The sequence below is a fragment of the Pseudomonas libanensis genome, from assembly GCF_001439685.1.
In the GTDB taxonomy this organism is placed as follows: Bacteria; Pseudomonadota; Gammaproteobacteria; order Pseudomonadales; family Pseudomonadaceae; genus Aquipseudomonas; species Aquipseudomonas libanensis.
Genome location: NZ_JYLH01000004.1, coordinates 230687 through 343923 on the forward strand (window position 1 = coordinate 230687; position 113237 = coordinate 343923).

The 113237-nt window shown below is 60.5% G+C and carries 107 protein-coding genes, 1 pseudogene and 1 riboswitch (2 of these 109 running past the window's edge); of the genes and pseudogenes, 43 read left to right on the plus strand and 65 right to left on the minus strand.

Translation table 11 applies throughout. The annotated features are described in order from the left end of the window. The 15 genes from TU73_RS08325 to TU73_RS08395 form a co-directional block, all read right to left on the minus strand. On the minus strand, window positions 1–830 hold the 5' portion of the coding sequence (locus tag TU73_RS08325; RefSeq protein WP_057011791.1) for a sigma-54 dependent transcriptional regulator. The gene continues 643 nt to the left of window position 1, outside the view; only the first 830 of its 1473 coding nucleotides appear in the window; its start codon is at window positions 828–830; the stop codon falls past the left edge of the window. A 169-nt stretch (window positions 831–999) separates the two neighbouring features. Next, window positions 1000–1296 (minus strand): flagellar protein FliT, encoded by a 297-nt coding sequence (gene fliT / locus TU73_RS08330; protein WP_005790088.1) that lies wholly within the window; start codon window positions 1294–1296, stop codon window positions 1000–1002. 25 nt (window positions 1297–1321) lie between these two features. Beyond that, window positions 1322–1711, minus strand: coding sequence for a flagellar export chaperone FliS (gene fliS / locus TU73_RS08335; protein ID WP_057011792.1), 390 nt, complete (start codon window positions 1709–1711; stop codon window positions 1322–1324). 128 nt (window positions 1712–1839) lie between these two features. Beyond that, window positions 1840–3207 carry a flagellar filament capping protein FliD gene (fliD, locus tag TU73_RS08340; protein WP_057011793.1) on the minus strand — a complete coding sequence of 456 codons (1368 nt, stop codon included), beginning with the start codon at window positions 3205–3207 and terminating at the stop codon, window positions 1840–1842. A gap of 83 nt (window positions 3208–3290) precedes the next feature. Then, window positions 3291–3638: a flagellar protein FlaG gene (locus TU73_RS08345; RefSeq protein ID WP_057011794.1), complete on the minus strand. Its 348-nt coding sequence runs from the start codon at window positions 3636–3638 to the stop codon at window positions 3291–3293. Between the two features lie 75 nt (window positions 3639–3713). Continuing rightward, window positions 3714–5441, minus strand: a complete 1728-nt coding sequence (locus tag TU73_RS08350) for a flagellin N-terminal helical domain-containing protein (protein ID WP_057011795.1) — start codon at window positions 5439–5441, stop codon at window positions 3714–3716. Between the two features lie 264 nt (window positions 5442–5705). After that, window positions 5706–6635 (minus strand): ketoacyl-ACP synthase III, encoded by a 930-nt coding sequence (locus TU73_RS08355; RefSeq protein WP_057011796.1) that lies wholly within the window; start codon window positions 6633–6635, stop codon window positions 5706–5708. A 276-nt stretch (window positions 6636–6911) separates the two neighbouring features. Beyond that, window positions 6912–8522 (minus strand): flagellar hook-associated protein 3, encoded by a 1611-nt coding sequence (locus TU73_RS08360; protein ID WP_057011797.1) that lies wholly within the window; start codon window positions 8520–8522, stop codon window positions 6912–6914. A gap of 14 nt (window positions 8523–8536) precedes the next feature. Beyond that, entirely contained in the window at window positions 8537–10582 is a 2046-nt protein-coding gene (flgK, locus tag TU73_RS08365) for a flagellar hook-associated protein FlgK (protein WP_057011798.1), read from the minus strand. Between the two features lie 10 nt (window positions 10583–10592). Continuing rightward, window positions 10593–11858, minus strand: coding sequence for a flagellar assembly peptidoglycan hydrolase FlgJ (gene flgJ / locus TU73_RS08370; RefSeq protein ID WP_057011799.1), 1266 nt, complete (start codon window positions 11856–11858; stop codon window positions 10593–10595). Window positions 11859–11862: 4 nt separating this feature from the next. Beyond that, window positions 11863–12951, minus strand: a complete 1089-nt coding sequence (locus tag TU73_RS08375; RefSeq protein ID WP_161793246.1) for a flagellar basal body P-ring protein FlgI — start codon at window positions 12949–12951, stop codon at window positions 11863–11865. 27 nt (window positions 12952–12978) lie between these two features. Further along, window positions 12979–13674 (minus strand): flagellar basal body L-ring protein FlgH, encoded by a 696-nt coding sequence (flgH, locus tag TU73_RS08380; protein ID WP_046071779.1) that lies wholly within the window; start codon window positions 13672–13674, stop codon window positions 12979–12981. A gap of 52 nt (window positions 13675–13726) precedes the next feature. Continuing rightward, window positions 13727–14512, minus strand: a complete 786-nt coding sequence (flgG, locus tag TU73_RS08385; protein ID WP_003192986.1) for a flagellar basal-body rod protein FlgG — start codon at window positions 14510–14512, stop codon at window positions 13727–13729. 57 nt (window positions 14513–14569) lie between these two features. After that, window positions 14570–15310 carry a flagellar basal body rod protein FlgF gene (locus TU73_RS08390; RefSeq protein ID WP_046071778.1) on the minus strand — a complete coding sequence of 247 codons (741 nt, stop codon included), beginning with the start codon at window positions 15308–15310 and terminating at the stop codon, window positions 14570–14572. 825 nt (window positions 15311–16135) lie between these two features. Further along, window positions 16136–17701, minus strand: coding sequence for a sigma-54-dependent transcriptional regulator (locus tag TU73_RS08395; protein WP_057011800.1), 1566 nt, complete (start codon window positions 17699–17701; stop codon window positions 16136–16138). A 255-nt stretch (window positions 17702–17956) separates the two neighbouring features. On the opposite strand from TU73_RS08395, the gene phhA reads away from it, so the two are divergent. The 3 genes from phhA (at window position 17957) to TU73_RS08410 (ending at window position 20396) form a co-directional block, all read left to right on the plus strand. Continuing rightward, entirely contained in the window at window positions 17957–18748 is a 792-nt protein-coding gene (gene phhA, locus TU73_RS08400) for a phenylalanine 4-monooxygenase (protein ID WP_043049667.1), read from the plus strand. 98 nt (window positions 18749–18846) lie between these two features. Beyond that, on the plus strand, window positions 18847–19203 hold the full coding sequence (locus tag TU73_RS08405) for a 4a-hydroxytetrahydrobiopterin dehydratase (RefSeq protein WP_005790113.1): 357 nt from the start codon (window positions 18847–18849) through the stop codon (window positions 19201–19203). Next, on the plus strand, window positions 19203–20396 hold the full coding sequence (locus TU73_RS08410; RefSeq protein WP_057011801.1) for an amino acid aminotransferase: 1194 nt from the start codon (window positions 19203–19205) through the stop codon (window positions 20394–20396). The genes TU73_RS08405 and TU73_RS08410 overlap by 1 nt, the downstream gene beginning before the upstream one ends. A gap of 125 nt (window positions 20397–20521) precedes the next feature. Here TU73_RS08410 and TU73_RS08415 read toward each other — a convergent pair whose 3' ends face one another. Further along, window positions 20522–21331, minus strand: coding sequence for a UDP-2,3-diacylglucosamine diphosphatase (locus TU73_RS08415; RefSeq protein WP_057011802.1), 810 nt, complete (start codon window positions 21329–21331; stop codon window positions 20522–20524). A 136-nt stretch (window positions 21332–21467) separates the two neighbouring features. On the opposite strand from TU73_RS08415, the gene TU73_RS08420 reads away from it, so the two are divergent. Both TU73_RS08420 and TU73_RS08425 read left to right on the plus strand, forming a co-directional pair. Next, complete coding sequence (locus TU73_RS08420) at window positions 21468–22217, plus strand: AraC family transcriptional regulator (protein WP_057011803.1); 750 nt, start codon at window positions 21468–21470, stop codon at window positions 22215–22217. Between the two features lie 98 nt (window positions 22218–22315). Continuing rightward, complete coding sequence (locus TU73_RS08425) at window positions 22316–23197, plus strand: DMT family transporter (protein ID WP_057011804.1); 882 nt, start codon at window positions 22316–22318, stop codon at window positions 23195–23197. Window positions 23198–23199: 2 nt separating this feature from the next. Here the strand turns inward: TU73_RS08425 and TU73_RS08430 are convergent, their stop codons facing one another. Beyond that, window positions 23200–23487, minus strand: coding sequence for an Rdx family protein (locus TU73_RS08430; protein WP_057011805.1), 288 nt, complete (start codon window positions 23485–23487; stop codon window positions 23200–23202). Window positions 23488–23571: 84 nt separating this feature from the next. Here TU73_RS08430 and TU73_RS08435 point away from each other — a divergent pair, with 84 nt between their 5' ends. Beyond that, window positions 23572–25761 (plus strand): patatin-like phospholipase family protein, encoded by a 2190-nt coding sequence (locus TU73_RS08435; RefSeq protein WP_057011806.1) that lies wholly within the window; start codon window positions 23572–23574, stop codon window positions 25759–25761. 717 nt (window positions 25762–26478) lie between these two features. Here TU73_RS08435 and TU73_RS08440 read toward each other — a convergent pair. Then, window positions 26479–26913 (minus strand): MarR family transcriptional regulator, encoded by a 435-nt coding sequence (locus tag TU73_RS08440; protein WP_046071769.1) that lies wholly within the window; start codon window positions 26911–26913, stop codon window positions 26479–26481. Window positions 26914–27034: 121 nt separating this feature from the next. Further along, a complete protein-coding gene (recQ, locus tag TU73_RS08445; protein ID WP_057011807.1) occupies window positions 27035–29164 on the minus strand; it encodes a DNA helicase RecQ in 2130 nt (709 codons plus the stop codon). Window positions 29165–29439: 275 nt separating this feature from the next. Here recQ and TU73_RS08450 point away from each other — a divergent pair, with 275 nt between their 5' ends. The 3 genes from TU73_RS08450 to TU73_RS08460 all read left to right on the plus strand — a co-directional run bounded on the left by TU73_RS08450 (window position 29440) and on the right by TU73_RS08460 (window position 34019). Continuing rightward, window positions 29440–30027 carry a UPF0149 family protein gene (locus TU73_RS08450; RefSeq protein ID WP_043049657.1) on the plus strand — a complete coding sequence of 196 codons (588 nt, stop codon included), beginning with the start codon at window positions 29440–29442 and terminating at the stop codon, window positions 30025–30027. Between the two features lie 20 nt (window positions 30028–30047). Continuing rightward, window positions 30048–30431: a YbaN family protein gene (locus TU73_RS08455; protein WP_057011808.1), complete on the plus strand. Its 384-nt coding sequence runs from the start codon at window positions 30048–30050 to the stop codon at window positions 30429–30431. A gap of 117 nt (window positions 30432–30548) precedes the next feature. Further along, on the plus strand, window positions 30549–34019 hold the full coding sequence (locus TU73_RS08460) for a hybrid sensor histidine kinase/response regulator (RefSeq protein ID WP_057011809.1): 3471 nt from the start codon (window positions 30549–30551) through the stop codon (window positions 34017–34019). A 62-nt stretch (window positions 34020–34081) separates the two neighbouring features. On the opposite strand, the gene TU73_RS08465 is transcribed toward TU73_RS08460, so the two are convergent. Continuing rightward, window positions 34082–35446 carry a DNA recombination protein RmuC gene (locus TU73_RS08465; protein ID WP_173668912.1) on the minus strand — a complete coding sequence of 455 codons (1365 nt, stop codon included), beginning with the start codon at window positions 35444–35446 and terminating at the stop codon, window positions 34082–34084. A 175-nt stretch (window positions 35447–35621) separates the two neighbouring features. Continuing rightward, window positions 35622–35945 carry an SEL1-like repeat protein gene (locus TU73_RS08470; RefSeq protein ID WP_057011811.1) on the minus strand — a complete coding sequence of 108 codons (324 nt, stop codon included), beginning with the start codon at window positions 35943–35945 and terminating at the stop codon, window positions 35622–35624. 455 nt (window positions 35946–36400) lie between these two features. On the opposite strand from TU73_RS08470, the gene TU73_RS08475 reads away from it, so the two are divergent. From TU73_RS08475 to TU73_RS08490, 4 genes are all read left to right on the plus strand, one after another. Next, entirely contained in the window at window positions 36401–36706 is a 306-nt protein-coding gene (locus TU73_RS08475; protein ID WP_057011812.1) for a hypothetical protein, read from the plus strand. Between the two features lie 441 nt (window positions 36707–37147). Next, the gene (locus TU73_RS08480) at window positions 37148–37372 is read left to right on the plus strand and encodes a hypothetical protein (protein WP_005790139.1); all 225 of its coding nucleotides are present in this window, start codon (window positions 37148–37150) and stop codon (window positions 37370–37372) included. Window positions 37373–37649: 277 nt separating this feature from the next. Then, complete coding sequence (locus tag TU73_RS08485) at window positions 37650–38132, plus strand: hypothetical protein (RefSeq protein WP_057011813.1); 483 nt, start codon at window positions 37650–37652, stop codon at window positions 38130–38132. 145 nt (window positions 38133–38277) lie between these two features. Beyond that, window positions 38278–39558: an OmpP1/FadL family transporter gene (locus tag TU73_RS08490; protein ID WP_057011814.1), complete on the plus strand. Its 1281-nt coding sequence runs from the start codon at window positions 38278–38280 to the stop codon at window positions 39556–39558. A gap of 65 nt (window positions 39559–39623) precedes the next feature. Here TU73_RS08490 and TU73_RS08495 read toward each other — a convergent pair whose 3' ends face one another. The 13 genes from TU73_RS08495 to cobO form a co-directional block, all read right to left on the minus strand. Continuing rightward, entirely contained in the window at window positions 39624–40172 is a 549-nt protein-coding gene (locus TU73_RS08495) for a glutathione peroxidase (protein WP_057011815.1), read from the minus strand. Between the two features lie 150 nt (window positions 40173–40322). Next, window positions 40323–41522, minus strand: coding sequence for an MFS transporter (locus TU73_RS08500; protein WP_162276343.1), 1200 nt, complete (start codon window positions 41520–41522; stop codon window positions 40323–40325). A gap of 63 nt (window positions 41523–41585) precedes the next feature. Then, entirely contained in the window at window positions 41586–41990 is a 405-nt protein-coding gene (locus TU73_RS08505; protein ID WP_046071758.1) for a MarR family winged helix-turn-helix transcriptional regulator, read from the minus strand. A 42-nt stretch (window positions 41991–42032) separates the two neighbouring features. Then, window positions 42033–42761: an adenosylcobinamide-GDP ribazoletransferase gene (locus TU73_RS08510; RefSeq protein ID WP_057011817.1), complete on the minus strand. Its 729-nt coding sequence runs from the start codon at window positions 42759–42761 to the stop codon at window positions 42033–42035. A 2-nt stretch (window positions 42762–42763) separates the two neighbouring features. Then, on the minus strand, window positions 42764–43339 hold the full coding sequence (gene cobC, locus TU73_RS08515) for an alpha-ribazole phosphatase family protein (RefSeq protein WP_057011818.1): 576 nt from the start codon (window positions 43337–43339) through the stop codon (window positions 42764–42766). Beyond that, window positions 43336–44391: a nicotinate-nucleotide--dimethylbenzimidazole phosphoribosyltransferase gene (gene cobT / locus TU73_RS08520; protein ID WP_057011819.1), complete on the minus strand. Its 1056-nt coding sequence runs from the start codon at window positions 44389–44391 to the stop codon at window positions 43336–43338. Before cobT ends, cobC begins: the two co-directional genes overlap by 4 nt. Then, a complete protein-coding gene (gene cobU / locus TU73_RS08525; protein ID WP_057011820.1) occupies window positions 44388–44909 on the minus strand; it encodes a bifunctional adenosylcobinamide kinase/adenosylcobinamide-phosphate guanylyltransferase in 522 nt (173 codons plus the stop codon). The genes cobT and cobU overlap by 4 nt, the downstream gene beginning before the upstream one ends. Window positions 44910–45172: 263 nt before the next feature. Beyond that, window positions 45173–46624, minus strand: a complete 1452-nt coding sequence (locus TU73_RS08530; protein ID WP_057011821.1) for a cobyric acid synthase — start codon at window positions 46622–46624, stop codon at window positions 45173–45175. Further along, complete coding sequence (gene cobD, locus TU73_RS08535; RefSeq protein WP_057011822.1) at window positions 46621–47610, minus strand: threonine-phosphate decarboxylase CobD; 990 nt, start codon at window positions 47608–47610, stop codon at window positions 46621–46623. The genes TU73_RS08530 and cobD overlap by 4 nt, the downstream gene beginning before the upstream one ends. Continuing rightward, window positions 47603–48511: an adenosylcobinamide-phosphate synthase CbiB gene (gene cbiB, locus TU73_RS08540; RefSeq protein ID WP_057011823.1), complete on the minus strand. Its 909-nt coding sequence runs from the start codon at window positions 48509–48511 to the stop codon at window positions 47603–47605. Before cbiB ends, cobD begins: the two co-directional genes overlap by 8 nt. Continuing rightward, complete coding sequence (gene bluB / locus TU73_RS08545) at window positions 48508–49158, minus strand: 5,6-dimethylbenzimidazole synthase (RefSeq protein WP_057011824.1); 651 nt, start codon at window positions 49156–49158, stop codon at window positions 48508–48510. The genes cbiB and bluB overlap by 4 nt, the downstream gene beginning before the upstream one ends. Further along, window positions 49155–50537, minus strand: a complete 1383-nt coding sequence (locus TU73_RS08550; RefSeq protein WP_057011825.1) for a cobyrinic acid a,c-diamide synthase CobB — start codon at window positions 50535–50537, stop codon at window positions 49155–49157. The genes bluB and TU73_RS08550 overlap by 4 nt, the downstream gene beginning before the upstream one ends. Then, on the minus strand, window positions 50534–51145 hold the full coding sequence (cobO, locus tag TU73_RS08555) for a cob(I)yrinic acid a,c-diamide adenosyltransferase (protein WP_043048925.1): 612 nt from the start codon (window positions 51143–51145) through the stop codon (window positions 50534–50536). The genes TU73_RS08550 and cobO overlap by 4 nt, the downstream gene beginning before the upstream one ends. Before the next feature lie 80 nt (window positions 51146–51225). After that, a riboswitch (cobalamin riboswitch) is annotated at window positions 51226–51471 on the minus strand. A gap of 99 nt (window positions 51472–51570) precedes the next feature. On the opposite strand from cobO, the gene TU73_RS08560 reads away from it, so the two are divergent. Continuing rightward, a complete protein-coding gene (locus TU73_RS08560; RefSeq protein ID WP_057011826.1) occupies window positions 51571–52884 on the plus strand; it encodes a PQQ-dependent sugar dehydrogenase in 1314 nt (437 codons plus the stop codon). Between the two features lie 123 nt (window positions 52885–53007). On the opposite strand, the gene TU73_RS08565 is transcribed toward TU73_RS08560, so the two are convergent. The 5 genes from TU73_RS08565 to TU73_RS08585 form a co-directional block, all read right to left on the minus strand. Further along, entirely contained in the window at window positions 53008–53547 is a 540-nt protein-coding gene (locus TU73_RS08565) for a C40 family peptidase (protein WP_034117134.1), read from the minus strand. A 144-nt stretch (window positions 53548–53691) separates the two neighbouring features. Beyond that, a complete protein-coding gene (locus TU73_RS08570; protein ID WP_057011827.1) occupies window positions 53692–54321 on the minus strand; it encodes a C40 family peptidase in 630 nt (209 codons plus the stop codon). 209 nt (window positions 54322–54530) lie between these two features. Beyond that, window positions 54531–55235 (minus strand): DnaA regulatory inactivator Hda, encoded by a 705-nt coding sequence (gene hda / locus TU73_RS08575; protein WP_003193052.1) that lies wholly within the window; start codon window positions 55233–55235, stop codon window positions 54531–54533. A 204-nt stretch (window positions 55236–55439) separates the two neighbouring features. Next, on the minus strand, window positions 55440–56513 hold the full coding sequence (locus tag TU73_RS08580; protein WP_043048930.1) for an AI-2E family transporter: 1074 nt from the start codon (window positions 56511–56513) through the stop codon (window positions 55440–55442). Between the two features lie 59 nt (window positions 56514–56572). Next, window positions 56573–57613 carry a DUF2066 domain-containing protein gene (locus tag TU73_RS08585; protein WP_057011828.1) on the minus strand — a complete coding sequence of 347 codons (1041 nt, stop codon included), beginning with the start codon at window positions 57611–57613 and terminating at the stop codon, window positions 56573–56575. Between the two features lie 352 nt (window positions 57614–57965). On the opposite strand from TU73_RS08585, the gene purM reads away from it, so the two are divergent. The 4 genes from purM (at window position 57966) to TU73_RS28175 (ending at window position 60949) form a co-directional block, all read left to right on the plus strand. Further along, window positions 57966–59024 carry a phosphoribosylformylglycinamidine cyclo-ligase gene (gene purM, locus TU73_RS08590; RefSeq protein WP_057011829.1) on the plus strand — a complete coding sequence of 353 codons (1059 nt, stop codon included), beginning with the start codon at window positions 57966–57968 and terminating at the stop codon, window positions 59022–59024. Beyond that, window positions 59024–59674, plus strand: a complete 651-nt coding sequence (gene purN / locus TU73_RS08595; protein ID WP_057011830.1) for a phosphoribosylglycinamide formyltransferase — start codon at window positions 59024–59026, stop codon at window positions 59672–59674. Before purM ends, purN begins: the two co-directional genes overlap by 1 nt. An 8-nt stretch (window positions 59675–59682) precedes the next feature. Further along, window positions 59683–60396: a DUF3108 domain-containing protein gene (locus tag TU73_RS08600; protein WP_057011831.1), complete on the plus strand. Its 714-nt coding sequence runs from the start codon at window positions 59683–59685 to the stop codon at window positions 60394–60396. Window positions 60397–60760: 364 nt separating this feature from the next. Further along, on the plus strand, window positions 60761–60949 hold the full coding sequence (locus tag TU73_RS28175) for a hypothetical protein (RefSeq protein WP_043048934.1): 189 nt from the start codon (window positions 60761–60763) through the stop codon (window positions 60947–60949). A 96-nt stretch (window positions 60950–61045) separates the two neighbouring features. Here TU73_RS28175 and TU73_RS08610 read toward each other — a convergent pair whose 3' ends face one another. The 7 genes from TU73_RS08610 to TU73_RS08640 all read right to left on the minus strand — a co-directional run bounded on the left by TU73_RS08610 (window position 61046) and on the right by TU73_RS08640 (window position 68828). Then, window positions 61046–61591, minus strand: coding sequence for a DUF2058 domain-containing protein (locus tag TU73_RS08610; RefSeq protein ID WP_057011833.1), 546 nt, complete (start codon window positions 61589–61591; stop codon window positions 61046–61048). 25 nt (window positions 61592–61616) lie between these two features. Further along, window positions 61617–62450 (minus strand): nucleoside triphosphate pyrophosphohydrolase, encoded by an 834-nt coding sequence (mazG, locus tag TU73_RS08615; RefSeq protein WP_057011834.1) that lies wholly within the window; start codon window positions 62448–62450, stop codon window positions 61617–61619. A 152-nt stretch (window positions 62451–62602) separates the two neighbouring features. Then, window positions 62603–64846, minus strand: a complete 2244-nt coding sequence (relA, locus tag TU73_RS08620) for a GTP diphosphokinase (protein WP_057011835.1) — start codon at window positions 64844–64846, stop codon at window positions 62603–62605. Between the two features lie 121 nt (window positions 64847–64967). Further along, entirely contained in the window at window positions 64968–66320 is a 1353-nt protein-coding gene (gene rlmD, locus TU73_RS08625; RefSeq protein ID WP_057011836.1) for a 23S rRNA (uracil(1939)-C(5))-methyltransferase RlmD, read from the minus strand. Further along, a complete protein-coding gene (gene cysM, locus TU73_RS08630; protein WP_057011837.1) occupies window positions 66320–67222 on the minus strand; it encodes a cysteine synthase CysM in 903 nt (300 codons plus the stop codon). The genes rlmD and cysM overlap by 1 nt, the downstream gene beginning before the upstream one ends. A gap of 106 nt (window positions 67223–67328) precedes the next feature. Then, entirely contained in the window at window positions 67329–67928 is a 600-nt protein-coding gene (locus TU73_RS08635) for a tRNA-uridine aminocarboxypropyltransferase (protein WP_057011838.1), read from the minus strand. A 6-nt stretch (window positions 67929–67934) separates the two neighbouring features. Continuing rightward, a complete protein-coding gene (locus tag TU73_RS08640) occupies window positions 67935–68828 on the minus strand; it encodes a LysR family transcriptional regulator (RefSeq protein WP_032895879.1) in 894 nt (297 codons plus the stop codon). 153 nt (window positions 68829–68981) lie between these two features. On the opposite strand from TU73_RS08640, the gene speB reads away from it, so the two are divergent. Beyond that, on the plus strand, window positions 68982–69932 hold the full coding sequence (speB, locus tag TU73_RS08645; protein WP_057011839.1) for an agmatinase: 951 nt from the start codon (window positions 68982–68984) through the stop codon (window positions 69930–69932). A 163-nt stretch (window positions 69933–70095) separates the two neighbouring features. After that, window positions 70096–71478, plus strand: coding sequence for a sodium:solute symporter family protein (locus tag TU73_RS08650; RefSeq protein ID WP_057011840.1), 1383 nt, complete (start codon window positions 70096–70098; stop codon window positions 71476–71478). 192 nt (window positions 71479–71670) lie between these two features. On the opposite strand, the gene TU73_RS29475 is transcribed toward TU73_RS08650, so the two are convergent. Beyond that, window positions 71671–71793 carry a PA1414 family protein gene (locus TU73_RS29475; protein ID WP_003193089.1) on the minus strand — a complete coding sequence of 41 codons (123 nt, stop codon included), beginning with the start codon at window positions 71791–71793 and terminating at the stop codon, window positions 71671–71673. Between the two features lie 142 nt (window positions 71794–71935). Then, window positions 71936–72829 (minus strand): putrescine utilization regulator PtrR, encoded by an 894-nt coding sequence (gene ptrR, locus TU73_RS08655; RefSeq protein WP_057011841.1) that lies wholly within the window; start codon window positions 72827–72829, stop codon window positions 71936–71938. 104 nt (window positions 72830–72933) lie between these two features. On the opposite strand from ptrR, the gene TU73_RS08660 reads away from it, so the two are divergent. Next, the gene (locus TU73_RS08660; RefSeq protein ID WP_057011842.1) at window positions 72934–74112 is read left to right on the plus strand and encodes a YbfB/YjiJ family MFS transporter; all 1179 of its coding nucleotides are present in this window, start codon (window positions 72934–72936) and stop codon (window positions 74110–74112) included. 132 nt (window positions 74113–74244) lie between these two features. Here TU73_RS08660 and TU73_RS08665 read toward each other — a convergent pair whose 3' ends face one another. Next, window positions 74245–75081 carry a CvfB family protein gene (locus TU73_RS08665; protein WP_019820451.1) on the minus strand — a complete coding sequence of 279 codons (837 nt, stop codon included), beginning with the start codon at window positions 75079–75081 and terminating at the stop codon, window positions 74245–74247. A 322-nt stretch (window positions 75082–75403) separates the two neighbouring features. Between TU73_RS08665 and TU73_RS08670 the strand changes: the two genes are divergently transcribed. The 3 genes from TU73_RS08670 (at window position 75404) to TU73_RS08680 (ending at window position 77449) form a co-directional block, all read left to right on the plus strand. Further along, the gene (locus TU73_RS08670) at window positions 75404–75583 is read left to right on the plus strand and encodes a hypothetical protein (protein WP_003193095.1); all 180 of its coding nucleotides are present in this window, start codon (window positions 75404–75406) and stop codon (window positions 75581–75583) included. A gap of 207 nt (window positions 75584–75790) precedes the next feature. After that, window positions 75791–76513: a TorF family putative porin gene (locus TU73_RS08675; protein ID WP_056845611.1), complete on the plus strand. Its 723-nt coding sequence runs from the start codon at window positions 75791–75793 to the stop codon at window positions 76511–76513. 66 nt (window positions 76514–76579) lie between these two features. Continuing rightward, window positions 76580–77449, plus strand: coding sequence for a DUF6279 family lipoprotein (locus TU73_RS08680; protein ID WP_057011843.1), 870 nt, complete (start codon window positions 76580–76582; stop codon window positions 77447–77449). A gap of 39 nt (window positions 77450–77488) precedes the next feature. Here the strand turns inward: TU73_RS08680 and TU73_RS08685 are convergent, their stop codons facing one another. Beyond that, entirely contained in the window at window positions 77489–77890 is a 402-nt protein-coding gene (locus TU73_RS08685; protein WP_057011844.1) for a hypothetical protein, read from the minus strand. A 154-nt stretch (window positions 77891–78044) separates the two neighbouring features. Between TU73_RS08685 and TU73_RS08690 the strand changes: the two genes are divergently transcribed. After that, on the plus strand, window positions 78045–78320 hold the full coding sequence (locus TU73_RS08690; RefSeq protein WP_057011845.1) for a hypothetical protein: 276 nt from the start codon (window positions 78045–78047) through the stop codon (window positions 78318–78320). A 111-nt stretch (window positions 78321–78431) separates the two neighbouring features. On the opposite strand, the gene TU73_RS08695 is transcribed toward TU73_RS08690, so the two are convergent. After that, window positions 78432–79778 carry a DEAD/DEAH box helicase gene (locus tag TU73_RS08695; RefSeq protein ID WP_057011846.1) on the minus strand — a complete coding sequence of 449 codons (1347 nt, stop codon included), beginning with the start codon at window positions 79776–79778 and terminating at the stop codon, window positions 78432–78434. 193 nt (window positions 79779–79971) lie between these two features. Here TU73_RS08695 and TU73_RS08700 point away from each other — a divergent pair, with 193 nt between their 5' ends. Continuing rightward, complete coding sequence (locus tag TU73_RS08700) at window positions 79972–81264, plus strand: mechanosensitive ion channel family protein (RefSeq protein WP_057011847.1); 1293 nt, start codon at window positions 79972–79974, stop codon at window positions 81262–81264. Window positions 81265–81280: 16 nt separating this feature from the next. Here TU73_RS08700 and TU73_RS08705 read toward each other — a convergent pair whose 3' ends face one another. After that, complete coding sequence (locus TU73_RS08705; protein ID WP_057011848.1) at window positions 81281–81847, minus strand: TetR/AcrR family transcriptional regulator; 567 nt, start codon at window positions 81845–81847, stop codon at window positions 81281–81283. Window positions 81848–81973: 126 nt separating this feature from the next. Between TU73_RS08705 and TU73_RS08710 the strand changes: the two genes are divergently transcribed. Next, a complete protein-coding gene (locus tag TU73_RS08710) occupies window positions 81974–82762 on the plus strand; it encodes an SDR family NAD(P)-dependent oxidoreductase (RefSeq protein ID WP_057011849.1) in 789 nt (262 codons plus the stop codon). Between the two features lie 81 nt (window positions 82763–82843). Beyond that, entirely contained in the window at window positions 82844–83875 is a 1032-nt protein-coding gene (locus TU73_RS08715; RefSeq protein WP_057011850.1) for an NADP-dependent oxidoreductase, read from the plus strand. Here the strand turns inward: TU73_RS08715 and TU73_RS08720 are convergent. The 3 genes from TU73_RS08720 to TU73_RS08730 all read right to left on the minus strand — a co-directional run bounded on the left by TU73_RS08720 (window position 83829) and on the right by TU73_RS08730 (window position 85968). After that, a complete protein-coding gene (locus TU73_RS08720) occupies window positions 83829–84701 on the minus strand; it encodes a carboxylate/amino acid/amine transporter (protein WP_057011851.1) in 873 nt (290 codons plus the stop codon). The two genes, TU73_RS08715 and TU73_RS08720, sit on opposite strands and share 47 nt — an antisense overlap. Before the next feature lie 203 nt (window positions 84702–84904). Continuing rightward, window positions 84905–85504 carry an FMN-dependent NADH-azoreductase gene (locus TU73_RS08725; RefSeq protein WP_057011852.1) on the minus strand — a complete coding sequence of 200 codons (600 nt, stop codon included), beginning with the start codon at window positions 85502–85504 and terminating at the stop codon, window positions 84905–84907. A gap of 149 nt (window positions 85505–85653) precedes the next feature. Continuing rightward, window positions 85654–85968, minus strand: a complete 315-nt coding sequence (locus TU73_RS08730; protein ID WP_057011853.1) for a hypothetical protein — start codon at window positions 85966–85968, stop codon at window positions 85654–85656. Window positions 85969–86017: 49 nt separating this feature from the next. Between TU73_RS08730 and TU73_RS08735 the strand changes: the two genes are divergently transcribed. The 5 genes from TU73_RS08735 to aqpZ all read left to right on the plus strand — a co-directional run bounded on the left by TU73_RS08735 (window position 86018) and on the right by aqpZ (window position 91123). Then, window positions 86018–86941, plus strand: coding sequence for a LysR family transcriptional regulator (locus tag TU73_RS08735; protein WP_057011854.1), 924 nt, complete (start codon window positions 86018–86020; stop codon window positions 86939–86941). A gap of 14 nt (window positions 86942–86955) precedes the next feature. Next, window positions 86956–87759, plus strand: a complete 804-nt coding sequence (locus TU73_RS08740) for an alpha/beta fold hydrolase (protein WP_057011855.1) — start codon at window positions 86956–86958, stop codon at window positions 87757–87759. 3 nt (window positions 87760–87762) lie between these two features. After that, window positions 87763–88326 carry a peptidylprolyl isomerase gene (locus tag TU73_RS08745; protein WP_057011856.1) on the plus strand — a complete coding sequence of 188 codons (564 nt, stop codon included), beginning with the start codon at window positions 87763–87765 and terminating at the stop codon, window positions 88324–88326. A gap of 82 nt (window positions 88327–88408) precedes the next feature. After that, window positions 88409–90241, plus strand: a complete 1833-nt coding sequence (locus TU73_RS08750; RefSeq protein ID WP_057011857.1) for an ABC transporter ATP-binding protein — start codon at window positions 88409–88411, stop codon at window positions 90239–90241. A 180-nt stretch (window positions 90242–90421) separates the two neighbouring features. Next, window positions 90422–91123, plus strand: coding sequence for an aquaporin Z (gene aqpZ, locus TU73_RS08755; protein ID WP_057011858.1), 702 nt, complete (start codon window positions 90422–90424; stop codon window positions 91121–91123). 54 nt (window positions 91124–91177) lie between these two features. Here the strand turns inward: aqpZ and TU73_RS08760 are convergent, their stop codons facing one another. The 3 genes and pseudogenes from TU73_RS08760 to TU73_RS08770 form a co-directional block, all read right to left on the minus strand. Further along, the gene (locus tag TU73_RS08760) at window positions 91178–91426 is read right to left on the minus strand and encodes a BrnA antitoxin family protein (protein WP_057011859.1); all 249 of its coding nucleotides are present in this window, start codon (window positions 91424–91426) and stop codon (window positions 91178–91180) included. After that, window positions 91404–91681 (minus strand): annotated as a pseudogene (locus tag TU73_RS08765) (BrnT family toxin). The gene TU73_RS08760 and the pseudogene TU73_RS08765 overlap by 23 nt, the downstream one beginning before the upstream one ends. A 77-nt stretch (window positions 91682–91758) precedes the next feature. Next, window positions 91759–92883, minus strand: a complete 1125-nt coding sequence (locus TU73_RS08770; protein ID WP_057011929.1) for a GNAT family N-acetyltransferase — start codon at window positions 92881–92883, stop codon at window positions 91759–91761. Between the two features lie 285 nt (window positions 92884–93168). On the opposite strand from TU73_RS08770, the gene TU73_RS08775 reads away from it, so the two are divergent. Further along, window positions 93169–94491: a putative porin gene (locus TU73_RS08775; protein ID WP_057011860.1), complete on the plus strand. Its 1323-nt coding sequence runs from the start codon at window positions 93169–93171 to the stop codon at window positions 94489–94491. A gap of 30 nt (window positions 94492–94521) precedes the next feature. On the opposite strand, the gene TU73_RS08780 is transcribed toward TU73_RS08775, so the two are convergent. From TU73_RS08780 to aceK, 5 genes are all read right to left on the minus strand, one after another. Beyond that, on the minus strand, window positions 94522–94755 hold the full coding sequence (locus TU73_RS08780) for an anti-sigma factor family protein (protein WP_057011861.1): 234 nt from the start codon (window positions 94753–94755) through the stop codon (window positions 94522–94524). Next, the gene (locus tag TU73_RS08785) at window positions 94749–95363 is read right to left on the minus strand and encodes an RNA polymerase sigma factor (RefSeq protein ID WP_043048978.1); all 615 of its coding nucleotides are present in this window, start codon (window positions 95361–95363) and stop codon (window positions 94749–94751) included. Before TU73_RS08785 ends, TU73_RS08780 begins: the two co-directional genes overlap by 7 nt. A gap of 145 nt (window positions 95364–95508) precedes the next feature. Beyond that, window positions 95509–96630, minus strand: a complete 1122-nt coding sequence (locus tag TU73_RS08790; RefSeq protein WP_057011862.1) for a beta-ketoacyl-ACP synthase III — start codon at window positions 96628–96630, stop codon at window positions 95509–95511. Window positions 96631–96816: 186 nt separating this feature from the next. Further along, window positions 96817–100728 (minus strand): ATP-dependent RNA helicase HrpA, encoded by a 3912-nt coding sequence (gene hrpA / locus TU73_RS08795; protein WP_057011863.1) that lies wholly within the window; start codon window positions 100726–100728, stop codon window positions 96817–96819. Window positions 100729–100798: 70 nt separating this feature from the next. Beyond that, on the minus strand, window positions 100799–102514 hold the full coding sequence (aceK, locus tag TU73_RS08800; RefSeq protein WP_057011864.1) for a bifunctional isocitrate dehydrogenase kinase/phosphatase: 1716 nt from the start codon (window positions 102512–102514) through the stop codon (window positions 100799–100801). Window positions 102515–102668: 154 nt separating this feature from the next. On the opposite strand from aceK, the gene TU73_RS08805 reads away from it, so the two are divergent. Continuing rightward, on the plus strand, window positions 102669–103565 hold the full coding sequence (locus TU73_RS08805) for a DMT family transporter (RefSeq protein WP_057011865.1): 897 nt from the start codon (window positions 102669–102671) through the stop codon (window positions 103563–103565). A gap of 22 nt (window positions 103566–103587) precedes the next feature. On the opposite strand, the gene TU73_RS08810 is transcribed toward TU73_RS08805, so the two are convergent. After that, entirely contained in the window at window positions 103588–104448 is an 861-nt protein-coding gene (locus tag TU73_RS08810; protein ID WP_057011866.1) for a DMT family transporter, read from the minus strand. 582 nt (window positions 104449–105030) lie between these two features. Between TU73_RS08810 and TU73_RS08815 the strand changes: the two genes are divergently transcribed. Continuing rightward, the gene (locus TU73_RS08815) at window positions 105031–106596 is read left to right on the plus strand and encodes a methyl-accepting chemotaxis protein (protein ID WP_057011867.1); all 1566 of its coding nucleotides are present in this window, start codon (window positions 105031–105033) and stop codon (window positions 106594–106596) included. An 85-nt stretch (window positions 106597–106681) separates the two neighbouring features. On the opposite strand, the gene TU73_RS08820 is transcribed toward TU73_RS08815, so the two are convergent. Then, a complete protein-coding gene (locus TU73_RS08820) occupies window positions 106682–107374 on the minus strand; it encodes an alpha/beta family hydrolase (RefSeq protein ID WP_057011868.1) in 693 nt (230 codons plus the stop codon). Window positions 107375–107453: 79 nt separating this feature from the next. Between TU73_RS08820 and ccoN (TU73_RS08825) the strand changes: the two genes are divergently transcribed. From ccoN (TU73_RS08825) to TU73_RS08855, 7 genes are all read left to right on the plus strand, one after another. Beyond that, window positions 107454–108878, plus strand: a complete 1425-nt coding sequence (gene ccoN / locus TU73_RS08825) for a cytochrome-c oxidase, cbb3-type subunit I (RefSeq protein ID WP_057011869.1) — start codon at window positions 107454–107456, stop codon at window positions 108876–108878. Window positions 108879–108888: 10 nt separating this feature from the next. Then, the gene (ccoO, locus tag TU73_RS08830; RefSeq protein WP_003193159.1) at window positions 108889–109497 is read left to right on the plus strand and encodes a cytochrome-c oxidase, cbb3-type subunit II; all 609 of its coding nucleotides are present in this window, start codon (window positions 108889–108891) and stop codon (window positions 109495–109497) included. A gap of 3 nt (window positions 109498–109500) precedes the next feature. Beyond that, window positions 109501–109701 (plus strand): CcoQ/FixQ family Cbb3-type cytochrome c oxidase assembly chaperone, encoded by a 201-nt coding sequence (locus TU73_RS08835; RefSeq protein ID WP_043048991.1) that lies wholly within the window; start codon window positions 109501–109503, stop codon window positions 109699–109701. Further along, window positions 109698–110645, plus strand: coding sequence for a cytochrome-c oxidase, cbb3-type subunit III (ccoP, locus tag TU73_RS08840; protein WP_057011870.1), 948 nt, complete (start codon window positions 109698–109700; stop codon window positions 110643–110645). Before TU73_RS08835 ends, ccoP begins: the two co-directional genes overlap by 4 nt. A 355-nt stretch (window positions 110646–111000) precedes the next feature. Further along, the gene (gene ccoN, locus TU73_RS08845) at window positions 111001–112443 is read left to right on the plus strand and encodes a cytochrome-c oxidase, cbb3-type subunit I (RefSeq protein WP_043048995.1); all 1443 of its coding nucleotides are present in this window, start codon (window positions 111001–111003) and stop codon (window positions 112441–112443) included. Continuing rightward, a complete protein-coding gene (gene ccoO, locus TU73_RS08850; protein ID WP_003193167.1) occupies window positions 112443–113051 on the plus strand; it encodes a cytochrome-c oxidase, cbb3-type subunit II in 609 nt (202 codons plus the stop codon). Before ccoN (TU73_RS08845) ends, ccoO (TU73_RS08850) begins: the two co-directional genes overlap by 1 nt. A 5-nt stretch (window positions 113052–113056) precedes the next feature. After that, window positions 113057–113237, plus strand: the 5' portion of a protein-coding gene (locus TU73_RS08855; RefSeq protein WP_003193169.1) for a CcoQ/FixQ family Cbb3-type cytochrome c oxidase assembly chaperone. Its footprint extends 5 nt past the window's final position; the window shows 181 of its 186 coding nt (coding positions 1–181); it begins with the start codon at window positions 113057–113059; the stop codon falls past the right edge of the window.

Below are 113237 nucleotides of genomic sequence, written 5' to 3' on the forward strand. Positions count from 1 at the left end.
CTCTGGGTCTTGTTGCTGCCCACGCGCTCGAAGGTACGCTCCTGCAGCACGCGCAGCAGCTTGACCTGCATCGGCAGCGGCATATCGCCGATTTCGTCGAGGAACAGGGTGCCGCCATTGGCCAGCTCGAAACGCCCGGCACGGCTGGTGATCGCCCCGGTAAAGGCGCCCTTCTCGTGGCCGAACAGTTCGCTTTCGAGCAGCTCTGCCGGAATCGCCCCGCAGTTGACCGGCACGAAAGGCCCGTCGCGGCGCTTGGAGTGATAGTGCAGGTTACGTGCGACCACTTCCTTGCCGGTGCCCGACTCGCCGAGGATCAGCACACTGGCGTCGGTATCGGCCACTTGCTGCATCATCTGGCGCACGTGCTGGATCGCCCGGCTGGTGCCGACGAGGCTGCGGAACAGGTTGGGTTCACGGTGACGGCCGCGCTCGCGGGCCTGGTCGTACATCTCGCGATAGACCTGGGCGCGGTGCAGGGAATCGAGCAGTTTGCTGTAGCTGGGCGGCATTTCCAGATTGGAAAGCACACGACGGCGCTGGTCTTCCGGCAGATCCACGGAAGAAATATCGCCCATCAGCAACACCGGAAGGAACTCATCCCAGGTTGACAGTGTCTTTAACAAGCCCAGAACTGCGCCAGGAGCGTTTACCGTCCCGATCAACACACAGATGACTTCACGGCTCGACGCCAACGAGCTGACCGCCTGCTGCCAATCGTGGCTGCCGCAGGGCAAATTTTCTTCACCAAGAAAATTTAAAATCACCGCTAAATCGCGGCGGCGGACGCTATCGTCATCGATCAGCAGAATTTTGGTTTCACGCCACATGCAATAGCAACTTCCCTAGTAAAACTTCCTGCCCCGGAATGAGGGCAATCAAGACGCTTGTAAGATTTCTTACTTACTAGACGTCTGAAATCTGAAAACAGCACTAGTTAAGTCAAAAATGCTGGCACAGTCAAATATATGACGCGCCGTGCCGATTAACTGCGCCCGTTCAACCGAACAGATGGTAAACCTTTGACGCATTTTTCGCTTGGTTGATCTGCGACATCTCTTCGAAAATCGCCTGGCGCTCGCCGGTCGTAACTTCCAGCAACTGCTGGTACACCACCAACAAACTTTCCAGCTTTTCGCGCAATGCGCCCTCGTCCACCGGCACTTCGCTGAGCACCTCATCAATCACCGCACGGCACCCCAGGTCCAACTCGCCGACAGCTTCCCAATTACGCTCAGCCAGCGCGCCGAGAAGGGCTTCGCGGGTTTCGTCGATGCGTTGCAGTGCATGGCTCATGATGTGTACCTCAAGGCGATCGGCCTTATTGTGGAGCGATGGCATCCCAGCCGGTCTTGACGGTGATCAGCAGGCGCGCGACTTCGTCGATCATTTCGGCGTCATTGACTTGGTTGGCCTCGACCAAACGGTTGCCCATGTAGTTGTACAAGGCATCCAGACGCTGGATCGCTTCCGGGTCTTCGGCTTTCTCCGGCTCCAGGCCATCGCGCAAGCCAGAGATGATTTCGATCGCCTTGCCGAGCATCAGGCCTTTTTGCGCAATGTCCCCGCGACTCAACGCACCCTTGGCCTGCGCCATGCGATCAAGGCCACCCTCCATCAACATCTGCACCAGGCGATGCGGGCTGGCTTCGGAGACCTGCGCATGGGCGTTGACCTTCTGGTACTGACGAAGGGCTCTCATTGGGTTCATGTTGCTACCTCGTAACTGGCGACAATCGAATCGGTTTGCTTAACCAGTTTTTCGACCGCGGCGACAAAAACTTTAATCCCCAACCATACGCCAAGGCCCTGAATCAGGGCCTGAAAGCGCGCCGTCCATCAGTTCGATTTCGGATTGTTCAGCGAGTTGAGGGTGGTCAGGATGCTAGAGCTGCTGGCGTTGATCTGCGCAATCATGGTGTCCATGGCCGTATACTTGGCGGTCAGGGATTTTTGCAAGGCGTCCATGCGCCGCGTCAGGTCGTCGGTCTCTTTGGTCAGGTCGGTCAACTTGTTGTTGAGATCGGTAGCCCGGTTTGCCAGTGTGCCACTGCTACCCACATAACTGTCGGTAGCCTTTTTCATGCGCGTTATCAAGCCAGTGTCGCCGGTGAACAACTTGGCAATATCGCCAGCGCCCTTGACCACGGCTTTATCCCATGCCTTGTCATCGAGGCTGAGCATGCCGGTTTTCTGGTCGGTGGTGATGCCCATCTGTGCCAAGCTAGTCATGGTGCCCGCACCGGAACCGCTGACCAACTCGGAGCGCAAACTGTTGATCAACTGACGCATCGACGCGTCGCCCGTCAGGGCACCTGCGGTGGTGGTGGAGGCATCGCCGGTAGCGGTGACTTTGGTCTGGGTGTTGATCGCCGTCATCAGCGTGTTGTAGGCGCTGACGAAGGACTGTACCGAGGTTTTCAGGGTATCGGTGTTGCTGGCCACGGTGATGGTGGTCGGTTTGTTGATATCAACCGTGTCCAGCAGATCAAGAGTCACGCCACTGATCGCCGAGGTGATCTTGTTGCTATTCGATGACATTTGAATGCCATCGATGGAGTACTTGGCATTGGCTGGCGCCGTGCCTTTGTCGTAGCCGACAGCCAGCTGTGAATCACCACTGAGGGTGATATCGGTGCCTTCGCCCATAGTGGTCGAGGTCAATACCAGTCGTGCGCCATTGGAGTCGCTCAGCACGTTGGCGCTGATGCCCTGGGACGAAAGCTGGGTATTGATGGACTCGCGCACCTGTTGCAGGGTCGCACCGCCGGGGATGACCACGTCGTAGCTTTTGCCCGACTGGTTGATGGTCAGCGTCTGGTCTTCGTCCGTGCTGTTGGCCTTGCCCGATGCGCCGTCGACGTTCACCGCCGTAGTGACCTTCGAGGCCGTGGCCAGGTTGGCAATTTCCAATCGGTATTTGCCACTGGAGGCGCCGTCACCCAGGGTGACTTTGACGTTTTTCTCTTCCGAAGAAGTCGCCGCCAGCCCGTTGAAGGCCGAGGCATTGTTCAACTTAGTGATCGCCGCCTGGTAGGCTTCCAACGCCGTCTTGACCGAGCCCACGGCAGACAACTGCACGGTGGTTTTCTTCTGCTCGTTGGTGATCTGAGCCTGCTTGGGTGCCTGCTCGGCACCGACCAACGCCTTGACGATAGCTTGGGTATCGTAGCCCGAACCAGGGCCGGAAATCGTTGAACTAGCCATTTGTCATTCTCCTTGTCCTGCGGCGGCCGTTTTTTTGGCGCTTAAACGCCTAGACCGCAATCAGACACATGTTTCGTGCCAACTCAAGCCTTGCTATCAAACAGCAGGCTGCTGGCATCGCTCAGGTTCTGCGCCAATTTCAGCGCGGTCTCCGATGGTATCTGTCGAATTACTTCACCACTGTCGGTGGCGATCACCTTGACCACCACTTTGCCGGTGGAGTCATCGATGGAAAAATCCAGATTGCGCTGGGAAGCCTGCACAAACTCACGTATATCGGTAACGGCCTTTTCCAGCGCCATGCGCTGCGGCTCTTCGACCTTGGCCGGCTCACTGCTGGCTGCCGGCTTTACCTGGCCCATTACTGCGCCAAGGTTGGCCTGTGCCGTGCTTGCGGGGTAAGACGGGTTCAGCTTGATGCTCATGTCCATGTCATCACCTCCAAACTGAAAAAACGGAAGGGCACGTCGTTAAACGCACCCTCCCGTTATTAACTGCTAGCGCTATTACTGAAGCAGCTTCAGAACAGACGATGGCAGTTGGTTGGCCTGGGACAGGATTGCAGTGGAAGCCTGTTGCAGGGTTTGTTGTTTGGTCAGCTCAGCGGCTTCAGAAGCGAAGTCAGCGTCTTCTACACGGCCTTTGGCAGCGGAGGAGTTCTGCGAAATGCTCTGCAGGTTGGCCACGGTGCTGGCGAAACGGTTTTGCACGGCACCCAGCTGCGAACGCTGGCTGTCGATCTGCTGCATTGCGCCGTCCAGGGCTTGGATGGCCCGCTGGGAATCAGCAGCAGAAAGGATGCTGAGGTTGGAAACGGTAGTTTCCAAAGTCACCGAGGCGGTAGTGTTAGCAGTCAAGCCCAGAGCGGTCAGACCAGTACCCGCGCTGCCGTCAGAGATAACGATGTCTTTTTTGGAGAACAGCCCCAAAGTACCGTCGGAGTTTTTGTTAGCGGTAACGCCAGTGCTCGCACTGTTGATCGAAGAAACGATAGCGTCAGTCGTGTCGCCTTTCTTGAATTTGACCTCAACACCGTTCAGGGTAATCGAAGTATCGGCACCCAACTTAGCTTGCGATGTGCCAGACGAAAGCCCCAGGGATGAGAGTGCGCCGCTGGTAACGTTCTTCAGAACAACATCGCTGCCGTCTTTAGAAGTGACTTGGATTCGGCCATCTTTACCAATGGTTGCATCACCTACGCCATCAACCAGTTTGAGACTGGTCAAAACGTCATCAATTTTAGCGCCAGCAGACCATTTCACATCTTTGCCGTTGACGTTGATGGTGCCGTCCTGACCCAGAACAGTGTTTTTGTCGCTGATGCTTGAAGCGACTTTGCCAGATGCGGCCACTGCTGTAAGACCTACAGCGGTAAGATCAGCAGCTGCACCAGTAACTTCCAAACTAGAAGTTGAATTGATAGTCAGCTTAGTAGCTGCGTCGTCCCAAGTGGCGGTAACGCCAGATATCTTCGCATCATTAATTTTCTTGGCAACAGCGTCACCTAAATCACCGGCAGCGAAGTCAACCTTAGTACCATTTACGGTGACCGAAGCCGCAGCGGCCAAGCCTGCACCTGGAACTGGCGGGGCGCTAGCTGCGTCAGTCTTCAGAGCAGCTACCGCTGCACCAGTGCCACTCGCGCCGCCCAGAACCGAACCAGTTGCAGTAGCAGTAACGCCTGCGAGAGCCTTACCATTAACGCTAGCTTCGCTGTATTCGCCCTTAAGGGCGGTGGAGCTAATATCGGTCATACCGAACGAGATAGTCTCGTTGGCGTTTGCGCCGATCTGGAACGCTACGTTGTTGAACGAACCGTCCAGCAGGTTACGACCGCCAAAGGTGGTCGTGTTAGCAATACGAGTCAGCTCGCCCACTTTAGCGGTGAATTCTTGTTGCAGGGAAACACGGTCAGCGTCGCTTTTATCACCGTTGGCCGCTTGCAGGGCGAGTTCACGCAGACGCTGCAGAGTGTTGGTGGATTCTTGCATTGCGCCTTCAGCGGTCTGGGCAATCGACACGCCGTTGTTGGCGTTGGCGATGGCAACGTTCAGGCCTTTGACCTGGTTGTTCAGACGGTTGGCGATCTGCATGCCGGCAGCGTCGTCTTTGGCGCTGTTGATTTTCAGGCCGGAGGACAGACGGTTCATCGACTGGCTCAGAGCGTCGGAAGCTTTGTTCAGGTTCTTCTGGACACCCAGGGAGGTGATGTTGGTGTTTACTGATAATGCCATGACGAAATCCTCGTTGGTTGGATACTGCGGCTTCCGGCCCTGGCGACCGCCGGGTGTGGCCTAGAGAACCTACGTAATAGTTATCGTCGTGGTAGCCGGTTGCTTGAGGACTTTTTTGATTTTTTTTAGTAGCCCCGTGCCACCCTTCGCATTTCAAGGGCTTACACCGGCACAAAGTCCCGGTTTCATTGGCTTTTCTGACGCCAATAAAAAAACGCCGATGATCGAAGGATCATCGGCGTTTTTTATGCAGCGGCTAAAACATCACGGGCGATAGAGAATCGCCGAGCCCCACGACAGGCCCACACCAAAACCACTGATGGCCACACGCTTCCAGGTGGCGTCCATCACGTGCTTTTCCAACAGCAACGGAATGCTCGACGACACGGTGTTACCGGTCTCGACCATGTCCTTGATGAACTTGTCCACCGGCGCTTCTTCAAAGCGGCGTGCCACGGCATCGACGATGGCCGCACTGCCCTGGTGGATGCAGAAGGCGTCGATGTCATCGGCCTTGAGGTCCGACTCGGCGAGCAGCTCGTGCAAATGCGCCGGCACCTTGAGCAAGGCGAAGTTGAACACCTGGCGGCCATTCATGAAGAACACGCCGTCGCTGACCTTCAGGTGCGGTGCGCCGGAGCCGTCGGTGCCGAACTTGGATTTGCCCAGCAACCAGGGTGCATCTTCGCCCATCCAGGTGGCGGTGGCGGCATCGCCGAACAGCATGGTGGTGTTGCGGTCTTCGGGGTCGACAATCTTTGAATACGGGTCGGCGGTGATCAGCAGGCCGTTTTTCAGGCCGGCGGCTTCCATGAAGCCCTTCATCGCATAGATGCCATAGACGTAGCCGGAGCAGCCCAGGGAGATATCGAAGGCCGCAACGTGGGTAGGCAGGCCCAGTTTGTCCTGGACGATGGCTGCGGTGTGGGGCAAGCCCTCTTCGTCGCCGTTCTGGGTGACGACGATCAGCGCGTCGATGGACTCGCGCTTCAATTGCGGGTTGTTGGCAAATAAAGCGTTGACCGCTTCGACACACAGGTCGGAAGTCTCCTGTGCCGCTTCCTTGCGCGGCAGGAACGCCGAACCGATCTTGCCGATGATGAACTCTTCATCCTTGGCGAATTTGGCACCCTGGGCGTAGTTATCGATCCCGTCTGCCGGCACGTAACTGGCGATGCTTTTTATGCCAATCATTATGGCTTCCCAATACTAAATAGCTGGAGAACACCCCTCGGACTACGCCGGGAGTGCTGACAATAAAGGGGATAACCCCATGAAAATCTCGCTGAAAGCCACCGCGCAATGACCCTGCGACGACTTATCCTTTTCACACGATACAGTGAAGATGCGCTTTATGACTCACAGGTCACTCAATTTTGTGTGCTTTGTGCAAAACCTTTCAACAATTAAACCCCATAAACGACAACGGCCCGCCCTGTTTCCAGAGCAGGCCGCTTGACGAAACGCCGTTTACATCTTGTTAAACAGGCTCAACTGCGAGATTTTCACAAAGGCCAGTTGCGAGGCCTGCAGCATGGTCTGCTGCAAGCTCAGGTTGATGGCGGCTTCGGCAAAGTCGACGTTGCCCAAGACGTTCATGGTGGTGGAATTGGCCAGGTCCAGACTGACGTTTTCCTTGGACTGAATGTCCAGGCCATTGAGGCGCGCGCCCAGGGAGCCCCGCGCCTGGTCGATCTGACCGTAGGCATTGGTCAGATTGCCGATGGACTTGGCCACCACGTCCTTGAGCTCCTTCTGCGCTGCCGGATTGCCGTCTGACGGGGTTTCCAGGATTTTGCGCAAATGGCTCAGGGTGTCGAGGACGTTTTCGTTCTTGTTGCTGGTGGCGCCGATCGAGAACTGGTCGCCGGCAGCTGGAGCCGGTGCGGTGGTGACATCAAAGGTCACCCCTGCCGCCGTGATCGAGGTTGCACCGGCCGCCAGGGTGCCGCTGGCGATGGATTGGCTGCCTGCCGTATAAGGCTGCGCGTACAGGTCATAAGCGCCGGCCGCACCGAACTTGACGATGACACCGGAGTTGGGAAAGGTGCTGGCGTAGGCCGCCGGGTCGCTCACCGTGCCGCCACTCAGTTGTGCCGTAGACGGATTGCTCGGGGTGCGCGATACGCTGAAGGTGTCCGGCTTGACCGAGAGGCTGAACTCCCGATCCTTGACGATGGCGTCCGCTGGCGCACCGGGCAGTATGTCTTTGCCCAGCGCGTCCTTGCCCAGGTTCAAGCCAATGTCGAACTTGACCCCGCGCAGCTTGATACTCGATCCGCCTTCCTTGGTGGCATCGAAGGTGCCGTTGCCCGGAATCTCCGAGGTAATGTCTTTGCCAGCATTGTCCGTTACTACATATTGGCTGCTGCTGGTGAACGTCAGTTTATACGGCTGGCCATCCGAAAAGCTGCTGTCGTAGTTGGAGTTAGCCGCAATCAGGCCGGCCGACACCATGACCTTTCCATCGTCGACCGCTGGCGGCACGAGGATAGGCGCCGTCTGCGTACGGCCAGTGTTCGCCGAGCTTTCCAGCATGCTTTTGGCGGTATTGCCCATGGCTACCGACAGATTTTCCGCAACCTTCAGGCTCAACGGCGTGTCATCGCCCTGGTAGCTGTAGGTGCCATCATTGTTACGGGCGTAGGGAGGCGTGTCGGTTTTGCTCCCGGAGAACATGTAATTACCACTGGAGTCCTTGGTATTGAGCAAGCCCAGGACCTGGTCTTCAATGGCGCCGATCTCCGCGGCGGTCGATTTGCGGTCAGCGTCACTGATGCCGACGTTACCCGCTTTGAGCGCCAACTCACTGGCCCTCTGAATCGCGATATTGATATTTTCCAGCACGCCGTCCTGGGTGGTCAGCGAGTTTTTCAGGGTGTCGATGTTGCCATTGAACTGCCCCAGCATGTCTTTCTGCTGTTGCAGCATCAGCAAGCGCGCCGCCGCCACCGGATCATCCGCGGCGGTCTGCACGCGTATACCGGTGGTGGCCTGGTCCTGGGCCTTGACCACACTGGAATAGTTGCTCTGGTACTTGGCAGAACTGGTCTCGAAATACTGCTGTGTAGAAATACGCATCGTCCCAGCCTCCTTTAAAGGGCATTCATCAGTGTGGTGAAGGTTTCCTGCGCAGCCTTGATGATCTGCGACGACGCGGTGTAGTACTGCTGGAACTTGATCATGTCGCCGGCTTCGTCATCCAGGTTGACCCCGGATACCGAGTTGCGCGCTTCCTTGTTGGCGCTCAGCAACGCGCCGGTGGCGGCGGTGTCGACCCCGGCCTGGCTGGCCTTGGCGCCCACTTGCGAGACCAGTTTGCTGTTGGCTCCCACCAGGCTGGTGCCGCCGTTGCCATCGCCCATGCCGACGGTCGCCTTGGTTTGCAGGTTCAGCAGCTCCTGGGCGTTGCGGCCGTCGGACTTGCCGCCACTGTTGAAGGCGAAGGTGGTGCTGTCGCCTTGTGCCGGTGAGCCGTTGACGGTGGTGTCGAACTTGAAGCTCTTGCCGGGGATCGCGGTACCGCTGGCGTCGCGCATCGGCACGTCCACGGTGATCTTGTTGCCCTGCCCCGGAATAATCGAGCCGGTGCTGATCGGGTTGCCCTTGGCATCGCTGATCGTGTAGGACTGCGTACCATCGGCGGCCGGTTTGGCAAAGACCATTTTTACCGGCATCGAGTTTTCAATACCGGCGCGCAGCTGTGCGGTGTCGGCGCCGCCATTAATATCCAGCGGCACCGTCAGGGACGGCTGGGTGAACGTACCCGTGCCACTGTTGGTATTGCTGCTGGTACCCGCCAACGGGCCGGAAAACGCCAGCTTGTTCGCATCGGTGAGCGCCACGCCAATCGCGCTGGCCCCAGTGGCAGTCGGGCTGACCTTGAAACTGTCGCCATAGGCCATCGTGCCCTTGCCATCCAATGCCAAGGTAAAGCCATCCATGGTCGGCGGCGGCGTTGAGGACATATCAAAGGTGCCCATGGCCTTGCCGTCCGAGCGCAGTACCGTGACCTTGTTGGGGTCGGTCTTGTCGTTGAAGCTCACGGTGTAGTCAAACGCGGACAACTTGCTGCTGTCCTTGATCGTCACATTCAGGTTGCCTGCCCCGGCACTGTTGCCCAATGCACCCTGGCTGCGCGAGGCAATGGCGACGGCGCTATTGATGTCTTTGAACAGCGAAACGCCAAAGTCACCATTGAGGTCCAAGCCTTGGCCCAGTTGGTTGTTGATGGTGTCTGCGGTCGCTATGGCGATACGGCCCAGGTCATTGATAGCCGGCATCAAGGCATCACTGCGATAACGCAACAGACCGCCGATGCTGCCGCCGCTGATCACGCCACCCAAGTCCATGGGGGTGCCGTTGGTATTCAACTGGATGGTGTACTGGCTGTTATCGGTTTTGCTCGGCACTGCGGAAATCGTATTGGAGATCCCGCCTTCTACCAAGGACTGGCCGGTGCCGGTGGTCACGCTGAACTGGCCGTTCTTCTCGGTGGCCGTTACGCCGATCAGCTCATTGAGCGAGCGTACTGCCTCGTTACGCGAGTCCAGCAGGTTGGCCGGCGCATTGCCCGAGGCGCCTTGCACCTGGGTGATCTGCTTGTTGAGCGAGGCAATCGAGGCAGTCAATTGATTGACCTGCTCACTCATGCTGCTCAGTTGGTTGTTGATGGTCTCTTTCTGCTGGGTCAATTGCGTCGAAATCGAGTTGAAACGACTGCTCAGGGTCTGGGCGTTGGTCACCAGCAGTTGCCGCGCAGAAAGATCACTGGGGTTGGACGCCGCGGTCTGCAGGGTGGCGAAGAACGAACTGAGCACCGAGGACAAACCGGTGGTCTTGTCCGACAACACTTTATCGACGGCGCTCACTTGGTCCAGGTACGCCTTGGCATCGTTATTCAGTGCCGTGCTGTTCTGGTAGGCGGTGTCGAGGTATTCGTTGTACACCCGGCGCACGTCAGCCAGGGTGGTACCGGTGCCGATGAACACACCGCCGAACGGGTTCGACGCGTTAGTATTCTGCGTGGTCTGCTGACGCGAGTACCCTGGGGTATTAACGTTGGCGATGTTATTACTCAAGACCGACAGCGATCCTTGAGCGGCGTTGAGCCCTGACATCCCGATACTGAGCAAACTCATGGTTCAGACCTTATAAATGTGTGGTTGCGCCAGCGGCAGCGTAGTTCTGGTAACTGTTCATATTTTTTGCGATCTGCGAAATCTTGCTGGCGTAAGCCGGATCGGTTGCATAACCGGCTTTTTGCAACTCGCGTACAAACTGTTCCGGGTTATCGGCTGATTTCACGACTTCTTTATAGCGATCATGGCTTTGCAACAGAGTCACGAGGTCGTGGAAGCTGTCTTGGTAGGAGCTGTAGGAACGGAACTGCGCCGTTTCCTTGACCATCGCGCCATCGCGAAACTCACTGGTGATCGCCCGGGCCTGGCCACCCTGCCAACTCTGGCCGGCCTTGATGCCGAACAGGTTGTGGCTGCTGCTGCCGTCCTCGGCGCGCATCACCGATTTGCCCCAGCCGGTTTCCAGTGCGGCCTGGGCCACCAGGTATTTGGGATCGATACCGATACGCGCGGCGGCCGCCTTGGCCATCGGCAGCATGGTGGCGACGAATTCGTCCTGGGAGCTGAAGGCTTTTTTCGCCGGCGCCAGCGGTGGCTGGGCAATGGCGCGGCCATAGACCTGCATTTGTCCGCTTGGCACGGCAAAGCTGCGGGCGGCGCTGCTGACCACATTGTCGTCGGCGGCGCTGTTGCGCAGGGGCGCGCTTTTGGCTTCGGCAGTGACCGGGACGCTCGGCACGATGCCGGCCAGCAGGCGGTCGGCCAGTTTGCTTGGCAAGGCGATACGGCGCTGGTTCATCAGCTCCATGTCGTTGGTGTGCGCACTGGCGCCTTCAGGGACCGCCACGCGATACGCCCATAAAGGCCGCTGGCCATTGGAGCGGCCCAGCGGCCCGTCGGCCTGGGTACCGGCGCCAATCTCGGTCGGCACATCGACTTTCTTCACCGGTACATCCGCCGCCGGGCCTTGCAAGGTGGCGGCCTGGGCCTGCACCGGCTTGTTCTTCTGCATCTGGCGCATCAGCACGTCGGCCAGGCCGATACCGCCGCCTTCGCGGGACATCGAGACCGCCAGTTGCTGGTCGTACATTTCCTGATACTGCTTGGCCGCCGGGGTGTTCAGCGGGTTGTCCTTGCCCAGGGCGTCGGTGGCCGAGCGCATGGACTTGAGCATCTCGTTGAGGAACAGCGACTCGAACTCCTGCGCCACCTTGCGCATATTGCCTTCGCTGTTCTTGTCGGCGCCGACCTTGAGCTGGTTAAGCCGGTTCAAGTCGGAGTAAGACCCCGAGTCCGCCGTGCTGCTGATGCCGCTTTTGCGCATATCCATGGCCATGGCCTCAGATCACAATGAGGTCGGCTTGCAAGGCGCCGGCCTGTTTCAAAGCTTCAAGGATCGCCATCAAGTCGCCGGGCGCTGCGCCCACCTGGTTCACCGCGCGGACAATTTCGTCCAGGGTGGTGCCGGGGCCGAACTTGAACATCGGCTTGGCTTCTTGCTGGGCATTGACCCGCGAGCGCGGGACCACGGCGGTCTGGCCGTTGGACAGCGGCCCCGGCTGGCTGACGATCGGGTCTTCGGTGATGGTCACCGTCAGGCTGCCGTGGGTCACCGCTGCCGGCGAAACCTTGACGTTCTGGCCGATCACGATAGTGCCTGTACGCGAATTGATAATGACTTTTGCCACAGCCTGACCGGGGTCGACCTCAAGGTTCTCCAGGATCGACAGGTAGTCCACGCGCTGGCTTGGGTCCAACGGCGCGGTGACGCGGATCGAGCCGCCGTCGATGGCCTGGGCCACGCCCGGGCCGAGCATGTCGTTGATTTTGTCGACTACGCGCTTGGCGGTGGTGAAGTCGGAACGGTTGAGGTTCAGGGTCAGGCTATTGCCCTGATTGAAACCGCTCGGCACGGTGCGTTCAACCGAGGCGCCACCGGGGATGCGCCCGGCCGACGGTACGTTGACGGTGATCTTCGAACCATCGCGGCCTTCGGCGTCAAACCCGCCCACCACCAGGTTGCCCTGGGCGATGGCGTAGACGTTACCGTCGATACCTTTAAGCGGCGTCATCAGCAAAGTGCCGCCGCGCAGGCTTTTGGAGTTGCCCATGGACGAAACGGTGATATCCACCACCTGGCCCGGCTTGGCGAACGGCGGCAAGTCGGCACTGATCGACACGGCGGCGACGTTCTTCAACTGGACGTTGCCCGAGCCTGGCGGCACCTTGATGCCGAACTGCGAGAGCATGTTGTTGAAGGTCTGCAGGGTGAACGGCGTCTGGGTGGTCTGGTCACCCGTGCCGTTGAGCCCCACCACCAGGCCATAGCCGATCAACTGGTTGGAACGCACGCCGGAAATACTGGCGATGTCCTTCAGGCGTTCGGCCTGGGCCACAGCGCTTAAGGCCAGCAAGAGTGCCGTCGCCATCAGCTGTTTGAAGTTCAAAGTGGCCACCTAGAAAGGGAACAGCGGGCTAAGGAAGAACCGGTCGAACCAGCCCGGCTGACTGGCATCAGCAAACGAACCCGTACCCGAGTAGGTGATGCGTGCATCGGCAATCCGCGTCGAAGGCACGGTATTGTCGGTGGAAATATCATCGGCGCGGACCATCCCGGCAATGCGCACCAGCTCGTCGCCGGTGTTGAGGGTCATCCACTTCTCACCGCGTATGGCAATGATGCCGTTGGGCAATACGTCGGCCACGGTCACGGTGATCGAACCGGTCAGGCTGTTGCCCTGCCCCGCCGCACTCTTGCCGTTGGTGGCGCGGTCGCCGCTGTAGCCGGCATCCAGGCTCAGGTCACCGCCGCCCAGGGGGTTGTTGGTGCTGAGGCCACCCCCGAACAACGAGGTCAGGCCGATGCTCGCCTTGCTGTTCTTGCCGATCTGCGAGTTGGCGTTCTTGCTGGCCTGGGTCTTCTCGTTGAGGGTGATGGTAATGATGTCACCGACCCGAAACGCCTTGCGGTCGCTGTACAGGTTCTGTTCGAAACCGGCCTGGTAGATCGAGCCATTGTTGGCCGCCGCCGGCAATGGCGTGCGCGGCAACACCGGCGCGTAGTACGGGTCATTGGGCTTTGGCGTCGGGGCCACACACCCCGCGAGCACGGCGATCCCACTCAATGCCAAAACGGAAACATAGCGATTCATGACCCTTACCTCATGGTGTTGCAGGCGCTTCTTGAAAGCGCCCCAGACTGGATTACAGATTCTGCGTAACGAACGAAAGCATCTGGTCGGCGGTGGAAATCACCTTGGAGTTCATCTCGTAGGCGCGCTGGGTGGTGATCATGTTGACCATCTCCTCAACGGTGCTGACGTTGGAGGTTTCCAGGGTGCTTTGCAGGGTGGTGCCGAAACCGTTCAGGCCAGGGGTGCCGATTTGCGGCGCGCCGCTGGACGCGGTTTCCAGGAACAGGTTGTTGCCCATCGCCTGCAGGCCGGCCGGGTTGATGAAGTCGGCGGTTTGCAGGTTACCGATCACTTGCGACGCCGGGTTGCCGGCCACGGTGATCGACACGGTACCGTCGTTGCCCACGGTAAAGGTCTTGGCATCCGGTGGTACTACCACGGCAGGTTCCAGGGCGAAACCGTTGGCGGTGACGATCTGGCCATTGGAGTCCAGGTGGAAAGTACCGTCACGGGTATAGGAGGTGGTGCCATCCGGTTGCAACACCTGGAAGAAGCCACGGCCGTTGATGGCCATGTCCAGCGGTTGTCCGGTTTGCTGCAGGTTACCGGCGCTGAAGTTTTTCTGGGTGCCGACGATCTGCACACCGGTACCCAGCTGCAGGCCCGAAGGCAATTCGCTGTCCTGGGTCGACTGGGCGCCTGGCTGCTTCTTGATCTGATAGAGCAGGTCCTGGAACTCGGCGCGATCACGTTTGAAGCCCGTGGTCGAGACGTTCGCCAGGTTGTTGGAAATGGTGGTCAGGTTGGTGTCCTGGGCGGACAGGCCTGTCTTGGCAACCCATAGAGCCGGAAGCATGCTGTTCTCCTTCGTGCGCCTGTTTGTTGGCGCCGTGCGACGAAATTAATTAGGGGCCTAGCTCATTTGCATGACGCGAGTCATGGCCTGGTCGTCTTCTTTAGCGCTGTTCATCATCTTGATGTGCAGCTCGAACTGCTTGGAAAGCGCCAGCACCGCGGTCATTTCCTCTACCGCGTTGACGTTGCTCGCCTGCAGGAAGCCCGAGGTCAGGGTGACGTTCGCGTCGGCCTGGGCCGGCTGGCCATCCCTGGTGTGGATGGTGCCGTCCAGGCCCTTGGTCATGTTCTTGAGGTCGGGCTGGACCAGCTTGATGCGGTCTACTTCCGCCATCACCCGTGGGCCTTCGCCCATGGCGCGAATGCTGATGGTGCCGTCTGCACCCACTTCGATTTTCTGCTGGGGTGGCACGGCAATCGGGCCGCCGTTGCCCATGATCGGCATACCGTTGCCGGCACGCAGCACGCCCAGGGCATCCACATTCATGCTGGCGCTGCGCACGTAGGCTTCGCCGCCATCCGGGGTTTGCACGGCCATCCAGCCGTCGCCGCTGACGGCTACATCCAGGTCACGACCGGTTTCGATCATCGCCCCCGGAGAGAAATCAGTGGCCGGCCGCTCGGTCATGGCAAATGCCCGCGCCGGAAAGCTGTCACCGAACACCGGCATCGAACGCGCCTGCTCCAAGTCACGCTGGAAGCCGTTGGTGGAAATGTTCGCCAGATTGTTGGCATGGGCCTTCTGCGCCAGTGCGTTCTGACTGGCGCCGGTCATTGCCACATAAAGGTATTTGTCCACGCTCTATCCTCTTTCTGACGGACGCTTGCCGTCCACCGCTGTACTAATGAGGCTTAAGCAATTTGCGAACCAACTTTTAAAAAGAGGCTGAAGTCCAGGCGCGACGGGGGTTTCGTGGAGGTATCTGAAATCGGAAGGGAAGAAACAGTCGAAAAAACGGCGGACTACTGCCGCCTGCGGCAAACACCGGCCTTAAATCCGGTAGAGATCAAAGGTGGGAGCTGGCTTGCCTGCGATAGCGGTTGGGCAGGCACTGATATGCCAACTGACAGTGCGCTATCGCAGCATGGGTATCTACACAACTTTGGTACGCCGCTGCTCCTATGCAAGGGTGCTTGCTGCCTGGCAGCTTATAGCTATCTAACTGATGCACCGCGATCCAAATGTGGGAGGGGGCTTGCCCCCGATGGCGGCCTGACAGCCGACCAGGATGTTGGATCAGACTGAGTACATATCCGTTATTTAGGTAACGGCCACTTAGGGTTCCGCCCTTACGGCGGCTCACTTTTGAACAGCGCAAAAGTAAGCAAAACGCTCTTACCCCACCACTCGGCACCTCGCTTGGGCTCGGTGTGCCCGTAATCCGACAGGGATTTGGGGAGCCGCCGCCACGCGCCATCCATGGCGCGGGGCGGCTAAACCGGCATCCCTGCCGGTTTACCCCCCAAATCCCTGTCGAATTCCGGCCAGCGTGGTTTAACGGGGCGCCTAAGATCAAAAGCAGATCAAGAGCGGCTCGCTTCGCATCGTGGTTACGGTTGGGTCGGCTGATATAAAGTTGTGTAGATACCTATGGCTATCGCAGGCAAGCCAGCTCCCACCGTTTTAACTGCGATCGGCCTTGAGCACTTCGTAATCGCGCAGCTTGTTGGCGATGGTGGTGTGCGACACCCCCAGGCGCTTGCCCAACTGGCGACTGCTCGGGTGTTCGGCGTACAGGCTTTCCAACACCGCCCTCTCAAAGCGCCCGACGATATCCTCCAGGCTACCCTCCAGAGAAAAATCGCCCAGCGGCTGGCGCACGCCATAATCCGGCAAGCGAATATGCTCAACCTTGACCGTGCCGCCCTCACACAAAGACACCGCCTGGAACAGCACGTTTTCCAGTTGCCGCACGTTGCCCGGCCAGTGGTAGTGGCTGAGTTTGTCCATGGCCGCAGGGGCCAGCTTGGGCAGTGGGCAACCGATCTGCCGGCTGGCCTGGTCGAGAAAGTGCTCGACCAACGGCGCGAGGCCATCCAGGCATTCGCGCAACGGCGGGATATGCAACGACAGCACATTGAGCCGGTGATAAAGATCCTGGCGAAATTCACCTCGGGCGCAGAGTTCCGACAAGTCCACCTGAGTGGCGCAGATCACGCGCACATCCAGGTACACCTCTTCGTCACTGCCGACCCGGCGAAAGCAGCCGTCCTGCAGGAAGCGCAACAACTTCACCTGCAAACGGGCGCTCATTTCCCCCACCCCATCGAGGAACAAGGTGCCGCCCGCAGTCAGCTCCAGCAGCCCGAGCTTGCCTTCCGCCCGCGCGCCTTCAAAAGCGCCGGGGCCGTAGCCGAATAGTTCGGTCTCGGCCATCGACTCGGGCAACCCTGCACAGTTGAGCGCCATCAGCGGTGATTGCCCACGGGGGCTGGCCAAGTGGCAGGCACGGGCCAGCAACTCTTTACCGGTGCCGGTTTCACCTTCTATTAATAGAGGCGCATCCAGTGGCGCCATGCGCCGCGCTTCGCGGACCACCGCGGCCATGACCTTGGAGCTCTGGAAGATACTGTCGAAACCGCGCAGCTCTTGCTTGCGCACGTTATAGATACGCTCACCGACGCGGTCGGCGCGATGCAAGGTGAGCACCGCGCCGGCCATGGCTTCGCTGTCATCGTGTTCGGAAGATTGCAGCGGCGCGATATCCGCCAGGAACACGTCCCCCTTGACCTTGACCCGCAGCCCATTGATGCGCGATTTGCTGGCGCGTACCAACTCCGGCAAGTCGAAATCCTCAGCGTAGCGCGACAACGGAATGCCCGGCACTTCGTCCACCCGCACGCCGAGCAACTGCGCCGCTGCACGGTTGGCGGCCACGATGGAGCCGCCCATATCGATGGACAACACTGGAAACTCCAGGGCGCCGAGCAGCGCATTGAGTTCCATATGCCGCCGCTCGCTGGGCATCAGCCCCACTCGCTTGACGCCGAACACGCCGCCAATCGCTTCGAACTGCGGGCGTAGTGCCTGGAACTGCATGTTCACCAGGTTCGGGCAGAACAGGTAGATGGCATTGCCATGCTCACCGCCGACCTCGCCCTTGGCGACGTTGACGCCGTATTCCACCAGCAGGTTGAGGATGTCCCGCAGGATGCCGATGCGGTTCTGGCAATGCACTTTGATACGCATGAAAGGCTCGAAAAGTAGGTAGGCGCCGCGTCTTTTTGTCGCCGGGCGCAGATAGTCGTCAAGATTATGTGACAGAGTGTAGGCGTTTCCCAGCCCATAGCGCGGATAAGCCATCCATCCGTAACGAATACTTTACGAAAAATGGTAATTATTCCTACATATCCAGCTGCATCGTAGATGGAATCCTGCGCCCGCCGGGTTATCAATAGTGCATCGCAGGACATAACAAGAACGAATGCCTAGCAGGAGAGCCGTATGAAGCAGACGCACTACGTGGCCCGCGAGCCCGATGCGCAAGGTTTTATCCACTACCCGCCGGAAGAACACGCGGTGTGGAATACCCTGATCACTCGTCAACTCAAAGTGATCGAGGGTCGTGCCTGCCAGGAATACCTGGACGGCATCGACAAGCTCGGCCTGCCCCTGGATCGCATCCCCCAGTTGGGCGAAATCAACAAGGTGCTGGCCGAAACCACTGGCTGGCAAGTCGCCCGCGTGCCGGCGCTGATTCCCTTCCAGACTTTTTTTGAATTGCTTGCCAGCAAGCAGTTTCCGGTGGCGACGTTTATTCGCACTCGTGAAGAACTGGACTACCTGCAAGAGCCGGATATTTTCCACGAGATCTTTGGCCACTGCCCTTTGCTGACCAACCCCTGGTTCGCCGAATTCACCCACACCTACGGCAAGCTCGGCCTGGCGGCCACCAAGGAGCAAAGGGTGTACCTGGCGCGCCTGTACTGGATGACCATCGAGTTCGGCCTGGTGGACACGCCCCAGGGCCGGCGTATCTACGGTGGCGGCATTCTGTCGTCGCCTAAAGAAAGTGTGTATTGCCTGTCGGACGAGCCCGAGCACCAAGCCTTCGACCCGCTGGAAGCGATGCGCACCCCCTATCGCATCGACATCCTGCAACCGCTGTACTTCGTATTGCCCGAACTCAAGCGCCTGTTCGACGTGGCGCAGGAAGACATCATGGGCATGGTCGAGCGCGGTATGGAGTTGGGCCTGCACGCCCCCAAGTTCCCACCCAAACCAAAAGCCGCGTGAACCTTACGTTTTCAGGCCAGGTGAGTCTGTTCCCTGGCCCCGCGTTGCTTTAGGGTAACGCCACTGACCTTCAAACATTCGAATTCAGGACACCTCCCATGACCACCTTGAACCAAGCCCACTGCGAAGCCTGCCGCGCCGATGCCCCGCAAGTCAGCGATGAAGAACTGCCGGTGCTGCTCAAGCAGATCCCCGACTGGAACATCGAAGTGCGCGACGGCGTCATGCAGTTGGAAAAGGTTTTCCTGTTCAAGAACTTCAAATTTGCCCTGGCCTTCACCAACGCCATGGGTGAAATCTCCGAGGCCGAAGGCCATCACCCTGGCCTGCTCACCGAATGGGGCAAAGTCACCGTGACCTGGTGGAGCCACTCCATCAAGGGCCTGCACCGCAACGATTTCATCATGGCCGCACGCACCGACGAAGTGGCCAAGACCGCCGAGGGCCGCAAATAATGCACTTCGACGCCATTGGCCGCGTGCCCGGCGACCCGATCCTCGGGCTGATGGACCTGTATGCCCAGGACGCCAACCCGGACAAATTCGACCTGGGCGTGGGCGTCTATAAGGACGACCAGGGCCTGACGCCGATTCCCCACTCGGTGAAGCTGGCGGAGCAGCGCCTGGTCGATACCCAGGTGACCAAGACCTACATCGGCGGCCATGGCGACGCCGCTTTCGGTACGCTGATCAGCGAACTGGTGCTCGGTGCCGATTCGGCCTTGCTTGGCGAGCGCCGTGCCGGCGCCACCCAAACCCCAGGCGGCACCGGTGCCCTGCGCTTGAGCGCCGATTTTATCGCCCTGAGCCTGCCTGGCCGTGGCGTGTGGCTGAGCAACCCGACCTGGCCGATCCACGAAACCATCTTCGCCAAGGCCGGCCTCAAGGTCAGTCATTACCCTTACGTGGGCAGTGACAACCGCCTGGATGTGGCGGCGATGCTGGCAACCCTGTCAACGGTGCCCGAAGGCGATGTGGTGCTGCTGCACGCCTGCTGCCACAACCCAACCGGCTTCGACCTGTCACAGGATGACTGGCGCCAGGTGTTGCAGATCGTGCGCGAACGCCAATTGCTGCCGCTGATCGACTTTGCCTACCAGGGCTTTGGCGATGGCCTGGAGCAGGACGCCTGGGCAGTGCGGTTGTTTGCAGCCGAGCTGCCGGAAGTGCTGGTCACCAGTTCCTGCTCGAAGAATTTTGGCTTGTATCGCGATCGTGTGGGCGCGTTGATCGTATGTGCAGCGGATGCGCAAAAGCTCATCGATGTGCGCAGCCAACTGGCAAATATCGCCCGCAACCTGTGGTCGACACCGCCGGATCACGGCGCTGCCGTGGTGGCGACCATCCTCGGTGATACCGAGCTGAAAAAACTCTGGAGCGAGGAAGTCGAGGCCATGCGTTCGCGGATCGCGCACTTGCGTTCCGGGTTGGTGGAAGCCTTGGCGCCCCATGGCTTGGCCGAGAAGTTTGCCCATATCGGCGCACAGCGTGGGATGTTTTCCTATACCGGTTTGAGTGCCGATCAGGTCAAGCAACTGCGCGAGAAGCACAGCGTGTATATGGTCAGTTCAGGCCGGGCCAACGTGGCCGGAGTGGACGCGACACGTTTGACACTGCTGGCCCAAGCCATCGCCGACGTCTCCAACTGAAGATACCGGGATTTTAAATGTGGGAGGGGGCTTGCCCCCGATAGCAGTGGATCAGCCAGTACATACTCAGCTGACACACCGCGATCGGGGGCAAGCCCCCTCCCACATTTGGATTGAGTCGACCTCTAGCCTACAACCATTTCGGCTTTCAACTGCGCCTCCCTGGCCTGGGCATCCGCCAACCGATACAACTCGATATGCCCGTCCCAGTGCTCGATCAACGCCGTGCATGACTCCACCCAATCTCCGCAATTAAGGTAATCCACCTCCCCCACCTTGCGAATCTCGGCGTGGTGGATATGCCCGCACACCACGCCATGCAGCTCGCGCTTGGTCACTTCGTGGGCAATCGCTTCTTCGAAATCGCTGATAAAACTCACCGCCGTCTTGACCTTGTGCTTCAGGTACGCCGACAGCGACCAGTAGCCGTAGCCATAGCGCGCACGCCAATGATTGAGCCAGCGGTTGAGGGTGAGGGTGAATTCGTAGGCCGAGTCACCGAGGAACGCCAGCCAACGGTGATAGCGGGTGATCACATCGAACTGGTCGCCGTGGATCACCAACAGGTGCCGACCATCGGCGGTCACATGCACCGCCTCGTCCACCAGTTGGATATTGCCGAGGATCAGCTTGGAGTAGCGCCTTAAAAACTCATCATGGTTGCCGGTGACGTAGATCACCTCGGTGCCGCGCTTGGCCATGGTCAGCAGGCGGCGGATCACGTTGGTGTGGGTCTGGGGCCAATACATGCCGCCGCGCATTTTCCAACCGTCGATAATGTCGCCCACCAGGTAGACCTTGTCGGCGTGGTAGCCCTTGAGAAACTGTGACAGGTGTTCGGCCTGGCAATCCCGGGTGCCCAGATGCACGTCGGAAATCCACAGGGTTCGCACCCGTTGCTTGCGACTGGGCTTGGTGAACTCGGCATGGGTCATGGGCATCCCTCGACGCTGTTTTCGCGAGCTTGCGCCTTGGCGATTAATAGCCCATGACAGCTACGCGTCAGTCTGATGACACCGCTCATGCCCGCAAAGCGTTGTAGACTGGCGCCTTGCCGCCCTGGAGACCGCGATGAGCCCGAGCCTCACGCTACGCCATTACCTCGAAGCGCCCATCGCCCACAGCCATGATCATGCGCAGTTGGTGTTCGGGCTGTCCGGGCACCTGGACCTGGAAGTCGATGGCCGTGGCAGCCAGGTACGCGAAAGCAGTGTGATGGTGCTGCCCTTCTCCACCCACCACGCCTGTGGCAGCCGCGACGGCAGCCGCTGCCTGGTGCTGGATGTGCCAAACGAGCATTGGGTGGTGCAATCCTTGGGTGAGCATGCCGATGCCAGTCGTCGCTTGCTGGGGCAACCGTCGCGACTGAAGCTGGATCCCAGGCAAAGCCAACTGGTGCAGTGGTTGGCGCACAGTCCGGTGCACGACCCGCTGATCGTTCAGCAAGGCGCGGTACTGTTACTGGCCAGCTTCAATCATCCCCAGGCCCAACCGCTGCCAGGTCGGCGCCTGCCTTATGCGGCGTTCAATGCCCATATCCAGCGCCACGCTGCGCACCCGTTGCAGGTGGCTGACCTTGCGCGTATCGCCGGGCTTTGCGTGGCGCGCCTGCATGCACGCTTCATGGCCGAATGCGGGCAGACGCCGATGGATTATCTTCGCAGTCGGCGCCTGCACATGGCGCTGGAACTTTTGCGCGGCACACCGTTGGCCATCGGTGAGATTGCCGAGCGCGTTGGCTATGCCTCGCAAAGCGCATTCAGTGCAGCCATGCTTCGCGAGTTTGGCGCCTCCCCTAGCGCCCTGCGCCGGGGCGACTGACAAGAGTCCCACGCTAAAAAACGCGAGGCCGGCGACAGACGCCCGCGAACCAACCCTCTAGACTGCGAGGCTGTTACCTCGTTGGTTCAAGGATTGCAATGACTCCTCGCTCAGCCCTTGGCGCCCTGCATATCGGCGCACTGATGTTTGGCCTCACTGGCGTATTCGGCAAGCTGGCAGCGGCGTCCCCTGCCATCATCGTATTTGGGCGTGCCGCGTTTGCCGTGCTTGCCCTGGCGGTGTTTGCCCGCTTTGCCAGCAACGCGCCCTGGAAGAAACTGGAGATACGCGACTGGCGCCGCCTGCTGGTCAGCGGTGTGTTGCTGGCCGCCCATTGGGTGACGTTCTTTATTGCCGTCAAAGTCGCAGGTGTGGCCGTGGCCACCTTGGGGTTCACGGCCTTCCCGGCTTTTACCGTGATCCTTGAAGGGTTGATCTTCCGCGAGCGCATTCGCGCCAATGAAGTGCTGCTGGTGGCCCTGGTCAGCGTTGGCCTGGTGCTGGTCACCCCGGATTTCAACCTTGCCAGCGAGGCCACGGGCGGGTTGCTGTGGGGGATCGCCTCGGGGTTGTTGTTTTCCTTGTTGTCGTTGAACAATCGCGCCAGTTCCGGACGCATTCCTGCGGTACAGGCAGCGCTGTGCCAGAACGTGGTGGTCGCAGCCTGTCTGCTGCCGGTGGCCGCCCCGGGGCTGGCGGAGGTGCGCGCCCTTGACTGGCTGTGGATCGGGCTGCTGGGCGTGTTTTGTACCGGCCTTGCCCATAGCCTGTTTGTCGCCAGCCTCGCCGTGATCAAGGCGCGCACCGCCTCGGTAGTGTTTGCCATGGAGCCGGTCTACGGCATCACGGTGGCCTGGCTGCTGTTCGCCGAAACGCCGACCTTGCGCATGCTGTTGGGCGGCGCCTTGATCATCGTCGCCATCGTGCTTTCCGGCCTGATGGGCAGCGCCAGTCAGGCCAAACAGCCGGCGGCTGTCTGACGTCACACAGTACGGTCGTTATGCCCGAGGTCGCGCTGCGGGTCGATCTGGTCGCGCACCCGCTGTTTAAGCACCTTGGCTTCGGGGAAGCCGCCGTCGGCCTTGCGTTCCCAAATCTGCACCCCATCACAGGTGATACGAAAGGCGCCGCCGGTGGCCGGTTCCAACGTCACGCGCCCCAGGTCATCGGCAAATGTACTGAGCAGCTCCTGGGCCAGCCAGGCAGCGCGCAGCAGCCACTGGCACTGGGTGCAATAAGTGATAACGATCTCGGGTTTGCTTGCAGACATAATTTAAGCGGCTCCTGACATGACGGGCCCGGCGTATCGGGTGGCTATAATAGCGGCCTTTATCGCCCAGTCTCGAGATTGATGATGCGCCGCCTGTTGTCCTGCCTGTTCCTGTGCCTTGTCCCCCTGCTTGCCGACGCCTTGGAAACACCACGCCCCAAAATCGGCCTGGTGCTGTCCGGCGGTGCCGCCCGCGGCCTGGCGCATATCGGCGTGCTCAAGGCACTTGAAGAACAGGGCATCCATATCGACGCGATTGCCGGCACCAGCATGGGCGCGGTGATTGGTGGGCTGTACGCGTCGGGCTACAAGATCGACGAGTTGGAAAAGCTGGCGCTGGGTATTGACTGGCAGCAGGCCCTGTCGGACGCCCCACCGCGTGAAGACGTGCCGTTTCGACGCAAACAGGATGACCGCGATTTCCTGGTCAAGCAGAAACTCAGTTTCCGCGACGACGGCAGCCTCGGCCTGCCGCTGGGCGTGATCCAGGGCCAGAACCTGGCACTGCTGCTGGAAAGCATGTTTGCCCATAGCAGCAACACCCGTAACTTCGACAAGCTGCCGATCCCGTTCCGCGCCGTGGCCACCGACATCACCACCGGCGAAAAAGTCGTGTTCAGCAAGGGCCACCTGCCCCAGGTGATACGCGCCAGCATGTCGATCCCTGCCGTGTTCGCCCCGGTGGAGCTCGACGGGCGCCTGCTGGTGGACGGCGGCATGACCGACAATATTCCGTTGGATGTGGCGCGGGAGATGGGCGTCGACATCGCCATCGTGGTCGATATCGGCACCCCGCTACGCTCGCGCAAGCAACTGGCGACCGTGGTGGACGTGCTCAACCAGTCCATCACCTTGATGACCCGGCGCAATTCCGAAGAACAACTCAAGGCCCTGAACCCCAAGGATGTGCTGATCCAGCCGCCTTTGGCCGCCTTTGGCGTGACGGATTTCGGCCGCGCCAAGGACATGATCGACGCCGGCTACCGCGCCACCCGCGCTCTTGATGCACGCCTGGCGCACCTGCGCCCCGCCGAGCCCATTGACCCTGAGCTGGTGGCTGCTCGCACGCCGGGCGAGCGCACCCCGGTGATCACCGCGATACAGGTGGAAAACGACTCCAAAGTCAGCGACGACGTCATCCGCTACTACATTCGCCAGGGGCTCGGCGAGCCACTGAACCTGGGCCGCCTGCAATCGGACATGGGCACCTTGTACGGCCTGGATTACTTCGAGCAGGTGCAATACCGCGTGGTGAAAAAAGGCCAGGACAATACCCTGGTGATCAGCGCGCGCGGCAAACGCAGCGGCACCGATTACCTGCGCCTGGGCTTGAACCTGTCGGATGACATGCGCGGCGACAGCGCCTTCAACCTCGGCGCCAGCTATCGCGTCAACGGTATCAACCGCCTCGGCGCCGAATGGCTGACGCGGGTGCAGATCGGTGATCGGCAAGAGCTGTACAGCGAGTTTTACCAGCCGATGGACACCGGCTCGCGTTACTTTGTCGCGCCGTATATCAGAGCCGAGGCGCAGAACGTAGAACTGGTCCTGGACAACGACCCCATTTCCGAATATCGCCTGGAACGCTACGGTTTCGGCTTGAACGTGGGCCGGCAGATCGGCAACAGCGGCGAGATCCGTTTCGGCGTTGGAGAAGCCTGGGGCAAGGCCGACGTGCGTATTGGTGACCGCGACCTGCCGAGCGTGAGCTTCAGCGAAGGCTTTTATGAACTTAAATATTCATTCGACTCCTTTGACAACGTGTACTTCCCCCATAGCGGCGAAGACATCGGCCTGGCCTATCGTGAGTTCGAACCGGGGCTGGGCTCGGACCAGCGCTACCGCCAATGGGAGTTCAAGCTGGACAAGGCCATGAGCCACGGCCCGGACACGTTGATACTGGGCGGTCGTTACGGGCGCACCCTGGATGATTCGGATGTGGTGATTTCCAGCTTCCAGCTGGGTGGAGCGCGGCAATTGTCGGGCTTTCGCCAGGATGCGATCTCGGGGCAGAACGTCAGCCTGATGCGCGCGGTGTACTTCCGCAGGCTCACCCCGCGCTCGTACCTGCCGCTGGACTTCCCGTTGTACCTGGGCGCCTCACTGGAACGGGGCCGGGCGTGGAACAACGACAATGAGTTCGACAGCGGCTATATCAACGCTGCGAGTATCTTCCTCGGGTTTGATACGCCGTTGGGGCCGCTGAATTTCAGCTATGGGTTCAATGATGATAATCAGAAGGCGGTGTACTTGAACCTGGGCCAGACGTTCTAAGAAGCCGAACACTAAACCCAATGTGGGAGCTGGCTTACCTGCGATAGCCATAGGTATCTACACAACTCTGTAGCGCTCAACGGTAACCACGATGCGAAGCGAGCCGCTCTTGATCTTGATCTGCTTTTGATCTTAGGCGCCCCGTTAAACCACGCTGGCCGGAATTCGACAGGGATTTGGGGGGTAAACCGGCAGGGATGCCGGTTTAGCCGCCCCGCGCCATGGATGGCGCGTGGCGGCGGCCCCCCAAATCCCTGTCGGATTACGGGCACACCGAGCCTAGGCGAGGTGCCGAGTGGTGGGGCAAGAGCCCTTTGGTTACTTTGGGGCTCTTTTCCAAAGTGACCCGCTGTCAGAGCGGAACCCTAAGTGGCCGTTACCGCAGGAATGGATATGTACCCGGCATAGCTGTGTCGCCTGTCAGGCCGCCTTCGCGAGCAAGCCCGCTCCCACAGTTTGATTGCGGGGTGTCAGGTAGATTGGCATCGGCTGGCAGGCCGTCATCGCAGGCAAGCCAGCTCCCACATTTGGATCGCGGTGCGTCAGCTAGATCAGCGTCGGCTGTCAGGCCGTCACGGGAGCGAGCTCCCTCGCCACAGATTTAGCCTCGTGCCGAAGTTGTGTAGATACCTATGCTGCGATAGCGGTGCGTCAGTCAGCTAATCCCTTGACTGAATGTCCGTCATCGCAGGCAAGCCAGCTTCCACATTATTTGGATCAGGACTTTTCCAGGTTCGCCAGAATGTGCTCATGCACCCGCATGCACACCCGCAGATCCTCTTCATTCACCCCTACGAACAACTCATGACGCAAGGCCGTGGCAATGGTCTCGATCTGGTCAATCAGCGGCTGGGCGGTATCACACAGCAGGATGCGTTTGGCGCGGCGGTCTTCCACCACGGCCTGGCGTTGCACCAGGCCCTGGCCTTCCAGGCTGTCGAGCAGACGCGCCAGGGTCGGCCCTTCCACGCCGACACTTTGTGCCAATTCACGCTGGGTAGGGGCTTGTGCAAAACGGGCCAAATGCAACAGCACCAGCCATCGCGCCTGGGACAAGCCCAGCCCCGCCAGGCGGCGGTCCAGCTCGGCGCGCCAACCTCGGGACATTTGCGCCAATTGCATGCCAAAACGGTGTTGATCGGTTAACGGCATAAAAAACTCATGTTTAAGACTGAAAATAAAGTATGGCTAATTATTAGTCAGCTAAGCATGAGCCATGTCAGTAGGCAAGGCCCCGTATGTACTGATTCGTTACATTGTCGTAATTGGCACACTAAATTTCGAATTCCGACTGCAAAGCAGCGCGTACGCAGTACAAAACGCCTTCAGGAACACGTTTGGTGAACAGCGGGGCGATCTCCGCGACAGGTGGCAATTCGCCTTCTCCATCGAGGAATGCATCCTGGATTTCGCCGAGCAAATCCTCAGGCAAATCAAGGGCCTGCTCCAACGACAGTTGCTGCTTGCCGATGGCTTCGGCGAGCAAGGTATACACATTTTTTTCCGAGCATTGCAACTGGCCGGCGATCTGGATCGGGGTCATGCCGGCGCGGGCCAGGCTGATCAGTTCGTGGCGAATATCGGCCACTTCCTTCGGTGCTTCGGCCTGGCCACCGAGCACTTCGAGGAAGGCTTGGCCGTAACGCTCCAGCTTGCGCGCACCCACACCGCTGACCCGGGCCATTTCGGCCATGGTGGTAGGTTGTTCGCGAAGCATCTCCAGCAAGGTGGAGTCGGGGAAGATAACGTAGGGCGGCACGCTGTGTTCCTGTGCCAGTTTGCGCCGCAAGGTGCGCAGGGCTTCCCACTGTTCGCGCTCCTCGCCCCGTACAAGCTGGCTGGCCTGGCTGGTGCTGCTGCTCTTGGCGGTGGTCTGGGGCTTGAGGTCACGACGCAGCTCCAGGCTCACTTCCCCCTTGAGCAACGGCCGGCAACTGTCATTCAGCCGCAGCCCGCCGTAGCCCTCGATGTCGATGTCGACCAGGCCACGGGCAACCATCTGCCGGAACAGCGAGCGCCACTCGCCTTCGGCACGGGCCTTGCCAACGCCGTAGACCGAGAGTTTCTCGTGGCCGAAGCTGCGGATTTTTTCGTTGTCCTTGCCCAGCAAGACATCCACCAGGTGTCCCACGCCATAGCGCTGGCCGGTGCGGTAGATCGTCGACAATGCCTGGCGCGCCGGCTCGGTGGCGTCCCAGGTCTGCACACCGTCGATGCAGTTATCGCAGTGGCCGCAGGGCTGCGGCATGTCTTCGTCGAAATAGGCCAGCAGCGTCTGGCGCCGACAGCGGGTCTCTTCACACAACGACAGCATGGCATCGAGCTTGTGCTGCTCCAGGCGCTTATGGCGTTCGTCGCCTTCGGAGTTCTGCAGCATCTGCTTGAGCATCACCACGTCTTGCAGGCCGTACACCATCCAGGCATCTGCCGGCAGGCCATCACGGCCGGCGCGCCCGGTTTCCTGGTAATAGGCCTCAAGGGACTTGGGCAGGTCCATGTGCGCGACGAAGCGCACGTTGGATTTGTCGATACCCATGCCGAAGGCGATGGTTGCCACCATGATCAGACCCTCCTCGTTGAGGAAGCGCTTCTGGTGATAGGCACGCAGATCGTTCGGCAGGCCGGCGTGGTAAGGCAACGCCGGATAGCCCTGTTCGCAAAGGAACGCGGCGACTTCGTCGACCTTCTTGCGCGACAGGCAATAGACAATGCCCGCATCGCTGCGCCGCTCGGACAGGAATGCCAGCAACTGTTTACGCGGCTGCTCCTTGGGCACGATGCGGTAGAAAATATTTGGCCGGTCAAAGCTCGACAGGAAACGCTCGGCGTTCTGCAAATGCAGGCGCTCGACGATCTCTTCGCGGGTACGTTTGTCGGCGGTGGCGGTCAGGGCGATGCGCGGCACGTCGGGGAACAGTTCCGCCAGTTGGCCAAGCTGCAGGTATTCGCGGCGGAAATCGTGCCCCCATTGCGATACACAGTGGGCTTCGTCGATGGCGAACAGGGCAATGTCCAGGCCCTGCAGGAAGGACAGCATGCGCGGCTGCACCAGGCGCTCGGGTGCCAGGTACAACATCTTCACCTCGCCACGCTTGATGCGGGCGGCCAGGTCGCGCTGCTGTTCGGCGCTGAGGGTGGAGTTCAACGACGCAGCGGCGACACCGAGCTCTTCAAGGGTGGCGACCTGATCGTCCATCAGCGCAATCAGCGGAGACACCACCACGGCCAGGCCATTGCGCAACAGTGCCGGCACCTGGAAGCACAAGGATTTGCCGCCACCGGTAGGCATCAGCACCAGGGCATCGCCGCCATTGGCCACGCGCTCAATGATCGCACCCTGGCGGCCACGAAAACTGTCGTAGCCGAAGATGTCCTTGAGGACGCGTTGAGCCTGCTCGAGCATGTAAAACTCCAAAATGGTGCCGAAATCCCTCTGTACAGGCTGGCCGAAAAAATGCGCTGCCACGGTAAATAATCCGTAAGCGAAGTTTTCCCGGATTGGCGCTGGGCCTGCAGGGGCATCACAAAACGCGGCAGTATACCCGAGCATCATCCGCCAAAGGGCGCGCCTGACGAATAGACGCCCACGCTAAAACCGGGCAAATGTGTGGTGCGGCTGGCCTGGGCGCTCAAGAAAGCCTAGAATTCAGCATCGTTTATTCCCAAGGTAGCCCTTCAATGTCCTTCGCTGAGCAACTAACCCGCCTGCAAGCCTTCCTCGACGCCGATGAGCTGCATGACGAGGCGCTGGACTACGTGGCCGCCCACGGCTACCTGACCGCCCTGTCGATCTCTTCTGACGTCGTGCCGGACCGTGAGTGGATCGACGCCTTGTTCGCCGAAGAGCCTCACTACGCCGACGCCGCCCAGCGCGAAGAAATCGAAGCCACCCTGCTGGCCCTCAAGGCCCACATCGGCCGCCAGTTGGCCTCCGATGAGGAATTCGAGCTGCCATGCGACCTGGACCTGGGCGAAGAGCCGGACGACTCCGACCTGCGCGGCTGGTGCATCGGTTTCATGGAAGGCGTGTTCCTGCGCGAAGCCGCCTGGTTCGAAACCGCCGAGGAAGAAGTCAGCGAAATGCTGCTGCCGATCATGGTCGGTTCCGGCCTGTTCGACGACCAGCCGGAGTTCGCTGACATCGCCGCCGACGCCAACCTGATGGACGATATGATCGTACAGATCCCGGAAGCCCTCACCGCGCTGTACCTGCTGTGCAACGCGCCTGACGAAAAACCGGCGATCCTCAAGCCACGTCACCACTGAGTCGCTTGCCCGTGGCACCCATGGGCAACCGCTCGCTGCTCCTGCGCTATGCGCTGCTGGCCATTGGCTGGCTCAGCGTAGCGCTGGGAGTGATAGGCATTTTCCTACCGGTATTGCCGACCACGCCCTTCCTTCTGCTCGCCGCCGCCTGCTTTGCTCGAAGCTCCCCGCGTTTCTATCGCTGGCTGGTTGAGCACCCGCGCCTGGGCCCCTGGATCCGTGACTACCTGGACGGCAATGGCATCCCGCTCAAAGGCAAGGCCTACGCCATCGGCTTGATGTGGTTGAGCATCGCGATCTCCTGCTATCTGGTACCCCTGCCCTGGGCACGCGGCTTCATGCTGACCAGTGCGGTACTGGTGACGATCTACATCCTGCGCCAGAAAACCCTGCCACCGCGCTGACGCACCTGCGACATTAGATCCCACACGACCTTGGTCGACACTGACTAACCCCAGGCATCATGCGAGACTGTCCAACCGGGCCTGGAGTGCCTGGGTGTTCTTATGCTCGGAGTTACCATGACGCTGTCCAGCGGGCTGATTGCCGCCGTTGCCCTGGCCTATATGGCCATTATGTTTGCCATTGCCTTTTACGGTGACCGCCGCCATGCGCCGCTGCCACCGCGTGTGCGTGGGTGGGTCTACAGTTTGTCGCTGGCCGTGTACTGCACCAGCTGGACTTTCTTTGGCGCTGTAGGCCAGGCCGCCGAACAGTTGTGGGCATTTTTACCGATCTACCTGGGGCCAGTGCTATTGCTGGTGTTGGCACCTTGGGTGCTGCAGAAGATGATCCTGATCAGCAAGCAGGAAAACATCACGTCGATTGCCGACTTTATCGCCGCCCGCTACGGCAAATCCCAGTCCCTGGCGGTGGTGGTGGCGTTGATCTGCCTGGTCGGCGTGCTGCCCTATATCGCGTTGCAACTCAAAGGCATCGTACTGGGGGTAAACCTGTTGATCGGCGCCGGCCCCGACACCACCGGCACCCGGGCCCAGGACACGGCCTTGATCGTGTCCCTGGTGTTGGCGCTGTTTACCATCGTGTTTGGTACGCGCAACCTCGACGCCACCGAACACCATCGCGGCATGGTGCTGGCGATTGCGTTTGAGTCCCTGGTCAAGCTGTTTGCTTTTCTTGCCGTCGGTGCATTTGTCACCTACGGCTTGTACGACGGTTTCGGCGACCTGTTCAGCCAGGCAATGCTCGCGCCACGCCTGGAGGAATATTGGAAAGAGACCATCAATTGGCCCTCAATGGTGGTACAGACCGGCGTCGCCATGATGGCGATTATCTGCCTGCCACGGCAATTCCATGTGACCGTAGTTGAAAACATCGACCCCCAGGATCTGCGCCTGGCCAAATGGGTGTTTCCGGCCTACTTGATCCTGGCTGCACTGTTCGTGGTGCCCATCGCCCTCGGTGGCAAGTTGCTGCTGCCTGGCTCGGTGCTGCCAGACTCCTATGTGATCAGCCTGCCAATGGCCCAGGCCCATCCAGCGCTCGCTGTGCTGGCATTCATTGGCGGTGCATCGGCCGCCACCGGCATGGTGATCGTGGCCAGCATCGCCTTGTCGACGATGGTTTCCAACGACATGCTGCTGCCCTGGCTGTTACGGCGCTCCAGTGCCGAGCGGCCATTTGAAGTATTCCGCCACTGGATGCTCTCGGTACGCCGGGTGAGCATCGTGATCATCCTGCTGCTGGCGTATGTGAGCTACCGCCTGCTGGGATCTACCGCCAGCCTGGCTACCATCGGCCAGATCGCCTTTGCCGCCGTGACCCAACTGGCCCCGGCAATGCTCGGCGCACTCTACTGGAAGCAGGCCAACCGCCGGGGCGTCTTTGCCGGCTTGGCGGCGGGTACATTCCTGTGGTTCTACACCTTGGTCCTACCAGTTACCGCGAAAAGCCTGGGTTGGTCGCTCAGCCTTTTCCCAGGCCTGACCTGGATGCATTCCCACCCGTTCGGGCTGTCGGTGACGTCGTTGACCTTGGGCACCGTGTTTTCCCTGGCGGGTAACTTCACCTTGTTCGTGTGGGTGTCAATGCTGTCACGCACACGGGTGTCCGAACACTGGCAGGCCGGGCGTTTCATCGGCCAGGAAATCAGCCAGCGCGCCAATGCCCGGTCCATGTTGTCGGTGCAGATCAGCGACCTGCTCAGCCTGGCGGCACGCTTTGTCGGCGAAGAACGTGCCCAGCAGAGCTTTATCCGCTTCGCCTACCGCCAGGGCAAAGGCTTCAACCCCAACCAGAATGCCGACAACGATTGGATCGCCCATACCGAACGCTTGCTGGCGGGCGTACTGGGTGCCTCTTCGACGCGAGCCGTGGTGAAAGCGGCGATTGAAGGGCGGGAAATGCAGCTGGAGGATGTCGTACGGATCGCCGACGAGGCCTCCGAGGTACTGCAGTTCAACCGTGCCCTGCTGCAAGGCGCCATCGAGAACATTACCCAGGGCATCAGCGTGGTGGACCAGTCCCTCAAACTGGTGGCTTGGAACCGGCGCTACCTGGAGCTGTTCAACTACCCGGACGGTCTGATCAGCGTCGGCCGGCCGATTGCCGACATCATTCGCTACAACGCCGAGCGCGGCTTGTGCGGGCCTGGCGAGGCAGAGGTGCACGTGGCGCGCCGCCTGCATTGGATGCGCCAGGGCCGTGCGCATACCTCCGAGCGCCTGTTTCCCAATGGTCGGGTGATCGAACTGATCGGCAACCCGATGCCCGGCGGCGGCTTTGTCATGAGTTTCACCGACATCACCGCGTTCCGCGAAGCCGAACAAGCGCTGACCGAGGCCAACGAGGGGCTGGAGCAGCGGGTCACCGAACGCACCCATGAACTGTCGCAGCTCAATGTGGCCCTCACCGACGCCAAGGGCGTGGCCGAGTCCGCCAGTCAATCGAAGACGCGATTCCTGGCGGCGGTGAGCCACGATCTGATGCAACCGCTGAACGCCGCACGGCTGTTCTCCGCCGCCCTCTCCCATCAGCACGACGGCCTGTCCAGCGAGGCACGGCAGTTGGTGCAGCACCTGGACAGCTCGTTGCGTTCGGCCGAAGACCTGATCAGCGACCTGTTGGATATCTCCCGCCTGGAAAACGGCAAGATCAATCCACAACGCCAGCCCTTTGTACTCAATGAGCTGTTCGACACCCTGGGCGCTGAGTTCAAGGCGCTGGCCCATGAGCAAGGCTTGCGATTCCGTTGGCGCGGCAGCCGCTTGCGGGTGGACAGCGACATCAAGTTGCTACGGCGGATCCTGCAGAACTTTCTGACCAATGCCTTCCGTTATGCCGACGGCCCAGTGCTGCTTGGCGTACGTCGACGCCAGGGCGAACTGTGCCTGGAGGTCTGGGATCGCGGCCCTGGCATTCCGCTGGATAAACAGAAGGTGATTTTCGAAGAGTTCAAGCGCCTGGACAGCCACCAGACCCGGGCTGAAAAGGGTCTGGGCCTGGGCCTGGCGATTGCCGACGGCTTGTGCCGCGTGCTGGGCCATCAATTGAGCGTGCGCTCCTGGCCGGGCAAGGGCAGCGTCTTCAGCGTGTGCGTGCCGCTGGCGCGCAACCAGGCCAGCCCGCAACCCAAGGCGCCGACGGAAAACGGCCTGCCCTTGAGCGGGGCCCGGGTGCTGTGTGTGGATAACGAGGAGAGCATCCTGATTGGCATGCGCAGCCTGCTCACACGCTGGGGGTGCGAAGTCTGGACCGCTGCCAATCAGGCCCAATGTGCGGCACTGCTGGCCGACGGCATGCGCCCGCAACTGGCACTGGTGGATTACCACCTGGACCACGGCGAAACCGGCACCGAGCTGATGGGCTGGCTACGGGCGCAACTGGCTGAGCCGATTCCCGGCGTGGTGATCAGCGCCGACGGGCGCCCGGAGATGGTCGCCGAGGTGCATGGCGCGGGGTTGGATTACCTGGCAAAGCCCGTGAAGCCGGCGGCGTTGCGGGCACTGTTGAGCAGGCACCTGCCCCTGTAAAAGGGTCGTACTCGGTCAAAATGTGGGAGGGGGCTTACTCCCTCCCACATTTGGCCCCAGGTCTATTCGGGGAGATGCGCCACGCCATCCGAATCTGTCATCGCCCGCTCCAGCAGGTCCGCCGGCAGGCTTTTGCTGGCACGGGCACCGAGCAGCCTTAGTTGCTCGGTACGACTGACCAGATTCCCACGCCCATCCGTCAGTTTGTTTCGCGCCGCGCTGTAAGCCTTGTCCAACTGCTGCAACCGATTGCCCACTTCGTCCAAGTCCTGGATAAACAACACGAATTTGTCGTACAGCCAACCGGCGCGTTCGGCAATTTCCCGGGCGTTCTGGCTCTGGCGCTCCTGCTTCCACAGGCTGTCGATCACCCGCAGGGTGGCGAGCAAAGTCGTGGGGCTGACGATCACGATATGGCGGTCGAAGGCTTCCTGGAACAGGTTCGGCTCGGCCTGCAAGGCAGCGGAAAACGCCGCTTCGATCGGCACGAACAGCAGGACGAAATCCAGGCTGTGCAAGCCTTCCAGGCGCTTGTAATCCTTGCCGGCCAAGCCTTTGACGTGATTACGCAGGGACAATACATGCTGCTTCAAAGCGGCCTGGCCAATCACCTCGTCGTCCGCCGCGACATACTGTTGATAGGCGGTCAAGCTGACCTTGGAGTCGACCACCACCTGCTTGTCACCCGGCAACATGATCAGTACGTCCGGCTGGAAACGCTCGCCATCCGGGCCTTTGAGGCTGACCTGGGTCTGGTATTCTCGGCCTTTCTCCAGGCCTGCGTGCTCCAGCACCCGCTCAAGGATCAGCTCACCCCAGTTGCCCTGGGTTTTCTGGCCCTTGAGGGCACGGGTCAGGTTGGTGGCTTCATCCGACAGGCGCAGGTTCAGTTGCTGCAAGCGCTCTAGCTCCTTGGCCAGGGAAAAGCGTTCGCGGGCTTCGTTCTGGTAGCTTTCTTCAACGCGTTTCTCGAAGGACTGGATGCGCTCCTTGAGCGGATCGAGCAGTTGGCCCAGGCGTTCCTGGCTGGTTTCAGCAAAGCGCTGCTCACGCTCATCGAAGATTTTGCCGGCCAGCTCGGCGAACTGCGCACGCAGCTCATCCCGTGAGCCTTGCAGGTCAGCGAGGCGTTGTTGATGGCTTTCTTGTTGCTCGCGCAGTTCCGCGCTCAGGGCCGCGGCCAGCGCGTCGAGACGCCGCAGCTCGGTTTCCTTGGCACTGCGGTCGAGGTTCCAGGCGTGGGCGGCATCGCGGGCGTTATCGCGGTCGATCTGCAAGAGCTCGACTTCGCGGCGCAAGGCAGCCAGGTCGGCCTGCTTGGCGGCATTGGCGTGGCTCAGGTCACTGATCTCATCGCGACTGGCGTCCAACTGGGCAGCGAGCCCTTCCTGGGCCAATTGCGCGGTCGCCAGGCGCTCTTCCAGCAGTTCCCAGCCGGTAGCGCGTGCGCTCAGACGTCGCTGGAGTTGCCAGCACAGCGCCAATAAAGGTACTGCTGCGCCAACAAGCCCCAAGGCGATACTGGTCCAGTCAACTACCATAGCCATTTCTGCCATCACCGAAAAAAAACAAGGGTAACCAAGCGCAGGGCTGGAGGACAGCTCAGTCTTCGACCTGCCCCAGTTCGCGCTGGGCGCGACGGTCGCCGGCGCGGGCGGCCGAGCGCAGCAGGTCGTGGCCGATACGGCGGTCGCGGGCGTTTCCGCATTCCCGACACATCAGTTGGCCCAGGCGACTCTGCGCGGCCACTACCCCTTCCCGGGCTGGCTGTTTGAGCAAGCGTCCAGCGAAGTGCTTGATGTTGGTACTTTGCCCCAGGCGAGGGCTATCGAGCAGCCACAAGGCGACCTTCAAGGAGAAACGCTTGGGAGCGGTAACAGTTTGAGGAGTGTCGGTAACAGAAGGTGATACTGAGCGAAACTTCATAAAGCACTGCGGGACAGAACAGAAGGCGCGCCACTCTACTCTTTTTTTCGTACAGGTAAAGCTGAAAAAACCCGGCACGCCCGTTCTAGAGCAAGCGCTCGGGACAATCCACAGAAGCTGTGGATAACTCAGTGGACAACCCCCCTTGAACGGGCGCAAAGGCCCACGGAACGGGGGCCGCAGTCAAACTGACGATTTTTTCACCAATAAAAAAAAGCGAGATTTTTCATTGACTTAAATTTTGAATGCAGGCAAATAGGCGCGTTTCCGGGCAAGTGACAGCAGGGTTACACATCCGGCAACCCATGTGCACAAGTAGCTGCTTGCTGGTTATATCGTCGGCATTTTTTGATTCAACACGCCTTAAACATGTTACTGGCGTGACGCAACCAGGACTTTTCAAATCTCTTGCGGCTCGCCACACTGCCTCACCGAAAACATGACGTGCAGGGCCGATGAAAGGAATTCTGTTATTCGCCGCGTTGCTGCTGGCTACCTGCGCGACGTCTTTGGCAATCAATGCGGCGCTGCCCTCCCCGGACGGAGCGCTGTTCGCCAGTGCGATCCTGCTATCGGCAGCCTTTACCGCAGTGGCCTTGTGTATCGAATTGGGTGAAGGCCGGATCAATGACATGCATGACGTCATGCGGGTGATCGAGGCCGGCCGATCCTTGCGCTTGACCCTCGCCGCCTATGGACTCGGTTGCGCCCTCGCCGCATCGGCGACGGTACTGATCTATCGTTGGCTGCTTGGCGGCTGATTGAAGTTTTTTGCTGATGCGCTTGCCTTCCCTGGTTCAACCCGTTACTATCCGCGGCGTTAGTACCAAGCTGAAAGTCAATTCTGGTCGACCAGTCCCTTGCACAACACGGGATCGACCACCTCGATGGTTTCCAGGTATTCCTTGCGACGACACAGCCTTTGAACAAGCAAAGGGTGTCGCGAAGTCTCAATACTCTGACCGAACCAACCTGCAAATTGATCAGGATCTTCACCCTGGGCCCAGAACCTTTGCCCCTGTTGTGTTGCCTGCCCTCCTAAGTACCTACCTGCCAGCCCAAGCGCGCCTAATTTATCAGCGCTTCAAACTGGCTGCTTTGTTCCAGTCAGGTTCTTCGCTCGATCAATGGTGATCAGCGTTACTGGAACGTTTTAACGTTGCACGGTTCTTATCCGTGTCATTTGTAGGAACACCAATAATATGAACGCTCAAATCCATACTCAGGATGCCATTCGCACCCTCACTAACGCTTTTGCCCCAATGAACTGCCTGATCATGGCCGCTCGCAAAGGCTGCTTCAGCTTCACCCTGGTCAACGAACACGGCATCGCACGTCACAGCGAACGCCTGTACCCCGATCAATACTCCAGCGCAGAACCGCTGCAGGCCGTGATCGAGCGTACCCGTCAGGCACTGACTGCCTGATCGACCCGAGTCGCTGAAACACAAAAACCCTGTCTGAAACACAGGGTTTTTTATTGCCTGGAATTTGGCCAGCATGCCGTTGAATTAAGTACAAATAGATATAAACGTTATAACCGAATGAAGAAGATGTTTTAAAAACAGTCCTTTACATCATGAATATGACACTACACTTCAACTCGAGCGGCATGATCCGCTTGCGACGGGCCTGAGATCCGATCCACCGCTGCCAAGCCCTCCCTTCTCAGGCTCGTCCCCCCTTTATTGGACTGAGGCTTGTATGGGTATTGCCGCCAGCGAATTGTGTCGTTATGTGATCAGGCCGACGTTGATGTACCTCGGCCGCCATGACCCTGCAGCCGAATCCCTGCTGCTGGGCATTGCTGCCAGCCAATCGGAACTGGGTTCGGCGTTGCATGATCGACGCGGCCATGGCCTCTACAGCATCACCGAACCGCGTCATCGTGCACTCTGGGATGACTACCTGGCCCTGGACCCTGAGCGGGCAAGCCTGGTACGCGGGCTGGCCAGCCAACATGCCTTCCTCAGTGCACCTCAGTTGGAGCTGACGGTAAACCTGCGCTACGCGACGGCCATCGCCTGGTTGCTGGTGGAACAGCGTCGCTACACCCTGCCTGCGCCCGGCGATGTGCTGGCCATGGCGCGTATCTGGAAAGAAATTTTTTCTCCGCAAGGTCGACTGCGGGATTTCACTCAAGCGTGGCAAACCTGCGCCTGCCCCATAAAACAGGTGGCGTGCTGACCGGGCAAATTGCAAGATTCGCCAAAAAACCAGGATTATGGTCGGATTGTCCTACAAAACCGCTCTATCTCCCGCATTACAGCCTATAGCGCGATGCGAAATTTATTGATACTTTCCGCAGCGGTGATCACACGGAGTTCTAATAATGAAAAAAGTAATGCTCAAGACCACACTTAGCCTCGCCGTTGCCATGGCATCCTCCCAACTGTTCGCCAGCGGCTTTGCCCTGAACGAACAAAGCGTCAGCGGGATGGGTACCGGTTTCGCAGGTCGCTCGTCCTCTGCCGATGATGCAAGCACTGTGTTCGGTAACCCTGCCGGTATGGCACGCCTGGAAGGTCAACAGATCACCGGCGGCGTGGCTGCCATTGATGCCTCCACTGATATCAGCGACGTCAGCGGCCGCTCCCGCGGTAGCAACAAAGGCGACATGGTGCCTTTCACTGCCGTTCCTTTCGGTTTCTACACCAATAAACTCAATGATCAGTGGGCTGTCGGCTTCGGCGTCTATGCACCGTTCGGCCTGGTGACTGACTACGAAAGTGGCTTCCAGGGCCGTGGCTTTGGCAGCAATAGCGAAGTAAAAGTCATCACCTTCCAACCGACGGTCAGCTACGCCTTCAACGACCGCGTTTCCGTCGGTTTTGGCCCGACCATCAACCGCATTGCCGGCACCCTGGAATCGGACCTGACGCTGAACCCCGCCGCGCCAGACACCAATATCAAGATCAAGGGTGACGACACCGCGCTGGGTTTCAACATCGGCGTATTGGTACAAGCTACCGACACCACTCGCGTCGGCCTGACCTATCACTCCAAGGTCAGCTACAAGCTGGACGGGCACACCGAAGTCAGCGGCCCGGCTGCGACCGCTGGCGCCCTGCGCAGCAACCGCTACGATGCGTCGCTGAAGATCGACACGCCAGAGTCCTACGACCTGTCGGTCACCCAGGACCTGACTGACGCCTGGAAACTCTACGCGGGTGCAACCTGGACGCGCTGGAGCCGCTTGAAAGACATCACCGTCAAGAACGAGGGTGTCGTCGGCGGCGCTTCCGGCGGCATACTCGCTCCTGCCCTGGTCGGCACCATCAAGGAAGACCAGAACTGGCACGATACCTGGGCCTACGCCGTGGGTACCTCGTACCAGCTCACCAAGCAAGTGGTGTTGCGTACCGGCCTGACCTTTGACCAATCGCCAACCAACAATACGGATCGTTCGCCACGTATCCCGACTGGCGACCGTACGATCTTCAGCCTGGGCCTGGGCTACGAGGTCATGCCGAACATGACCGTCGACCTGGCCTATTCCTACCTGAAGGAAGAAGACGTCAAGGTTTCGCGTTCCAACGCATTGGCCAGCTACAACGCCAAGTATGAAAACAGCGCCAACGGTTTCGGCCTGGGCATGACCTACCGCTTCTGATTCTCGGCGGTATAAAAAAGCCCCGCTCTCCTGCACAGGAGGCGGGGCTTTTCATTGGTCGCGGCTCAGGGTTTGGACGCCAATGCTTCTTCTACTGCCTTGATCAGGTCCGGGCTGTCCGGCTTGGTCACACTGGAAAAGTTGGCAATCACCTTGCCCTGGCGATCCACCACGTATTTATAGAAATTCCACTTCGGCGCACTGCTCTGCTGCGCCAGCAGCTTGAACAGGTGCACTGCATCCGGCCCCCTGACTTTCTGCGGCTCGGTCATGGTGAAGGTCACGCCGTAGTTCACGTAGCAGACCTTGGCGGTTTCTTCACCGGTCTTGGCTTCCTGCTTGAAGTCATCGGACGGCACACCAATCACTTCCAGACCTTGGTCCTTGTAGCGCTGGTATAACGCTTCAAGACCTTTGAATTGCGGTGCAAACCCGCAAAAACTCGCGGTGTTGACGATCACCAGGGGCTTGCCGGCGAAGCGCTGGCACAGGTCAATGGACTCCTTGGCCCGCAGCTTGGGCAGTTGGCCCGTAAGCAGCGACGGGCAGTCGGCAGCCATGGCCAAGCTGCCAACAGCCATGAGGACGGGTACAGCGAGCCAGCGCATCAGCATGTCGACATTCCTTGAGTCAGTTCAGGCATTGAACTTAACAGATCGCCATGCCCAGTTGCATCAACGCCAGGCCACCCTGTTGCCAACCCCACCAGGCCAGCAGCAACAGGACCAACACCGCCGCCATGACCATCACGCGCACCGCTAGCCTCATGCAGCCTCCATCTGCGCCTGCACACGCGCCACCGGGCGCTCACGCACCGGCCAGTTCAGGGCCGCGGCAAGCAGGCTGAGCAGAATCGCCACCTGCCAGATCAAATCGTAGCTGCCGGTTCGATCATAGACCACCCCGCCCAGCCAACCACCGAGGAATGAGCCGAGTTGGTGGAACAGGAATACGATCCCACCGAGCATTGAGAGGTTGCGCACACCAAACAAGGTCGCGACGGTGCCGTTGGTCAGGGGAACGGTGGACAACCACAGGAACCCCATCGCCATGCCAAACAGATACGCGGTGACTTCGGTGACCGGCGCCCACAGGAACAATACGATCACCACGGCCCGCAACAGGTACAGGCCGGTGAGCAGGCGCGGCTTGGACATGCGTCCGCCCAGCCAACCGGCCGTGTAGGTGCCGAACACGTTGAACAGGCCGATCAAGGCCAGCACCGTGGTGCCCACCGTGGCCGGCAGATGCTGGTCGACCAGGTACGCCGGCAAGTGCACACCGATAAATACCACTTGGAAACCACAGACAAAAAAACCGAAGGACAACAGCCAGAACCCTGAGTGAGAGCAGGCTTCCTTGAGAGCTTCGCCCAGGGTCTGCTGGCCGACCGTGACCGGCAGCGGCCGATCCTTGAGCATCGCGACCAGCGGCAGGATCAACGCCACCATCAAGCCCAACGCCAGCAGTGCCGCAGACCAGCCCAGCCAACCAATCAAGCCAAGGGTGCCGGGGACCATGGCGAATTGGCCGAAGGAGCCGGCGGCGCTGGCGATGCCCATGGCCATGCTGCGTTTTTCCGGGGCTACGGCGCGGCCGACCACCCCAAGAATCACTGAGAACGAAGTACCGGACAGGCCAATACCAATCAGCAAGCCGGCACTCAGGGACAGCGACCACGCAGAGTCGGACATGCCCATCAGCACCAGGCCCACGGCATACAACACGCCGCCGACAAACACTGCCTTGGTCGCGCCGAACCGGTCGGCCAAGGCTCCGGTAAACGGTTGGGCCAGGCCCCAGATCAAGTTCTGCAAGGCAATGGCGAAGGCAAAGGTCTCACGTCCCCAGCCAAATTCGCTGCTCATAGGCGACAGGAACAGGCCGAAGCCATGCCGTACACCCAGGGACAACGCCAGGATCAGCGCACTCCCCACAAGGATCCAACCACTGGTGCGCCACATCGAGGTCATTTCTTATTCTCCGCTCGCGGGTATATACCCGCTTATAGTCGAACAAACCGCGCTTCAGGCGAGTTCGTCCAGCAAGGCCAACAACGTTTCGCGCTTTTCGGCGCCCAACTTATCAATCAGTTTCTGTTGCGCCGCTTCCCAGGCCGGCAAGGCCGCGGCCAGTCGCTCCTGACCCGTTTCGGTCAACACCACCAGGCGGTTGCGCAGATCGTCACCCTCGACCAACTGCACCAGCCCTTCGCCTTCCAACACGCGCAGATTACGCCCCAAGGTGCTACGGTCCAGGCCCATGGCCTCGGCCAGGCTGGAAATGCTCGGTTGGTCGAGGCGCTGCAAGTTACACAGCAGAGAATACTGGGCAACGTTGATCCCGAAGCCGTCGAGAGCGCCGTCATAGTGCCTGCTGACGCCACGGGCGGCGCGTCGCAGGTTGGTGCATAAACATTGGGAGGCAAGCATAGAGCGTGTATATACCCGGAGTTAAGGAAATGCAAGAAAGGCTTACAGCGCGAGCCCGACCAGGACGGCAACTTCAAGCAGCTCCAATAGCGCACCGGCCGTATCGCCCGTGGTGCCGCCCAGACGCCTGACCATCAAGTGACGCAGCCACACGAAGCACAGCACCGCCAGCAACACCGCGATGCCGCCGTTGAAACCGCCAATCAGGATGCACGCCAGGCCGCTGAGGATCAGCACCTGTTGGCCGACAATTCGCGGCAGATGATCTGACAATGCCTGGCCCAATCCGCCCGCCCGCACATAGCGCGTGGTGAGAAACAGCGCCAGCATCGAAGCACGTCCGATGAGGGGCGCCAGAATCAAGGCGGCGCCATTGTGTTGCTCGATCAACGCCACCAACGCGCTGAACTTGAGCAGCAGCACCAGCCCCAGAGTGACCACCGCAATCGGGCCGCTGCGCGGGTCTTTCATGATGCTGAGGGTGCGCTCGCGGTCACCAAAGCCACCCAGCCATGCATCGGCGCTGTCCGCCAGACCATCCAGGTGCAGGCCGCCACTGAGCAGCACCCAGGCCACCAATAGCAGTGCGGCATGCAGCAACGAGGGCGCGCCCATCAATATCAGGTTCAGGCCCCATAGCAGCATGCCGAACAGCAGCCCCACCAGCGGATAAAACAGCAACGAGCGGCCCAGCTCATGGGGCTGTGGCATGCCCGGCAAACGGATCGGCAGGCTACTGAGAAATTGCAGGGCGATCCAGAACGCCAGCATCGTCAGGCTCCTTCCTTCAAGACGCTATCGGCGCCAACCTGCAGGCTGAACAAAGCGCCGTGGCCGACTTCGACATTCAGCAATTGCTCACGGGGCAAACCGCGTGCGCGGGCCAATAGCAGGCGCATCACGCCGCCGTGGCTGATCAATAGCACGCGCTGGCCAGCATAAGCCTGACGCAGCCGCGAGACAGCGCCGAGCACCCGCTCGGAAAACTCAATGACCGGCTCGCCTTGCGGCGGCGTGAACGCATAGGGATCAGCCCAGAACAAACCCAGCCCTTCGGCATCGGTTTCCATCAGTGCGGCTGCGCTCTGGCCTTCCCAGGCGCCGAAGTGGAGTTCTTGCACATCAGGCTCAAGACTCACCGGCAGGTCGAGCTGTGCCCCCAACTCCTGGGCAAACAAGGCACAGCGTTGCAGCGGCGAGCTGATCAGCCGATCCCACGGCCCCTGCTCCACCACTGCGGCGCGCATCTGTGCCCAACCCCTGGCGGTCAATGCATCGTCCAGGCTGCCACGCAGGCCGCCGCCCAGCTCGGTTTCGCCGTGGCGCAGCAGGTCCAGGTGCAAGGTCATGCGGGGCGATCCGCCACGGCCGCTTCGGCAAACGTTGCCATCTGCCCATGCAGTGCACACGCCAGGCGCAACAACGGCACCGCCAGCGCTGCACCACTGCCCTCGCCCAGGCGCAGGTCCAGCTCCAGCAAAGGTCGGGCATCCAGGCTGCGCAGCACGTGGCGATGGCCCGGCTCGGCGCCTCGATGGCCGAACATCAGCCATTCGCGGCACCCCGGGTTCAAGCGCACCGCCACCAGTGCGGCAACGCTGCAGATAAAGCCATCCACCAGCACCGCAATACCTTCTTGGGCACAGGCCAGATAAGCGCCGACCAGCGCCGCCATTTCAAAGCCGCCGAGGTTGAACAGCGTTTGCAATGCATCACCACGCTGAGCGGCATGCAACACCAATGCCCGCTCGATGACCGCGACCTTGTGGCTGACACCCGCGGCATTCAAACCCGTGCCCGGGCCTGTCAGGTCACTCACCGGGCACTCCAGCAAGGCACAGGCCAAGGCGCTGGCCGCAGTGGTATTGCCGATGCCCATCTCGCCGCCGATAAACAACTGCGCGTCGCTGTCCAGGGCGCGGCTTACGCTGTCTCGACCGGCTTGCAGGGCCAGTTGCCCCTGGGCCTGGGTCATCGCCGGGCCTTCGACGAAATTGGCCGTGCCCGCGCCGATATTCAGGTGACGCACGCCGGGCAAATCCAGCGACGGCGTGACGGTGCCGAGGTCGACCACTTCCAACTGCGCATCCAGCTGCCGCGCCAACACGCTGATCGCCGCACCACCGGTGACAAAGTTATGCAGCATCTGCCCAGTCACCTCCTGGGGAAATGCCGACACGCCTTCGGCAACCACGCCATGATCGCCGGCAAAAATCGCGATCCACAGTCGATCTACCGACGGTCTGACCTGGCCCTGCAAGCCCGCCAACTGCACCGCCAGCGCTTCCAACTGACCGAGGGAACCGGCCGGTTTGGTCAACTGCTGCTGACGCGCCAGCGCCTGTTCGTGGGCAGCGGCATCGATCGCCTTGCAGGGCTTGAGCCACCAGGAATCCGTCATAACGCAGTACCTTTCAAAGTCAGGGGCAGACCGGCGACCGTCAACACAACACGCTGACACCGCTCGGCCAAGGCTTGATGCAGCCAACCGGCTTCATCCACATAACGGCGAGTCAATTCGCCCAGCGGCACGACACCCAGACCGGTCTCGTTGCTGACAAAAATAATTTCACCCGGCAGCGACGCCAGGGTTTGCAGCAGTTGATCACGCTCGAACGCCAGGCGATCGGCGTCTTCGAGCATCAGAAGATTGGTGAGCCATAACGTCAGGCAGTCCACCAACAGGCAATGGTCGGCAGCCGCGTTTTCACCCAGCACCCGCGCCAGCTCGAGGGGTTCTTCAATCAACCCCCAATGGTCTGGACGACGCTCACGATGCAGGGCAACCCGCTGATTCATTTCACCGTCCAGCGGCTGGCTGGTGGCGATGTAAGTGACCGGTAAACCGCCATCGCTGGCGAGCTTTTCAGCAAGGCGACTCTTGCCCGAGCGTGCGCCGCCCAAGATCAGTTGGAGCATGGAATTAGCCCTGTAAAAGTCATGGATGGAGCGGGAAGCCAGAATGAACGCGGCGCTCTCAGGTTTTTCGCGAGCAAGCCCGCTCCCACAGAAAAGCAAAAGCCCGCCGCCAAACCTAACCACGATGCGCAGCGAGCCGCTGTTGATCTTGCTTTTGATCTTAGGCGCCCCGTTAAACCACGCTGGCCGAACGCAGGCTTGAATCCGTGGGTAACCCGGCAGGACGCCATCGGGGGCAAGCTCCCTCCCACACTCGAACACCGTCAGATCCCACAAAGGTTGCGCAACAAATCGGTGTCCAAGTGGTGCTCAACCAAGTCCGCGAGCCGCTCGATATCACGCTCGCGCAACCCGTGATAATCCACCTCTTGCACATCCTGCAACCCAGCCCAGCGCAACAAGGCACTGCACGCCGCCGGCGTCTCAAACAGCCCATGCAGGTAGGTGCCAAGAATCTGCCCATCAGCACTCAGCGCCCCATCGCTGCGCCCATCGTCCAGCAGCACGGCCGCGCTCAATAGGGCATCACCCGACGTCACCCCCGCATGAATCTCATACCCACTGACCTGCGCATCCTCGAGCACCAAACGCCCGCGTACATTACGCAGTTGCTTCTCTTCCTCCAGCGTCGTAGTAAACGCCAGCAGCCCAAGACCAGCACTGGACCCGCCCACACCCTCCAGCCCAAGCGGGTCATGCACCTGCTCACCCAACATCTGCAACCCACCGCAAATCCCCAGCACCTTGCCGCCATAACGCAAATGCCGCGTCACGGCCATATCCCAACCATTGGCACGCAAGTACGCCAAATCGCTGCGCACGCTCTTCGACCCCGGCAGGATGATCAAGTCAGCCGCGGGAATCGCCTGGCCCGGCCCGACAAACTGCAAATCCACCTGGGGATGCAGGCGCAACGGGTCGAAATCCGTATGGTTGCTGATACGCGGCAACACCGGCACCACCACCTTGAGCACCTGGGCGGCCTTGTCGATCTGGCGCTGATCGATACCGTCTTCGGCCTCCAGGTGCAGGTCCATCACATAGGGCAACACCCCCACCACCGGCTTGCCGGTGCGCGCCTCCAGCCAATCCAGCCCAGGCTGCAGCAGCGCGATATCACCGCGAAAACGGTTGATGATGAAACCCTTGACCCGCGCCTGCTCACTGGGCGAAAGCAGTTCCAGCGTGCCGACCAGATGGGCGAACACGCCGCCGCGATTGATGTCGGCGATCAACAGCACCGGGCAATCCACTGCTTCGGCAAAGCCCATGTTGGCAATGTCGTTGGCACGCAGGTTGATCTCGGCCGGGGAACCCGCACCCTCGACCATCACCACCGGGTAGGCTTGGCTCAAACGCGCGTGGGAAGCCAGTACCGCTTGCATCGCGATAGCCTTGTAGTCGTGATAGGCCACGGCGTTCATGCTGGTCACGGCGCGGCCATGGATGATCACTTGAGAACCGGTATCGCTGTTGGGCTTGAGCAACACCGGGTTCATATCGGTGTGGGGCGCCAGGTTGGCGGCCTGGGCCTGGACCGCCTGGGCACGGCCGATTTCGCCGCCTTCGGCAGTGACGGCGCTGTTGAGCGCCATGTTCTGTGGCTTGAACGGCACCACCGCCACGCCCTGGCGCACCAGCCAGCGACACAGCGCGGTCACCAGGGTGCTCTTGCCGGCATCGGAGGTGGTGCCCTGCACCATCAGGGTACTCATGTGGCTTCCTTGTAGGCGGCCAGGGCCTGGTCGAGTCGCAGCCAATCGGCGTCGGTATCGGGCAGGCCGAAACGCACGCTGCTGTCATGCACAAACAGGCGCAACAGGATGCCGCGCTGGGCCATGAACTCGTGCAGGCGTTCGGCGTGCGGCGTAATCAGCCACTGGAACAACGCGCAACCGCCGTGGGGCTCAAAGCCCCGGCGTTCAAGCAGCTCGAACAAGCGCTGGCCGGCTTCGATGCAGCGCTTGCGCTGGCGGGTGTGCCCGGCGGTATCGCGCAGGCACACTTGGCCCAGTACCCGTGTCGGCCCGCTGACGGCCCAGGGCCCGACCTGCTCGGCGAGCAACTTGAGCAACTTACGTTCGGCCAGCACAAAGCCCAGGCGCACACCGGCCAGGCCGAAGAACTTGCCGAATGAACGCAGCACGATCAAACCGACCTCATGGGTATGGCTGGCCAGGCTCAACTCCGGGGTAACGTCCATGAAGGCCTCGTCCACTATCAGCCAGCCACCGCGCTGGGCCAGCCGTGCATGCCAGTCCAGCAGGCGCTGCGGTGGCAGGCTCAGGCCCGTGGGATTGTTGGGGTTGACCACCACCAGCACGTCGAGGCCGTCGAGAAAGAAATCGACCTCCTGCTCCTGCACTTCACGCACCACGTAGCCAGCGCGACGCCAGGCTTCGGCGTGCTCGGCATAACAGGGCGAGAGCACGCCGACCTTGCCGGAACGACGCAGGCGCGGCAGCAACTGGATCGCGGCCTGGGAGCCCGGCACCGGCAACAACTGGGCGGTACCGTAATAGTCGCTGGCGGCCTGCTCCAGGCCGTCGTCGCTTTCCGGCAGGCGTGCCCAGGCACGCAACGGGATTTCGGGAATCGGCCACGGCCAGGGCGCCAGGCCACTGGACAGGTCGAGCCAATCCGCTTCGGCAATCCCATACTCAATCGCGGCCTTTCGCAGCCGACCACCGTGTTCAAGCATAGATGTGTGCCCCTACGCACAGGACCAACAACCACAACCATACGCCGCGTTGCACCAGTTGCCAGCCGCGCTCAATGGAATAGGCGTCGGCCGGTGAACCTTCGCCCAACTGCGGGCGCTGATGCACCTCGCCGTGATAAATCGCCGCACCGCCCAATTCGACCCCCAGTGCACCGGCACCGGCAGCCATCACCGGCCCGGCGTTGGGGCTGTCCCAGGTCGGACCCTGGACGCGCCAGCATTTGAGGGCCAAGCGGGTTTTGCCCAACAACGCGTAGGTCAAAGCCACCAGGCGCGCAGGAATATAGTTGAGCACATCGTCTATCTTGGCGGCCGCCCAGCCAAAGCGTTCGAAGCGTTCGTTGCGATAGCCCCACATGGCATCCAGGGTGTTGCTCAGGCGATAGAGCACCACCCCTGGCACACCGGCCACCACGAACCAGAACAGCGCGGCGAATACCGCGTCGCTGCCATTTTCCAGCACTGACTCAGTGGCGGCGCGGGCGACTTCAGTGCGGTCCAGTTCGCTGGTCTGGCGGCTGACCAGGTAGCTCACGCGTTTGCGCGCCTCGTCGAGGTCATCCCTGCGCAGGGCCTGGGCCACCGGGGTCACATGCTCGCCCAGGCTGCGCATGCCAAGGGCGCAGTACAACGCCAGGATTTCCACGAGCCAGCCAATAAACGGCGCCCATGACAAAGCCGTGGCCAGCAGGGTCAGCGGCACCACCGCGATAAACCACGCGGTCACGCCATGGCTGCGCCAGCCGCGTCCACCAGTATTGAAACGCTGCTCGATACGCCCGGCGAAATTGCCGAACGCCACCAGCGGATGCCAGCGCCTGGGCTCACCCAGCAGCGCATCCAGCGCCACCGCAGCGACACACAGCAAGGCCACACTCATTGACTCACTCCCCACTTGTTTTCATACAGCATGTCACTCAGCGGTCGCGGCTCGGTCCAGCCTTCAAGCTGCAACATCGGTGCCGGATAGAATTGCGCCACGGGCCCCAGGCATAACACCGCCAGGGGCTTGGCACCGGGCGGCAAGCCCAGCAGCTCGGCCAGGGCCTGGGGTTCGAACAGCGAGACCCAGCCCATGCCCAAGCCTTCCACACGCGCCGCCAGCCATAGGTTCTGGATTGCACAGGATAACGACGCCATGTCCATTTCCGGCAAGGTACGGCGCCCGAAAATGTGGCGCTCGCGGTCGTCCATCAGCGCAGCCACCAACACTTCGGCGCAGTCGTTGATACCTTCGACCTTGAGCTTCATGAACGCATCGGAGCGCTCACCCAAGGCCTCGGCGGTGCGCACGCGCTCTACTTCCACCAGCTGTTGAATCTGCCCACGCAAAGGCCGGTCGCTGATGCGGATAAAGCGCCAGGGCTGCATCAGGCCGACGCTTGGCGCCTGGTGCGCGGCCTGGAGCAGGCGCTGCAGCAGTTCCGGGGCGACGTTGCCGCCAATGAAGTGGCGCATGTCGCGGCGTTCGGCGATGGCACGGTAGACGGCGTCGCGGTCGGCCTGGGGGAAGGCGTTGTCAGTCATGGCCTCATCGGGGGCAAGCCCCCTCCCACATTTGGAATGCATTCCCCTGTGGGAGCTGGCTTGCCTGCGATAGCGGTCTGAAGGTCTGGCGCGAACAACGCGGCCACCGCGCGCGGGTTGGACGGGAAATAAAAGTGCACGTAGGACGCGGTCATCCGATCTTGGCGGTACACCGCTTCGGCACCGCGCCCACCGTTGGGGCTCAGGCCGCGGGCAATCGGCGTACATTCGGTACTGGTCAGGGAATGGTGATAGGTGTGGCCGCGCAGGACACCTTCCGGCAGTTCGACGCTTTGCAGGGCCAGGGCTGCAAGTTTCTTTTGCATCACTGCATCGCCCTGCAGCAGGCCAACCAGTTCGGCGCGAGTACCGTGCACATCGGTGAGCGAATCGAGCAGGTAGAGCATGCCGCCGCATTCAGCGAGCAGCGGTTTGCCGGCGGCGTGATGCGCACGGATGGCCTCCAGCATCGGGATGTTTGCCGACAATGCCTGGTGGTGCAATTCCGGATACCCGCCGGGCAGATACAGACTGTCAGCTTCCGGCAGTTGGCGATCATGGATCGGTGAGAAAAAGCTCAGCTCGGCGCCCATCGCCCGTAACAGGTCAAGGCTGGCGCCGTAGGTAAAGGCAAAGGCTTCGTCACGGGCCACGGCGATGCGCACACCGACGAGCAACGGCTCAGCCTCGATCACTGCGGGCGCGGCAAAGGTCACGGGCGGCGGCAGGGCCACTTCACAACTGCTGCCCAGAGCCTGGGCGGCGGCGTCCAAGCGCACATCGAGGTCATTCAATTCACTGGCTTGCACCAGGCCCAGGTGGCGGCTGGGCAGTTCGATGCCGGTTTCCCGGGACAACGCGCCGTACCAGCGCAAGCCCTCGGTGAGGCTGCCTTCGAGCAACTGGGCATGACGCAAAGTACCGACGCGGTTGGCCAGCACGCCAGCAAACGGCAGGTCGGGTTGATAACGTGCCAGGCCCAGGGCCAGGGCGCCAAAGGTCTGGGCCATGGCGGTGCCATCGATCACGCCCAGTACCGGCACGCCGAAGTGCCGCGCCAGGTCGGCGCTGGAGGGCGTACCGTCGAACAAGCCCATCACGCCTTCGATCAGGATCAGGTCGGCCTCCCCTGCCGCCTCCCAGAGCAGACGACGACTTTCCTGCTCACCCACCATCCACATGTCCAGTTGATACACCGGCGCACCGCTGGCGCGCTCGTGGATCATCGGGTCGAGAAAGTCCGGCCCGCATTTGAACACGCGTACCTTGCGTCCCAGGTTGCGATGCAAACGCGCCAGCGCGGCGGTGACGGTGGTTTTGCCCTGGCCGGACGCCGGAGCGGCGATCAATACGGCCGGGCAATGACGGGGCTGATTCAAAGTTCGACGCCTTTCTGGGCCTTGATACCGGCCTGGAACGCGTGCTTGAGCATGCCCATTTCGGTGACGGTGTCGGCCATTTCAATCAGTTCCGGCTTGGCGCCGCGGCCGGTGACCACCACATGCTGCATCGGCGGGCGGGCTTGCAGGTCGCTGAGTACCTGGTCCAGGTCCAGGTAGCCGTGCTTGAGGGCAATGTTCAGCTCGTCCAGCACCACCAGGCCGATAGAGGCGTCTTGCAACATTGCACGGGACACAGCCCAGGCCGCCTCGGCGGCGGCGATGTCGCGCTGGCGGTCCTGGGTTTCCCAAGTGAAGCCTTCGCCCATCACATGAAAGCGCACCTGCTCGGGAAAGCGTCGGAAGAACAGCTCTTCGCCGGTGCTGTTGCGGCCTTTGATGAACTGCACCACACCGCACTGCATGCCATGGCCCATGGCGCGGGCCAGCATGCCGAAGGCCGAGCTGCTCTTGCCTTTACCATTGCCGGTCAGTACCAGCAACAGGCCGCACTCATTCGGTGAATTGGCGATGCGCTCGTCGATCACGGCTTTTTTGCGCAGCATGCGCGCCAAGTGGCGTTCGTCGCGGTCGGGGGAATCGGTCATGGCAGCTCTCCGTTGGGGCTGGACAAAAAACGGCGGGCAGGAAAAAGAAAAAACAGACAGCCAAGCATCGCCCACCGTGATGCTGTTGAATGTTCAAGGCCGGTCTCCGGACTCATGAGTGGCGCGTCTTATCGAAGCAGCCGAGGGCGCGCCTTCCCATATCGCGAGCGATACAGTGGCAAACAGCACCGTCTTGACTCATTTACCGTTGCGGGGGCAGCGCCGGAATCGCGGCAACACTGTGTACAAGTGCGCTCACTCACCGGCTTCCCTGTTTCACTCTGCCGACGCGCACGCCACAGAGCACCTGGAACAAGCCGCGAAGGTTAGTGGGTTGGGGGTGGAGCGTCAATTAAAGCTGGCCTGGTACTTGAACCATCCGCACACCGTGCTTCTCTACCTTTACAGGTACCTAGGAGAAAACCATGCATAAAACCCGACTCGCCTTACTGATCATGCTCGCCGGCGGCCTCACCGCCTGCGGTGAAAGCTCTACCTTGCAGGTCTCCGACGGCACCGGGCCTGCGCCCAAGCTGCCGCAGCCGAACAAGACCCTGGTCCCCACCGTCAATATCGCCCCGGCCATCGGCTGGCCGGAGGGCGCCAAGCCAACCGCCGCTGCCGGCACCCGGGTTGCCGCGTTCGCCGAGGGTTTGGATCACCCGCGCTGGCTCTACGTACTACCCAACGGCGACGTGCTGGTGGCCGAGACCAATGCACCACCCAAGCCGGACGATTCCAAAGGCGTGCGTGGCTGGGTAATGGAAAAAGTCATGGGCCGTGCCGGTGCTGGCGTGCCGAGCCCCAACCGCATTACGTTGCTGCGCGATGCCGATCACGATGGCGTGGCCGAAACCCGCACGGTGTTCCTGGAGAATCTCAATTCGCCCTTTGGCATGACACTGGTCGGCAACGACCTGTATGTGGCGGACTCGGATAAGTTGCTGCGCTTCCCCTATCAGCCTGGTGAAACCGCGATCAAAGCCCAGGGCACTACGGTCGTGGACCTACCGGGCGGGCCGTTGAACCACCACTGGACGAAAAACGTGGTAGCCAGCAAGGATGGCAGCAAGTTGTATGTGAGCGTCGGTTCCAACAGCAACGTCGGCGAAAACGGCCTGGAGGCAGAGCAGGGCCGCGCCGCTATCTGGGAAGTCGACCGCGCCAGCGGCAAGCACCGCATTTTTGCCTCCGGCCTGCGCAACCCCAACGGCATGGCGTGGGAACCACAGAGCGGCAAGCTGTGGACGGCGGTCAACGAGCGCGATGAAATCGGCAGTGATCTAGTGCCGGATTACATCACCTCGGTCAAGGATGGCGGGTTTTATGGCTGGCCCTTCAGCTATTACGGCCAGCATGTGGATGTGCGTGTCACGCCGCAAAACCCTGATCTGGTCGCCAAGGCCATCGCGCCGGACTATGCGGTAGGTCCTCATACCGCCTCACTGGGGCTGACATTCGCCGAGGGCAATAAACTGCCCGCGCAGTTCAGCAACGGTGCGTTTATCGGCCAGCATGGTTCGTGGAATCGCAAGCCGCACAGTGGCTACAAGGTGATTTTCGTGCCGTTTGAAGGGGGCCAGCCAAAAGGACAGCCGGTGGATGTGCTCACAGGGTTTCTCAACAGCGATGAGAAAGCCATGGGCCGGCCGGTCGGCGTGGTGATTGATCAGCAGGGGGATTTGCTGGTGGCCGATGATGTGGGCAATAAGGTTTGGCGGGTGTCGGCTGTTAAGTAAATCGCCACACACCGATGTGGGAGCGGGCTTGCCCGCGATTACGGTGGCCCAGCCAACTAATCCGTTAACTGACACACTGCATTCGCGGGCAAGCCCGCTCCCACATTTTGGAGTTTTATTGATTCAGGGGTTACGCGCCAGATTCCCTGGCAACACGCGTTTGGCACTCAGGTAGGCATTCTGCCAATACGCTTTGGATAGCGTATCCAGCTTCACCGTACCGCCGGTCTGTGGCGCATGCACAAAGCGCCCTTCGCCGACATAAATACCCGCATGGCTGACCCGCGAACCACCACCGGTGGCGAAGAACAGCAGGTCACCGGTTTGCAGGTTCTGCTCGCTGACGTCCTGGGCACGCATCACAATCAGCTCGCGGGTGGTGCGCGGCAGGGAGATACCGGCGGCATCGCGGAATACAAAGCCAATCAAGCCGCTGCAATCAAATCCCGAGTCCGGCGTGTTGCCGCCCCAACGATAAGGCGTGCCGACCAGGCCCAGGGCGCGGAAGAGCACATCTTCGGCAGCGGGCGAGAAATTCTGGGTGGCGTAGTTGAACACCGGCTTGGGCTTGACCGCTACAGGCGCGGGCGGCGGTGGACGGCTCGCGCAGGCGCTGAGCAGCGCGGCGCAAACAATAAGAATCAGGCGGGCCGAGGTCGACATGTGCAGAACAATCCTGGTCTGGATGCGGCTTTCGCTGCCGAACGTTGAAAACCAGAACGCGCAAGCAAAGCTCGCGCGAACGGATGACAACAATGTCCAGGGATTCTAGCGCTTACACGTCAAACTTCAAGTATCACTTTAACTTTACTTACTAGCGGTAACTGTAGTCGGGGCCATGGCAAGTGCGCGCTTGGCTTCGATAAAGGTTTTGCTCCAGTAGCTGTCACCCAGATTATCGACCCGGACACCACCACTGCGGCGGCTGCTGGAGTGAATAAACTGGTTATCACCCAAGTAGATACCAGCGTGGCTGACACGCCCACGACCACTGGTACTAAAGAAAAGCAGATCACCCGGCTTGAGGTTGTTGCGTGCGACCAACGGTGCATCCACGTTGATCATTTCGCGCGTCGAGCGAGGCAGATTCATGCCGGCTTCTTCACGAAACAGGTAACCGATGAAGCCGCTGCAGTCGAAACCAGCTTCAGAGGTACCGCCAAAACGGTAACGTGTACCGATCAGGGACTTGCCGCGCTCAAGGATGCTGTCAGCCAGCAAAGGCAGCTGGTAAGGCTTGCTGCCGGAGAAATCGACCAGTTCCTTTTCAGTGGCCAGCTCTTCCTCATAAACAGTGGAAGACTGGGCGGCGACAAATTTTTGTTGAGTCTGCTGTTGTGGCTTCTGCTGCTCTACCACCTGCTGAGGGTGGGAGGCGCAACCAAACAACAGGGTAACGAGTGCGAGAGGCACGAGGGGTGCGAAGCGATTTAGCATGGGCACGACCGTGGCTGATGTGTAAAGAAGCCGAGACTATGCCCTCTATCACATCGATTTGCAAATTCAATCGCGATCTATGTGACTTCTGGTTTCGACCATGACATCTAAGCCGTAATTCCATTTATCGCTGCTACTGCGTGGCCTGACGGGCTCAAGCGCAGGTTTTCTGGCGCCTGAAAAGTGCCGAACCATAGCAAATCAATCACTTACCAACCCAAGGTTTCTTTCAGGAAAGGGATCGTCAATTTCCTTTGCGCCTGCAACGAGGCCTGGTCGAGCTGTTCGAGCAAATCGAACAACGCGCTCATGCTGCGAGTGCCACGGGTAAGGATAAAGTGCCCGACTTCATCGGTCAGGTGCAGGCCGCGACGGGACGCGCGCAGTTGCAGGGCACGCAACTTGTCTTCGTCGGACAACGGGCGCATCTGGAAGATCAGCGCCAGGGTCAGGCGAGACTTGAGGTCAGCCAGCTTCACCGGCAGCTCACGCGGTGAAGTCGATGCGGCGATCAGCAGGCGGCGGCCGCTGTCGCGCAGGCGGTTGAACAGATGAAACAGCGCTTCTTCCCATTCCGCTTTGCCGGCCACTGCCTGCAAGTCGTCGAGACACACCAGCTCGTACTGCTCAAGGTTGTCGAAGATGCCGATACCGCGATCCATCAACTCGGCCAGGGGCAGGTACACCGCCGGCTCCCCCATCTGCTCGAAACGCAGGCATGCGGCCTGCAGCAGGTGGGTACGCCCCACGCCATGCTTGCCCCACAGGTAGATCAGGCTTTCAGTCCACCCGGCGTCGGCTTCGCAGAGCCGCTCGACATAGCCGAGTGCAGCGGCATTGGCGCCTGGGTAGTAGTTGATAAAGGTAGCGTCATCACGCAGACGCACACCTAGGGGCAGCTGAATCGGTTTCATGCTGACTGAACGGCTCCCATCGAACCGTTAGTGGCCTCTATGTAAAGTTTGCAAAGTTTATACCCGTGACGCCGGGCGCACAATGCAGCAGACCACAAGCAAAATCAAAGGTTTGCGTTAACCTGGCGAATTTACGCGAATTGTTTGACGCACCCGCCGCCATAAATGACAAACCCGGCCTGAGCCGGGTTTGTGACATCACGATTACAAATCAGGCTCATCAATGCCTGTATACACGTCCGAATCCTTATACAAGTCGTGTACATGCCGTACCAGCACCATGATCACCGCCGCCACCGGCAGCGCGAGCAGGATGCCGGTAAAGCCGAACAACTCGCCACCGGCCAGGATCGCAAAGATCACCGCCACCGGGTGCAGGCCAATCCGATCGCCCACCAGCAGCGGCGTCAGCACCATGCCTTCCAACGCCTGGCCGACCATGAATACCGCGACAATCCCCAGCATCGGGTAAAGGTCGCCGCCAAACTGGAACAAGCCCGCCACCAGCGCCGCACCGATACCAATCACAAAGCCCATGTACGGCACGATAGCCGCCAGGCCCGCGATCAGGCCGATCAACAGCCCCAGCTCCAGGCCGATCGCCATCAGACCGGCAGCGTAGATAACCCCCAAGGCCAGCATCACCAGCAATTGGCCGCGCACAAATGCACCGAGCACCTCATGGCATTCTCCTGCCAGCGAGACGATGCGTTCTTCGCGGTCGCGGGGCAGCAGGCTGCGGATCTTGGCCATCATGATGTCCCAGTCCCGCAGCAGGTAGAACGCCACCACCGGGATCAGCACCAGGTTGGTCAACCAGCCGATCAGCGCCAGGCTTGAAGCGGTCGCCTGGCTGAGCACCACACTGACGATGTCGGTGGTCTTGTCCATGTGCTCGCTGATGGCCGCCTTGACCTTGTCGAACTTCCAGAAACCATCCGCCAGCCCAAACTTGGACTGCGCCCACGGCATTGCCGTGTGCTGCAACCAGTCGAGCATCTGCGGCGCCAGTTCATAGAGACGAAACAGTTGCTTGGCCAACATCGGCACCAGTATCAACACCAGCGCCGTGATAATCAGCGTGAACAGCGCAAATACCGTAACCACACCCCAAGTGCGCGACATACCGGCTTTTTCCAGGCGATCCACCACAGGATCGAACAGATACGCGAGCAGCAGCGCCACCAGAAACGGCGTCAGGATCGAATGCAGCAAGAACACAAAACCGCACAGCAGAACAATCCCGCCAAGCCACACCCAACGACGCGTATCCGCCATAAACCACTCCATCTGTTATCTATCTACGCCCTCCTTCTATATAGAAGGAGGAACATCATTTACCAACGAAAACGCAGTTGCGCCTGGGGCTCAGGTGCAGCCGCCGGTTGCGTGGCATCCACCACCGGTTGTTGAACCGGGACTTCACCTGCGGGAATTTCCTGCAACTTGGCCAGGCTCAACTGGGTACGCAGTTGCTCGGCGCTGCCATTGACGCGATACACAATGCGATTGCCGTCCACTAATTGCGGCTGACCACCAAAGGGCTCCAGCAGGCGACCCAGGGCGGCGTAGCGCTCCAGGTTCATGCCTTGCACTTCAAGCAGCTGCTCGCTGCTCACCCCCGGCTTGACCGCAAAGCGTGGCGCCAGCGTTTGGCTGACCGCCAGCAATACAGCATCCGCCAGTGCGGCAGTATCAGCGCCCTGGGCAGTGCCCTGCTCGGCCTTGTCGCCCAGCCACAGGCGCCATTTGGCCTGCCACTGGCTACCTTCCTGGCGCGCATGCACCGCCAGCAACGCGTCGGCACCGTAACGCTCGGAGGCTGCACGCAAAGGCGTGGCGTCCGGGCTTTCAAGATTCGGCGCGGTGCCAACCACCTGTTCATCCAGGTCTCCCAGTGGCAAGCGCAGCGGCAAACCCCGGTGTTGCGCAGCTCGGCGCAGGGTCTGGGCAACGGCCTGGCCATCGCCGACCAGGCTGCTGCCTTCGGTTGAGTCGTTCAGCCACCAACCCAGGATCGACGGCCGGTTGCTGCCCCAGATCGACAGGCCCGCATCCCGCAAGGCGCGGTCGGTGCTGACCGGGTCGAAGTCCACTTGCAGGCTTTCCGGCGGGCCGGCGTCGTAGCCGTACTGACTGATGATTTGTTGCGGGTCCTTGCGGATCGCCGCCAGCCCAGGGCCGTCGGCGGCCTTGGCGTCGCCGGTCAGGCGGATCACCAGAGTCTGCACGGCACGCTGGGTGGCCTGGTCGCGCTCTTGGGGCGACTGGCTGCTGACGGGCTCGAGTACTTGATAGAGGCCATTGAGGGTTTCGGCATGGCTCGCCAGGCTGACCAACGACAAGCAGCCTACAAAGAAGAATTTACACAGACGCATGGAAGATTCCCGAACGACAAATTAGCGGCTGGAACAGACCGTGTGAAACCGGTTTAGCCAGGCTGTGACCACGCCAGCCAGCAAAACATTCACAGGGCCTCGATAAGTTTTGGTGCTGTCATAACGATTGCAGATCCAAGGCTATACCTTAACAGCCACCCGGGCAGAGCCGATCAGGATTTTTTCAGCGGTTTTCTACCTATATGGTCCTGCCCGTCGGCCCGAGGATGGCCGCTGCCCCTCAAGCCTGATAAAATCGCGCGCCTTCGCAGACCGTCAACGGCTGGGCCTTTTACCAAAAGCGCCTGCCCGCTCGGTCGTTACCCAGAAATCCCCCCTAAAGGCCTGGATCATGAGCAAGCAACCCTCCCTGAGCTACAAGGACGCCGGTGTAGACATCGACGCCGGTGAAGCATTGGTCGAACGCATCAAGAGCGTCGCCAAGCGCACTGCGCGCCCCGAAGTCATGGGCGGCCTGGGCGGTTTTGGCGCCCTCTGCGAAATCCCGGCCGGCTACAAGCAGCCTGTACTGGTGTCCGGCACCGACGGCGTGGGCACCAAGTTGCGCCTGGCGCTGAACCTGAACAAGCACGACAGCATCGGCATCGACCTGGTTGCCATGTGCGTCAACGACCTGGTGGTGTGCGGTGCCGAGCCGTTGTTCTTCCTCGACTACTACGCCACCGGCAAGCTCAATGTCGAGACCGCGACCCAGGTCGTGACCGGCATCGGCGCCGGCTGCGAACTGTCGGGTTGTTCCCTGGTCGGCGGCGAAACCGCTGAAATGCCAGGCATGTACGAAGGCGAAGACTACGACCTGGCCGGCTTCTGCGTCGGCGTAGTGGAAAAGGCCGAGATCATCGACGGCTCCAAGGTGGCGGCCGGCGACGCCCTGCTCGCCCTGCCATCGTCCGGCCCGCACTCCAACGGCTATTCGCTGATCCGCAAGATCATCGAAGTGTCCGGCGCCGACATCGAGAACATCCAGCTCGAGGGCAAGCCACTGACTGACCTGCTGATGGCGCCGACCCGCATCTACGTCAAGCCGCTGCTCAAGCTGATCAAGGACACTGGCGCAGTCAAGGCCATGGCCCACATCACTGGCGGCGGCCTGCTGGACAACATCCCGCGCGTATTGCCAAAAGGTGCCCAGGCGATTGTCGACGTGGCCAGCTGGCAGCGTCCGGCAGTCTTCGATTGGCTGCAGGAGAAAGGCAACGTCAACGAAACCGAGATGCACCGCGTGCTGAACTGCGGCGTGGGCATGGTCATCTGCGTGGCGCAAGAGCACGTCGAAACCGCGCTGAACCTGTTGCGTGAAGCCGGCGAGCAACCTTGGGTCATCGGCCAGATCGCCACTGCCGCCGAAGGCGCAGCCCAGGTTGAACTGAAGAACCTCAAGGCTCACTGATGCCTTCGACCTGTGATGTCGTGGTGCTGCTTTCCGGCACCGGCAGTAACTTGCAGGCCCTGATCGACAGCACGCGCACCGGCGACAGCCCGGTGCGCATCGCTGCGGTGATTTCCAACCGCAGCGACGCCTACGGCTTGCAACGCGCCAGGGACGCGGGTATCGACACCCGCTCCCTGGATCACAAGGCGTTCGATGGTCGCGAAGCCTTCGACCGCGCCTTGATCGAACTGATTGACGACTTTGAGCCCAAACTGGTGGTGCTGGCCGGTTTCATGCGCATCCTCAGCGCTGATTTCGTGCGGCATTACGAAGGACGCCTGCTCAATATCCACCCTTCCCTGCTGCCCAAGTACAAAGGCATGCACACCCACCAGCGCGCCCTTGAGGCTGGCGACAGCGAGCATGGCTGCAGCGTGCACTTTGTCACCGAGGAACTCGATGGCGGGCCTCTGGTCGTACAGGCAGTGGTTCCGGTAGAGTCAGGCGACTCAGCGCAGACGCTTGCGCAACGGGTTCATACCCAGGAACACAGGATTTACCCGCTGGCTGTTCGCTGGTTTGCCGAGGGGCGGTTGATTCTCGGTGACCAAGGTGCATTATTGGACGGTCAGTTACTCGCGGCCAGCGGCCACTTGATTCGAACCTAGGAGATTTTATGCGTCGCGCCCTGCTCTTCGCTTTTGCGCTGTTCGCTTTGCCTGCCGTACAAGCGGCAGACCTTCACCCGTTCTCCGTCAGCTACACCGCCGACTGGAAACAGCTGCCCATGAGTGGTTCGGCTGAACGCAGCCTGGTCAAGAATGGCGACGGCACCTGGACCTTGAACTTCAAGGCCTCGATGATGATTGCCAGCCTGACCGAAACCAGCGTGATCCTGTTCGACAAGGACACCCTGCAGCCCAAGAGCTACAGCTTCGAGCGTGGCGGGCTGGGCAAGGCGAAGAAGGTCAATCTGGACTTCGACCAGAGCGCCAAGAAAGTCACCGGCTTTGAAAACAAAGACCCGGTCAATGTCACCCTTGAAAGTGGCATGCTCGACAAGTCCACCTACCAGCTCGCCCTGCAGCGCGACGTGGCTGCCGGCAAGAAAAGCATGAGCTACCGTGTGGTTGAAGGCACTGATACCGACACCTACGACTTCCGCGTGATTGGCCCGGAAAAAGTCCAGACCAAGGTAGGCTCGATCAATGCGATCAAGGTCGAGCGCGTGCGTGACCCGTCGCAGAGCAAGCGCATTACCCAGATGTGGTTTGCCAAGGACCAGGGCGGCATCCTGGTAGCCCTGCGTCAGGTTGAGACGGATGGCAAGGAATACAACATCATGCTGCAGGATGGCACTGTTGATGGCCAGGCCGTCAAGGGCAGCTGATTGCGCTGATGAGTTGCACGAGAGCCTCGCTGATGCGGGGCTTTTTTTTGCCTGGAATTTTTAAGAGAGGCGACTATCGCTATCGCAGGCAAGCCAGCTCCCACATTGGAATGCATTTCAAGGTGGGAGCTGGCTTGCCTGCGATAGCGGTGCCGAGGTCACCCAGGCGACCTGAACATGAAACTTTTGTCATAAAACCCATGCAGCAGCGGCGCAATGTCTTGGTTTACGCGGCCTGCATGATTGTTGCGCCTCCTGCAATGAATTGTTGCATGCAAAAACCGTTTACTTAGCAAGCTAACAAAACATATAACAAAGGCCTGCGACGACTTGCCGCAGATCAACCAGAGATTGGAGCAAGCAGATGACTGTAAAAGTAACTGAACGCGACGATGCACATATGTCCCACGAAGCATTGGGCCATGGGATTCACATCTGGGATGTACACCAACAAGATTTGCTGGTCGGCATGTTTCACAACGAGAGCGATGCTCATAATTATAAAAACGAGCTTGAAACTCTCGAACTGCAACGCCAGGCACAAAGCTCCTGAAACCCTGAGATCCAGCAGCCACCCAGCCCCACGCAGCTGGAGTGCCTGCAAACAAAAACCCCGCCTTTTCGAGCGGGGTTTTTCATATCTAAAGGCTTACCACATCAGGTCATCCGGAATCTGGTAGGCGGCGTACGGATCATCCTCATCCGGCACCTGGCTCTCGGTGAGGAGGTTGAGCTGCACGATACGCTCAGGCGCCCGCTCCTGGATCTTCAGCGCCGCTTCCCGTGGGATCACCTCATAGCCGCCACCGTGGTGCACGATGGCCAGGGAGCCGTTGCTCAGCTTGTTGCGCATCAGTGTGTTGACCGACAGGCGCTTGACCTTCTTGTCATCCACGAAGTTGTAATAGTCCTCAGTGGTCAGCTTGGGCAGGCGCGAGGTCTCGATCAGTTGCTTGACCTGTGCAGTACGGGCCTTGGCCTCGGCTTTTTCCTGTTGCTGACGGTTCAGCTCCTGGTCACGCTTGACCTTCTCGGCGTGGGCCTCGGCGGCCAGGCGTGCCTGGGTGTCATCGACTTCGGCCTGGCCCTTGTGGACCAGGCGCTGCTGCTTCTGTTTCTCTTTGCCGACCTGCTTGGCCTGCTTTTGGTTGACCAGACCTGCTTTGAGCAACTGGTCGCGAAGGGAAAGGCTCATGGTGCTTACTCACTTAGGCAACTGCTCAACCGCAGCTGGACACATTCTTTTCCTGGCGTTTTGCTTCGCCCCACAGGGCGTCCAACGCTTCGAGGGTGCAATCTTCTATGGGTTGGTGCGTATCGCGCAATGCCTGTTCGATAAAACGGAAACGTCGCTCGAACTTGGCATTGGCGCCGCGCAACGCAGTTTCCGGGTCGACCTTGAGGTGACGGGCCAGGTTAACCGCGGCAAACAGCAGGTCACCGACTTCATCGACAATGGCCTGCGGATCATTATCAGCCATGGCTTGCAGCACTTCGTCCAACTCTTCGCGCACGTTATCCACCACCGGCAAGGCGTCCGGCCAGTCGAAACCGACCTGGCTGGCGCGTTTTTGCAACTTGGCAGCACGGGACAAGGATGGCAAGGCGGTTGGCACATCATCGAGCAGGGAAAGCTGCTCCGGAGCGTCGGATTTTTCCGCGCGTTCCTCGGCCTTGATCTGCTCCCAGCGTTCCTTGACCTGCTCTTCGCTCAATTGCGCAATATCCAGCGGCGCATACAGGTCGCCGGTTGGGAACACGTGAGGATGGCGCCGGATCAGCTTGCGCGTGATGCTGTCGATCACCCCGGCAAATTCGAAGCGCCCTTCTTCACGCGCCAACTGGCTGTAATACACCACCTGGAACAGCAGGTCGCCCAGCTCACCTTGCAGATGATCGAAGTCGCCGCGTTCGATGGCGTCAGCCACTTCGTAGGCTTCTTCCAGGGTGTGCGGCACGATGGTGGCGTAGGTTTGCTTGATGTCCCACGGGCAGCCGTATTGCGGGTCCCGCAGGCGGTTCATCAGGTGCAGCAGGTCATCTAGTGAATACATCGATCTCTTTCCGCTGAATATCTAATGTGGGAGCTGGCTTGCCTGCGATGCGGGCGACTCAGTGCTTCAGTTAAACCGAGGCGATGCTATCGCAGGCAAGCCAGCTCCCACAGAAAATAGCTCCACATGTCGGTCAGCTATCATCCAGCTCATCATGGTGTGCGGTTACGCCGGGTTTCGATGATGTTCGGCAACTGGGAAATCCGCCCCAGCAAGCGCCCCAGCGCATCCAGCCCCGGAATCTCGATGGTCAGGGACATCAACGCAGTGTTGTCCTCCTTGTTCGAGCGGGTGTTGACCGCCAGCACGTTGATCCGCTCGTTGAGCAGCACTTGCGAGACGTCACGCAGCAAACCTGAACGGTCGTAGGCACGAATGATGATGTCCACCGGGTAGGTGAGCACCGGCACCGGGCCCCAGCTGACCTGGATGATCCGCTCCGGCTCGCGCCCGCCCAGTTGCAGCACCGAGGCGCAATCCTGGCGGTGAATGCTCACGCCACGGCCCTGGGTGATGTAGCCGACGATGGCGTCGCCCGGCAGCGGCTGGCAGCAACCGGCCATTTGCGTCATCAGGTTGCCCACGCCCTGGATCTGGATATCGCCACGCTTGCCCGGCTTGTAGCCGGTGGCCTTGCGTGGGATGAGTTCCAGCTGTTCGTTGCCGCGCTCCGGCTCGACCAGTTGCTGGGCCAGGTTGACCAGTTGCGCCAGGCGCAGGTCGCCGGCACCGAGGGCGGCAAACATGTCTTCGGCGATCTTCATGTTGGCCTTTTCGGCCAGCTTGTCGAAGTCCACCTGGGGCAGCCCCAGGCGCGTCAGCTCGCGTTCGAGCAGGGTTTTGCCGGCAGCGACGTTCTGGTCGCGTGCCTGCAGCTTGAACCAGTGGACAATCTTCGCCCGCGCCCGCGAGGTGGTGATGTAGCCCAGGTTCGGGTTCAGCCAGTCGCGGCTTGGCGTGCCGTGCTTGCTGGTGATGATCTCGACCTGTTCACCGGTTTGCAGGCTGTAGTTGAGCGGTACGATGCGCCCGTTGATCTTGGCGCCCCGGCAGTTATGGCCGATTTCGGTGTGCACGCGGTAGGCGAAGTCCAGCGGCGTGGCGCCCTTGGGCAAGTCGATGGCATGGCCGTCGGGGGTAAAGATATAGACCCGGTCCGGCTCGATATCCACGCGCAGTTGATCGGCCAGGCCGCCGATGTCGCCGAGTTCTTCGTGCCATTCCAGCACCTGGCGCAGCCAGGAGATCTTCTCTTCGTACTGGTTGGACCCGGCCTTGACGTCGGTGCCCTTATAGCGCCAGTGCGCACACACGCCCAGCTCGGCCTCTTCGTGCATGGCGTGGGTGCGAATCTGCACTTCCAGCACCTTGCCCTCGGGGCCGATCACCGCGGTGTGCAGCGAGCGATAGCCGTTTTCCTTGGGGTTGGCGATGTAGTCGTCGAATTCCTTGGGGATATGACGCCACAGGGTGTGGACGATACCCAGCGCGGTGTAGCAGTCGCGCATTTCCGGCACCAGCACACGCACCGCACGCACGTCGTAGATCTGGCTGAAAGCCAGGCCCTTGCGCTGCATTTTGCGCCAGATGGAATAGATGTGCTTGGCGCGGCCGCTGATGTCGGCGTCCACGCCGGTGGCCTGCAGCTCGGAACGCAGCTGGCCCATCACGTCGCTGATAAAGCGCTCGCGGTCCAGGCGCCGCTCGTGCAGCAGCGTGGCAATCTGTTTGTATTGGTCGGGTTCCAGGTAGCGGAAGGACAGATCCTCCAGCTCCCACTTGATATGGCCGATACCCAGGCGGTGGGCCAGCGGTGCATAGATATCGAAGACTTCACGGGCAACGCGGTTGCGCTTCTCGTCGTCGGCGGTCTTTACCGCACGGATCGCACAGGTGCGCTCGGCCAGTTTGATCAGGGCGACGCGTACGTCGTCGACCATCGCCACCAGCATCTTGCGCAGGTTTTCCACCTGGCCCTGGGTGCCCAGCACCATCGACTGGCGCGGGCTGAGGCTGGCACTGATGGCCGCCATGCGCAGCACGCCGTCAATCAGCTTGGCCACCACCGAGCCGAAGCGCTGGCCAACGGTTGCCAACGGAATATGCCCTTCACGCACGCCGCGATAGAGCACGGCGGCGATCAGCGAATCCTGGTCCAGCTTGAGATCGGCCAGGATCTCGGCGATTTCCAGGCCAGTGCGAAAACTTGAAGTGCCTTCGGCCCAAAGATTCTTGGCCGCATTGTCTTGCTGTTCAGACTCACGAGCGAACTCGCAGGCTGCTTTCAAGGCTTCACGGTCCAGTGCCGGGTCGACACTGACGGCATGATCCAGCCATGCCTCGAGATTGATACTGCCGTCGGTGTTGATCGGCTGGTGTGCTCTCACCTGTACCATCTTGCTTACCTTCCCTACGACGCACCTTCGATGCGCCAAAATCATCGCCGACTTTTACTGCGAGCTCCGTGGCAGTGTTCAGGCCCTGGAGAACGCAGGCCAGTCGGATTAAACGGGCATCCTAGCCCGCTTCAAATAACGCCATGGCCTCGACATGCGCGGTCTGCGGAAACATGTCGAGGATCCCGGCACGCTTTAGCCGGTAGCCTTGCTTGACCAACTCAATCGTGTCCCGCGCCAGCGTGGCTGGGTTGCAGGACACATACACCAGGCGCTTGGCCCCCAAGGCGGCAAGTTTGCGCACAACCTCCAGGGCACCATCGCGGGGTGGATCCAAGAGTACCGCAGAAAAGCCCTGTTTGGCCCATTCTGCGTCGGTCAAAGGCTGGGACAAATCGGCCTGAAAAAACTGCACGTTATGCAAATGGTTGCTGACGGCATTGAGGGCCGCACGGTCAACCATGGCCTGTACGCCCTCCACCGCCACCACTTCGCGTACGTGGCGAGCCAGTGGCAAGGCAAAGTTGCCCAGGCCGCAAAACAGGTCCAGTACCCGTTCGTCGGCTTGTGGCGCCAGCCATTGCAGGGCTTGGGCGACCATCGCCTGGTTGACCCCGGCGTTGACCTGCACAAAGTCGCCCGGACGGTACGCCAGCTCCAGATCCCACGCCTCCAAACGGAAGCCCAGGGCCTGACCCGGTTCGACAGGCTCCGGCTGCCCTTCGCCGTGCAGCCACAATTGGGCGTCATGGAAGGCGCAGAATTCCTTGAGTATCTGCAGGTCAGCCTCGGACAACGGTGCCATATGCCGCAGCAACACCGCGATGGACGAACCGCTGAACAACTCGACATGCCCCAACGCCTGCGGTTTGCTCAAGCGACGCAGCATCATTGGCAAACGCTGCATGATCGGTTGCAAGGCCTGTACCAGCACCGGGCAATCATCGATAGCGACGATGTCCTGGCTAGCCACGGCGCGAAAACCCACCTCGAGTTTTTTCGCCCTGGCATCCCAGCGTACCGCCACACGGGCGCGACGGCGGTAACCGAACTCCGGCCCGCTCAAAGGCGGCGCCCATTCTTGCGGTTCGATACCCGCTACCCGGGACAATTGCTCGGCAAGCATGCGCTGTTTCAGGGCAAGTTGCTCTTCATGGGGCAGGTGCTGCACGCTGCAACCGCCGCAGCGGCCAACATGGGCGCAAGCTGCCGGGCGACGCAGCTCACTGGCCTGGAACACCCGCTCCGTGCGCGCCTCGACCACTTTGCCATGAGCACCCAACACCCGTGCTTCCACCTCTTCGCCGGCCAACGCACCATTGACAAACCAGGTGCGGCCTTCAAAGAACACGATGCCCCGGCCGTCATTGGCCAGGCGCTCGATGGTCAGGCGCTGCTTCTTGCCTATGGGAATCTGCGGGGCCCGGCTGCCGCCCGTCGGTTGGAAGCGCAGGCCTCTCTCGTGCTTGGCCATCAGTTGGGTTCGTCGAAAATGCCGGTCGACAGGTAGCGGTCGCCTCGGTCACAGATGATCGCGACGATCACCGCGTTTTCCACTTCCCTGGACAAGCGCAACATACCGGCCACGGCGCCACCGGAGGACACGCCACAGAAGATGCCCTCTTCACGGGCCAGGCGGCGTGTGGTGTCTTCGGCTTCACGCTGGGCCATGTCGATGATGCGGTCCACCCGCGTGGCGTTGTAGATCTTCGGCAAGTATTCTTCGGGCCAGCGGCGGATGCCCGGGATGGCCGCGCCTTCCATCGGTTGCAGGCCAACGATCTGGATCGCCGGGTTCTGCTCCTTGAGGTAGCGCGAGTTGCCCATGATGGTACCGGTGGTGCCCATGGAGCTGACGAAATGGGTGATGGTGCCCTGGGTCTGGCGCCAGATTTCCGGACCGGTGCTGGTGTAGTGCGCCTCGGGGTTATCACCGTTGGCGAACTGGTCCAGCACTACGCCACGGCCTTCGGCGGCCATGCGCTCAGCGAGGTCACGGGCGCCTTCCATGCCTTCTTCCTGGCTCACCAGAATAAGCTGGGCGCCGTACGCGGTCATCGCCGCCTTGCGCTCGGCACTGCCGTTGTCGGGCATGATCAGCACCATCTTGTAGCCCTTGATCGCGGCGGCCATGGCCAGGGCGATCCCGGTGTTACCGGAGGTGGCTTCGATCAGGGTGTCGCCGGGCTTGATCTGCCCACGCAACTCGGCGCGGGCGATCATCGACAGCGCCGGGCGGTCCTTGACCGAACCGGCCGGGTTGTTCCCTTCAAGCTTGAGCAACAGGGTATTGCTGGTTTCACCCGCCATGCGTTGCAAGCGGACCAGGGGCGTGTTGCCGACGCAATCGGCGATTGTTGGGTACTGCAAGGTCATGGCGTATTCGCAATCCAGACTGCGGGGGCGAACATCATACCGGGAAAGGCCGGCGGGCCATATCACGCAAAGTGTAGTGCTTATGGCTTAAAGGCATAAGCCGGGTTTATGTCGGGTCGCCATGGTTGCGCTGGAATACTTCATTGCCCATCGCAGCAATCTGCCCTTCGATCAGCGCTTCAAAGGGTTTGAGCAGTGGCTCAAACGACGTCGGCGCTTCCAACACCTGCAGCGCTTGCGCAATCGCTTCGACCGTCGATAACGCTCCAGGCCCCGGCGCCTTGCGCAAGCGATACCGGGAGACGCCACCGTTGGCCAATGTCACGTGGGGCAACGCCGCCAGCAACGGGTTGAGGTGCAACAGTTTGCGCGCCTTGCGCCAAGTGCCATCGGGCACCACCAGCAACAGCGGCTGGTCATTGGGCGCATAGGCTTGCAACGGCTGGGCATTATCGGCAGGAAACAACAGCCGCGCCTGATACCCAGGCGGGTTCAATAACGTCGCCAGGTCATCAAACACCTCGCCCACCAGCAACTGCGCATTATTCAAGCCCAACGCCGCCAACCGTGCGGTATTGAGCGCATGGTTGACCTCGCTCGGATGCTGCAACAGCAACACGCGGGTACGGCTGTCGAGGCGGGGGATCAGCGCACAGAGACAGTGAGTGGTCGGCCGCAGGCAGCGCGGGCATTGGGGTCTAGACATATGTTTTCAGGCCTGGTTGAGCTGGGTCTTGAGCAAGTCGCGGAAAGTCTGGATCAGCGGTTCACGGCTGCGACCACGGCGCATGATCATCGAAAACGGTGCCTGGTAGCCGAACGTGGCGGGCAGCAATACACGCAGGTCGCCCTTGTCGGCCCACGCCTGGGCATAGTGCTCGGGCAGGTAGCCGATGTACGCGCCGGACAGCACCAGGATCAGTTGAGCCTCCATACTTTCCACCGTCGCGGCACTGTGCTTGAAGCCGTGGCGCGCCAGCTCGGCCTGGCTCCAATAGCCACGACCGACCATGCGCTGCTGGGTGATCACTTGTTCAGGGATACGCCGCTCATTGAACAGCGGATGCCGGGTGCTGCAATACAGCCAGTGCTGTTCGCGGTACAGCGGCATGTAGACCAGCCCGCTCATGCGATTGGAAAACGCGCCGATGGCCAGGTCCAGGCGGTTGTCCTGTACGCCCAGTTGCAGTTCATAGGGGCTCATCACCGACAGGTGCAGGTGCACTGCCGGGTGCTCCAGGCTGTAGGCGCCGATCACCTCGGCGAAGGGCAAGGCCTTGTCGCTGACGGTGGAGTCGAGCACGCCGAGCTTGAGGGTACCGCGCAGCTCGCCTTTCAACGCCGCGGCGTATTGTTCGAAGCCTTCCAGTTCGCCCAGCAGGCGCAGGGTTTCCTGATGAAACAGCTCGCCCTTGCTGGTCAGGCTGAAACCACCACGACCACGATGGCACAGCACCAGGCCCAAGGCTGATTCCAGCTGGCTCATATAGGTGCTGATGGCCGATGTGGACAGGTTGAGTTCGTGCTGGGCATTGGCGAAACCCTGATGGCGCACGACGCTGACGAAGATGCGCAGCAGTTTCAGGTCGGGCAGGGCGTTGGCCATGGTCGGCTCCGGGCGTGGAGGGAGAATGGAAGTCTACCTGTGCGCATTAGTTTAGAAAAACCTGAACTAAGTATTTGCCCCAGCCGATTCTTCCTACGCCAGGCTTTTCGCAGAATCGGCCACTAATAAACAAAACAACGATGAGGCAATCCCGTGGACAAGATTTTCCACCAACCACTGGGCGGCAACGAAATGCCGCGCTTCGCCGGCATCGCCACCATGATGCGTCTTCCTCACCTGCAAACGGCCAAGGGCCTGGACGCCGCCTTTATCGGCGTGCCCCTGGATATCGGCACCTCATTGCGCGCCGGTACGCGTTTCGGCCCACGGGAGATCCGTGCCGAGTCGGTGATGATCCGTCCGTATAACATGGCCACCGGCGCGGCACCGTTCGACTCGCTGTCGGTGGCCGATATCGGCGACGTGGCGATCAACACCTTCAACCTGCTCGACGCCGTGCGCATCATCGAAGAGGCCTACGATGAAATCCTTGAGCACGATGTGATCCCCCTGACCCTGGGCGGCGACCACACCATCACCCTGCCGATCCTGCGGGCGATCCACAAGAAACACGGCAAGGTCGGGCTGGTGCACATCGACGCCCACGCCGACGTCAACGATCATATGTTCGGCGAGAAAATCGCCCACGGCACCACCTTCCGCCGTGCCGTGGAAGAAGGCTTGCTCGATTGCCACCGCGTGGTGCAGATCGGCCTGCGTGCCCAGGGCTACACCGCCGAAGATTTCAACTGGAGCCGCAAACAGGGCTTTCGAGTGGTACAGGCCGAAGAATGCTGGCATCACTCCCTTGCGCCATTGATGGCCGAAGTACGCGAGAAAGTCGGCGGCGGCCCGGTGTACCTGAGCTTCGACATCGACGGCATCGACCCCGCCTGGGCGCCCGGCACCGGCACCCCGGAAATCGGCGGGCTGACCACCATCCAGGCCATCGAAATCATCCGCGGTTGCCAGGGCCTCGACCTGATTGGCTGCGACCTGGTAGAAGTTTCGCCGCCCTACGACACCACCGGCAACACCTCGCTGCTCGGCGCCAACCTGCTGTACGAGATGCTTTGCGTACTGCCGGGCGTGGCGCATCGCTGATGAGCGCGCACGAGGTATGAAAATAACAAGAACCGTCTTTACACACTGACAACCAAGGGGGTCGTAGAGCCCCCTCCTCGAGATACCAGACTTTTGCTCGCGTGTTTACGGAGCCGGCTGCCGCCTGATCGACCATAAAAAATATAATCGGAGAATCACCGCCATGGCTTTGGATTTATTCGTCGTACTCCTCTACGCCGCCGGCATGCTCGTGCTCGGCTACTACGGCATGCGCCGTGCCAAGACCCACGAAGACTACCTGGTGGCCGGCCGTAACCTCGGCCCGTCGCTGTACATGGGTACCATGGCCGCCACGGTATTGGGCGGTGCGTCCACCGTCGGCACCGTGCGCCTGGGTTATGTGCACGGCATTTCAGGTTTCTGGCTGTGCGCCGCGCTGGGTGCGGGGATCATTGCGCTGAACCTGTTCCTGGCCAAGCCGCTGTTGAAGTTGAAGATATTCACCGTCACCCAGGTCCTGGAAAAACGCTACAACCCAATGGCGCGTCAGGCCAGTGCGGTGATCATGCTGGCCTACGCGCTGATGATCGGGGTGACTTCGATCCTGGCCATCGGCACTGTGCTGCAAGTGCTGTTCGACCTGCCGTTCTGGGTGTCGGTACTGGTAGGCGGTGGCGTGGTGGTGGTGTATTCGACCATCGGCGGCATGTGGTCGCTGACCCTCACCGATATCGTGCAATTCGTGATCAAGACCGTCGGCCTGATGTTCATCCTGCTGCCGATCTGCCTGTACCGCGTCGGCGGCTGGGACGAACTGGTGGCCAAGCTGCCAGCGTCGAACTTCAACTTTACCGCCATTGGCTGGGACACGATCATCACCTACTTCATGATCTACTTCTTCGGCATCCTGATCGGCCAGGATATCTGGCAGCGCGTGTTCACTGCCCGTGATGAAAAGGTCGCCCAATACGCCGGCACGTTCGCAGGTTTCTACTGCATCCTCTACGGCTTGGCCTGCGCGCTGATCGGCATGGCCGCCCATGTGCTGATCCCGGACCTGGACAACGTCAACAATGCCTTCGCCGCCATCGTCAAAGCTTCGTTGCCGGATGGCATCCGTGGCCTGGTCATCGCCGCCGCACTGGCCGCGATGATGTCCACCGCCAGCGCCGGCTTGCTCGCCGCCTCCACCGTACTGACCGAAGACCTGCTGCCACGGCTGCGCGGTGGCAAGCAATCGAGCTTGCGCATCAATCGCTTGTTCACCCTGCTGACCGGCGTCGCCGTACTGGGTATCGCCCTGGTGGTGAACGATGTGATCGGCGCCCTGACCCTGGCCTATAACCTGCTGGTAGGCGGCATGTTGGTGCCATTGATTGGCGCGATCTTCTGGAGACGTGCGACAACCTCCGGGGCGATCACGTCCATGACCCTGGGCTTTGTGACCGCGTTGGTGTTTATGTTCAAGGATGGGCTGGACGCAAACACGCCGATTTACTACAGCCTGGCGGTCGCGCTGGTAAGTTTTGTGCTGGTGAGCTTACTGTCGCGTCGCCCCAACAAAGTGGCGACTGCGGTGGTTTGAGCTATAACAGGGACGGGGATACTTTCTTCAGCGGGCGCGACGTCGGAGGTCGCGCCCGTTTTTTTTCGCCTAGTGCAAAACAACTGTGGGAGCGGGCTTGCTCGCGAAAGCGGTGTATCAGCCAACGAAAAGGTTGAATGACACTCTGCTTTCGCGAGCAAGCCCGCTCCCACATTTTTTGTGACCGCGTAATTAGCGGCGACGTGGCCGACGCTGCTCATCATCCGTACGGATCGGCACCGGTTGCAGCGGCGGCTCGATCAAGCCCAGCGCAACGCCAAGGTCATGGAGCCAGTTCTGGATTTTCTCTTTCATGGTTGCCCCCTTTGAGGGTAGTGCTGGTCGGCGTGAGTTCTGTCGCCGTTTCCTACAGTGATAGTAGCCCTAAGTCCTAGGTATTGCTTGAACGAAACCACAACGAACTATTACTGGATTGATCCGAATCCTGACGGATCGTTCAAGCAATCGCACGGGTATCTGGCAAAGACTCGGCTCTACCCTCTTGCTGCAGGTCGATCCATGCGTTGAGGTTAGCGCCGAGCATACCCTTTCGCCACATCAGCCAGGTGGTTGCAGTGGCAAAAGGCCCAGTCAGCGGATGAACGGACACGCTGTCCTTGCCTGGCAGGCTGTCGAGCATGGATTCGGACATCAACGCCACACCGGAACCGGCGATCACGCAAGCGAGCATGCCCTGGTAGGACTCGATCTCGATCGCCCGCCCCATGGCGACGCGATCGTGGGAAAACCAGGTTTCCAAGCGTGTGCGGTAGGCGCAGCTGCGTCGAAAAGTGAACACCGAACGGCCAGCCACATCCTGTGGACCGCGCACCGGCGGGTGATCAGCCTCGCAAATCAGCACCAGGCGCTCTTCGCACAGCGGCACACCATCCAAGCTGGCGATCGTCATCGGACCGTCCACAAAAGCTGCGTCCAGACGCCCAGTAATCAAACCTTCCAGCAGTTCCCCGCTGGGTGCCGACTGCACCTGCAGGTTCACCATGGGATAAGTCTTGTGATAACGCGCCAGCAGTTTCGGCAAGTGGACTGCCGCGGTGCTGTACATGCTGCCCAGCACAAAATCACCGGCCGGTTGCCCGCCTTGTACGGCGCCGTGGGCTTCGTCATGCAACGCCAGCAGCCGAGTGCTGTAATCCAGCAGCACCTTGCCCGCAGGAGAAAGCTGCAAACGCTGGCGTTCGCGAACGAACAGCTCGACGCCGAGCTGTTCTTCCATCTGCTTGAGCCGGGTCGACAGGTTCGAGGGCACGCGGTGCAGACGCTCAGCCGCACGGGTAATGGAGCCCTCTTCGGCTACGGCCTGGAAAATCCGCAATTGGCTGAACTCCATACCTTTCTCCAAAACTGAACAAGTTACTCACTATTATTCAATTTTACAGAAAGTCAATCCGTCTTAGCCTGCAAGTCATTCGCTTTCTTGCAGGAACCCTGAGCATGTCACCGCTGATTCGTTTACTCGCCAGTTTCATCGCCCTGATGATGGCCATGGGCATTGGCCGCTTCGCCCTCACTCCGCAAATGCCACATTTGCTCAGCGAAGGTCAGATCGACCTGACCGGCGCCGGGCTGATCGCAGCCGCCAACTACCTGGGCTACTTCGTGGGCGCGGTGGACTCGATCTTTGCCCGTAGCCATCAACATGTGCGCGGGCGCCTCTACGGCGGGTTGTGGCTGTGCGTATTGCTGACCCTGGCTTCCTATTGGGCCCATGGGTTCTGGCCACACGTGTTGCTGCGCTTTGGCACCGGGGTCGCCAGTGCCTGGGCCCTGGTGATGATTACCAGCCTGAGCCAGCCCCTGGCGATTGCCGCCGGCCGCCCGCGTCTGGGTGCGCTGGTGTTTGCAGGGCCGGGGTTGGGGATTTTGCTGACGGGGCTGCTGGCGCTGGTTTCGAACCTGCTGGGGCAAAGCTCTGCCACGCTGTGGCTGCTCTACGGGACGGTGGCGCTGGTGATGCTGCTGGCGATTCTGCCGTTTCTACCCAAGCCGGCCCTCACGGTTACACAGGTCGCCAACGCGGGAAGCAACGGCAGTATCGCGCACCTGTGCTGGATTTATTTCTTGTACGGATTGGGCTACATCATCCCGGCGACCTTTCTGTCGCAGATGGCCAGCGCACAATTCAACGGGGCCTGGCAGGCCGATCTGTTCTGGCCCTGCTTTGGCCTGGCTGCGGCGCTGGGTGTGGGGGTGGCAAGCCTGCGCCGCAAGCACCCGAACACCACCCGTCGCTGGCTGATGGCGACCTTATGGCTGCAAGCGGCTGGGGTATTCGCCTGCCTGCTTGGCAATGGCTGGGGTTTGGCCCTGGGCGTGTTGCTGTGCGGTGCGCCATTTCTGGCCTGCATGCAGTTGGTGATGGCGCGGCTGCGCGAGGTCGCGCCCCATGGCTACCAACGCAGCACCGGGTTGCTGACCGCCAGCTTTGCCATCGGCCAATTGAGCGGGCCCCTGTTGGCGTCGGTCAGCAGCCACCTCAGTGGCACCCTGCACCCGGCGCTGGTCGTTGCCGGTACCGGGTTGCTATTAGCGGGCTCAGTGTTGATCAACCGCCCGCTACCGGCGCAGCCGATGTGCGCACAAATGGCCGACGGGGCAGCACATCGAGGTTAGGCACGTGCGAAGTGGTGGCGAGCAAGCTTGCTTGCGCTAGGGTGCCAAGCGCCCCCAAAAGCTTGCGACTGCTGCGCAGTCGAGCGGGAGCAAGCTCCCCCGCCACCGCATCCATCGAAAAGCGAAGCGTACTCAGCTTAGTTCAATGCGATCCGCATGAATCACAATCTGACCCTGCTTGTAGAGCGCACCAATGGCCTTCTTGAAGTTGCCCTTGCTCACGCCGAATAAGTTGCTGATCACGGCCGGATCGCTTTTATCGCTGACCGGCAGGGTGCCATTGTTGTCGCGCAACTTGGCGAGGATCTTGGAGTTCAGGCTGGAGGCCGCTTCCTGGCCGACCGGTTGCAGGCTCAGGCTGATGTTGCCATCGGCGCGGATCTCCTTGATAAAACCTTTTTCTTCCTTGCCGGGGCGCAGGAACTTGAACACTTCGTTCTTGTGGATCAGGCCCCAGTGCTTGTTGTTGATGATCGCCTTGAAGCCCATGTCCGTGGCTTCGGCCACCAGCAGGTCGACTTCCTGGCCCACCTGGTAGTTGGCTGGCGTCTTGTCCAGGTAGCGGTCAAGACGTGCGGTGGCGGTGATGCGCTTGGTGTGCTTGTCGAGGTAGACGTGCACCACGCAATACTCACCCGCGGTCAATTGGCGTTTTTCTTCCGAATACGGCAGCAGCAGATCCTTTGGCAAACCCCAATCGAGGAATACACCGATGCTGTTGACCTCCACAACTTTCAAACTGGCAAATTCGCCGACTTGAACTTTGGGTTTTTCGGTGGTGGCGATAAGTTTGTCATCGCTGTCCAGATAAATGAAAACGTTAAGCCAGTCTTCATCTTCACTGGGAATATCTTTAGGGATATACCGATTAGGCAAGAGGATTTCCCCATCTTGCGCACCATCAAGGTACAAACCGAAGTTAGTGTGCTTGACCACTTGCAAGCTGTTGTAGCGCCCGACTAAAGCCATTTCCAATACCCTCATTGCGTGGGCGGCATTCTACCCGAGTTGCGCCTTGCACGCGCGTACGCCTGAAAAATCACGGGCTGGCATGGCGTACCACTGGCAACGCTCCACTCGTCTGATCAATCGGTTGAATTTTGCCGCGCCACCATCCCCGGCCCGCCCAATGGTTTCGAGCTAAAACAGCAAGTTAGCGCTTTATTTCATCGGTTAACTGCGACTATTTCGAAGCTTGGTACTTATTCTCAGGGGATATTTGCCAAGCAATTGTCAAGTATTTCCTGTACGATGCCTGGCCAAGTTAATTTTCTACAGGTTAGTGGCCGCCATGCGCGTAAAAGCATCCAACAGCAAAGCAAAGCCAGCTCCCGCCGTTGAAACCAGCGAATCGATCAACAGCCAGATTGCTGCGTTCCTCAAGTCCGGTGGCGAAATCCAGCAGATTGCCAAGGGCGTGAGTGGCCAGACTTTCGGCCCGTCCAAGCAGATCAGCCTGGGCAAGAAGTAACACCTGCACGCTGCATCTGGTCCCTAAGCGCCTTGCCCTCAAGGCGCTAGGACTAGAGTTCGAAACGCCCCCGCACCGCATCCAATATCAAGCTAATCGACGAACGGATCTCAACGCCTGGCATTCGCCGGTATCCTTGCACACGTCTAGCACGGGCATCTGCTCGAACCCATCCGTTACTGCTCCTCGCTTTTCATGGAGTGAAGCATGCTTAAACGCTGTATTTTCCTGGTCAGTATTCTGGTCGCCAGCCCATTGGCCGAAGCGCAGATTTTCCAGCGCGAACTGGGTGACTTTGACCTGAAATTGGGCACCACCCCCAGCCGGAGCATGGCCCAGGGCCTGGTCAAGCCGACCTCCCCTGGTAGCGACTCGTTCCACGGCGGCCTGGACTTGAGCCACGACAGCGGCCTGTATTTCGGCCAGTTTTCACCGAACATGGGCCTGTCCTCACCCAACAATCTCGAAGTCGACTCCTACCTGGGTTTCAAACGCCCTTTCGACCAGACCCTGGGCTATGAAGTGGGCTTGATTCACTATAGCTACCCCAAGGTCAGCCCCCTCGACAGCCAGGAGGTCTACGGCGGCCTGAATCTGTTGGGTAACCGCTTTGGCGTGTCTTTCAGCAACGACCCCGACCGCCAGGACAGCACCCTGTTTGCCGACCTCGGCGGCACCCAGCCTTTCGGTATCGGCGTCAGCATGAAGTACACCACCCACCAACTGGGCACACCGGTCTCGGTGGAAAACGGCGCCATCAGCAGTTTCAGCGATTGGTCGGTGCAATTTTCCCGGGCGTGGAAAGGCATTGACCTGGACCTGATTTACAGCGACTCCAGCCTCAGCGGCGGTGACTGCTCGGCCTACTCCGGACACAATTCGCAATGTGACGGCCTGTTGACCTTGAAGGCTGTCCGGCCGTTTTATTGATGGGCTGAACTGTCGCACCCCGCGCAGGTTCACATGCATTAACCCCATCCGTGCAAGGACTCGCCCATGTTGCGCCGGCTCAAACTCCTGATGGTACTGCTGACCATGAGCCTGGTGCTCGCCGGGTGCAATCGCGTGGGCCTGGCCTACCGTAATCTCGACGTGATCATCCCTTGGACCCTCAACGACTACCTGGACATGAACGCCGGGCAAAAGAGCTGGTTCAACGACACCCTCAAGGAACACCTGGCCTGGCATTGCACCACGCAATTGCCGGGTTACCTGGACTGGCTGGACCGCCTGCAGCAAATGGTCGACAGCAGCCAAATCACTGACGCCGCGCTGCAAACCCGAACCATCGAAGCCAAGCAGGCGATTGCCGAGATCGCACGGGAAATCACCCCGTCCGCCGTGCAGTTGCTGCAAGGTCTGGATGATCAACAGGTCAAGGACATGAGCGACGCCCTTGCCAAGGACCTGCGCAAACGCCAGGACGAATACCTCAAGCCACCGCTGGCCCAGCAGATCAAGGAGCGCGCCGAGCGTATGAGCAAGCGCCTTGACGCCTGGATCGGCCCGCTGAGCGCCGGCCAGCAACACCGCGTAACGGCCTGGTCCCTCGCCTTGGGTGAACAGAACCAGGCGTGGATCGGCAACCGCGCCCATTGGCAGGCGCAGTTTATCGAGGCCGTCGAACACCGCCACGACGCCAACTTCCCGCAGAAGATGCAACGTTTGCTGGTGGACAGGGAGAGTTTATGGACGCCTGAATACCGTGCTGCCTATGCCCAGACCGAAGCGGCAGCGCGCAGTCTGATCGTGGATCTGATGGCTGAGAGCACGGTGCAACAGCGGCAGAAGCTGAAGCAAAAAATCGAGGCCGTACGGGGCGATTTCAAAGCTCTTAAATGCTTCAAGGCCGGCGCAAATCAATAGGGATGGGAGCATGGCTCCCGCCCACATTGGATTCAGGGGTTATATAGCGCCACCGGCAATCGCAGCCTCGGAAGCGACCCGCTCAAAGGTCGCCTCATCCAGCGCGTCCTCCTGCTCGTCCATTACGTGCCGGGGATGCTCATTGCCAGGAATCGAACTGTCGATCAACGCCAGCAGGCTTGCACCCCGCGGGGTCAAGATGAAGTTTTCACCGTTGCCGCCCTCCTCTTCGGGGCGCGACTCAATGAACCCGCGCTTGAACAGCAGCGCCTCGTAGTCCGCAGCAGTCTTTTTCAGCGCATCCAGGTTGCCGGTGTCCTCGCCAGCCGTCGCTTTATCAGCGGCTTCCTGCTCGGCGTATTTGCGCGGGGCAAAGCTGCCCTCGCCGTTCTGCACTTCATGCAGCAGACGTTCGATCAGATCCCAGTTGTAAGTCGTCATCCTGATTCCTCCTGCAGGCCGATGGAAAATTAGCCCGTCATAGGTAGTGACACGTGCGGGCACTGGCCGTTCACCCGGATAGACGGGCGCCATTTCTCTGAACTTTCCAGACGTTCGCCGCCTCAACAGCCTATACCGCCAAGGAGGTCCGACCATGAAAACCCTGAGAAACCTGGCCATCGCCGCCACGTTGCTTGCCGCCCTGCCCGCCTGGGCTTGTACGCTCGACGAGGCCACGGCCAAGCGCGAAGAACTGGCCAGGGAAGTGACCAAGCTCACCGAGCAGAACCCAACCAAGGCCAAGGAGATGAATGACGAGTTGCAGAAAATGGATCTGGATAATGAGAGCGCGGAGTTTCCCGACAAGTGCCAGTTGATTGATGCCCGGCTTAAGGAACTGAAGGAAGCTGCGGCCAAGGCCAAAAGCTGAGTAAGGCGGGACGCGGAGCGTCCCAGGCGGCATTCCCACGCGGAGCGTGGGAACGATCAACTGATGGTGAAAAAAAACCGGACATCGTCCGGTTTTTTCATGCCCAACTGCTTATTCGGCAGCCGGCGCTTCAGGCTTGCGGCGCTTGAGCGGCGCCATGCCATCCTTGCTGACCAGCGACAGGTTGTCGGTCTTCGGCCGGTTGGCGATCTTGCGCTTGGTCGGCGATTTGGCGCCGGCCTTTTTCTTCTCACCCTTGGCGTCGGTCTTTTTCTTCTTCACGCCAACGGCCTTGCCCGACGCCTTGACCTTCTTCGGCCCGGTGTAGGTGCCTTTGACTTCCTTGATGGTGCGGCGCTCGAACGACTGCTTGAGGTAGCGCTCGATGCTCGACATCAGGTTCCAGTCGCCGTGGCAGATCAGCGAGATGGCCAGGCCATCGTTGCCGGCACGTCCGGTACGGCCAATACGGTGTACGTATTCGTCGCCGCTGCGGGGCATGTCGAAGTTGATCACCATGTCCAGGCCGTCCACGTCCAGGCCGCGGGCGGCGACGTCGGTGGCCACCAGGATCTTGACGCCGCCAGCCTTGAGGCGGTCGATGGCCAGCTTGCGGTCCTTCTGGTCTTTCTCGCCGTGCAGCACGAAAGCCTTGTAGTCCTGCGCCACCAGGCGACCGTAGATGCGGTCAGCCGCAGCCCGGGTGTTGGTGAACACGATGGCCTTCTGATAGGTCTCATTGGCCAACAGCCAGTTGAGGATCTGCTCTTTGTGCACATTGTGGTCGGCGGTGACGATCTGCTGGCGCGTGGTCGCGTTGAGATCGCTGACATTGTTGACCTGCAGGTGCTCAGGGTTGTTCAGGACCTTGGCGACCATGTCGCGCAGGGTCGAACCGCCAGTAGTGGCGGAGAACAGCATGGTCTGCTGACGATTGACGCACTCGGCCACCAGGCGCTGCACGTCATCGGCGAAGCCCATGTCGAGCATGCGGTCGGCTTCGTCGAGCACCAGCACTTCGACTTCCTTGAGATCAAGGTTGCCGGCATTGAGTTGCTCGATCATGCGCCCCGGCGTGCCGATCAGGATGTCCGGCACCTTGCGCAGCATGGCGGCCTGGACCTTGAAATCTTCGCCGCCGGTGATCAGGCCGGACTTGATGAAGGTGAACTGCGAGAAGCGCTCCACTTCCTTCAGGGTCTGCTGGGCCAGCTCGCGGGTCGGCAGCAGGATCAAGGTCTTGATGCTCACACGGACTTTGGCCGGACCGATCAGGCGGTGCAGGATCGGCAAGACAAAAGCGGCGGTCTTGCCGCTGCCGGTTTGAGCCGTCACCCGCAGGTCACGCCCCTGGAGCGCGAGCGGGATGGCCGCTGCTTGCACAGGCGTAGGCTCGACAAATTTAAGCTCGGCCACGGCTTTGAGCAGGCGTTCGTGCAGGGCGAATTGGGAAAACACGGGTGCTACCTCGAAGAAATACAAAATATCAGCGGCATAGGTTACCGGTTTCGCGCGTCCAAACCGAGTTTCTTTACGCGAACGGTGCTAATCAGCTGGTTTTTTGTCAGCGCATTTGTCTACAACGTCAACTTTGTTGCACTTAAATGCTCTAATCCCCTCGTCTTGCCTTACAGAAGAATCGGTTTCATTCATGGATATCAAACAGCTCTGGCTCAACGCCCAGGACCTCTGGGGCACCCTCGATGAACATCCGCTGCTGCACGCTGGCCTCGGCTTGCTGGTGTTGCTGGTGGTGGCCCTGCTGCTCGGACGGGTAGCGCGCTACCTGATCATCCACGCCATCAAGTTGCTTGGCCGGCAACCGGCCCTGCACTGGCTCAACGACCTGCTGCACAACAAAGTCTTCCATCGCCTGGCGCAGATGACGCCGTCCCTGGTTATCCAGTTCGGCCTGTACCTGGTGCCGGGCCTGAGCAAGACCGCCATCCTGTTTATCGGCAATGTGGCCCTGGCGATCACCATTCTGTTCCTGGTGCTGGCCATGAGCGCGCTGCTCAATGCCCTGCTGGACATCTACGCCCGCACCGAACATGCACGCACCCGCTCGATCAAGGGCTATGTGCAACTGGCGAAGATGGTGTTGTTCGTGTTTGGCGCGATCATCATCGTCGCTACGTTGATCGACCGTTCGCCGCTGCTGTTGCTGTCGGGGCTGGGTGCCATGTCAGCGGTGATCCTATTGGTGTACAAGGACACCCTGCTGTCGTTCGTCGCCAGCGTGCAGCTGACCAGCAACGACATGCTGCGGGTCGGCGACTGGATCGAAATGCCCCAGGTCGGTGCCGACGGTGATGTGGTGGATATCACCCTGCACACGGTCAAGGTGCAGAACTTCGACAAGACCATTGTCTCCATCCCCACCTGGCGCCTGATGTCCGAGTCGTTCAAGAACTGGCGCGGCATGCAGGCTTCCGGGGGGCGGCGCATCAAGCGCAGCTTGTATATCGATGCCAGCGGCGTGCGCTTTTTACGCGATGACGAAGAAGTGCGCATGACCCAGGTGCACCTGCTCACCGGCTATATCGGGCGCAAGCAGGCCGAACTCAAGGCCTGGAACGAAGCCCAGGGCCACAGCGCGCAACTGTCGGCCAACCGCCGGCGCATGACCAACCTGGGCACTTTCCGCGCCTATGCCCTGGCCTATCTGCAAAGCCATCCGGACATCCAGCCGAACATGACCTGCATGGTGCGCCAGATGCAAACCACCGCCCAAGGCGTACCGCTGGAGATCTACTGCTTTACCCGTACCACGGCGTGGGGCGATTACGAGCGGATCCAGGGGGATATCTTTGATTATCTGTTGGCGGTGTTGCCGGAGTTCGGGTTGAGCCTGTATCAGCAACCGAGCGGCAATGACCTGCGCGCCGGCGTATTGCCTGCCTTGGCCGGTGCCGCCCAGGTATCCGCTGTCGAAACAGCATGATGTGACCGCAACAGGATTATGGCAGTGATGCCGTAATCTCCTTGCGGCACACCTCAAGCACTTCATCGGCCAGGGCGGAATCATCCGGGCACGCCCGCGACAACAGGATGGCGCCGATGGCGTGGGCCATCCTGTTGAGCATTTTCGCGCGCACGTCTTCCTGTGGTTCGTCCTGCGCCGCGTTGTACTTTGCCTGCAGCGCTTGCAGCGTGTTTTCCACCCCGTTGGCAAAGGTTTCCTTGAGAGTCTCTGATTGACGCGCAGCGTCTGCACACAACGCCGCCAACGTGCACCCGCCGCCGCGATGATCGCGGTGCTGCCTGGACAGGTAAACGTCAAAAAACTCCCCCGCCTCCATCTCCGCACTGCTCGCGAGCGACTGCGCCAGGCTATTGGCGGCCGCTTCCGCCATCAAGTCCGCCTTGGAGCCGAAATGCTTGTAGAAGCCGCCCTGGGTGAAACCGGCGGCAGCCATCAGTTCGGCCACACCCACACCATCGAAACCGCGTTCACGAAACAGCTCGGAAGCCGTCGCGACGATATGGGCTCGATTGCTCTGTGATTGCGTCTTGGTGATCTTCATTTTTTGCGCTCCTGCTGCCTTGCGATATAGGCATCTTACTATGATGTCGATCATAATCAAAACCGTTGACAGTTTTGATTATGATCGACATCATAAAATCTCATCGCATCCACAGAGCATCACACCATGAGCACTTCCACTACCGTTCTCATCACTGGCGCTTCGACCGGCATTGGCGCCGCCTACGCCGAGCGTTTTGCCCAGCGCGGTCACAACCTTGTATTGGTCGCCCGTGACATCCAGCGCCTGGAAGCGCTCGCCGCCCGCCTGCGCCAACAGCACGCCATCACCATTGATATCCTCCCCGCCGACCTGACTCAAAGCGCAGACCTGGCAGCGGTTGAAGCGCGCCTGCGCGAGGACGCCAGCATTGGCACGCTGGTGAACAATGCCGGGGCCGCGCAGTCCGGCAGCTTTATCGAACAGTCCAGCGACAGCGTCGCTCAGTTGGTTGCGCTCAACACTACGGCGCTGGTGCGACTTGCCAGCGCCATTGCCCCGCGCCTGGCGGCAGCAGGTGACGGCGCTATCATCAACATAGGCTCGGTAGTGGGCCTGGCGCCGGAGTTCGGCATGACGGTGTATGGCGCCACCAAGGCGTTCGTGCTGTTCCTGTCCCAGGGTATGAGCCTTGAGCTGGCTCCCAAAGGTGTCTATGTGCAGGCTGTGCTGCCGGCGGCCACGCGTACCGAGATCTGGGAGCGGGCCGGCATTGACATCAATACCCTCACGGATGTGATGGAAGTGGGTGACTTGGTCGATGCGGCGCTGATCGGCTTTGACCGTCGCGAGCCCGTGACTATCCCGCCGTTGCAGGACGGCGCACGCTGGGATGCCTTGCAGGCAGCGCGACAAGGCTTGCTGGCGCAGATCAAGCAGTCCGAGGTGGCCGAACGCTACCTGGTCAAAGCCTGATCAACCCTTTTGCAGGCGTGCTGTGCTACTTCGGTGCATAGGCGCGCCTGCCCTTCCCGTCGAAGCGATGAGTGTTGAACCATGAAGGCATTTTCAATCGAGCGTTACGGCAAGCACACAGGCCGCATCACCGAAGCCCCGGCACCGGTGGTGGGTGAACATGACGTGCTGGTTCAAATACATGCCAGCAGCATCAATGTGCTGGATGCAAAAATCGCCAAAGGCGAATTCAAACTGATCCTGCCGTATGCGTTGCCGTTGACCCTGGGCAATGACTTGGCCGGTGTGGTGCTCAGCGTGGGGTCCGCGGTGCGACGCTTCAAGCCGGGTGACGAAGTCTATGCTCGCCCTCCCCAGCAGCGCATCGGCACGTTCGCCGAACTGATTGCGGTACGCGAAGACGCACTGGCACGCAAACCTGCAAACATCACGATGGAGCAAGCCGCCTCCCTGCCCCTGGTAGCGCTGACGGCATGGCAGGTACTGGTTGAAACGGCGAGGCTGAAAAAAGGCCAGAAGGTCTTCATTCACGCCGGCTCCGGTGGTGTCGGCAGTATCGCCATCCAGCTCGCCAGGCATCTGGGCGCTTTTGTCGCCACGACCACCAGTACCGCCAACGTCGAGTGGGTCAAGGCGCTGGGCGCGGATGTGGTGATCGACTACAAGCAGCAAGACTTCGAAACCGTGCTCAAAGACTACGACGTGGTCTTGAACAGCCTCGGCCCGGATGCGCTGGCAAAGTCACTCGCCATTCTCAAGCCGGGCGGCCAACTCATCTCCATCTCAGGGCCACCGACGCGGGCATTCGCCCGCGAGCAAAACCTGTCGTGGGGATTGGGCTTGGTCATGGGTGTCTTGAGCAGCGGCATTCGCCGCAAAGCGCGCAGAAAAAACGTCCGTTATGACTTCGTCTTCATGCGCGCCAGCGGCGCCCAACTGGATGAACTCACCGCGCTGGTTGAGTCCGGCATTATCAAGCCGGTGATCGACCGTACCTTCCCTTTCGAGTCGACGGCCGAGGCGTTGAATTATGTCGAACAAGGCCGGGCCAAAGGCAAAGTCGTGATCACGATAAAGGGGACGATACCGCCCGACGCACACCGAGCCGGCTGATCCACACCGCTGCCAGAATCACCAGGCCGCCCAAGGCCAAACGACCCAGCGGCTCGTGCTGGTTCCAGATCAGCAGGTTCAGCAGCAGCCCCACCGGCACATGCAAGTTGTTCATCACCGCCAGGGTGCCGCCATTGACCAGGCAGGCGCCCTTGTTCCACCAGTACATGCCCAGCGCGGTGCTGACCACTCCCAGGAACACCAGCACGCCCCATTGCAGCGGCGCTTGCGGCAGGAAATCAGCCTTGCCGAACAGCAGGAATGCGGGCAACACCACCAGCAAGGCGCCCAGGTAGAAATAACCGAAACGCCGGAAATGCGGCTGGTCACTCGGATAACGCGCCACCAGGTGCTTGTACATGACTTGCCCGGCCGCGTAGGTGAAGTTGGCCAGCTGCAACAGCAAGAACCCCATCAGGAAGTGGGGCGTGATCTGATCAAAACGAATCACTGCCGCACCGCTCACCGCCACCAAGGCTGCGACCAGCGCCCAAGGGTTGAAACGGCGATTAAGCGCGTCTTCGATCAGGGTCACGTGCAACGGCGTGAGGATGGTGAACAGCAGCACTTCCGGCACCGTCAGCACGCGAAAGCTCAGGTACAGGCACACATAGGTCACACCGAACTGCAATGCACCGATCACCAGCATGCCGCGCATGAACGCCGGTTCCACCGAGCGCCAGCGGGTCAGCGGGATAAAGATCAGCCCCGCCAGCACCACGCGCACCAGCACCGCAAAGTAACTGTCGACGTGACCGGCGAGGTATTCGCCGATCAAGCTGAAGGAAAATGCCTGAATCAGGGTGACAACCAGTAGATAGCCCATGCGCGCCTCATGTCGAATGGTCGCGACATTAAAGCTTTTCGCGGTTTGAAGAAACTCGGCGCAAAAAAAACCCGACCTCGCTGAAGCGGCAGTCGGGCAGGAGCACTCAGGAGCTACAAGTGCAAAGGGAGGTTCGATACGCGTACTTGAAGGGTTTGCGTGGCGCTATATAACCAGCGCGGGATTATCTGGCGATTAACGCATCACGCCACCTGCGCCAGCAGTGCTTTAGCCTGATTGACGCCCTTCTCCTGGAAGCCCGCCCCCAGGTTCACCCCTTCGGCGTGAATGAAGGTCACGTCGTGAATGCCGATAAAAGCCATGACCTGGCGCAGGTACGGTTCCTGGTGATCCGAGGTGGCGCCGGCGTGAATGCCGCCACGAGCAGTGAGTACGATGGCACGCTTGCCGGTCAACAAACCCTGTGGCCCGGTGGCGGTGTACTTGAAAGTCACACCGGCCCGCAACACATGATCCAGCCAGGCTTTAAGGGTGCTGGGGATGGAAAAGTTATACATCGGCGCAGCCATCACCAATACATCGGCAGCCAGCAGTTCGTCAGTCAATTCATTGGAACGGTCCAGGGACACCTGTTCATCGTCGTTGCGCTGCTCGGCGGGCTTCATCCACCCACCCAGCAGGTTGGCGTCCAGGTGGGGAACGGGATTGCGCGCCACATCACGCAGGGTGATGCGATCCACCGGATGGGCTGTTTGCCATTGGCCGATGAACTGTTGGGTGAGCTGGCGGGAGATTGAATCCTGCTGGCGCGCACTGCTTTCGATGATCAGGACATTGGACATGGCTTGGTAGGCTCCATCGGTAATTGCTGTAAGTCGATGGAGCGAAGGTTAACCAGGGCCTATTCGATAAAAAAGCGCAAAAAACTGCTATAACCCATCTAGAAATTTGTTGTTAAGCGGAGTATTCCTGTCTGGCATGCTCCGCTGCTTTATTCTGGGGCGCAGGCCAAGGCAATACGCATTTTGATAATCGCGCGGTTGAACTTGGCCGTGGTGTTGGTGCTTTTGCCGGCGGGTACGGTCACGGTGCGACGGCGCGGCGATTCCGGGCCGTTGGTGAAGATTACCGAACACAGCGCATCGTTGGTGCCGTAGTTACTCAACTGGATCGAACTGATATCGGCGTCCACATCGGATGCGGTGTAGTCCACGCTTACGCCGTCGATCTTTTTAGTCACATCGATGGGGTAGGCAAACACGCTCATCGGCAGCAACGCCAGCAACACACAACAGAATTTTCTCATTCGGCAGTCTCCAATAAGGACCGCCAGCTTAGGACAAGAGGAGCTCATCTTGAAAGCGCCCCGCGTTACCCTCGATCAATGGCGCACGTTGCAAGCCGTGGTCGACCACGGCGGCTTCGCCCAGGCCGCAGAAGCGCTGCACCGTTCACAGTCCTCGGTGAGCTACACCGTGGCCCGTATGCAGGACCAACTGGGTGTGCCGCTGCTGCGCATCGATGGGCGCAAGGCGGTGCTTACCGAGGCCGGCGAAGTGCTGCTGCGCCGTTCCCGCCAGTTGGTGAAGAACGCCAGCCAGTTGGAAGATCTCGCCCACCATATGGAACAGGGCTGGGAAGCTGAAGTGCGCCTGGTGGTGGATGCCGCCTACCCCAATGCGCGCCTGGTGCGCGCCCTCACCGCGTTTATGCCCCAAAGCCGCGGATGCCGCGTACGCCTGCGCGAAGAAGTGCTGTCGGGGGTTGAAGAGCTGCTCATGGAAGGCGTGGCCGACCTGGCGATTTGCAGCTTCAGCATCCCCGGTTACCTGGGCACTGAAATGAGTGCGGTGGAATTCATTGCCGTCGCCCATCCCGAACACACCTTGCACCGGATGGGCCGCGAACTCAGCTTCCAGGACCTGGAAAGCCAGATGCAGGTGGTGATCCGCGACTCCGGCCGCCAGCAACCGCGGGATGTCGGCTGGCTCGGCGCCGAACAGCGCTGGACCGTCGGCAGCCTGGCCACCGCCGCCGCCTTCGTCAGCAGCGGCCTGGGTTTTGCCTGGCTGCCCCGGCACATGGTCGAGCGCGAACTGAACGAAGGCGTACTCAAGCAGCTGCCTTTGGCACAGGGCGGCAGCCGCCACCCGACGTTTTACCTTTATTCAAACAAAGACAAACCCCTGGGGCCGGCGACGCAGATCCTCGTGGAACTGCTGCGCACCTTTGACACCGCTCCCCTGGACGCGCCCTTTGCCGCGCCCCTGCAAGCCTGAAACGGAGTTCGCCCATGGCCTGGTTCGAGCATGAAGGCTGCAGCCTGCATTACGAGGAATACGGCCACGGCAACCCGCTGATTCTGATCCATGGCCTGGGCTCAAGCAGCCAGGATTGGGAGCTGCAAGTGCCGGTACTCGCCCGGCACTACCGCCTGATCGTGGTCGACGTGCGCGGTCATGGGCGCTCCGACAGACCCCGCGCGCGCTACAGCATCCAGGGGTTCACGTTCGATCTGATTGCCCTGATCGATCACCTGAATCTGCCTGCGGTCCATGTAGTGGGGTTATCCATGGGCGGCATGATTGCCTTCCAACTGGCGGTAGATGAACCCACACGGGTCAAGAGCCTGTGCATCGTCAACAGCGCTCCCGAGGTCAAGGTGCGCAGTGCCAATGACTATTGGCAGTGGGCCAAGCGCCGGACCCTGGCTCGCGTGCTGAGCCTGAGCACCATCGGCAAGGCCCTGGGCGAGCGGCTGTTCCCCAAACCTGCGCAAGCCGACCTGCGGCGCAAGATGACCGAACGCTGGGCAAAGAACGACAAACGTGCTTATCTCGCCAGCTTCGACGCGATTGTGGGCTGGGGCGTGCAGGAACAACTTTCGAAGATTACCTGTCCAACCCTGGTCATCAGCGCCGACCACGACTACACCCCCGTGGCGCAGAAAGAAATCTATGTAAAACTGCTGCCCGATGCGCGGCTGGTCGTCATTGAAGATTCCCGCCATGCCACGCCCTTGGATCAACCCGAAGTCTTTAACGCGACCTTGCTCGATTTTCTAAAGACCGTCGAAACCACTACCCAGGATCACTGACCCATGCTGAAAAAAATCGCCTTCTTTGCCGGTTCCGTTCTGTTCGCTGCCAACCTGATGGCGGCCGAACCTGCCAAGGCGCCCCACGTATTGATCTCCACGACCAACGGCGACATTGAAATCGAACTGGACCCGGTCAAGGCACCCATCAGCACCAAGAACTTCCTTGCCTATGTCGACAAAGGTTTCTATACCAATACGATCTTCCACCGCGTGATCCCTGGCTTCATGGTCCAGGGCGGCGGGTTCACTGCACAAATGTCGCAAAAACCGACCGAAGCGCCGATCAAGAACGAAGCCAGCAATGGCCTGCATAACGTGCGTGGGACCTTATCGATGGCGCGCACCAATGACCCGAACTCGGCCACCAGCCAATTCTTCATTAACGTCGCCGACAATGCCTTCCTGGATCCGGGCCGCGATGCCGGTTACGCCGTGTTCGCCAAAGTGGTCAAGGGTATGGATGTGGTCGACATCATCGTCAACTCCCAGACCACCACCAAGCAAGGCATGCAGAACGTGCCAATCGATCCTGTCCTGATCAAGTCGGCCAAGCGCATCGACTGAGGTCAGCAGCAAGCTTCGCGCGCAGCCCACAAGGCAGCGCGCGCATTTGAAAGGAGAGCCCGCCCGGCGGGCGTCAAGCCTAATGCTCTATCGTCGTTTTGAACAACTGATCGATATTTTCCGCGACGCGCCCAGCGCCGCGCCTCCCGATAAAGTCCTGCCCTTCTATCTCTACTACCTGCGCCAGGTGTGGCCGCATTTCGCCGCCTTGCTGGTGGTGGGCCTGATCGGCGCGCTGATCGAAGTCGCGTTGTTCAGCTATTTGAGCCGCATCATCGACCTGGCCCAGGGCACGCCGCCCGCCGATTTCTTCCAGATCCACAGCACCGAGCTGATCTGGATGGCCGTGGTCGCCCTGCTCTTGCGCCCGATTTTCGGCGCCCTGCACGACCTGCTGGTACACCAGACCATCAGCCCCGGCATGACCAGCCTGATTCGCTGGCAGAACCACAGCTACGTGCTCAAACAGAGTCTTAATTTCTTCCAGAACGACTTCGCCGGACGCATTGCCCAGCGCATCATGCAAACCGGTAACTCACTGCGCGATTCCGCCGTGGCGGCGGTGGATGCGATCTGGCACGTGGCGATCTACGCCATCAGCGCCCTGGTGCTGTTCGCCGAGGCCGACTGGCGCCTGATGATCCCGCTGGTGAGCTGGATCGTCTGCTACAGCCTGGCACTGCGTTACTTCGTGCCGCGCGTGAAGGAACGCTCGGTGATCTCCTCCGAAGCGCGCTCCAAATTGATGGGCCGCATTGTCGATGGCTATACCAACATCACCACCTTGAAACTGTTCGCCCACACCCAATACGAGCAGCAGTACGCCAAGGAAGCAATCATCGAGCAGACCGAAAAAACCCAGCTGGCCAGCCGCGTGGTGACCAGCATGGACATCGCGATTACCACCATGAACGGCCTGCTGATCGTCACCACCACTGGCCTGGCCCTGTGGTTGTGGACCCACTCGCTGATCTCGGTGGGCGCGATTGCCTTGGCCACCGGCCTGGTGATCCGTATCGTCAACATGTCCGGCTGGATCATGTGGGTGGTCAACGGCATCTTCGAGAACATCGGCATGGTGCAGGACGGCCTGAAAACCATTGCCCAGCCGCTGGCCGTGATCGACCGCGACAACGCCCCACGCCTGAGCGTGCCCCAGGGTGAAGTGCGCTTCGAACAGGTGGATTTCCACTACGGCAAGAAGAGCGGAATCATTGGTGGCCTGAACCTGGAGATCAAGGCCGGGGAGAAGATCGGCCTGATCGGCCCGTCCGGCGCGGGCAAATCGACCCTGGTCAACCTGCTGCTGCGCCTCTACGACCTGCAGGGCGGACGCATCCTGATCGACGGCCAGAATATCGCCGAAGTCGCCCAGGAAAGCCTGCGCGAACAGATCGGCATGATCACCCAGGACACTTCGCTGCTGCACCGTTCGATCCGCGACAACCTGCTGTACGGCAAGCCCGACGCCACAGACGAAGAGCTCTGGGCCGCGGTGCACAAGGCCCGCGCCGATGAATTCATCCCATTGCTGTCGGATTCCGAAGGCCGCACCGGGCTGGACGCCCATGTGGGTGAGCGCGGGGTGAAACTCTCCGGCGGTCAGCGCCAACGTATCGCCATCGCCCGCGTGCTGCTCAAGGACGCACCGATCCTGATCATGGACGAAGCCACCTCGGCGCTGGACTCGGAAGTGGAAGCGGCGATCCAGGAAAGCCTGGAAACCCTGATGCAGGGCAAGACGGTGATTGCCATCGCACACCGGTTGTCGACCATCGCGCGTATGGATCGCCTGGTCGTGCTGGAGAAAGGCCAGATCGCCGAGAGCGGCAGCCATTCCGAATTGCTGGCACATGGCGGACTTTATTCGCGGTTATGGCAGCACCAGACCGGCGGATTTGTCGGAATAGATTGATTTCATTGGATAGATGCATGGGCAATTCCGAACAATTCTGACAGTTTTCTCTATCGCACTGGTCTTGAGACACAATCCTGCTGTACTGCAATCAGGCCTCAGGGAGGGCCCTGATTTAAGGCAGCAGGGAAGCGTCACAGACCCGTTAATCAGATAGAGCGATCTATTAAGGATGTGTTCATGTCACTGTTCAAACGTTCCGTAACGGAAGGGCTGGGTACGTTTTGGCTGGTGTTGGGCGGCTGCGGGAGTGCGGTGTTGGCCGCAGCGTTTCCCAATGTCGGAATCGGCCTGCTCGGTGTGGCCCTGGCGTTCGGGCTCACAGTGCTGACCATGGCATTTGCCATCGGGCACATCAGCGGCTGCCACCTTAACCCGGCCGTTTCGGTGGGGCTGGTAGTGGGCGGACGATTCCCAGCCAAGGAGTTGCCGGCCTATATCGTGTCCCAGGTGATCGGCGGCACCATCGCCGCCGCACTGCTGTACTTCATCGCCAGCGGCAAACCGGGGTTCGAACTGGCCTCAGGGCTGGCAAGCAATGGGTATGGCGAGCATTCACCGGGCGGGTATTCAATGGCAGCAGGGCTGGTCTGCGAGCTGGTGATGACAGCGATGTTCGTGCTGATCATCCTTGGCGCCACCGACCGCCGTGCCCCGGCGGGCCTCGCGCCTATTGCCATTGGCCTGGCGCTGACGCTGATCCACCTGATCTCGATCCCGGTCACCAACACGTCGGTCAACCCAGCCCGCAGCACGGGGCCTGCGTTGATTGTCGGTGGTTGGGCACTCCAGCAGTTATGGTTGTTCTGGCTCGCACCGATCCTCGGCGCGGTGATCGGCGGCGTGACCTATCGATGGCTGGGCAAGGATGAAGGGGCTTAAGGCAAACGGGTCAGCCCTGCCGATAAGGCAGGGCTGAATTCAATTCAATGTTGCTCAACCCTGATGGGCCTGCATGTATTGACGCAACAGTTGATTGATACGTGTCTGGTATCCAGTACCTTGCCCCTTGAACCACTCGAGAACGTCGGCATCCAGTCGAATAGTCACCGCCTGCTTCACCGGGACACGAAGCTCGGCACGCCGGAAAAATTCGACGTCCAGCTCGGGGATATCACTGGTATCGATTTCTTCTTCATTCATCTTGGCCAAGCGCTCCCAATCAGTTTTCGATGTTTGCGTCATAGTATTTGGCCTCCTTCTTGGTTGCTTTTCGGGCCGAGATGATACGGATCACATCACCACGCCGCTCGGTATATACGACCACACCCATTAACAATTTGATCCAGCCAATACTGATCCAACGCTCTTCGCCATAATCCGCCCGATCATCGCGCAAGGCCAGCATTGGGTGTCTAAAAATATCAGGGACGTCGTTAAAATCGATGCCGTGCTTAGAATATTGGCTTTGTTCTTGGCTTCATCCCACTCAAAATGCATGGCACATCCTGTATGTACTTTTGTACATACAGGATAGCGATTCGACCGTTCATTCGCAGTAGTGCCAGACCGATGGTTCAGCCCTGCCGATAAGGCAGGGCTGACCTCGCCTCTTCGGCATACGCCAGAATCCCCACCCGTTCACGCTCAAGAAAGTCCGCCACGGCACTCTTGAGCCCCGGATGACGCAGGTAGTGCCATGAGCGCGTAATCACCGGTTCGAACCCGCGAATCAATTTGTGCTCGCCCTGGGCGCCGGCGTCGAAGCGTTGCAGGCCGTGGGCGATGGCGTAATCCATGCCCTGGTAAAAACAGGTTTCGAAGTGCAGCCGGTCGAATTCCGCCAGGCAGCCCCAGTAGCGACCGTAGAAGCTGTCGCCACCGATCAGGCTGAAAGCCATGGCCACCGGGCGCGAGCCTTGCTTGGCCAGCACCACTCGAATGGCCTCGGGCATGCGTTCGGCCAACAGGCTGAAAAACCCGCGGGTCAGGTAGGGCGATTGGCGGCGGACTGCATAAGTATTGGCATAGCAGGCATAGACGAAATCCCATTGGGCTTCGCTCAGTTCATGGCCTTGCAGCCACTCGAACTCGATGCCCTGCCCCGCCACTTGTTCACGCTCCTTGCGCATCTGCTTGCGCTTGCGTGAACTCAAGGCATCGAGAAAATCCTGGAAGTCGCGGTAGCCGCGGTTCTGCCAATGAAACTGGCAGCCCAGGCGTTGCATCCAGCCCGGCTGCCGGGCCAAGGCTCCATCGGCCAAGGCGTCAGTGAAATTGATATGGGCGCTGGACAGCCCTTCGATCTCAAGGTAGCCCGGCAGACTCTTGAGCAACTCGAAGCCGTCCTCGGCATTGGCGGCCAAAACACGTGGGCCGCTGACGGGACTGAACGGCACCGCCGTCAGCAGCTTGGGGTAGTAGTCGATACCGGCGCGCTCACAGGCATCGGCCCAGCCATGGTCGAACACATACTCGCCATAGGAATGCCATTTGCGATAGCTCGGCAGTGCCGCCACCAGGCGCTGCCCCTCCCAGTGCAGCAAATGCTCCGGCTGCCAGCCCGATTGCGGCCCCAGGCTGGCGCTGTCCTCCAGCGCGCTCAAGAACCCATGCCGTACAAACGGCTGCGCCTGCGGCACCAGGGCGTCCCAGACCTGCGGGGCGATTTCGGACAGGCTGTCCAGGCGTTGCAACGGCATCGGCATCCTCACTGATTCTTGGCGTTAAAGCCTGGCGAGTATCGCTTATCGCAACCCGGTGCACACCTTGAAAACACGCTGACAGACTTGGAAATAAATAGTTCCAACCTCACACCATTTGTCATCTAGATGAAATCACTTAGCCACTACTTCGTCATAAACGGTCGCGATACTGACGCCAGTTTTTAGAGCGCCTGGGTCTGCCGGGCGACATTTTTTTCCGTCCGTCATTGGTCGGTTGTGTCCTGGATGGTTTGCCATCCCTCCTCACTTTCGGAGATTGATATGCGTCTTGCTTCCACTAAAACTGCGGCGGTCCTGTGTGGCGGCCTGTTGCTGGCCCTGAGCCTACCGGCCAGCGCTGCAGTCGACGCTAAATTGCTCGACATGCTCAAGGCCAACGGCCAGATCACTGCGGCGCAGTACAGCGAACTGCAAGCAGAGTTGGCCAGGGACCAGAAAGAACAGCAGATCGCACGGCAAGCTCAACAAGAGACCAACGAGCAGATCGCGGCCACCGCGAAAAAAACCAACGAGCTGAGCAGCTTCGACCAGAAACTGGCCTGGGCGGCCAAGACCCAGTTCAAGGGTGACGTGCGCTTCCGCCAGGAAACCATCAAGATCGACGGCGAGCCCAACAACGGCGGGCGTGACAAGGACCGTCAACGTATCCGTGCCCGCCTGGGTGCCTACACCGAGATCAACCCGCAGGTGGACACCGGCATCCGCATCGCCACGGGGGGCGGCGACGACGCTCGTTCCACCAACCAGGATCAGGATGGCTACTTCGATAAGAAATCGATCTGGCTGGACCTGGGCTACATCGACTACCACCCGGACCAGATCAAGAACCTGCACGTGATCGGCGGCAAGATGCTGCAGCCATGGGTAAACATGGGCGACGTGATCTGGGATAGCGACATCAACCCGGAAGGCCTGGCCGTCACCTACAAATACCCTCTTGGCAGCAGCGCCGAACTGTTCGGCAGCCTGGGCAACTACAACCTCAAGGACAACGTCGACGGCGACGGCGTGCAGTTCCGCCACGACCTGCGCCTGACGTCCGGCCAGTTGGGCACGCGTTTCTCGGTTACCGACAATCTGAAAATGACCTTGGGCGGCAGCATCTACGCCTACAAGAATGACGAAGACAGCCGCTGCACAACCACCACCACGCCTTGCGCATTGGCGGTCAACGGCAACTCGGCCAACAACGAATTCCGCCTGTACGAAGGCTTTGCACAAGCAGACATCGGGGGCCTGGCCGTGCCGCTGTCGTTCTACGGCCAGTACGTGAAAAACAACGATGCGGTGACCGACCAGGACACCGCCTGGTTGCTGGGTGCGAAGTCCAAAGTGTTCGGTTTGAACCTGGACTACAACTACCGCGATGTTCAACGTAATGCCGTCGTAGGCGCTTTCACCGATTCGGACTTCGCCAACGGCACCACCGGTTCGCGCGGTCACAAGATGAAAGTCAGCTACGACATCGACAAGAACTTTGCCATCGGCGCCACCTACTTCCTGACCAAGGCTGACTTCGCCAGCCGGACCCAGCGGGATGCCGATACCAACACCTTGCAGCTGGATGCTGAAGCCAAGTTCTAACCGTTACGGTAGGAGCGAGCTTGCTCGCTCCTACATATCCTTACGGCGCTCGGCTGCCATCTGTTCAGCCAACGCATCAGCCCCCTCCACCGGCTCCTGTGGCATACGCTTGAGCGTCGCCTGCATCAGGCGCATCTGACGGATAAAGCGCCGGCAGTTCGGGCAGAACATCAAGTGATGACGCACCATCAAACGTTCACGAAAGGTCAGTTGCCCATCGAGATAATCGCTGGAGCGTGCTACTTGCTCTTTACAGGTCAACATTCGCCCGTTTCCTCAAAATGCTCCACAGTGGCGAAGACTTTAAGCCGTGCCCGATGCAACAGCACACGCACGTTGGAGAGCGAAAGGCTTAGAAGATTACAGATCTCTTCCAGCTCAAGACCCTGGCGCTCACGCAACACCAGCACAGCGCTTTGCAATTGGGACAGGCTCAGAATCGTATGCTCCAGGCATTTGCGCAACTCATCTTCGGTCAGCAACGCTTCCGGGGTGTCCTGGTGCCAGGCGTACGGGGCGACCGCCCAATGGCCATCATCCGGGCTGAAGCGATCATCACCAATGGTGCCGTGGGGCGAAGGCAAATCGTCGAGCAGCACTTCCCGGCGATTGTGTTTGTAACGGCCTTTGGCAGCGTTGGCGGTGATGGTCAGCAGCCAGGTCTTGAGGCTGGAGCGTCCTTCGAACTTGGCCAGGTTGCGCACCACCGAGAGCCAGGCGTCTTGCACGACTTCGTCGGCGTGGCGCTGGCCGACGATGGCATAGGCCACCGCTCGCATTGCACTCTGGTAAGTGGTGACCAATTCCTTGTAGGCCCGCTGCTCTCCCTTGAGCAAGCGTTCAAGCAGGTGCGCGTCATCCGCTGCTGCCATCGTTTACCTCGATATCGCCTTGGAAATACGGTCAATGTGGGAGCTGGCTTGCCTGCGATGCAGACAACTCGGTGATTCAGGCACACCGAGCCGATGCATTCGCAGGCAAGCCAGCTCCCACATTTGACCGCGTCCGGCCGCGCAATCAGCGTTTACGCAGGATCACGCTGCCGATGGAATAGCCGGCGCCGAACGAGCTAAGCACCGCCACGGCGCCCTTGGGCAAGTCGTCCTGATAGGTGTGAAACGCAATCACCGAACCGGCGGAGCTGGTATTGGCATACGTATCGAGGATCACCGGCGCTTCTTCCACCGATGCCTCGCGCCCCAGCAGCTTCTTCACGATCAGGTGGTTCATGCTCAAGTTGGCCTGGTGCAGCCAGAAGCGCTTCACATCGGTGACGTCCAGCTGGTTTTCCGCCAGGTGTGCACCAATCAACTCGGCCACCATCGGGCAGACATCGCGAAAGACCTTGCGGCCTTCCTGCACGAACAGCTTGTCAGGGGCGCCGATGCCCTCTTCCGCGGTGCGGTTGAGGAAGCCGAAGTTGTTGCGGATGTTATTCGAGAACTGGGTCAGCAGCTTGGTGCTCACCACCTCGAACTGGTGCTCGGACGTCGCCAGGTCAGCGCGCTCCAGGATAACCGCGGTAGCGGCATCACCAAAGATGAAGTGGCTGTCGCGGTCACGGAAGTTCAGGTGGCCGGTGCAGACTTCCGGGTTGACCATCAGGATCGCCCGGGCCTGGCCCAACTGGATGCTGTTGGCCGCGTTCTGGATGCCGAAGGTGGCCGAGGAACACGCCACGTTCATGTCGAAACCGAAACCCTGGATACCCAAGGCTTCCTGGACCTCGATAGCAATCGCCGGGTAGGCGCGCTGCAGGTTCGAGCAGGCGACGATCACGCCGTCGATATCCGCGGCAGTCTTGCCGGCGCGCTGCAGGGCCTGTTCGGCGGCGCCGACGGCCATCTGGCAGAGCACCGACCATTCGTCGTTGCTGCGCTCGGGCAGGCGTGGGGCCATGCGCTGCGGATCGAGGATGCCGTCCTTGTCCATCACAAAACGGCTCTTGATGCCGGATGCCTTTTCAATGAACGCCGCGCTCGACTCGGTCAGCGCCTGCACATCGCCACGTTCGATAGCGGCGGCGTTGTCAGCGTTGAACTGTTGTACGTAGGCATTGAAAGACTGCACCAGCTCTTCGTTGGAAATGCTGTTGGCCGGGGTGTACAGGCCAGTGCCGCTGATGACGACGTTATGCACGGTCGTTCCTCTAAATCTGTCAGGCAGAAGATGTTGGTACCGTCGTACCAAAATTAAAGTCGTTCGATGTCATCCAGCGGGCATCAAACTGGCAATGCTTTTATTCAATCTTGTAACCGCGAAGTTTGCCACAACACCGGGGATTTGGCGCTATAGGCCAAACAAACACCTTGTGCGGGAAGGGCTTCAGGGCTCTACCTGGCTCCACTGCTTGCTCAAGCGCTTATCGGAAATGGGCACTTTGGTGCCCAATTGCTGGGCAAACAACGACACTCGGTATTCCTCCAGCCACCAGCGGTACAGCTCCAACTGCGGGTCGCGCTTGCCTTCCTGGGTGTGTTTGTTCACGCGGTTCTGGTACTGCGCCCACAGGCCACCCAATTCGCTGCTCCACACGCGGTCCTTTTGCACCTGGCTCGGCAGTTTTTCCAGGCGCAGTTCGATGGCCTTGAGGAAACGCGGCAGTTCCTTGAACCACTGGGCCGGGGTTTCCCGCACAAAACCTGGATACACCAGGTTGCCCAGTTGCTGCTTGATATCGTTTAAGGCCACGGCCTGGGCCAGGTCAATCTTGCCTTTAAAGCGCTTTTGCAGGCCGTGCCAGAGCTTCAGCACCTCCAGGGTCAGGCGCGCCAGGCGTTCGGCGTGTTCGGTCCAGCTGCCGCGCTTGCGTTCCGCCAAGGCCGCCAGGCCGGCGCCATCACGAGGCAGGCTGGCTTCGCCTTCCAGGACGCAGGTGTCGAGGCTGGCCAGCAGGATGTCTTCCACCAGCGCGTCGATACGCCCCAACTCGCGGTACATCAAGCCCAACTCGGTCAGGCCCGGCAATTTGCCGCGCAGGAATTTCGCCGGTTCGGCCAATTGCTGCATCAGCAGACGCTGCAACGCGCGGCGATGCTGGAACTCAGCCTCGGCGGCGGTAGAGAAACGGCCTTCCTTGACCGTGCCGTTTTCTTCTACCAGCGCCGGGTACACCGTCATCGACAGCCCGGCGATGTTTTGCTGGGTCTTTTCGGCCACCGCCGCGAACACCTTGGCTTCCACCGGCTGCTGGCTTTTCGCGGTCTGCGGCACAGCCAGGGCGGCCTGGCTGGCTTCGGCAAACCGTGCGGTCAGCTCGGCGAGGTCGCGGCCTTCGCCAAGGAACTTGCCCTGGCCGTCGACCACTTCCAGGTTCATCTTCAGGTGGCTTTCCACCTGTTGTGCCGCTTCGGCCCAGGCTTCATCGCTGACCCGCGCACCGGTCATGCGCAGCAGTTCGCGCCCCAGCGCCTGGGGCAGCGAGCCCTGGCCGAACTCGATGCGTTGCAGCGCCGCCTTGACGAAGTCCGGCACCGGCACGAAGTTCTTGCGCAGCGCCTTGGGCAAGTTACGCACCAGGGCGATGCACTTGGCTTCGATCACGCCCGGTACCAGCCACTCCAGGCGCTCGGCAGGCAACGCCGGCAGCAACGGCGCCGGTACACGCAAGGTGACGCCGTCGCGAGGGTGATTGGGTTCGAAGTGGTAACTCAAGGCCAGCGCCAGGTCGCCCAGGTGCAAGGTGTCCGGGTAATGCGCGGCGGTGACTTCGCTGGCCTCGCGGGCCAGCACATCTTCTTCGCGCATGATCAGCAGTTGCGGGTCTTTCTGGCTGTTGACCTTGTACCAACTGTCAAAGGTGGCCGTCTGGTGGATCTCCGCCGGCAGGCGCGCATCGTAGAACGCATACAGGGTTTCCTCATCGGCGAGGATGTCGCGACGGCGGGCCTTGGCTTCCAGTTCGTCGAGTTGCTCCAGCAGGCGCTGGTTGGCTGTCAGGCACTTGGCGCGGGACTGAATCTCACCGCGTACCAGGCCTTCACGGATAAACAACTCACGGGACACCACCGGGTCAATCGGCCCGTAATGCACCGGCCGGCGCCCGACCACGATCAGCCCGAACAGGGTGATCTGCTCAAACGCCACCACCTGGCCGCGCTTCTTCTCCCAATGGGGTTCGAAGTGGTTTTTCTTGATCAAGTGCCCGGCCAGCGGCTCGATCCAGTCGGCGTCGATCTTCGCCACCATGCGCGCATAGAGCTTGGTGGTTTCCACCAGCTCGGCAGTCATCAGCCATTGCGGGCGCTTCTTGCCGATACCGGACGAGGGGTGGATCCAGAAACGCCGCTGCCGCGCACCGAGGTAATCGCCGTCTTCGGTCTTCTGGCCGATCTGGCTGAGCAGGCCGGACAGCACCGCCTTGTGCAGCTTGGGGAAGTCCGCCGGTTCTTTATTGACGCTCAGCTGCATGTCGCGACAGATCAGGCTCAACTGGCGATGGGAATCGCGCCACTCGCGCAGGCGCAGGTAGTTGAGGAAGTTCTTGCGACACCAGTTGCGCAGCGGGCTGGCGGTCAATGCCTGGCGCTGCTCTTCAAAACCGCGCCACAGGTTGACCAACCCGGCGAAGTCCGAGTCCGGATCCTTCCACTGGGCGTGGGCCTGGTCGGCCGCTTGTTGACGCTCCGGTGGGCGCTCGCGGGGGTCCTGGATAGACATGGCGCTGGCGACAATCAGCACTTCCTGCAAACTGCCGAGCTTGGCCGCTTCCAGCAACATGCGGCCCATGCGCGGGTCCACCGGCAGGCGCGCAAGCTGGCGCCCCAAGGGGGTGAGCTGGCTGTTACGGTCCACCGCCGAAAGTTCCTGCAGCAGGTTGAAACCGTCGCTGATCGCCTTGCCATCCGGCGGTTCGATAAACGGGAAATCGGTGATCTCGCCCAGGCGCAGGTGCAGCATCTGCAGGATCACGGCGGCCAGGTTGGTGCGCAGGATTTCCGGGTCGGTAAATTCCGGGCGTCCGAGAAAATCTTCTTCGCTGTACAAGCGAATGCAAATGCCCGGCTCGACCCGGCCGCAACGGCCTTTACGCTGGTTAGCGCTGGCCTGTGAGATCGCTTCGATGGGCAAACGCTGCACCTTGGCGCGATAACTGTAGCGGCTGATGCGTGCCGTGCCGCTGTCGATCACATAGCGAATACCCGGCACGGTCAGGGAAGTTTCCGCGACGTTGGTCGCCAACACCACGCGCCGGCCCGGGTGGGATTGGAAAATGCGCTGCTGCTCGGCCGGTGACAGGCGCGCATACAGCGGCAGAATCTCGGTGTGCTTGAGCTGGGCCTTGCGCAACATGTCGGCCGCGTCGCGGATCTCACGCTCGCCGGGCAAAAACACCAGCACGTCGCCAGGGCTGCGTCGCTCGCTGCGTTCATAGGCAGCGATTTCATCGAGGGTGGCGAGGATCGCCTGGTCGACGGTCAGGTCGTCCTCGACACGGTTGCCCTCTTCATCCTGCTCCAGGGTCAGCGGGCGATACCAGGTGTCCACCGGGAAGGTGCGGCCCGACACCTCAACAATCGGCGCGTCGTCGAAGTGCTTGGAAAAACGCTCCAGGTCGATGGTCGCCGAGGTGATGATGACCTTCAGGTCAGGGCGACGCGGCAACAGGGTCTTGAGGTAGCCGAGCAGGAAGTCGATGTTCAGGCTGCGTTCGTGGGCTTCGTCGACGATGATCGTGTCGTAGCGCTCGAGGTAGCGGTCGTTCTGGGTCTCGGCCAGCAGGATGCCGTCGGTCATCAGCTTGACCAGGGTGTTGGCGTCGCTCTGGTCCTCGAAGCGCACCTGATAGCCGACCAACGCGCCCAATGGCGTGGCCAACTCCTCTGCCACACGGCTGGCGACACTGCGCGCCGCAATCCGGCGCGGCTGGGTGTGGCCGATCAGGCCGTATTGGCCGCGGCCGATTTCCAGGCAGATCTTCGGCAATTGGGTGGTCTTGCCCGAGCCGGTCTCGCCGGCAATGATCAGTACCTGGTGCTTGAGCAGTGCGTCCTTGATTTCATCGCGCTTGGCGGCAATCGGCAGGCTGTCGTCATAGCGAATCACTGGCAGGCTGGCGCGCCGTGCCGTGACCTGGGCACAGGACGCTTGCATGCGCGCCACCCACTGCGCCAGCTTGTCCTCATCGGGCTTCTTGCGCAGCTCGAGCAACTGCCGACGCAAGCGGTGGCGGTCGGCGAGCATGGCGTGATCGAGGTTTTTCAGCAGTTGGTCGATGGTGGGTGCTTGGTCAGTCATCAGGTACGTTTGGGTCGTCTATTTATGCAGGGGGCGGATTGTCGCAGAAAACCCTGGATGTGCGCGCCCCTCATTCGTTGTCACGGTCCCGGCGCCGGTAGGGGAACACGTCGATGACCTTGCCGGCGCGAATCGCGTCCTGCAGGCCCTTCCAGTAATCGGCGTTGTACAACTCGCCATGCAGCTCGTCGAACAGCTTGCGCTGGCCGGCGTCGGCAAACAGGAACGGCGGGAATTCCTCGGGGAACACGTCCAGCGGGCCGATGGAGTACCAGGGCTCGGAGGCCATTTCATCCTCGGGGGTGCGCGGTGCGGGGATATGCCGGAAGTTGGCTTCGGTAAGGAAACAGATCTCATCATAGTCGTAGAACACCACGCGGCCGTGACGGGTGACGCCGAAGTTTTTCAGCAGCATGTCGCCGGGGAAGATATTCGCCGCTGCCAGCTGCTTGATCGCCAGGCCGTAGTCTTCCAGGGCTTCTCGTACCTGGGCGGGGTTGGCGTTGTCGAGGTAGAGGTTGAGCGGGGTCATGCGCCGCTCGGTCCAGCAGTGGCGGATAAGGACCGTGTCGCCTTCGACCTGGACCGTGCCGGCAGCGACTTCCAGCAGCTCGGCCAGGCACTCTGGCTCGAACTTGCCCAGGGGGAAGCGAAAGTCGGCGAATTCCTGGGTGTCGGCCATGCGCCCGACCCGGTCGACACTCTTAACCAGGCGATACTTCTCGATCACCGTGGCGCGGTTGACGTTTTTCGACGGCGAAAAGCGGTCCTTGATGATCTTAAATACGGTGTTGAAGCCCGGCAGCGTAAACACGCTCATAACCATGCCGCGCACGCCGGGGGCCATGATGAACTGGTCATCGGTGGTGGCCAGGTGGTTGATCAGCGCACGGTAGAACTCGGATTTGCCGTGTTTGTAGAAGCCGATCGAGGTGTATAGCTCGGCAATGTGCTTGCCCGGCAGGATGCGCTTGAGAAAGCCGATGAATTCGGCGGGCACCGGCACATCGACCATGAAATAGGAACGGGTGAACGAGAAGATGATCGACACGTCGGCTTCGTCGGTGATCAACGCATCGATCTGGATGCCACGGCCTTCGCGGTGCAGCAGCGGAATGACCAGGGGCCATTGTTCGTCACGCGTGTAGATGCGCCCTACCAGGTAGGCACCTTTGTTGCGGTAGAGCACCGAGGAAAACAACTCGACGTTGAGGTCCGGGTCTTTGCATACCCAATCCGGCAGGTTTTCCCGCAGTTGGGCTTCGAGGCGTTGCAGGTCTGCCGGCAGGTCGGCGTAGGGCTCGCTGAAACTGTAGTCAGCAAACACCTGCGCGAGCATCTGCGCAATATTGCCGGCTGGCGTGTAGATCCGGGTTTGCGCCGCCCTTGCATGGCGCTGGCTTGGCCGAGTGGTGTGGATGAACATGCAGCGGTCACTGATCAGATCATGGCTGAACAGGCCGCAGAAGATCGAGTTGTACCAGGTCTCGGACAGCTCATCGTCAAAGCGCAGGTCGATCAGGTCGATATAGGCGCTTTTCACCTGGGGCCACAGGTCGATGTCCAGCAGCGCGGCCGCTTCGGTGCTGGCCCGCAGGCGCGCGGTGACCTCGGCGACTTTCTCTTCATAGAGGTTGATACGCGCCGCCGAGGCGGCCTGCCCCTGCTGCCACTGCGCCTTCTCGAAACGTTCGCGGGCACCATCGGTGATCAGGCGAAAGTGCTCACGGTAATCGTCAAAACCGTCGAGGATCATCCGGGCGATAGCGAGGGCGGGCTGCGACATGCGGGAAACCTCGAGCGGGTAGCTGGAAGCCCAGAGCTTAGCCAGTGAACGGTGGCAGGAGAAGGAAGATTTTTCATGGGCTGCGGTACTTAGAGATTGTGTCGACCAGGACGCTGGGCAACACTCCCCCGCCTGATTGGCGTAGGAGTTTTCCGTGAGACCTGTTGATACCCTCTACTTGCTGGGGCTGGCGGCCATTTGGGGCGCGAGTTTCCTGTTCATGCGCATCATCGCGCCGGAAATCGGCACCGTGCCGACTGCGTTTTTCCGCGTGTCGATTGCCGCCGCGGGGTTATTGGTGATCCTGGCGATGATGCGCGTGAGCTGGGATTTCCAGGGCAAGTTCAAGACGGTGCTGCTGCTGGGCGTCATCAACTCCGGAATTCCCGCGACCATGTACTCGGTGGCGGCCCAGGTATTGCCGGCGGGTTATTCGGCGATCTTCAATGCCACCACGCCGCTGATGGGCGTGCTGATTGGCGGGTTGTTCTTCAGCGAACGACTGACACCGTCGAAAGTTGCGGGGGTCGCCCTGGGGCTGCTTGGCGTAGCCGTGCTCACGCGTGCGGGGCCGGTGGCCTTTGATCTGCAATTGTTGATGGGCGCGCTGGCGTGCCTGCTGGCGACCACCTGCTATGGCTTTGCCGGTTTCCTGGCGCGGCGCTGGCTGGATCAACGCGGCGGGTTGGACAGTCGCCTGTCGGCCCTGGGCAGCATGCTGGGCGCTACATTGTTCTTGCTGCCGTTTTTTGCCTACAGCGCCATCAGCCAGCCACCAGCGAGCTGGGGCGGCTGGCAGGTGTGGGCGTCGCTGCTGGGGTTGGGGCTGGTGTGCACGGCATTCGCCTACATCCTGTACTTCCGCTTGCTATCGTCCATTGGCCCGGTCAAGTCGATGACCGTGACCTTTATGATCCCGCCGTTCGGCGTGCTATGGGGCGCGTTGCTGCTGGATGAGCCATTGTCCATGGCCCATCTGTATGGCGGGGTGTTGATTGCCGGGGCGTTGTGGTTGGTGCTGCGCCCCGCAAAAAGGGTAGGAGCGAGCTGACTCGCTCCTACAGGGGTGGGTTTCAGTTTTTACGGAACACAAACACCAGACCGACGATGATCAACGCCATCCCCAACAGGCTCAACACGGCCAGGCGGTTGCCGAAGATCAGGTAATCCATCACCGCCGTCACCGCCGGCACCAGATAGAACAGGCTGGTGACATTCACCAGGTTGCCGCGGGCGATCAGGCGATACAACAGCAGCGTTGCCAACACTGACACCACCAACCCCATCCACAGCACCGGCAGGTAAAAGCTCGCATTGTGCTCGAAATGGAAGGGCTGGAACGGCACGAACACCGCGCACAACAATAGCCCGGCCAGGTATTGCAGCGGCAACGTGCCCAACGGATTGTCGGTGATACGCTTTTGCATGATCGAGCCAAACGTCATGCTCGCCAGCGCCAGCAGCCCGAACAGCATGCCGGCCAGGGACATGCCTGCCAGCCCGATACCCTGGTACACCACCATGATCAACCCGGCCAGGCCCAACCCCAGGCCGAACAACCGGCGCCCGGAGCGCTGGCGTTCCATCAGCACCACGGTGAGGATCGGCTGTACGCCCATGATGGTGGCCATCACCCCAGGGGTGACTTTGAGGTCCAGGGCCAGCAGATAAAAAATCTGATAGGCCCCCAGCAGCACGAGGCCCGTCGACACCGCATACAGCATGGGCTTGCCGGGACGTGGCAGCTGTAACTTGAGGATTGGCACCAGCACCACCAGCCCGACCAGGGCGATGGCAAACCGGATCAGCAAAAAGGCAAAAGGGGAAGCATGAGCCAGGCCCAGCTTGGAGAAAATCGCCCCGCTGCTCCACAGCAGGACAAACAGGCTCGTCGAGGCCGCCGCGGCCACGGATTGTTTCGAAAGAACAGACATGAGTTACCACCTGTGATCAGGCAAAAAAGCCGACTCGGTAAATACCGAATTCCAGTAGGTTTTTTCAGGTAGGCACAGGGCTACAGCGAACAGCTGATCAGCCCGAAATGCCAACACCCGGCGGTGATACGACTGCGTACACCGGCGTGCTACTGACAGGTGGGGGGTAGTGACTGATCTGCGCAGGCTGCTTGGCGCCGCACGGCACGACCACAGCGTTGACCGCTGAATCGACTACCGCTATGCGCTGGGAAGCTGGCATGTGCTGATCTTTTTGAAGGGATAAAGACGCGTCGACTATAACCACCCGCAAACTTACTTGGCAATCCTTTCTCTACGGCCTTTTTGCGTGGAGGAGTTTTCATGCCGCCGAACCAGGCCGCTCGCTGTAATGCCGCCCAGTTTTGTTGGGCGCGGCGATTGCCACGCACTATGGCTTGAATCCGCTTCACTTCGGGCTGTTCACGTATCCGATGCTGGCCGGCTGAGCGTTAACCCGCTCGTCCGGATTGTTGCAAAAATAAGTTAAATAAATGCCCGCCATGGCCGATAACCCCTGAAAGCCTTGCGGATTGAACAATCATGCGTAATAACCAACCCGTTACCCAGCGCGAACGTACCTTCCCCGCTCAGCAACGGTTGATCTCCACCACAGATGCCAAGGGTGTCATTACCTACTGCAACGACGCGTTTGTCGAAATCAGTGGGTTCACCCGCGACGAACTGACCCGGGCCCCGCACAACCTGGTGCGTCACCCGGATGTGCCGTCGGCGGTGTTCGCGCACATGTGGTCAACGCTCAAACAAGGCTTGCCATGGATGGGCATTGTCAAGAATCGCTGCAAGACCGGTGACCACTACTGGGTTAACGCCTACGTGACACCGGTCTTCGACGGCAACCAGGTGGTCGGCTACGAATCGGTGCGCATCAAGCCCACCGCCGAGCAGATCCGCCGGGCCGAAGCGCTCTATCAACGTATCAACCAAGGCAAGTCGGCCATTCCCCAGCGGGACAAGTGGCTGCCGGTGCTGCAGGACTGGCTGCCGTTTATCCTGGTCAGCCAATTAAGCTTCATGATCGGCGCCACCCTGACGTCCCAATGGGGCTTCGCCTTGGCGGCGGCGCTGTCGGTGCCGTTGGGCCTGCTGGGCCTGAGCTGGCAGCAGCGCGGCCTCAAGCGTTTGCTGCGCCTGGCCGAGCAGACCACCTCCGACCCGTTGATCGCGCAGATGTACACCGACAGCCGTGGCGCCCAGGCGCGCCTGGAGATGTCGATCCTCAGCCAGGAAGCGCGTCTGAAGACCTGCCTTACACGCTTGCAGGACACCGCCGAACACCTCAACGATCAGGCGGCACGCTCCAACACCCTGGCGCACAACAGTTCCAGCGGCCTGGAACGCCAGCGTGTGGAGACCGAACAGGTCGCCACTGCGGTCAACCAGATGGCCGCGACCACCCAGGAAGTTGCCAGCCACGTGCAGCGCACCGCCGATGCCACCCAGGAGGCCAACCGCCTGACCGGTCGCGGTCGCGATATCGCCGGGGAAACCCGCGAAGCGATCCAGCGGCTGTCGGTGGCCGTGGGCGAGACCGGCGTGACCGTCACCCAATTGGCCAAGGACAGCGATGAAATCGGCGGCGTGGTCGATGTGATCAAAGGCATCGCCGACCAGACCAACCTGCTGGCCCTCAACGCCGCCATCGAAGCGGCGCGTGCCGGTGAGATGGGCCGTGGCTTTGCAGTCGTGGCTGACGAAGTGCGCCAGTTGGCCCAGCGGACTGCGGAGTCCACCGGACAGATCCATACCCTGATCGCCAAGCTGCAACACACCGCGGCTGCGGCCGTGCAAACCATGGACGCCGGGCATCGCCAGGCTGAAGAAGGTGTGGCGCGGGTGATGGAAGCGGACCAGGCGTTGGTGGGTATCAGCGAAGCGGTGGCGAATATCACCGACATGACCACCCAGATTGCTGCGGCTACCGAAGAGCAAAGCGCGGTTGCCGAAGAGATCAGCCGTAACATCAGCACCATTGCGCTGTTGGCGGACCAGACGTCGGAGCAGGCGATGAACTCGGCGCAACTGAGTGAAGAGCTGACGCATACCGCCAATACCCAGTATTCGCTGGTAGAGCGTTTTAACCGGTAGACCGCTATCGCAGGCAAGCCAGCTCCCACATTTTGAATGTATTCACAATTCAAAATGTGGGAGCTGGCTTGCCTGCGATAAAGCCCTAACAGGCGCCGAGAAACTCAGCCACCTGCCCCGCCGCAGCCTCCAGATGCTGCTCATGGCTGAACCCCGAAGCCTTCAGCGGCTTCAAGTCATGATCCCCCGCCGTCAACCACATCACCTCGATGCTCTCTGACAAGTCATAACCCTCCACCGCCGCTCGATTGCCCAGCGCATCACGCTCGCCCTGCACAATCAACGTTGGCGTCTTCAACCCGGCCAAGTGCTCCACACGGGGTTTCTCTGGCTTGCCCGCCGCATAGAACGGATAACCCAGGCACACCAAGCCATCGGTCCCCAACTCGTCGGCGACTAAACTCGCCATGCGCCCGCCCATGGACTTGCCGCCAATCGCCAGCTTCCCAGCGACATGACGTCGCACCTCGCCATACACCTCGCGCCAGCACTCCAGCAGTTTCGGCGCCGGGTTCGGCGGGCGCTTGCCACCCTCTACACGGCGCTGGGCCATGTACGGGAACTCGAAGCGCAACACGCTCACGCCATGCCCGGCAAGGCGTGCAGCCATGTCGTTCATGAATGCCGAGTCCATCGGTGCGCCGGCGCCGTGGGCCAGGATCAGCGTGACCGGCCCACCCGACGTCGTGCCCGTGGCGACATCCCACAACCAGCCATGTTCCCGTACACACTGCGCCCATTGATCCCCGTCAATACTGGCCTTGTGCTCTTTGCCCATGCTTGCCTCGCTTTTTAGTCTGCCTATAACTCCAGCCCAAGTGCCGCATCTGCTTGGGTTGAACCGTGGATGGGGAACCATGAACACTACTTTAAGTACCGCCTATAACTACAAGGTGGTCCGCCAATTCGCCATTATGACGGTGGTGTGGGGCATCGTCGGCATGGGGCTCGGGGTTTTTCTCGCCGCCCAATTGGTTTGGCCTGCGCTCAATTTCGATTTACCTTGGACCAGCTTTGGAAGACTGCGCCCGTTGCACACCAACGCGGTGATCTTTGCCTTTGGGGGCTGCGCGCTGTTTGCCAGCTCGTTCTACTCGGTGCAGCGCACCTGCCAGACCCAGCTGTTCGCGCCGAAACTGGCGGCGTTCTGCTTCTGGGGCTGGCAGCTGGTGATCCTGCTGGCCGCGATCAGCTTGCCGCTGGGCTACACCAGTTCCAAGGAATACGCCGAGCTGGAATGGCCGATCGACATCCTCATCACCATCGTCTGGGTCGCCTACGCCATTGTGTTCTTCGGCACCGTGGCCAAGCGCAACACCAAGCATATCTATGTGGGTAACTGGTTCTTCGGCGGGTTTATCCTCACCGTGGCGATCCTGCACATCGTCAACAACCTGGAAATCCCGGTCAGCCTGACCAAGTCCTACTCGCTGTACGGCGGGGCGACGGATGCCATGGTGCAGTGGTGGTATGGGCATAACGCTGTGGGCTTTTTCCTCACCGCGGGCTTCCTGGGGATGATGTACTACTTCGTGCCCAAGCAGGCCGAACGTCCGGTGTATTCCTATCGTTTGTCCATCGTGCACTTCTGGGCGCTGATCACCCTGTACATCTGGGCAGGCCCCCACCACTTGCACTACACCGCGCTGCCGGATTGGGCGCAGTCCCTGGGCATGGTGATGTCGCTGGTGCTGCTGGCCCCGAGCTGGGGCGGCATGATCAACGGCATGATGACCCTCTCGGGCGCCTGGCATAAGCTGCGCAGCGACCCGATCCTGCGCTTTCTGGTGGTGTCCCTGGCGTTCTACGGCATGTCGACCTTTGAAGGCCCGATGATGGCGATCAAGACCGTCAACGCCCTCTCCCACTACACCGACTGGACCATCGGCCACGTACACGCCGGTGCACTGGGCTGGGTAGCGATGATCTCCATCGGCGCGCTGTACCACATGATCCCGAAAGTCTTCGGTCGCGAGCAGATGTACAGCCTCGGCCTGATCAACGCGCACTTCTGGCTGGCCACCATCGGCACCGTGCTCTACATCGCCTCGATGTGGGTCAACGGCATCGCCCAGGGCCTGATGTGGCGTGCAGTCAACGAAGACGGCACCTTGACCTACTCCTTCGTCGAAACCCTGGTGGCCAGCCACCCAGGCTTCATCGTGCGGCTGGTGGGCGGTGCGATCTTCCTCACCGGCATGTTGCTGATGGCTTACAACACGTGGCGCACCGTGCGTTCGGCGCAACCTGCCGAAGTCAGCGCCGCAGCGCAGATGGCCTGAGGAGTCGATGATGAAACACGAAACGATTGAAAAGAACGTCGGCCTGCTGATGCTGCTGATGGTGCTCGCCGTGAGCATCGGCGGCCTGACCCAGATCGTCCCGCTGTTCTTCCAGGACGTGACCAACAAACCGGTGGAAGGCATGAAGCCCTACACCGCCTTGCAACTGGAAGGCCGCGACATCTACATCCGCGAAGGCTGCGTGCAGTGCCACTCGCAGATGATCCGCCCGTTCCGCGCCGAGACCGAACGCTACGGTCACTACTCGGTGGCAGGCGAAAGCGTGTGGGACCACCCGTTCCTGTGGGGCTCCAAGCGCACCGGGCCGGACCTGGCCCGCGTCGGCGCGCGCTACTCGGACGACTGGCACCGCGCGCACTTGTACAACCCGCGCAACGTGGTACCGGAGTCGAAGATGCCGGCCTATCCGTGGCTGGTCACCGCCGCAGTGGACAGCAGCCATACCGAGACCAAGTTGAAAGTGATGCGCACCCTCGGCGTGCCCTATACCGACGACGACATCAATGGCGCGGTCGCCAGCCTCAAGGGCAAGACCGAGATGGACGCGCTGGTTTCCTACCTGCAAGTGCTCGGCACTGCCATCAAGAGCAAGAGGTGAGCCATGGGATTTGAATTCGATGCAGGCACCATCCGCGGCCTAGGCACGCTGGTGGTCGCCATCGCCTTTATCGGCCTGTCGCTGTGGGTGTTCAGCCCACGGCGCAAATCCGAGTTTGACGATGCGACCATGCTGCCGTTTGCCGATGAACCCTCTCCAACCGACGCTCAAGCAGAGCCAGCAACAAGGAGCACTCGGCCATGACCACCTTCTGGAGTACATGGATCTGCGTACTGACCCTCGGCAGCCTGATCGGCCTGACCTGGCTCTTGGTCGGCACCCGCAAGGGCGAAACCAAGGGCAGCGTCGACCAGACCATGGGCCACGCCTTCGACGGCATCGAGGAATACGACAACCCGCTGCCCCAGTGGTGGTTCATGCTGTTCGCCGGCACCCTGGTGTTTGCCGTCGGCTACCTGATCCTCTACCCGGGCCTGGGCAACTGGAAAGGCGTGCTGCCGGGTTATGAGGACGGCTGGACCCAGACCAAGGAATGGGACAAGGAGATGGCCAAGGCCGACGCCAAGTTCGGGCCGATCTTCGCCAAATTCGCGGCGATGCCCGTGGAAGAAGTCGCCAAGGACCCGCAAGCGTTGAAGATGGGCGGTCGTCTGTTCGCCTCCAACTGCGCGGTGTGCCACGGCTCGGATGCCAAGGGCGCCTATGGCTTCCCCAACCTGGCGGACAGTAACTGGCGCTGGGGCGGTTCGGCCGAAGCGATCAAGGCCACCATCATGAACGGGCGCCACGCGGCGATGCCGGCCTGGGGTGAAGTGCTGGGTGAGGACGGCGTGAAGAACGTCGCTGCCTATGTGCGTCACGACCTGGCCAAGCTGCCCTTGCCAGCGGACAACACCGCTGACCTGGCCGCCGGCCAAGCCGCATTCAGCACCACCTGCGTGGCTTGCCATGGCCCACAAGGCCACGGCGTGGAAGCCATGGGCGCGCCCAACCTGACCGAGCCTGCCGGCTTTATCTACGGCACCAGCCTGGCGCAGTTGCAACAGACCATTCGCCATGGTCGCCAGGGCCAGATGCCGGCCCAGGAAGTGCTGCAGGGTAATGACAAGGTGCATCTGCTGGCGGCGTACGTGTACAGCCTGTCCCACAGCGCTGATGGTGCAACGCCAGACAGCCAACCTCAGTAAGCGCTCTATCTGTGGCGAGGGAGCAAGCTCTCTCTCGTCACATGTCCAAGTCGCGACCAAGTGTCGCACCCTCGCAACACCCAACTTTCCCCCCCTCATATTCGGGTCTACGCTTGTCCCCACAGTGGGCCAATCCTGGCGTACGCGACGGTATCCGTTGCGCCCCCTAAAATTCCTGTCCACTTGATCAGCTTTATATTTCGGATTTAATCCTTACACCAAACATGGAAAGGGCGCAGAATCTGGCGTGGAACGCATTGATACAGGTCAGTCATTGCGTTGCAATGGCCCCTCGCTTTCTACATACTTGCGGCCGATTTTACCTATAAAAAAACCTAAACCGTGGAACCTTAGAATGAGCACAGCAATCAGTCCGACTGCTTATAACTATAAGGTAGTCCGCCAGTTCGCCATCATGACGGTGGTCTGGGGGATCCTTGGCATGGGGCTCGGGGTGTTCATCGCCTCGCAACTGGTTTGGCCGCAATTGAATTTCGACCTGCCATGGACGACCTTCGGTCGCCTGCGCCCGCTGCACACCAACCTGGTGATCTTTGCCTTCGGTGGATGTGCGTTGTTTGCCACTTCCTACTATGTCGTGCAGCGTACCTGCCAGACCCGCCTGATCTCCGACAGCCTGGCCGCCTTCACCTTCTGGGGCTGGCAGGCGGTCATCGTCGGCGCCATCATCAGCCTGCCCCTGGGTTACACCACCACCAAGGAATACGCCGAGCTGGAATGGCCGATTGCGATTTTGCTCGCGATTGTCTGGGTGACCTACGCAGTGGTGTTCTTCGGCACCATCGTCAAGCGCAAGACCAAGCACATCTACGTGGGCAACTGGTTCTACGGGGCATTCATCCTGGTCACGGCGATGCTGCACATCGTCAACCACGCGTCCCTGCCGGTCAGCCTGTTCAAGTCCTACTCGGCGTACTCGGGTGCGACGGATGCGATGATCCAATGGTGGTACGGCCACAACGCCGTAGGCTTCTTCCTCACCACCGGCTTCCTCGGCATGATGTACTACTTCGTACCGAAACAGGCCGAGCGCCCGATCTACTCCTATCGCCTGTCCATCGTGCACTTCTGGGCGCTGATCACCCTGTATATCTGGGCCGGTCCTCACCACCTGCACTACACCGCCTTGCCGGATTGGGCACAGTCCCTGGGCATGGCGATGTCGATCATCCTGCTGGCCCCAAGCTGGGGCGGCATGATCAACGGCATGATGACCCTGTCGGGCGCCTGGCATAAGCTGCGCACCGACCCGATCCTGCGTTTCCTGGTGGTGTCCCTGGCGTTCTACGGCATGTCGACCTTCGAAGGGCCGATGATGGCCATCAAGACCGTCAACTCGCTGTCCCACTACACCGACTGGACCATCGGCCACGTACACGCCGGGGCACTGGGCTGGGTGGCGATGATCTCCATCGGCGCGCTGTACCACATGATCCCCAAACTGTTCGGCCGCGTGCAGATGCACAGCGTCGGGCTGATCAATGCGCACTTCTGGCTGGCCACCATCGGTACCGTGCTTTACATCGCCTCGATGTGGGTCAACGGCATCACCCAGGGCCTGATGTGGCGTGCGATCAACGATGACGGCACCCTCACCTACTCGTTCGTCGAAGCGCTGCAGGCCAGCCACCCGGGCTTTATCGTGCGAGCCCTGGGCGGAGCGTTCTTTGCCAGCGGCATGCTGCTGATGGCCTACAACGTCTGGCGCACCGTGCGTGCCTCTGACCCTGTAGAAGCCGAAGCCGCCGCCAAGATCGCCGTTGTGGGAGCCCACTGATGAAGCATGAAGTAGTCGAGAAGAATATCGGCCTGCTGGCCTTCTTCATGGTCATCGCCGTGAGCATTGGCGGCCTGACCCAGATTGTGCCGCTGTTTTTCCAGGACGTAACCAACAAGCCGGTCGAAGGCATGAAGCCGCGCACCGCCCTTGAACTGGAAGGCCGCGACGTCTACATCGCCAACGGCTGCGTGGGTTGTCACTCGCAGATGATCCGCCCGTTCCGTGCCGAAACCGAGCGCTACGGCCACTACTCGGTAGCAGGCGAAAGCGTGTGGGACCACCCGTTCCTGTGGGGCTCCAAGCGCACAGGCCCGGACCTGGCCCGTGTCGGCGGGCGTTACTCCGATGACTGGCAGCGTGCGCACCTGTACAACCCGCGCAACGTGGTGCCTGAGTCGAAAATGCCGGCGTACCCGTTCCTCGTGGAAAACAAGCTCGACGGCAAGGACACCGCGAAGAAAATGGAAGTCTTGCGCACCCTGGGCGTGCCCTACACCGACGAAGACATCGCCGGTGCAGCGGCCGCCGTGAAGGGCAAGACCGAAATGGACGCACTGGTGGCCTACCTGCAAGGCCTTGGCACTATCATCAAAAGCAAACGGTGACCTGCATGGATATCGGGATGATTCGTGGCCTGGGCACCGTTGTGGTGATGGTGGCCTTTATCGGCCTGGCGTTGTGGGTGTTCAGCCCACGGCGCAAGTCGGAGTTTGACGACGCGACCATGCTGCCCTTCGCGGATGACCCCGAAGCCATCAAGCACGTCGAGCAAGCGTCTAGGAGTAACAAAG

Bases quoted from the DNA above. Each gene is read 5' to 3' on its own strand.
- TU73_RS08570 (WP_057011827.1), bottom strand. From the start codon at position 54,321: ATGCTAAATCGCTTCGCACCCCTCGTGCCTCTCGCACTCGTTACCCTG.
- TU73_RS08640 (WP_032895879.1), bottom strand. From the start codon at position 68,828: ATGGCCAACGCCCTGCCCGACCTGAAACTGCTGCGCATCTTCGTCAGC.
- TU73_RS08700 (WP_057011847.1), top strand. From the start codon at position 79,972: ATGGATATCAAACAGCTCTGGCTCAACGCCCAGGACCTCTGGGGCACC.
- aceK (WP_057011864.1), bottom strand. From the start codon at position 102,514: ATGTCGCAGCCCGCCCTCGCTATCGCCCGGATGATCCTCGACGGTTTT.
- TU73_RS08355 (WP_057011796.1), bottom strand. From the start codon at position 6,635: ATGATTGGCATAAAAAGCATCGCCAGTTACGTGCCGGCAGACGGGATC.
- TU73_RS08425 (WP_057011804.1), top strand. From the start codon at position 22,316: ATGACTCCTCGCTCAGCCCTTGGCGCCCTGCATATCGGCGCACTGATG.
- TU73_RS08480 (WP_005790139.1), top strand. From the start codon at position 37,148: ATGAACGCTCAAATCCATACTCAGGATGCCATTCGCACCCTCACTAAC.
- TU73_RS08745 (WP_057011856.1), top strand. From the start codon at position 87,763: ATGCTGAAAAAAATCGCCTTCTTTGCCGGTTCCGTTCTGTTCGCTGCC.
- bluB (WP_057011824.1), bottom strand. From the start codon at position 49,158: ATGACTGACAACGCCTTCCCCCAGGCCGACCGCGACGCCGTCTACCGT.
- flgJ (WP_057011799.1), bottom strand. From the start codon at position 11,858: ATGGCCATGGATATGCGCAAAAGCGGCATCAGCAGCACGGCGGACTCG.
- purM (WP_057011829.1), top strand. From the start codon at position 57,966: ATGAGCAAGCAACCCTCCCTGAGCTACAAGGACGCCGGTGTAGACATC.
- TU73_RS08490 (WP_057011814.1), top strand. From the start codon at position 38,278: ATGAAAAAAGTAATGCTCAAGACCACACTTAGCCTCGCCGTTGCCATG.
- TU73_RS08775 (WP_057011860.1), top strand. From the start codon at position 93,169: ATGCGTCTTGCTTCCACTAAAACTGCGGCGGTCCTGTGTGGCGGCCTG.
- TU73_RS08710 (WP_057011849.1), top strand. From the start codon at position 81,974: ATGAGCACTTCCACTACCGTTCTCATCACTGGCGCTTCGACCGGCATT.
- TU73_RS08475 (WP_057011812.1), top strand. From the start codon at position 36,401: ATGAAAGGAATTCTGTTATTCGCCGCGTTGCTGCTGGCTACCTGCGCG.
- fliD (WP_057011793.1), bottom strand. From the start codon at position 3,207: ATGGCTAGTTCAACGATTTCCGGCCCTGGTTCGGGCTACGATACCCAA.
- relA (WP_057011835.1), bottom strand. From the start codon at position 64,846: ATGGTACAGGTGAGAGCACACCAGCCGATCAACACCGACGGCAGTATC.
- TU73_RS08345 (WP_057011794.1), bottom strand. From the start codon at position 3,638: ATGGACATGAGCATCAAGCTGAACCCGTCTTACCCCGCAAGCACGGCA.
- cobD (WP_057011822.1), bottom strand. From the start codon at position 47,610: ATGCTTGAACACGGTGGTCGGCTGCGAAAGGCCGCGATTGAGTATGGG.
- TU73_RS08810 (WP_057011866.1), bottom strand. From the start codon at position 104,448: ATGTCTGTTCTTTCGAAACAATCCGTGGCCGCGGCGGCCTCGACGAGC.
- TU73_RS08405 (WP_005790113.1), top strand. From the start codon at position 18,847: ATGACCACCTTGAACCAAGCCCACTGCGAAGCCTGCCGCGCCGATGCC.
- TU73_RS08685 (WP_057011844.1), bottom strand. From the start codon at position 77,890: ATGACGACTTACAACTGGGATCTGATCGAACGTCTGCTGCATGAAGTG.
- cobU (WP_057011820.1), bottom strand. From the start codon at position 44,909: ATGCTCCAACTGATCTTGGGCGGCGCACGCTCGGGCAAGAGTCGCCTT.
- TU73_RS08675 (WP_056845611.1), top strand. From the start codon at position 75,791: ATGCTTAAACGCTGTATTTTCCTGGTCAGTATTCTGGTCGCCAGCCCA.
- TU73_RS08440 (WP_046071769.1), bottom strand. From the start codon at position 26,913: ATGCCGTTAACCGATCAACACCGTTTTGGCATGCAATTGGCGCAAATG.
- TU73_RS08510 (WP_057011817.1), bottom strand. From the start codon at position 42,761: ATGCTGGCGTTCTGGATCGCCCTGCAATTTCTCAGTAGCCTGCCGATC.
- TU73_RS08580 (WP_043048930.1), bottom strand. From the start codon at position 56,513: ATGGCGGATACGCGTCGTTGGGTGTGGCTTGGCGGGATTGTTCTGCTG.
- TU73_RS08470 (WP_057011811.1), bottom strand. From the start codon at position 35,945: ATGAAGTTTCGCTCAGTATCACCTTCTGTTACCGACACTCCTCAAACT.
- TU73_RS29475 (WP_003193089.1), bottom strand. From the start codon at position 71,793: ATGAAAGAGAAAATCCAGAACTGGCTCCATGACCTTGGCGTTGCGCTG.
- TU73_RS08360 (WP_057011797.1), bottom strand. From the start codon at position 8,522: ATGCGTATTTCTACACAGCAGTATTTCGAGACCAGTTCTGCCAAGTAC.
- ccoN (WP_043048995.1), top strand. From the start codon at position 111,001: ATGAGCACAGCAATCAGTCCGACTGCTTATAACTATAAGGTAGTCCGC.
- TU73_RS08740 (WP_057011855.1), top strand. From the start codon at position 86,956: ATGGCCTGGTTCGAGCATGAAGGCTGCAGCCTGCATTACGAGGAATAC.
- TU73_RS08690 (WP_057011845.1), top strand. From the start codon at position 78,045: ATGAAAACCCTGAGAAACCTGGCCATCGCCGCCACGTTGCTTGCCGCC.
- TU73_RS08455 (WP_057011808.1), top strand. From the start codon at position 30,048: ATGGGCAACCGCTCGCTGCTCCTGCGCTATGCGCTGCTGGCCATTGGC.
- ccoN (WP_057011869.1), top strand. From the start codon at position 107,454: ATGAACACTACTTTAAGTACCGCCTATAACTACAAGGTGGTCCGCCAA.
- ccoO (WP_003193159.1), top strand. From the start codon at position 108,889: ATGAAACACGAAACGATTGAAAAGAACGTCGGCCTGCTGATGCTGCTG.
- TU73_RS08505 (WP_046071758.1), bottom strand. From the start codon at position 41,990: ATGCTTGCCTCCCAATGTTTATGCACCAACCTGCGACGCGCCGCCCGT.
- TU73_RS08420 (WP_057011803.1), top strand. From the start codon at position 21,468: ATGAGCCCGAGCCTCACGCTACGCCATTACCTCGAAGCGCCCATCGCC.
- TU73_RS28175 (WP_043048934.1), top strand. From the start codon at position 60,761: ATGACTGTAAAAGTAACTGAACGCGACGATGCACATATGTCCCACGAA.
- TU73_RS08785 (WP_043048978.1), bottom strand. From the start codon at position 95,363: ATGGCAGCAGCGGATGACGCGCACCTGCTTGAACGCTTGCTCAAGGGA.
- TU73_RS08705 (WP_057011848.1), bottom strand. From the start codon at position 81,847: ATGAAGATCACCAAGACGCAATCACAGAGCAATCGAGCCCATATCGTC.
- TU73_RS08665 (WP_019820451.1), bottom strand. From the start codon at position 75,081: ATGGCTTTAGTCGGGCGCTACAACAGCTTGCAAGTGGTCAAGCACACT.
- TU73_RS08460 (WP_057011809.1), top strand. From the start codon at position 30,549: ATGACGCTGTCCAGCGGGCTGATTGCCGCCGTTGCCCTGGCCTATATG.
- TU73_RS08635 (WP_057011838.1), bottom strand. From the start codon at position 67,928: ATGTCTAGACCCCAATGCCCGCGCTGCCTGCGGCCGACCACTCACTGT.
- TU73_RS08730 (WP_057011853.1), bottom strand. From the start codon at position 85,968: ATGAGAAAATTCTGTTGTGTGTTGCTGGCGTTGCTGCCGATGAGCGTG.
- hrpA (WP_057011863.1), bottom strand. From the start codon at position 100,728: ATGACTGACCAAGCACCCACCATCGACCAACTGCTGAAAAACCTCGAT.
- mazG (WP_057011834.1), bottom strand. From the start codon at position 62,450: ATGTATTCACTAGATGACCTGCTGCACCTGATGAACCGCCTGCGGGAC.
- TU73_RS08815 (WP_057011867.1), top strand. From the start codon at position 105,031: ATGCGTAATAACCAACCCGTTACCCAGCGCGAACGTACCTTCCCCGCT.
- TU73_RS08720 (WP_057011851.1), bottom strand. From the start codon at position 84,701: ATGGGCTATCTACTGGTTGTCACCCTGATTCAGGCATTTTCCTTCAGC.
- TU73_RS08495 (WP_057011815.1), bottom strand. From the start codon at position 40,172: ATGCTGATGCGCTGGCTCGCTGTACCCGTCCTCATGGCTGTTGGCAGC.
- TU73_RS08650 (WP_057011840.1), top strand. From the start codon at position 70,096: ATGGCTTTGGATTTATTCGTCGTACTCCTCTACGCCGCCGGCATGCTC.
- rlmD (WP_057011836.1), bottom strand. From the start codon at position 66,320: ATGGCCAAGCACGAGAGAGGCCTGCGCTTCCAACCGACGGGCGGCAGC.
- flgK (WP_057011798.1), bottom strand. From the start codon at position 10,582: ATGAGTTTGCTCAGTATCGGGATGTCAGGGCTCAACGCCGCTCAAGGA.
- TU73_RS08610 (WP_057011833.1), bottom strand. From the start codon at position 61,591: ATGAGCCTTTCCCTTCGCGACCAGTTGCTCAAAGCAGGTCTGGTCAAC.
- fliT (WP_005790088.1), bottom strand. From the start codon at position 1,296: ATGAGCCATGCACTGCAACGCATCGACGAAACCCGCGAAGCCCTTCTC.
- TU73_RS08725 (WP_057011852.1), bottom strand. From the start codon at position 85,504: ATGTCCAATGTCCTGATCATCGAAAGCAGTGCGCGCCAGCAGGATTCA.
- TU73_RS08750 (WP_057011857.1), top strand. From the start codon at position 88,409: ATGCTCTATCGTCGTTTTGAACAACTGATCGATATTTTCCGCGACGCG.
- TU73_RS08395 (WP_057011800.1), bottom strand. From the start codon at position 17,701: ATGCGTATCAAAGTGCATTGCCAGAACCGCATCGGCATCCTGCGGGAC.
- fliS (WP_057011792.1), bottom strand. From the start codon at position 1,711: ATGAACCCAATGAGAGCCCTTCGTCAGTACCAGAAGGTCAACGCCCAT.
- flgH (WP_046071779.1), bottom strand. From the start codon at position 13,674: ATGAATCGCTATGTTTCCGTTTTGGCATTGAGTGGGATCGCCGTGCTC.
- ptrR (WP_057011841.1), bottom strand. From the start codon at position 72,829: ATGGAGTTCAGCCAATTGCGGATTTTCCAGGCCGTAGCCGAAGAGGGC.
- TU73_RS08375 (WP_161793246.1), bottom strand. From the start codon at position 12,951: ATGGCGACGGCACTCTTGCTGGCCTTAAGCGCTGTGGCCCAGGCCGAA.
- hda (WP_003193052.1), bottom strand. From the start codon at position 55,235: ATGAAACCGATTCAGCTGCCCCTAGGTGTGCGTCTGCGTGATGACGCT.
- TU73_RS08485 (WP_057011813.1), top strand. From the start codon at position 37,650: ATGGGTATTGCCGCCAGCGAATTGTGTCGTTATGTGATCAGGCCGACG.
- TU73_RS08770 (WP_057011929.1), bottom strand. From the start codon at position 92,883: ATGCCGTTGCAACGCCTGGACAGCCTGTCCGAAATCGCCCCGCAGGTC.
- TU73_RS08585 (WP_057011828.1), bottom strand. From the start codon at position 57,613: ATGCGTCTGTGTAAATTCTTCTTTGTAGGCTGCTTGTCGTTGGTCAGC.
- TU73_RS08435 (WP_057011806.1), top strand. From the start codon at position 23,572: ATGCGCCGCCTGTTGTCCTGCCTGTTCCTGTGCCTTGTCCCCCTGCTT.
- purN (WP_057011830.1), top strand. From the start codon at position 59,024: ATGCCTTCGACCTGTGATGTCGTGGTGCTGCTTTCCGGCACCGGCAGT.
- TU73_RS08820 (WP_057011868.1), bottom strand. From the start codon at position 107,374: ATGGGCAAAGAGCACAAGGCCAGTATTGACGGGGATCAATGGGCGCAG.
- TU73_RS08660 (WP_057011842.1), top strand. From the start codon at position 72,934: ATGTCACCGCTGATTCGTTTACTCGCCAGTTTCATCGCCCTGATGATG.
- ccoP (WP_057011870.1), top strand. From the start codon at position 109,698: ATGACCACCTTCTGGAGTACATGGATCTGCGTACTGACCCTCGGCAGC.
- TU73_RS08715 (WP_057011850.1), top strand. From the start codon at position 82,844: ATGAAGGCATTTTCAATCGAGCGTTACGGCAAGCACACAGGCCGCATC.
- TU73_RS08530 (WP_057011821.1), bottom strand. From the start codon at position 46,624: ATGAGTACCCTGATGGTGCAGGGCACCACCTCCGATGCCGGCAAGAGC.
- TU73_RS08760 (WP_057011859.1), bottom strand. From the start codon at position 91,426: ATGACGCAAACATCGAAAACTGATTGGGAGCGCTTGGCCAAGATGAAT.
- flgG (WP_003192986.1), bottom strand. From the start codon at position 14,512: ATGCTTCCGGCTCTATGGGTTGCCAAGACAGGCCTGTCCGCCCAGGAC.
- ccoO (WP_003193167.1), top strand. From the start codon at position 112,443: ATGAAGCATGAAGTAGTCGAGAAGAATATCGGCCTGCTGGCCTTCTTC.
- cobT (WP_057011819.1), bottom strand. From the start codon at position 44,391: ATGACGGATTCCTGGTGGCTCAAGCCCTGCAAGGCGATCGATGCCGCT.
- TU73_RS08835 (WP_043048991.1), top strand. From the start codon at position 109,501: ATGGGATTTGAATTCGATGCAGGCACCATCCGCGGCCTAGGCACGCTG.
- TU73_RS08450 (WP_043049657.1), top strand. From the start codon at position 29,440: ATGTCCTTCGCTGAGCAACTAACCCGCCTGCAAGCCTTCCTCGACGCC.
- cysM (WP_057011837.1), bottom strand. From the start codon at position 67,222: ATGACCTTGCAGTACCCAACAATCGCCGATTGCGTCGGCAACACGCCC.
- cbiB (WP_057011823.1), bottom strand. From the start codon at position 48,511: ATGAGTGTGGCCTTGCTGTGTGTCGCTGCGGTGGCGCTGGATGCGCTG.
- TU73_RS08560 (WP_057011826.1), top strand. From the start codon at position 51,571: ATGCATAAAACCCGACTCGCCTTACTGATCATGCTCGCCGGCGGCCTC.
- TU73_RS08430 (WP_057011805.1), bottom strand. From the start codon at position 23,487: ATGTCTGCAAGCAAACCCGAGATCGTTATCACTTATTGCACCCAGTGC.
- TU73_RS08670 (WP_003193095.1), top strand. From the start codon at position 75,404: ATGCGCGTAAAAGCATCCAACAGCAAAGCAAAGCCAGCTCCCGCCGTT.
- TU73_RS08600 (WP_057011831.1), top strand. From the start codon at position 59,683: ATGCGTCGCGCCCTGCTCTTCGCTTTTGCGCTGTTCGCTTTGCCTGCC.
- TU73_RS08565 (WP_034117134.1), bottom strand. From the start codon at position 53,547: ATGTCGACCTCGGCCCGCCTGATTCTTATTGTTTGCGCCGCGCTGCTC.
- cobC (WP_057011818.1), bottom strand. From the start codon at position 43,339: ATGACCTTGCACCTGGACCTGCTGCGCCACGGCGAAACCGAGCTGGGC.
- TU73_RS08415 (WP_057011802.1), bottom strand. From the start codon at position 21,331: ATGACCCATGCCGAGTTCACCAAGCCCAGTCGCAAGCAACGGGTGCGA.
- TU73_RS08410 (WP_057011801.1), top strand. From the start codon at position 19,203: ATGCACTTCGACGCCATTGGCCGCGTGCCCGGCGACCCGATCCTCGGG.
- TU73_RS08680 (WP_057011843.1), top strand. From the start codon at position 76,580: ATGTTGCGCCGGCTCAAACTCCTGATGGTACTGCTGACCATGAGCCTG.
- TU73_RS08780 (WP_057011861.1), bottom strand. From the start codon at position 94,755: ATGTTGACCTGTAAAGAGCAAGTAGCACGCTCCAGCGATTATCTCGAT.
- recQ (WP_057011807.1), bottom strand. From the start codon at position 29,164: ATGCTCGAGCAGGCTCAACGCGTCCTCAAGGACATCTTCGGCTACGAC.
- aqpZ (WP_057011858.1), top strand. From the start codon at position 90,422: ATGTCACTGTTCAAACGTTCCGTAACGGAAGGGCTGGGTACGTTTTGG.
- cobO (WP_043048925.1), bottom strand. From the start codon at position 51,145: ATGACCGATTCCCCCGACCGCGACGAACGCCACTTGGCGCGCATGCTG.
- phhA (WP_043049667.1), top strand. From the start codon at position 17,957: ATGAAGCAGACGCACTACGTGGCCCGCGAGCCCGATGCGCAAGGTTTT.
- TU73_RS08500 (WP_162276343.1), bottom strand. From the start codon at position 41,522: ATGTGGCGCACCAGTGGTTGGATCCTTGTGGGGAGTGCGCTGATCCTG.
- TU73_RS08350 (WP_057011795.1), bottom strand. From the start codon at position 5,441: ATGGCATTATCAGTAAACACCAACATCACCTCCCTGGGTGTCCAGAAG.